Origin of the sequence: Roseobacter insulae, from assembly GCF_019375555.1 — a bacterium.
GTDB classification, from domain to species: domain Bacteria; phylum Pseudomonadota; class Alphaproteobacteria; order Rhodobacterales; family Rhodobacteraceae; genus Roseobacter; species Roseobacter insulae.
Genome location: NZ_JAHXDN010000011.1, coordinates 1 through 82,070 on the forward strand (window position 1 = coordinate 1; position 82,070 = coordinate 82,070).

General features: G+C 60.2%; 66 protein-coding genes and 3 pseudogenes. 35 read left to right on the forward strand and 34 right to left on the reverse strand.

Going from position 1 to position 82,070, the window contains the following annotated elements:
* Positions 1–749 precede the first annotated feature (749 nt).
* The 9 genes and pseudogenes from KX928_RS23450 to KX928_RS23495 all read right to left on the reverse strand — a co-directional run bounded on the left by KX928_RS23450 (position 750) and on the right by KX928_RS23495 (position 8,332).
* On the reverse strand, positions 750–938 hold the full coding sequence (locus KX928_RS23450; protein ID WP_219507907.1) for a hypothetical protein: 189 nt from the start codon (positions 936–938) through the stop codon (positions 750–752).
* Positions 932–1,318, reverse strand: coding sequence for a hypothetical protein (locus KX928_RS23455; protein WP_219507909.1), 387 nt, complete (start codon positions 1,316–1,318; stop codon positions 932–934). Before KX928_RS23455 ends, KX928_RS23450 begins: the two co-directional genes overlap by 7 nt.
* 453 nt (positions 1,319–1,771) lie before the next feature.
* Positions 1,772–2,240 (reverse strand): annotated as a pseudogene (locus KX928_RS24185) (IS110 family RNA-guided transposase); the annotation flags it as partial.
* A 155-nt stretch (positions 2,241–2,395) separates the two neighbouring features.
* A pseudogene (locus KX928_RS24190) lies at positions 2,396–2,575 on the reverse strand (ISNCY family transposase); the annotation flags it as partial.
* Between the two features lie 98 nt (positions 2,576–2,673).
* The gene (locus KX928_RS23475; RefSeq protein WP_219507930.1) at positions 2,674–3,948 is read right to left on the reverse strand and encodes a nucleotide sugar dehydrogenase; all 1,275 of its coding nucleotides are present in this window, start codon (positions 3,946–3,948) and stop codon (positions 2,674–2,676) included.
* Between the two features lie 14 nt (positions 3,949–3,962).
* Complete coding sequence (locus KX928_RS23480; RefSeq protein WP_219507932.1) at positions 3,963–4,976, reverse strand: NAD-dependent epimerase/dehydratase family protein; 1,014 nt, start codon at positions 4,974–4,976, stop codon at positions 3,963–3,965.
* 33 nt (positions 4,977–5,009) lie between these two features.
* On the reverse strand, positions 5,010–5,855 hold the full coding sequence (locus KX928_RS23485; RefSeq protein ID WP_219507935.1) for a tyrosine-protein kinase family protein: 846 nt from the start codon (positions 5,853–5,855) through the stop codon (positions 5,010–5,012).
* A gap of 60 nt (positions 5,856–5,915) precedes the next feature.
* Positions 5,916–7,448, reverse strand: a complete 1,533-nt coding sequence (locus KX928_RS23490) for a GumC family protein (protein WP_219507937.1) — start codon at positions 7,446–7,448, stop codon at positions 5,916–5,918.
* The gene (locus KX928_RS23495; protein WP_219507938.1) at positions 7,445–8,332 is read right to left on the reverse strand and encodes an ExeA family protein; all 888 of its coding nucleotides are present in this window, start codon (positions 8,330–8,332) and stop codon (positions 7,445–7,447) included. Before KX928_RS23495 ends, KX928_RS23490 begins: the two co-directional genes overlap by 4 nt.
* Positions 8,333–8,921: 589 nt before the next feature.
* On the opposite strand from KX928_RS23495, the gene KX928_RS23500 reads away from it, so the two are divergent.
* The 6 genes and pseudogenes from KX928_RS23500 to KX928_RS24350 all read left to right on the forward strand — a co-directional run.
* The gene (locus KX928_RS23500) at positions 8,922–9,620 is read left to right on the forward strand and encodes a sugar transferase (protein ID WP_257884055.1); all 699 of its coding nucleotides are present in this window, start codon (positions 8,922–8,924) and stop codon (positions 9,618–9,620) included.
* 231 nt (positions 9,621–9,851) lie between these two features.
* Positions 9,852–12,254, forward strand: coding sequence for a tetratricopeptide repeat protein (locus tag KX928_RS23505; RefSeq protein ID WP_219507940.1), 2,403 nt, complete (start codon positions 9,852–9,854; stop codon positions 12,252–12,254).
* 167 nt (positions 12,255–12,421) lie between these two features.
* Positions 12,422–13,033 (forward strand): polysaccharide biosynthesis/export family protein, encoded by a 612-nt coding sequence (locus KX928_RS23510; protein WP_219507943.1) that lies wholly within the window; start codon positions 12,422–12,424, stop codon positions 13,031–13,033.
* A 26-nt stretch (positions 13,034–13,059) separates the two neighbouring features.
* The gene (locus KX928_RS23515) at positions 13,060–14,418 is read left to right on the forward strand and encodes a porin family protein (RefSeq protein ID WP_219507945.1); all 1,359 of its coding nucleotides are present in this window, start codon (positions 13,060–13,062) and stop codon (positions 14,416–14,418) included.
* 63 nt (positions 14,419–14,481) lie between these two features.
* Positions 14,482–15,159, forward strand: a complete 678-nt coding sequence (locus KX928_RS23520) for a rhomboid family intramembrane serine protease (RefSeq protein WP_219507947.1) — start codon at positions 14,482–14,484, stop codon at positions 15,157–15,159.
* 1,815 nt (positions 15,160–16,974) lie between these two features.
* Positions 16,975–17,250 (forward strand): annotated as a pseudogene (locus KX928_RS24350) (hypothetical protein); the annotation flags it as partial.
* A 1,595-nt stretch (positions 17,251–18,845) separates the two neighbouring features.
* On the opposite strand, the gene KX928_RS23530 reads toward KX928_RS24350, so the two are convergent.
* The 3 genes from KX928_RS23530 to KX928_RS23540 all read right to left on the reverse strand — a co-directional run bounded on the left by KX928_RS23530 (position 18,846) and on the right by KX928_RS23540 (position 22,602).
* Positions 18,846–19,976, reverse strand: a complete 1,131-nt coding sequence (locus tag KX928_RS23530; protein WP_219507958.1) for an acyltransferase family protein — start codon at positions 19,974–19,976, stop codon at positions 18,846–18,848.
* A gap of 193 nt (positions 19,977–20,169) precedes the next feature.
* Positions 20,170–21,186, reverse strand: a complete 1,017-nt coding sequence (locus tag KX928_RS23535; RefSeq protein WP_219507960.1) for a ParB/RepB/Spo0J family partition protein — start codon at positions 21,184–21,186, stop codon at positions 20,170–20,172.
* A 33-nt stretch (positions 21,187–21,219) separates the two neighbouring features.
* Entirely contained in the window at positions 21,220–22,602 is a 1,383-nt protein-coding gene (locus KX928_RS23540; RefSeq protein ID WP_219507962.1) for an AAA family ATPase, read from the reverse strand.
* Between the two features lie 441 nt (positions 22,603–23,043).
* Between KX928_RS23540 and KX928_RS23545 the strand changes: the two genes are divergently transcribed.
* Together KX928_RS23545 and KX928_RS23550 are read left to right on the forward strand one after the other, a co-directional pair.
* Complete coding sequence (locus KX928_RS23545) at positions 23,044–24,051, forward strand: replication initiator protein A (RefSeq protein ID WP_219507964.1); 1,008 nt, start codon at positions 23,044–23,046, stop codon at positions 24,049–24,051.
* 267 nt (positions 24,052–24,318) lie between these two features.
* Positions 24,319–24,948, forward strand: a complete 630-nt coding sequence (locus tag KX928_RS23550) for a VPLPA-CTERM sorting domain-containing protein (protein ID WP_257884056.1) — start codon at positions 24,319–24,321, stop codon at positions 24,946–24,948.
* A 409-nt stretch (positions 24,949–25,357) separates the two neighbouring features.
* Here the strand turns inward: KX928_RS23550 and xrtD are convergent, their stop codons facing one another.
* From xrtD to KX928_RS23565, 3 genes are all read right to left on the reverse strand, one after another.
* Positions 25,358–26,962, reverse strand: coding sequence for a VPLPA-CTERM-specific exosortase XrtD (gene xrtD / locus KX928_RS23555; protein WP_257884057.1), 1,605 nt, complete (start codon positions 26,960–26,962; stop codon positions 25,358–25,360).
* A gap of 167 nt (positions 26,963–27,129) precedes the next feature.
* Positions 27,130–28,422 (reverse strand): glycosyltransferase family 4 protein, encoded by a 1,293-nt coding sequence (locus tag KX928_RS23560; protein ID WP_219507968.1) that lies wholly within the window; start codon positions 28,420–28,422, stop codon positions 27,130–27,132.
* Positions 28,423–28,536: 114 nt separating this feature from the next.
* Positions 28,537–29,373 (reverse strand): sulfotransferase domain-containing protein, encoded by an 837-nt coding sequence (locus KX928_RS23565; protein ID WP_219507970.1) that lies wholly within the window; start codon positions 29,371–29,373, stop codon positions 28,537–28,539.
* Positions 29,374–29,531: 158 nt separating this feature from the next.
* On the opposite strand from KX928_RS23565, the gene KX928_RS23570 reads away from it, so the two are divergent.
* The gene (locus KX928_RS23570; protein ID WP_308342433.1) at positions 29,532–30,467 is read left to right on the forward strand and encodes a glycosyltransferase family 2 protein; all 936 of its coding nucleotides are present in this window, start codon (positions 29,532–29,534) and stop codon (positions 30,465–30,467) included.
* A 77-nt stretch (positions 30,468–30,544) separates the two neighbouring features.
* On the opposite strand, the gene epsE is transcribed toward KX928_RS23570, so the two are convergent.
* Complete coding sequence (gene epsE / locus KX928_RS24270; protein WP_219507972.1) at positions 30,545–31,750, reverse strand: exopolysaccharide biosynthesis GT4 family glycosyltransferase EpsE; 1,206 nt, start codon at positions 31,748–31,750, stop codon at positions 30,545–30,547.
* A 40-nt stretch (positions 31,751–31,790) separates the two neighbouring features.
* Positions 31,791–32,666 (reverse strand): sulfotransferase, encoded by an 876-nt coding sequence (locus KX928_RS23580; RefSeq protein ID WP_219507974.1) that lies wholly within the window; start codon positions 32,664–32,666, stop codon positions 31,791–31,793.
* A 172-nt stretch (positions 32,667–32,838) separates the two neighbouring features.
* Here KX928_RS23580 and KX928_RS23585 point away from each other — a divergent pair, with 172 nt between their 5' ends.
* Positions 32,839–33,537, forward strand: a complete 699-nt coding sequence (locus KX928_RS23585) for a sulfotransferase family protein (protein WP_219507975.1) — start codon at positions 32,839–32,841, stop codon at positions 33,535–33,537.
* Between the two features lie 19 nt (positions 33,538–33,556).
* Here the strand turns inward: KX928_RS23585 and KX928_RS23590 are convergent, their stop codons facing one another.
* From KX928_RS23590 to KX928_RS23600, 3 genes are read right to left on the reverse strand one after another with little or no spacing between them, the layout of a single operon-like run.
* Positions 33,557–36,433, reverse strand: coding sequence for a hypothetical protein (locus KX928_RS23590; RefSeq protein ID WP_219507977.1), 2,877 nt, complete (start codon positions 36,431–36,433; stop codon positions 33,557–33,559).
* 9 nt (positions 36,434–36,442) lie between these two features.
* Entirely contained in the window at positions 36,443–37,873 is a 1,431-nt protein-coding gene (locus KX928_RS23595) for a hypothetical protein (RefSeq protein WP_219507980.1), read from the reverse strand.
* Entirely contained in the window at positions 37,873–38,133 is a 261-nt protein-coding gene (locus tag KX928_RS23600) for a spike base protein, RCAP_Rcc01079 family (protein WP_219507982.1), read from the reverse strand. The genes KX928_RS23595 and KX928_RS23600 overlap by 1 nt, the downstream gene beginning before the upstream one ends.
* Before the next feature lie 379 nt (positions 38,134–38,512).
* On the opposite strand from KX928_RS23600, the gene KX928_RS23605 reads away from it, so the two are divergent.
* From KX928_RS23605 to KX928_RS23625, 5 genes are read left to right on the forward strand one after another with little or no spacing between them, the layout of a single operon-like run.
* Positions 38,513–39,283 carry a WecB/TagA/CpsF family glycosyltransferase gene (locus tag KX928_RS23605; protein ID WP_219507984.1) on the forward strand — a complete coding sequence of 257 codons (771 nt, stop codon included), beginning with the start codon at positions 38,513–38,515 and terminating at the stop codon, positions 39,281–39,283.
* 4 nt (positions 39,284–39,287) lie between these two features.
* Positions 39,288–40,808, forward strand: a complete 1,521-nt coding sequence (locus tag KX928_RS23610) for a hypothetical protein (RefSeq protein WP_219507986.1) — start codon at positions 39,288–39,290, stop codon at positions 40,806–40,808.
* Between the two features lies 1 nt (position 40,809).
* Positions 40,810–41,778 carry a glycosyltransferase family 2 protein gene (locus tag KX928_RS23615; RefSeq protein WP_219507987.1) on the forward strand — a complete coding sequence of 323 codons (969 nt, stop codon included), beginning with the start codon at positions 40,810–40,812 and terminating at the stop codon, positions 41,776–41,778.
* Entirely contained in the window at positions 41,775–42,626 is an 852-nt protein-coding gene (locus KX928_RS23620; RefSeq protein ID WP_219507989.1) for a sulfotransferase family protein, read from the forward strand. The genes KX928_RS23615 and KX928_RS23620 overlap by 4 nt, the downstream gene beginning before the upstream one ends.
* Positions 42,623–43,576, forward strand: a complete 954-nt coding sequence (locus tag KX928_RS23625) for a glycosyltransferase family 2 protein (RefSeq protein ID WP_219507991.1) — start codon at positions 42,623–42,625, stop codon at positions 43,574–43,576. Before KX928_RS23620 ends, KX928_RS23625 begins: the two co-directional genes overlap by 4 nt.
* A gap of 18 nt (positions 43,577–43,594) precedes the next feature.
* Here the strand turns inward: KX928_RS23625 and KX928_RS23630 are convergent, their stop codons facing one another.
* The 3 genes from KX928_RS23630 to KX928_RS23640 all read right to left on the reverse strand — a co-directional run bounded on the left by KX928_RS23630 (position 43,595) and on the right by KX928_RS23640 (position 46,130).
* Entirely contained in the window at positions 43,595–44,953 is a 1,359-nt protein-coding gene (locus KX928_RS23630) for an oligosaccharide flippase family protein (protein ID WP_308342434.1), read from the reverse strand.
* Positions 44,950–45,771: a hypothetical protein gene (locus KX928_RS23635; protein WP_219507993.1), complete on the reverse strand. Its 822-nt coding sequence runs from the start codon at positions 45,769–45,771 to the stop codon at positions 44,950–44,952. Before KX928_RS23635 ends, KX928_RS23630 begins: the two co-directional genes overlap by 4 nt.
* A 128-nt stretch (positions 45,772–45,899) precedes the next feature.
* Positions 45,900–46,130 carry a hypothetical protein gene (locus KX928_RS23640; protein WP_219508004.1) on the reverse strand — a complete coding sequence of 77 codons (231 nt, stop codon included), beginning with the start codon at positions 46,128–46,130 and terminating at the stop codon, positions 45,900–45,902.
* On the opposite strand from KX928_RS23640, the gene KX928_RS23645 reads away from it, so the two are divergent.
* A complete protein-coding gene (locus KX928_RS23645; protein WP_219508006.1) occupies positions 46,110–47,201 on the forward strand; it encodes a glycosyltransferase family 4 protein in 1,092 nt (363 codons plus the stop codon). The two genes, KX928_RS23640 and KX928_RS23645, sit on opposite strands and share 21 nt — an antisense overlap.
* Here KX928_RS23645 and KX928_RS23650 read toward each other — a convergent pair.
* Genes KX928_RS23650 through KX928_RS23660 form a run of 3 tightly spaced genes read right to left on the reverse strand, consistent with a single transcriptional unit; the run spans position 47,198 to position 50,883 of the window.
* A complete protein-coding gene (locus tag KX928_RS23650) occupies positions 47,198–48,469 on the reverse strand; it encodes a glycosyltransferase family 4 protein (protein WP_219508008.1) in 1,272 nt (423 codons plus the stop codon). The two genes, KX928_RS23645 and KX928_RS23650, sit on opposite strands and share 4 nt — an antisense overlap.
* Positions 48,470–48,475: 6 nt before the next feature.
* Positions 48,476–49,786 (reverse strand): Gfo/Idh/MocA family protein, encoded by a 1,311-nt coding sequence (locus KX928_RS23655; RefSeq protein ID WP_219508010.1) that lies wholly within the window; start codon positions 49,784–49,786, stop codon positions 48,476–48,478.
* Between the two features lie 2 nt (positions 49,787–49,788).
* Positions 49,789–50,883, reverse strand: a complete 1,095-nt coding sequence (locus KX928_RS23660; protein WP_219508012.1) for a Gfo/Idh/MocA family protein — start codon at positions 50,881–50,883, stop codon at positions 49,789–49,791.
* Between the two features lie 155 nt (positions 50,884–51,038).
* Here KX928_RS23660 and KX928_RS23665 point away from each other — a divergent pair, with 155 nt between their 5' ends.
* Entirely contained in the window at positions 51,039–51,761 is a 723-nt protein-coding gene (locus KX928_RS23665) for a hypothetical protein (RefSeq protein WP_219508014.1), read from the forward strand.
* A gap of 36 nt (positions 51,762–51,797) precedes the next feature.
* On the opposite strand, the gene KX928_RS23670 is transcribed toward KX928_RS23665, so the two are convergent.
* Entirely contained in the window at positions 51,798–52,883 is a 1,086-nt protein-coding gene (locus KX928_RS23670; RefSeq protein WP_219508016.1) for a glycosyltransferase family 4 protein, read from the reverse strand.
* A 309-nt stretch (positions 52,884–53,192) separates the two neighbouring features.
* Here KX928_RS23670 and KX928_RS23675 point away from each other — a divergent pair, with 309 nt between their 5' ends.
* From KX928_RS23675 to KX928_RS23685, 3 genes are all read left to right on the forward strand, one after another.
* Entirely contained in the window at positions 53,193–54,356 is a 1,164-nt protein-coding gene (locus KX928_RS23675) for a glycosyltransferase family 61 protein (RefSeq protein WP_219508018.1), read from the forward strand.
* Between the two features lie 131 nt (positions 54,357–54,487).
* Entirely contained in the window at positions 54,488–56,101 is a 1,614-nt protein-coding gene (locus tag KX928_RS23680; protein ID WP_219508020.1) for a hypothetical protein, read from the forward strand.
* A 96-nt stretch (positions 56,102–56,197) separates the two neighbouring features.
* The gene (locus tag KX928_RS23685; protein ID WP_219508022.1) at positions 56,198–57,193 is read left to right on the forward strand and encodes a glycosyltransferase family 2 protein; all 996 of its coding nucleotides are present in this window, start codon (positions 56,198–56,200) and stop codon (positions 57,191–57,193) included.
* Between the two features lie 6 nt (positions 57,194–57,199).
* Here KX928_RS23685 and KX928_RS23690 read toward each other — a convergent pair whose 3' ends face one another.
* Entirely contained in the window at positions 57,200–58,165 is a 966-nt protein-coding gene (locus KX928_RS23690) for a lysylphosphatidylglycerol synthase domain-containing protein (protein ID WP_219508025.1), read from the reverse strand.
* Positions 58,162–59,004 carry a sulfotransferase family protein gene (locus tag KX928_RS23695; protein ID WP_219508027.1) on the reverse strand — a complete coding sequence of 281 codons (843 nt, stop codon included), beginning with the start codon at positions 59,002–59,004 and terminating at the stop codon, positions 58,162–58,164. The genes KX928_RS23690 and KX928_RS23695 overlap by 4 nt, the downstream gene beginning before the upstream one ends.
* Before the next feature lie 245 nt (positions 59,005–59,249).
* On the opposite strand from KX928_RS23695, the gene KX928_RS23700 reads away from it, so the two are divergent.
* Entirely contained in the window at positions 59,250–60,662 is a 1,413-nt protein-coding gene (locus tag KX928_RS23700; protein WP_219508029.1) for a mannose-1-phosphate guanylyltransferase/mannose-6-phosphate isomerase, read from the forward strand.
* A 6-nt stretch (positions 60,663–60,668) separates the two neighbouring features.
* Here the strand turns inward: KX928_RS23700 and KX928_RS23705 are convergent, their stop codons facing one another.
* Positions 60,669–61,994, reverse strand: a complete 1,326-nt coding sequence (locus KX928_RS23705) for a UDP-glucose dehydrogenase family protein (RefSeq protein WP_219508031.1) — start codon at positions 61,992–61,994, stop codon at positions 60,669–60,671.
* 176 nt (positions 61,995–62,170) lie between these two features.
* Between KX928_RS23705 and rfbC the strand changes: the two genes are divergently transcribed.
* The 14 genes from rfbC (at position 62,171) to KX928_RS23775 (ending at position 75,475) form a co-directional block, all read left to right on the forward strand.
* Positions 62,171–62,734, forward strand: coding sequence for a dTDP-4-dehydrorhamnose 3,5-epimerase (gene rfbC / locus KX928_RS23710; protein WP_219508033.1), 564 nt, complete (start codon positions 62,171–62,173; stop codon positions 62,732–62,734).
* Positions 62,735–62,738: 4 nt separating this feature from the next.
* The gene (gene rfbB / locus KX928_RS23715) at positions 62,739–63,779 is read left to right on the forward strand and encodes a dTDP-glucose 4,6-dehydratase (RefSeq protein WP_219508036.1); all 1,041 of its coding nucleotides are present in this window, start codon (positions 62,739–62,741) and stop codon (positions 63,777–63,779) included.
* Positions 63,776–64,624 carry a dTDP-4-dehydrorhamnose reductase gene (rfbD, locus tag KX928_RS23720; protein ID WP_219508037.1) on the forward strand — a complete coding sequence of 283 codons (849 nt, stop codon included), beginning with the start codon at positions 63,776–63,778 and terminating at the stop codon, positions 64,622–64,624. The genes rfbB and rfbD overlap by 4 nt, the downstream gene beginning before the upstream one ends.
* Positions 64,625–64,639: 15 nt before the next feature.
* Positions 64,640–65,503: a glucose-1-phosphate thymidylyltransferase RfbA gene (gene rfbA / locus KX928_RS23725; protein WP_219508046.1), complete on the forward strand. Its 864-nt coding sequence runs from the start codon at positions 64,640–64,642 to the stop codon at positions 65,501–65,503.
* A gap of 31 nt (positions 65,504–65,534) precedes the next feature.
* Positions 65,535–66,908 (forward strand): phosphomannomutase, encoded by a 1,374-nt coding sequence (locus KX928_RS23730; protein WP_219508048.1) that lies wholly within the window; start codon positions 65,535–65,537, stop codon positions 66,906–66,908.
* 212 nt (positions 66,909–67,120) lie between these two features.
* Positions 67,121–68,353, forward strand: coding sequence for a rhamnan synthesis F family protein (locus tag KX928_RS23735; protein ID WP_219508050.1), 1,233 nt, complete (start codon positions 67,121–67,123; stop codon positions 68,351–68,353).
* An 80-nt stretch (positions 68,354–68,433) separates the two neighbouring features.
* Complete coding sequence (locus KX928_RS23740; RefSeq protein ID WP_219508052.1) at positions 68,434–69,516, forward strand: sulfotransferase family protein; 1,083 nt, start codon at positions 68,434–68,436, stop codon at positions 69,514–69,516.
* A gap of 186 nt (positions 69,517–69,702) precedes the next feature.
* A complete protein-coding gene (locus KX928_RS23745; RefSeq protein WP_219508054.1) occupies positions 69,703–71,235 on the forward strand; it encodes a hypothetical protein in 1,533 nt (510 codons plus the stop codon).
* Positions 71,232–71,924 (forward strand): WbqC family protein, encoded by a 693-nt coding sequence (locus KX928_RS23750; RefSeq protein WP_219508056.1) that lies wholly within the window; start codon positions 71,232–71,234, stop codon positions 71,922–71,924. Before KX928_RS23745 ends, KX928_RS23750 begins: the two co-directional genes overlap by 4 nt.
* Entirely contained in the window at positions 71,921–72,850 is a 930-nt protein-coding gene (locus KX928_RS23755; RefSeq protein ID WP_219508058.1) for a glycosyltransferase family 2 protein, read from the forward strand. The genes KX928_RS23750 and KX928_RS23755 overlap by 4 nt, the downstream gene beginning before the upstream one ends.
* Positions 72,831–73,463 carry a class I SAM-dependent methyltransferase gene (locus tag KX928_RS23760; RefSeq protein ID WP_219508066.1) on the forward strand — a complete coding sequence of 211 codons (633 nt, stop codon included), beginning with the start codon at positions 72,831–72,833 and terminating at the stop codon, positions 73,461–73,463. The genes KX928_RS23755 and KX928_RS23760 overlap by 20 nt, the downstream gene beginning before the upstream one ends.
* Before the next feature lie 2 nt (positions 73,464–73,465).
* The gene (locus tag KX928_RS23765; protein ID WP_219508068.1) at positions 73,466–74,128 is read left to right on the forward strand and encodes an acetyltransferase; all 663 of its coding nucleotides are present in this window, start codon (positions 73,466–73,468) and stop codon (positions 74,126–74,128) included.
* On the forward strand, positions 74,128–75,045 hold the full coding sequence (locus KX928_RS23770) for a glycoside hydrolase family protein (protein ID WP_219508071.1): 918 nt from the start codon (positions 74,128–74,130) through the stop codon (positions 75,043–75,045). The genes KX928_RS23765 and KX928_RS23770 overlap by 1 nt, the downstream gene beginning before the upstream one ends.
* Positions 75,002–75,475 carry a GtrA family protein gene (locus KX928_RS23775; RefSeq protein WP_219508073.1) on the forward strand — a complete coding sequence of 158 codons (474 nt, stop codon included), beginning with the start codon at positions 75,002–75,004 and terminating at the stop codon, positions 75,473–75,475. The genes KX928_RS23770 and KX928_RS23775 overlap by 44 nt, the downstream gene beginning before the upstream one ends.
* On the opposite strand, the gene rffA is transcribed toward KX928_RS23775, so the two are convergent.
* From rffA to KX928_RS23795, 4 genes are all read right to left on the reverse strand, one after another.
* Positions 75,464–76,609, reverse strand: coding sequence for a dTDP-4-amino-4,6-dideoxygalactose transaminase (gene rffA / locus KX928_RS23780; protein WP_257884060.1), 1,146 nt, complete (start codon positions 76,607–76,609; stop codon positions 75,464–75,466). The two genes, KX928_RS23775 and rffA, sit on opposite strands and share 12 nt — an antisense overlap.
* Entirely contained in the window at positions 76,606–78,858 is a 2,253-nt protein-coding gene (locus KX928_RS23785) for a hypothetical protein (protein ID WP_219508075.1), read from the reverse strand. The genes rffA and KX928_RS23785 overlap by 4 nt, the downstream gene beginning before the upstream one ends.
* Positions 78,859–78,862: 4 nt before the next feature.
* The gene (locus KX928_RS23790; RefSeq protein WP_219508077.1) at positions 78,863–79,741 is read right to left on the reverse strand and encodes a class I SAM-dependent methyltransferase; all 879 of its coding nucleotides are present in this window, start codon (positions 79,739–79,741) and stop codon (positions 78,863–78,865) included.
* 161 nt (positions 79,742–79,902) lie between these two features.
* Positions 79,903–81,666, reverse strand: coding sequence for an ABC transporter ATP-binding protein (locus tag KX928_RS23795; protein WP_219508093.1), 1,764 nt, complete (start codon positions 81,664–81,666; stop codon positions 79,903–79,905).
* Positions 81,667–82,070 lie beyond the last annotated feature (404 nt).

Genomic DNA, 82,070 nt, shown 5'->3' on the forward strand with positions numbered 1-82,070 from the left:
CTCCATGCAACTCTCTGTATTCGTAAAGAATTTGCACTTCGTTTGTGAATCCATCGAATTGTAAGCGATACCTTTGTAATGTTGATTATGGTAATAAAATTTGTAAGCGAACGCCTAGGTTGGACCTGTCGCGGGATTGTGCCGCTCCTTTGACCACGTATCGTGTCGCAAAGGAAGTAAGCGCCCGGTCTGACCGACCACGCCATGCGTGACCGCACGATGCGGGTCACAATGAACCGTCTAAGCACAGACTCCAACTCTTCGATCTCGTCCGCGCCCAGACGACGCAGTATGCCACCGCAATGGGCGCAATCGTCGTCGCCAGTCATCAGGTCGGCTTCCATGCGCGGGATGTGATTGGGGATCGAGCGGCGCTTCGGTTTGTCCCTTGGCTCCGCGGCGGAAAGACGCAGATTGGTCGTCATCTTGGCGACAGCGATCTCGCTTGTTTCCAATGCCAGTTGAAGCTTCTCTAATCGGGCGTCCAGGTCAAGTTCATTTCATCGTTTTGTTTCCATCACATAGGGACCATTGTCTCTCACCCGGGTCACGCTTCTCTTCGTTCGTCATTGAATTTACCTCCGGCCTAAAACTGGGATGTTACAGGAGGTGTCCCACGAACCCGTACATATCTACATAGTGCACACACTCGCTTACCTATCCGGTCCAGTTTCGCCCGTCGAGAACCTCCCCGCCGCCCGCCTTTGGGATTAGACCGGCAGTCTTCATATCCCAGCCGGGTCTTAAAATCACTCACCGTTTTTTCCCTTGCTTATTTGGAAGGTAAATCGTCCGCTGGCATATTTTGACAATTCCGCCCTCAAGGCCTGAACCTCGCGGCGCAGCGCCTGCATCTCAGCTTTCGTCGGCGCATAGATGTCACCGGTGAACACGCCGCGGTTCATGACTGTGGCCATCTGGTTGAGATTGGTCACCATGCCACGGAGTTGACGAAGGCAGCCTGTATGACCTTGCGCTCACCCTTCACAGGTTGCAGTGCGGATCTGACGCGTGCGGTCAGAAGGCGTGCCGCCCAGCTCGACACCGGCACGTGCTGCGTTTGTGCCTCCCGCTCTAACAACTGCCGAACATCCTGGCCGAGCCGGACCCTCACTTTGCCCTCCCGGCGGGCTTTGGTTGGAACATCGGATTGAACGCCAGCAGGAGACATCTCCTCGAGGAGGTGGTCTACCAACCGCCCGAGATACTTCGAAACGGTCAGCCCCTCTGCTTCTGCTGCGGCCTTGAGCTGTGCGTGGCGCTCAGATGCGAGCAGGGTTCCGGCGAGTTTGGATTTGGGTGATTTGTTCGATTTCATTTAATGTTGCTGGCGCTCCGCCTATCCTGCATTAGTCACTTCCTTCACCGTTTTTGTGCTCCGGGAGCACATTTCTTTGGCTCATCCGTTTTGCCTAAAGAGCGCCATTGTCTTCGGGTAGTGCTTCAAACGAGGGGTCAAAACAGGATCAGCGGTTATTGTTCGCTGGTAGTCACTCGTCCCAAGGATCAGCCTAGGGTCAGGACCCATTGGTTTTCCTTGTGCGGCGTGTGTGGATGCTTCCATTTATGCAAGGAATTTCTGACTGTTGAAGCATGCGATCGGTTGCGCCCATGTGTCAGGCTTCTGGTATGTGGCGCGGCTGTGTCAGTTCAGCAATCTTCTGGTTGGTCAGAGCAATTTGTTCAAGATACAGCCGACTGGCCAAAACCAGGCTGGGCGGGAAGACGCTTTTGCTCTCATCCACATATTGAGAGAGCTGATCGATGTTGTGGGTGCCCTTTGGCACAATGACGCCGAATTCAGAGAGATGCGCGCGCAAGGCGTTCGCAGCCTGAGTTCTTTGCCATATCAGGAGCTCGCGGGTACGAAACAACATACCCTGAGCTTGCTGATCTTCGCTCTTGATCTCAACGAAGCGCATATTTGCACGTGAAGCGGCTTCAGCGATAGCCTCCGCGTCAGCCGCATCGTTTTTCTGACGTTTTACGAATGGCTTAACATACGCAGGAGGAATGAGGCGCACATTGTGCCCCAACTGTTCCATCTCCCGCCCTCAATAATGTGCAGTGCCGCACGCCTCCATGGCGACCAGACATGGTGGATGATCCTTCATGAAGCGCGCGAATTGGGAGCGTGTCAGCTTCTTGCTGGACACCTTGCCACCCTCGGCATCTGAGCCATGCACTTGAAAGACTGACTTTGCCAAATCGACGCCGATTGTTGTAACCTCACCATGGATGCTTTCTTTCCCTTTCTGCGACCAGATCGCGCTTTTTGGCACTTTGATGCCGCCGGGAGGAAGCATCCACCCCATCAAATATCGCAGGGCTGGCTGGCTTTGCGTTCAGCGCGCCGTCGGTCATAGTAGGCTTCCATTTTGGCCGGTGCACCACGGGGACGACGACCTGTCTTCGTGTAACCATTGCGGACGCTTTCTGATTTGACCGTTGGCTTGGTTGTGCCTTTGTCTTGCTCCTCCTTGATATGGGCTAGCACCGCACTCAGGCGCTTGTTCTTGGTGATTGCCGCGTGGGTAATACGTTGCTGGTGCAGACTGAACACGGCGCAGGGCAGGACATCCTTGTTTTGAGACACGGGGCGCCCTTTCGGCTGATCCGTTAACAGACGAGGTTCGCATAAAGGAGGCGACGGGTCAGGTTACCCCCGCAATATCAGACCCGCAGAATGAATTCTCTGCGCGGCAGAATGCCTTTGACGTCGAGCACCAGTGGCTCTGCGGCCATCAGCGGCAGGATGGCCTCCAGACCGCCTGCGCGGATCTGGCGGTGTGGCACGGCGACCACCACCGCGTCATAGGTGCCCGGATCCGGTTGAATCGTCTCTAACCCAAGCTCTTTCCGCGCCTCTGCAGGCTCCACCATCGGGTCATGCACATCGACCTGCACCCCGTAGTCCTGCAGCTCGGTCACGATGTCCACGACGCGGGTGTTGCGCAGATCCGGCACATCTTCCTTGAAGGTCAGCCCCAGCACCAGCACGCGGGCGCCCTTGATCTGCATCTCCCGGTCGATCATCGCGCGCACCAGCGATGTGGCCATCCACGCGCCCATACGATCGTTGATGCGGCGCCCGGCCAGCACCATCTGCGGGTCATAGCCCAGCATCTGCGCCTTGTGGGTCAGGTAATAGGGATCCACGCCAATGCAGTGCCCCCCCACGAGACCGGGCCGGAAGGGCTGGAAATTCCACTTGGTGCCCGCCGCCGCCAGCACATCCAGCGTATCGAGCCCCATGCGGTCGAAGATCATCGCCAGCTCGTTGATCAGCGCGATATTCACGTCGCGCTGGGTATTCTCGATCACCTTGGCGGCCTCCGCGACCCTGATCGACGGGGCCAGATGGGTGCCCGCAGTGATGATGCTGCCGTAAAGCGCATCGATGAATGCCGCAGCCTCCGGCGTGGACCCCGAGGTGACCTTCTTGATATCGGCAAGACGGTGCGCCTTGTCCCCGGGGTTGATCCGCTCCGGGCTGTAGCCAGCGGTAAAATCCCTGTTGAAGGTCAGGCCGGAGCGTCGTTCGACAATCGGAATACAATCTTCTTCGGTGGCGCCGGGGTAGACGGTGCTTTCGTAGATCACCACATCCCCTGCCCCGATGACCTGCCCCACGGTTTCCGACGCGGCGATGAGCGGACCCAGGTCAGGGCGCTTCATCGCATCCACCGGCGTCGGCACGGTCACGATATAGACATTGCAGGCGGCCAGATCCTCTGGATCCGCGCTGAACGACAGCTGCCTCGCCCCGGCCAGCTCTGCCGTATCCGTCTCTAACGTGGTGTCTTTGCCCTTTTTCAGGGCCGCAATCCGGGTCTCGCTGATGTCGAAGCCCACCACCGGGTAGCGTGCGCCAAACGCCACGGCCAGCGGCAGGCCCACATAGCCCAGACCGATCACAGCGATTTTCGCGTCCTTCAGTGCCAGCATGCCCCCTGCCCCTTTCAGGTATCGTAATAGTCGCGGAACCACGCCACGAACTGCGCGATCCCGTCGCGAAACCCTGTCTGCGGCTTATAGCCTGTGAGGTTTTTGAGCAAATCGGCATTGGCCCAGGTGGCGGGCACGTCCCCCATCTGCATCGGCATGTAGTTGCGCAGGGCCTTTTGCCCCAGGCAGCGCTCGATCTCGTCAATGAAATCAAGCAGGCGTACCTTGTCGGAATTGCCGATGTTGACCACCCGGAAGGGGGCGGCGGGGCTGAGGCTGTCGCCGGGGATCTCTGCCGCCCCTGCCCCGGGCGCGGGCGGCACCGCGTCGATCAACAGGCGGATGCCGCGCACCAGATCGGTCACATAGGTAAAATCGCGGTACATTTCGCCATTGTTGTAGATGTCGATGGGGCTGCCCTTGAGGATCGCGTCGGTGAATTTAAAGAGCGCCATATCCGGCCGCCCCCAGGGCCCATAGACGGTGAAAAAGCGGAACATCGTGGTGGGCAGATCGTAGAGATGGGCATAGGAATGCCCCATCGCCTCATTCGCCTTCTTGGTGGCGGCATAGATGGTCAGCGGCGTGTCGGCCTTATCGGTCTCTGCAAAGGGCATTTCCTCGTTGGCACCGTAGACGGAAGAGGTCGAGGCCATCAGCAGGTGCTGCACCTTGTGAGCGCGCGCCGCCTCCATCACGTTGAAGGTGCCCACCACGTTGCTGTCGATATAGGCGCGCGGGTTCTCGAGGCTGTAGCGCACCCCCGCTTGTCCTGCCAGATGCACGATGACATCCGGGGCGAAACCGGCGGCGGCCTCTGCAAAAACACGGCCCTCTTCCAGCATGCCCGTGGTGACGCTGAACCCCGGGTTTTGCAGCAGCATCTGGTGCCGCCGTTCTTTCAGGCGCACATCGTAGTAATCGGTCATCCCGTCGAAACCATGCACGGTCATCCCTTCGGACAACAGCAGCTGCGCCAGATGAAACCCGATGAAGCCGGCCGAGCCGGTGATAAGAACTCTGGTCATGAATGTGTTCCTGACGCGCGGGGCGCACAGCGATCAGCTGTAATCGCCGTAATAATCCTCTTCAGCGCCCATGTGGCGGCAGTTGTTCAGCACCACGCCCAGAACGTTGGTATGCTCGCTCACCTCGCGCTCGCAGACATCAAGCTGGGACATCCGCGTCTGCTCCGCCCGGGCGACGATCAATGCGCAATCCACGTTCTTCAGCTTGGCGCGGGCATCATCGGTGACCAGCATGGGCGGCAGATCGAAGATCATCACATCCGGTTCGAACTGCGCCTGGATATTGTCGAAGGTCTGCACCGTTTTCTGCGACAGCAGCAATTGTGTCGGGTCGCTTACCGGGCGCCGCGCCATGGAAATGGCCACGTTACTGCGCAACCGCAGCATCTGGTCTTCGGGGGCCACCTCGCCCACCAGCAGCTCCCGGATGTCATGCTCGGGCTGCTGGCCCAGCATGGTCGCGACCCCGGGCCGCCGGAGATCCACGTCGAAGAGCATCGATTTCACTTCGCTCTGCCGCGAAAACCCGACCGCGAGGTTACAGGCGGTGGTGGTCTTGCCGCAGCCCTTGTTGGGCGAGGTGATCGCCAGCCGGGTCCAGCCGTTCTGGCGCATCAGCAGGTAGATCTTGGTGCGCAAGACGTCAAAGGGGTTGGCTTCGGGCAGCGCGTTCAGCGTCATGATCCGATTGGCCGACAGGTGCCGCGGGTCCGGATCCAGCGGCTTGAGCTTTTGCCAGATTTCCGGGAAATTATCCGATGCCTCGGACGGCGGCCGGGCAGCACGGGGGGCCACCGGCGCCCGTTTCTGCGGCGCCTCCCGGGTCACGCCGCTACGCTCCTGCCGCGCCTTGCTCAGTGCCTTTTGAAGTTTTTCCATTCTGTTCTCAGTTCCCGCAAATCTATCTGGAGGATGGCCCGGCCGGACCGGCACGGCAGGTCAGATCAAACCACCCACAATCTTTTCGAAGAGCTGATCCAGCGGCATGTAGTAGGTATCGATGGCCCAGAGCACGGTTGGCACAACCGTGATCACCACCCCGATCGTCGCCAGCTGCAGGATACGCCGTCTGCGGCGGTCCGCAGCGGTTTCATAGCGCGGGATGACGGCCAGCGGTGTAATCTCAAGCGCCCGGGTGATCTCCGACGGGCGGCGAATGGTCTGGTTGAGAAGCTCGAGCAGAACAAACAGCCCCCCGGCCAGCCCCAGACCTGCAAATACGCCCATGCCGGCGATCCCGGCCCGGTTCGGACCGGAGGGCGAATTGGGCACATTGGCGGGTTCCAGAACGGTGATGCGTTCGCCCTTGGCGGAAAGCTCGATCCGCTCCCCCATCCGGGCCTGCGACATCCGCTGGACAGCCGCGGAATAGAGCGCCTGCATATTGTCCTGATCCCGCTCCATCGCGTTCAGCGCGATGCGGTTGGCGGGGGTGCGGTCAATGGAATCCTGCAGCTTGGCAAGTTCGGCGTTGGTTGTCGCGATTTCCTGTCTCAACGCCTGCAACCGGGCATCAATCTCGGTCAGGCTGACGTCAAGCGCCGTGACCTGAGTGGGTGTCTCGCCTGCCCCCTCGGCCCCCGGCAGGTCCGTCATCTGCTGTTTCAGCGCATTGATCTGGCTGCGCAGCAGCCGCACCTTGGGGTTGGTTTCCGAATAGATGCTCAGGGAGACCCGCAACTGGCCTTCCAGCGCGCGCAACCGTTCCTGTTCAGGGGTCAGCGGCACATTGGCAATCGTTTCCAGACGCCCTGTACTTTCGTAGATCCGCTGAATGCTGGTGCGTTGGGTCTGCAGCGCCTCCAGATCCCGCTCCGCCCGGGCCAGGCGTTCCTGCAGCAGCGATTGCCGGTTCAGCCGGTAATCGAGGTTCTCCGGCAGCGCATCGGCATTCTGGCGCTTGAACTCCACGATCTTGGCGCTTTGGGCGTCGAGGTTTTGCGACAGGGTGTCCACTTCCTGCTCGAAGAACTCCAGCGTGCCCTCGGCACGCGCCGTGCGGAAATCGCTGTTCGCCTCCAGCACAAGATTGACGTATTGATTGACCACAGCCGCCACTTTCTGCGGGTTGGTGCCCTCGAAACCAACGGTCATCAGCGTCGCCTTGTCGCGTCCGCTGGCCCGTCGGATTTTCGTTTTCTTGCGCATGTGGTTGACCACCACATCGGGGTTCATCGTGCTTTGATTGGGGAAAATACGCGCCGTGCGGGCAATATCGAGCAGATTGGCGCGGGTCAGCAGGCGCTGCTGGATCACCTCGAGTTGTTCCGACGCGTCCACCTGCGTTGTCGCGCGGACCGCGTCACTGGAAATCTGCGCGGATTCCACCAGCAGGGTGGCGCTGCTCTCATAGGTGGTCGGCAGACGCAGGGCCACCACCACGCCGATACAGGCACATAGCAGAAGCAGGGCCGCCATGGCCGGAAACCGGCGTGACAGCAGTTTGAAATAAAAACCGATATCCGTAATCATTCTGCAGCCTTGTCCAGAGACGGTTTGACGGGGTTTTCCAGAACGTAGACACCGTGATCGCGGGTCTTGATGAATAACCCGTCTGCCACCAGTTCACGCATCACGTTAATACCCACAACCCGGTTTTCACTGCTGGCCGCATAGACCAGCGCCAGGTCGCACAGCTTGTTGATCATGCGGGGCACGCCGCCGCTCTCGTCGAAAATACTCTTGATGGCATAGACCGAAATTTCGTTTCCGGTGCCGCCCACATGCATCAGCCGGTGCTGGATGTAGGCTTTGGTCTGTTTGAAATCAAGCGGTTTGAGGTGGTAGGTCGCGGTCACCCGCTGGGCAAATTGCGCCAGCGCCGGGCTGGCGACGATATCGCGCAATTCGGGCTGGCCGACGAGGATCAGCTGCAACAGCTCGTCCTTGTTGGAATTGATGTTGGTGAACATGCGCAATTCTTCCAGCGCCTCGATCGACAGGTTCTGCGCCTCGTCGATCACCAGCACCACGTGGCGCCCCTCGGCATATTCATTGATGACGAAATCCTGGAACCGCTTGAACAGCGTGATGTAGTCATCCTGCGAATGCGCGTTGATCCCCAGCGCGTAAAGCACCCAGCGCAGCAGCTCTCCGCGACCGCCCTGGGCGTTGGAGATCAGCCCGATGGTGACATCCTCGTCGAGCGCGCTCAGCAGTTTCTGGATCAGCGTGGTCTTGCCCGCGCCGATCTCGCCGGTCACGACGGTCAGGGGCGACCGGGTCGCGATGCCGTATTCCAGCACCGAGAAGGCACGGCTGTGATTTTCCGACCAGAACAGGAAGTCCGGGTCCGGCAGTAGGGTGAAAGGCCTCTCCGAAAATCCGAAGAAGGATGTGTAAAGCTCAGCCGCCATAGAAGAACGTATCCTACTCTATCCGCTGGCAGTTTCTGCGTCGATCGTCTGCTCTCATGTTACCCAAATCACCTTGCTACGACTTTCATCCACAGGTTTCAGGAGCCCGTCACGATGCTCCGTCCAAATCCGGAACAGCCCCTTTGCCTGACTGGTCCGCCTGAAAATGCCACCACTTACATCCGTTATATAAGGATTGCGGCACCATTAGGGAACTCTCGCAACATACCTAATCGAGGGCAATTGCGGCAGCACAAGGGCAACGATTCGTCGCATCTGTCGCAATTGCGGCAACAAAGCAGTATATTTTCCTGAATTGTGCACAAAAAATACCCGCATCGATTGAATCGCTTATTTCGCAACTGCAGCATTTCTGAGCATTTACCGGCGCCACGGCCTCTTCCGCGGCCATTCCCGGCTTTTGCAGCAACCATGATCTCAGGATGACTCGCAATTTAATAAATTTTCTTTAAAGTGATACATGGCTCCTCTAATAGGGAGCTGTGCCTCTTTTTTTACGGGTACGCGGGGGCGGATTAGGCCTCGCCTGTATGTAACGAAGTAACCGACAAATACATCGGAGTTATTGATGCCATTTGATTCACAGGATGCCCAATTGAAAATGAAAGCGGGCGCTCAGGCCGCCACTTTCGGGCAAGTTGTCCCTTCTCCTCTCGAACAGCCGTTTTACGACAAGGGCGTAAAGCGGTTTATCGATGTCGCGCTCGTATTGATGAGCGCGGTGATCGTTGTCCCGCTCATCGCCGTGATGGCCTTGCTGGTTGCGCTGGACGGGCACGCACCGTTCTACACCCAGAAACGCATCGGCCGGAATGGCCGGGTTTTCCGGATCGTCAAGATGCGCACGATGGTTCACAACGCGGATGCGCTGCTCAAGGAGCATCTCAGCAAGAACCCGGAGCTGCAGGCGGAATGGGACGCGACCCAGAAGCTCAAGCATGACATCCGGATCACCCGCATCGGACGTTTCCTGCGGAAAACCTCGATGGATGAGCTGCCCCAGCTGATCAATGTTCTGACCGGCTCCATGTCTCTCGTCGGCCCGCGGCCGATGATGGTGTCGCAGCAGACCCTCTACCCCGGCCAGAGCTACTATCGCATGCGCCCGGGTGTGACCGGGTTCTGGCAGGTTTCCGACCGGAACAACTGCAGCTTCCGCGACCGCGCGAAATTCGACGCCAAATATGAGCAGGCGATGTCTTTCTCGACCGACGCAAGGGTCCTTGCCCAGACCGTTTCGGTCGTGTTGCGCGGCACCGGATACTGACCGGACCCGAAAGACCTGCGGGGATGGGCGCGGGAGATACCGCGCCCACGGGCTGATTTCTCCTCTCCAGAATCTCGGAATTCCCCAAAATGGCCTCACTGTTTCGGCGTGGGTCATGGTATCGTATCCGGAGACAGCGCCGGTTAGGGTGCTACATGAAAACCGTATTCCAGAAACAAAAGGTCCGCGACCGTGGTTGTAAAAAAGATTGTTCTCCCCTTGCTTGTTTGCATGGCCCTCGCCGCGTGCGACTCCGATGAGGAGCGTGCCGAGGAATTCTACCAGCGCGGTCTCGAACTCGCCGCCGAAGGGGATGAAGAGCGCGCGCGCATCGAGTTCCGCAATGCCCTGAAACAGGACGCGACCCACCTTGACGCCCGGGTCTACCTGGCCCGGCTGCAGTTCAAGGCAGGTGCCCTGCGCCCGGCTTTCCGCGAATTCCTGCGGGTGGCCGAACAGGACCCCGAAAACCTGGAGGCGCAGGTCAAACTGGGTGAAATGGCCTTTCTGATCCAGAACTGGGAAGCTTTTGAGCGTCACAGCGACGCGGCCATCCAGCTGGCCTCCGACGACCCCAATGTCCGCCTGCTGGACCTGGCGAAACGCTACCGCAGCGCGGTGCTGGAGGAAGACAGTGCCGCGCGCAGCAGCGTGCTGGCCGAAGCCGAGGCGATGGAAGCGGATTTTCCGGACAATGGCATCCTGCGCCAGATCCTGATCGATGGGTATCTTTTCGAGGAAAAACACGCAGCCGCCCTGGAACAGATCGAAAAAGCCATTGTCGCCGCCCCCGACAGGCAGGACCTTTATGTCACCAAGGTTCAGCTGCTGAACGGCCTCAACGATCTGGACGCGGTGGAAACCGAATTGTACCGGATGGTTGAAACCTTCCCGGACGAACAGAGCTACCAGGTCAATCTGCTGCGCTTCCTGATGTCCCGGGACAAGGGAGACGAAGCCGAAGCGTTTTTGCGCGACCGGATTGCCCAGGCGTCCGAAGACAAGGTGGTTCCGACGATTAACCTGATCCAGTTCCTGCTGGGGACCGATCAGCGCGATGCGGCCATGTCCGAACTGGAAACAGCGATTGACGCCAATCCGGACGCGCACACCCTGCGCGCCCTGCGGGCCTCGCTGACGTTCGAGGACGGGCAACGTGATGAAGCCATCGCCGAAATGCAGGCTCTCGTGGACGCCCAGGGAGAAGACAGCAATCCCGAAGCGTTTCTGAACATCAAGGTGGCGCTCGCCACCATGCTTGCCACCAACGGAAACGAAGTGGGCGCCCGCCGCCTCGTCGAAGAGATCCTGGCGCAGGATGGGAACTCCGTCGGCGCGCTCAAGATGCAGGCCCGCTGGATGATCGCCGATGACAATCCCGAAGGCGCCATCACGGCCATGCGGACCGCCCTGGCCAGCAGCGCCCAGGATGCCGAAGCCATGACGATCATGGCCGAAGCCTACAAGCGGGCGGGCAATTCGGCCCTGATGCTGGATTTCCTCTCCCTTGCCGTCGAGGCGACAAATAACGCCCCCGCAGAGGCCCTGCGGTATGCCGCGGCGCTGCGGCAGGACGACAAGCTGCTTCAGGCCGAAGCGGCCCTGATCGCATCTCTGCGCAACCAGCCCAATAACGTTGATATCCTGCTCGCCCTTGGCAACATCTACCTTGAGCTTGCAGATACGGCCCGCGCCCAGCAGGTTGCCGATACGCTCAAGCGGATCGGGACGGAGCAAGCGCAGACAGGGGCAAACACCATCGAGCTGGCGCTGATCGCGCGCGAGTCAGGTTCGGGTGAAGTGCTGGCGTATCTGCAGAACCTCGCGGATCAGGATGGCGGCAACAGCGGCGCCAGATTGGCGCTGGTCCAGGCGCTGGTCGAACAGGGTGACACCGACGGCGCGCAGGAAATGATCAACGAGATGGTGGCCGAAGAGCCTGACAACGTCTCTTTCGTCTATTTCCAGGGGCTGGTTCAGGCCTCTGTCGGCGATATCGACGCCGCGCGCGATACGTTCCAATCCCTGACCGAAAAGGCCCCGGACATCGCCCTGGCCTGGTTGCAGCTCGCGCGTCTTCAGACCGTGGGCACAGACGGGACAACCGCCCTGGAGACGCTGGACAGGGGGCTTCAGGCCAATCCCGATTCCGGCAACATCCTCTGGGCCAAGGCGACCCTGCTGCAGGAGAAAAACGATATCGACGGGGCCATTACCATCTACGAGGATCTTTACGCGAAAAATTCAGCGTCGATCGTGGTGGCCAATAACCTCGCCAGCCTGCTGGCCACGTTCCGCCGTGACGAAGAGAGCCTTGCCCGCGCCCAGACCATCTCCCGGCGGCTGCAGGACACGGACGTGCCCGCGTTCCAGGACACCTATGGCTGGATTCAGCACCGGGTGGGCAACAGCGAAGAGGCTCTGAAGTATCTCGAACCCGCCGCGCGGGCCCTGGTGGATGATGCGACCGTGCAATACCATCTCGGCGTCGTCTACGAGGCCCTGGGGCGCCGGGACGAGGCTCTGGTGCAGATGCACCGGGCGATGGACAAGATAGGCCCCCTGGGCTCCGGCGCGCTTTCAGAAGAGGTGCGGAGCAAAATAGCCGCACTGGAAGCCGCTGCCGACAACTGATCGGAGCCGCAGGGATAAGGCGTAAACCGGCGTGGCCCCAAGATCACATGTCGGGCACTGCTTTGTACCTCGGGGCGTCTTTAACCTTTCAGAATGCAGCGTTTTCACGCAATATTGCAAAAAGTTGGGTCTGGCGACAGGTCAACCCCAAGTATTCGAGGCTCGATATGAAATATCTCCTGATTGCCCTTTGGGGTTTGATGCTCGCGGCAACATCCGCCAGCGCGCAAAACGACTACCGCATCAAAGGCGGCGACACATTGTCAATTGAAGTGCTGGAAGACACCAGCCTGAACCGCTCCTTGCTGGTACTGCCCGATGGCACGATCAATTTCCCCTTTGCAGGCACTGTTCAGGCCGGCGGCCGCACGGCAGCCCAGGTCCAGCAGGCGATCGCCTCCAGCATCTCCAGCAACTTCACCACGACCCCCACGGTCTTCGTTTCCGTGGCATCGGTCTTCCAGGCCCCCCTCTCGGCAGGGGTTGGCTCCGGTGCCGCGACGATGGACATCTATTTCATCGGCGAGGTCAACCAGCCGGGCCTGCGCCCGATGGAACGCGGCACAACCTTCCTGCAGGCGGTTGCGCAAAGTGGCGGGTTCACCAAGTTTGCCGCCACCAAACGGGTGCAATTGCGGCGCTTTGATCGTAAAACAGGCAAGCAAAGCGTCTACAGCATGAATTTCAAGGCGCTGGCGGACGGCGGCAATCTGACCAATGACATCGTTCTGCAGGACGGCGATGTGATCCTCGTACCGGAGCGCAGACTGTTCGAATAAAACCATAATGCGGTGGGCAAGAAAAAATGCAGGCAAAAAAAGCGGTACTGGTCGGCACATTGGTTGCCGTGCCTGTCCTCACACCGATCGGCCGTCCGCTCGCTGAGGAAGCTCTGCGGGCGACACTCAAGGTTGGCGAACGTATCGAACATGTGAGCGAGAGCGGGTTCACCCGGCCGCGCGACGATGGCACGCGCGCCATTACCCAGCTTGATTTCGGGCTGACCTCCGAGACCAGCAACCAGCGGCTCTCGCTGTCTCTGGGCACCGGCATCGCGCTGGATTTCAGCAATACCAGCGACCGCGACACGCTGGATGATCCTTCCGCAAACCTCACGTACGCAATTGAAAACCGCAGCACCGTGCTGACATTCGACACCAGCTACCGCCGCGCGGATGTCGGAGAATCCAACTTTTTCGACGAGTTGGCAAATGAGAACGTTGTCGTGGACGAAGGCACCCGGACAACGGTTTCAGCCCGCACCGGGCTGATATTGGGCCAGGATGGACCGGTCACCGGGGACTTCGATTACTTCTATCTGCGCAGCACCTTTTCGGACACGATTGACCCGAGCCGGTCGGATGAAACCGTCAATTCCCTGAACGGGCGCGTGACATTCAGGCTCAGCCCCGTGGCCTCTGCCTTCGTCTTTGCCAACTGGCGGGAGAGAGATCAGGACCTCGCAACCGCGTCGGACCGGACGACACAGGCCATAGGGATCGGCGGCTCCTATGACATATCCTCGGTGACCAGCGTCAACGCGCAGATCTCCTACGATGAGGACGAGACGGTCAGTTCCATCCAGAGCACCAGCACCGACGGGCTGGGCTACAGCCTTGGCCTGACCCGGGTCGTGCCGAACGGCTCTTATGACGTGAACTTCTCGAGCACGGAAACGGTCAATGGCGCCCGCCATCAGGCCACGGTCGGGCGCAGTCTGGATCTGAAACGCGGGCTGCTGTCCTTCTCCGTGGGGGTGGTGGATTTCGAAGGGGCCTCGACAGAACCCCTGGCCAATCTGGGGCTCAATTACGAGCTGACCGCAACCAGCCAGTTCAACGTCAACCTGAGCCAGACCCCCACCATCAACAATGACGACAGCTCCACCATCAACACGCGCCTGAACATAGACTACCGCCAGGACCTGAATGCCCTGTCCTACCTGTCCGCGGGTCTGCTCGTGGCCAGTTCGAACGAGGTCGGCCCGGGTGCTGTGGATGACAGCGTGATCGAGGCCAGCCTGACCTATGGCCGCGCCGTGGGAGATGACTGGGATCTGATCAGCGGGATCAGCTATGAGACCGACCGCAGCGACAACCGCGCGGACCGCAACACCCGTACGATCTTCATCGGTTTGGAAAAAACCTTCGATTTCAGACCCTAGTGCCCCGGTGAGAGTCCTGCGAACCCCATGGCGGGACGCTGATACGTGGGCTAACGTTCCCTCATGAGCACCCCTCCGCCCTCCCCGCGTGCCGCCGCTGGCCATGACATTGCCTGGGGTATCATCGGGTTGATCGTGATCTGCGTGGTGATCGAAGCGGGGTTGCTGCTTGGGGATTACAACCTGATCTCCTACCCGCGCCTGCGTCAGACAACATATGAATACGCAGGTTTCTGGCCCGGGCTTCTGGGCGCCTGGACACCGAACTACACAGCCCAGCCTTACACGATGTTTCTCAGCTATGCCTTTCTGCACAGCGGGCCGGTACATCTGCTCGTCAACATGATCACGCTCTACAGTCTGGGCCGGATCGTGCAGCTTCGGGTGGGGACCACGGGCTTCTTCCTGCTCTATGGCGCCGCGGTTCTGGGCGGCGGGCTGGGATTTGGCCTGCTGGCAGAGACCACACGGCCCATGGTCGGCGCCTCAGGCGGGCTCTTCGGTCTCGCCGGGGGGGTTCTGGCCTGGAACTACGTGGACCGTTTCAGCGCTGCTCAGAGGCTCTGGCCGGTGGCGCGGGCCGCGGCGGGCCTGCTGGCGCTCAATCTCGTGATGTGGTGGCTGATGGACGGCCTGCTGGCCTGGCAGACCCACTTAGGCGGATTTTTGGCAGGCTGGATTGCCGCTTTGCTCGTAGATCCGCGCAGTCGCGCCGACGAAAGCCCCCCTCCCCCGTCCTGATACCTCCCGGCCCCGGCCGCGCCCGGCAAAAACCCGCCAAGGACAAGCCTGCGCAATTTTCTGCCGTCCGGCCCGGGCCGGTTACCGGCCGGTTTCAGACAAGCCCGTTTTGCAAAACACTTTTTTGGACCGATCCCGTTTGTTCGGGATTGCGGGATAATGCCCCTTACCCAGGGGCAACCGGAGTGCCTTGAGAATTCCATTATGTGATTCCTTCAGGGCGTCGGAGAGAGTTCGCTCACGCATAGGTAGAATCCTGCCGAGTGAAGCAAGCCCCGGTTGGCCCACACCGGCCATCTCAATAAGTCTCAGGGCGAGGCGGGCATCCGGGTTTGGTTGGACAGGAGCATTTGGTCACAATTTCGACGTGAAGAAGTCAGCTTCGGAACACGCCGTTAACCATAAAGCACCATAAACCTCCCGGATAGACTGTTAACCAAACGTTAACCAATCTGAAAGAAATCAGCGGGCCGAGACACTTCGATATGCCTTTATTTTTCTGTCCTTCACAGTTTTACTGTTGCAATGAAGGGCACCGTTCCAACGATTGCACGCATATCCATCGGCCTCGCCATGTCGAGGACGCGACTTAAAATGCTTGGATTCCTTTTGAGTATGCTGGCCGGGACGGCAGCAATGGCTGGCCTAGCAACCAGTAAAACAGACGAAGAAACAACCCAAAGCCTGATCAATGCCGGGCTCAATAAACCGGACCCGAAGCCGGAGCCTGACCCGGTTGTGCAGCCTGATCCTGTCATCGTGCAGCCAGATCCGGTTGATCCCGACCCCGTGGATCCCGATCCGATCCCCGACCCGATTATCGTACAACCCGACCCGGTGGACCCGGACCCGACGCCCGTTGTCGACCCTGTCGGCCCGCCCGATGGCAACGAGTCCGGCCCTCTTCCGGTGGGCGCCAGCGCGACGGTCGACGTGATCAGCGGCCGTGTCACCACATTGGCATTGGAAGACGATGATATCGCCTCGGTCAAGGTGATGAATGGCCTGGATTACGGCAATGTCACCGTGAACCCCGACAATACGCTGGCGGTGGTCCTGACCGGCACGACGCAAACCGCGAACCAGAACTTCAGCGTTCAGGTGACCCATAGTGATGGTCAGGTGACCACGCGGGACATCAATCTGGACGTGACCCAGGGCCCACAGGCGGCGGGCTGGGGCGTTGGGGATTTCTACAAGCTGGAAACCGACGAAAACGACAGAACCATCATCGAGCACGGCGAAAACCACCGCAAAGTCTACATGTCCGGGGACGAAGACGCCCTGACGCTGGAGGATATCGCGGCCATCGAAGGGCTGGAGACCCGCCAGATCAACGGCGATTTCTTTGCCGCCAACCCCGAATACGGGGCCAGCGAGGATATGGCGCTGGCCAATGATGCCGGTATGAAGCTCTGGTCTTCCATCGCCGGCTCCAAGAATGAACCCGCTTCACACTGGCTTTTGATGGAACGGGGCTACGAGTATGACGGATGGAAAGGGGGCTACGGTGAATCTGAACTGAACCCGATGTACATCGGGGCTTATGGCGAGGGCGACCAGCCCGTCATGACCACCGACGCCCGCATCATCAAAGCCGGCATCAAAAATTTCGTGGTCCAGGATGTTGAATTCACCAACGGCATGACCATCCTGAGCGGAGAGAATATCCTGCTTGAAGGCCTTTCGATGAAGGGGGAGAGCAACTTCCAGAACCTCGAAGGGATCACGTTGCGGGATCTGGACGTCTACGATGTCGTCTCTGAAACACCGGACAGAGATACCTGGGCAGCCCACCTTGATCGCAGAAGCGGCATGTATCTTGCCAAGTCCGAAAGCGTTCTGATCGAAGACAGCTTCTTTGATCACAATGGCTGGGCAGACGGCTACGATGCCGAAGGCGGGTCTACCGACTACGGTCAGGCCCCCAGCAAGTTCAGCCATAACGTCTACCTGTCCAGCACCAGCACCGATGTCACCTTCCGCGACAACATCATCATGCGCGGGGCGGCCACCGGCGCTCAGCTGCGTCCCGGCGGGTTCATCGAGGATAACGTTTTCCTCGACAACAACGGCGGCGTCATGTTTGCGGGTGGCGGCAGCGACAGCGTCGGCAACTACACGCTTTTCACCGATAACCTGATCACCTCGGGTGCCCATAAAATGTCTGCCACCGGTCAGGGGGCCCTGACGAAAGGCGTTGAAAACAATGCCTATTTATCGAGCCTGGTCGATAATGTTATCGCCCATCTGGCCGATCCGAACAACGCCGCCGAACAGGCCGAGAAAATCATCACGCATGATGCGCTCAAAAGCAGTTTTGCCGAGCCTTTCTACGACGACACCATCATCCACAACTGGGTCGGATCGAAAAACGGCGATCCGCTGGACGCCAATAACGTCAATACCGACGGCCTGAACCTGAACACGCTGGATGAAACCACGATCCAGAACTTCGCGGCGGACCTGCTGGGCAAGAATACCGCGACAATCAAGGACCTTGCCGACCATCTGCGCATTCAGGCGGATGGCGAGCTGGATCACCTTGTCGATGCCGATCTGATCATCAGCTTCTTCCAGGCCGGTTTTGGCCTGACCCCGGACATCCGCGCCGACGCGGAGACGCTGCGCTTCATCCCCAATGATCTGGGCGACGGGGTGCGGTGGGACAACCGCCTGAACTGGAGCACGGACGATCTGCCGGGCACCCAGGATGGCGATAGCGTCGATCTGGGTGGAAACTGGGTTTATTATGGCGGCACAACCACGCTGGAAGACCTCGATTTCGGCGAGAACGGCAAGCTTTTCGTCAATAACGGATACCTTCAAATCGACGACCACATCTCCGTGGGCGAGGCCGGGGCCACCCTGAGCATCGATAATGCCGGGCAGTTCTGGACAGACGGGTATACCGATCAGGATCTGTTGCGCATCGACATCGACGGGGGACGTTTTGCAAATACCGGCCTGTTCACCGGTCACACCGAGATCACCGCCAGCGACAATGCCCAGGTCATTCTGGCCAGCGACGGGGCGGATTTCGCGCTCAACGGTGACAGCAGCCTGCACATCATCGGCGATGATACCAAGGTCGGCTTTGACGGCGATGCCGGTGACACGGGCGTCTTGCTTCTGGCCGACGACGCGACACTGGGCTTCACGGCCAAGGACGGTGAATTGGGGGAGATCCGCGAATTCTACAGCGGCCACTTCAACGCAGATGGCAGCGGCATCCAGTCCGGTGTCAACCTGGGAGACGCGGACCTGTTCCTTGACGTGCGGGAGCTCGATGGTATCGGCGCACTGGCGGAAACCCTGATCTCGGCGGACGAGGTCATTGGCTCCTTCGAGTCACTGGAAGTCCTCGGATTGGGCAGTGACCGAGACGCCACCATCACGGTGGATTATGAAAACGACACCGTCAGCCTGTTGCTGAGCGCCATTGGCGAAGGCTCCGGCAAGCAGACAATCCGCACGATGGGCAATGAAAACGATGCGCAGTCGGCCCCGGAACTATGGGAGGCCCTGACCAACGGGCACGGCATCTACCCCGACGATCCTGTCGAAGGCATCCCCGCCGAGGAGGATGTCGGCATCGACACCTGAAAACGCAAGAATACCTTTCGCACGCGAAAGGTATTCTTCCAACACCCTGAAAAATATACTCTTTTATCAGCCCCCTGCCCTCATTTGGCGGGTGATCTGGCCTGCCGGCGAAAGCTGAAGGGCTTGGTGTGCTTGAAGCTGAGAAAATACCGCTCGAAGGTCTGGAAGCTGACTTCGGCGATCAGAACGGCAACCAGCGCAAAGACCAGCGTGCTCACCCAGATCTCCGCCCCCGCGTCCAGGCCCAGCTGCGCGGTAAATTCGACCCCGACATGCCGGCCTATCAAGTGGTAGAGATACAGCCCGTAACTGATTTCACCGATCCGGGCGATCGGGCGCCACGAGAAGACACCGCTCAGCGCATGGTCCTCGCGAATGACGATGGTGATCAGGCAGATAGCCATGGTCCCGTGCACCAGGAGGTTTGGCCATCCCGTCAACACACCCGGCGTCACGTAAAGCACCACCAGGAGCGCCGGAAAGGCCACCACAGGCGCCATACGGGCGCCCAGAAGGCGGTAGAGCACCGCAAATCCCTTCGGGTGGTTCAGCGTCACGGCCGCCAGGGAGCCGATCAGGATCGCCGCGTAGCCTGTTGCAGGCAGATGCCAGCGCGCCAGTTCCGTCTCGATCGGGCGCAGCCCCATCCAGGACAACCAGCCTGCCGCCGACAGAATACAAAAGGTAATCAGCCCCACCAGCACCACCGGGCGGGCGCGCCCCGCAACCGGCAGAAGAAACAGCAAAGCCGGCCACATCAGGTAATATTGCTCTTCCACCGCCAGGGACCAGGTGATGGTCAGCAAGGGCATGTCACTGATCAGCATATTAGAGAAGAATAAGTAGTAATAGGGCAGGGTTCCCAGCTTGTCCCAGCGCCCGTCAACCCCGATGAAATAGGCCGACACGACCGTGACCACGAGAAAGTAGACCGGCACGATCCTCAGGATCCGCCGCCAGTAAAACGCCTTGAGGGAAAACTGCCCGTGCCGCGCCTCTTCCCGCAGCAGCAGGGTGGTGATCAGAAAGCCGCTCAGGACGAAAAAGAAATCCACCCCCAGAAAGCCACGGGCCAGCAGCCGGAAACTGTTCTCGGTAACGTCACGGGCGGGGCTGTGATGCCACATGACGGCGGCGATACATAAAAACCTCAGCCCATTCAGAGAGCCAAAAAAACGCACCCCCAGGTACCGTTGGTGCGCCAAACTCATCGCCTCTGACATTACCCTACATTCCCGCAACACACATTGGCTCAATACCGCCTTCTTGCATGCTCATCCGTCAAAAACAATTTCATTTCGACCCGGTCAATCGACCCCTGACGCAATCCAGCCCCGGGCGGGAAAAGAGGACAGGGACATTGCTTAGAAAAATTATTTTTTATTTTCAATGGCTTAAATAATTTTATTTCGCATGCGAAACCTGTCTGGCCGATAACCAGGCTTGAAGATCGCGCCGAAGATCGTCGTCGACACCCTTGCCCGACAGGACCAAGGCCCCCTTGCGCTGTTCAACGAAAACCCCGGGCGCCGCTTCCTGCCGGGGTGCGGGCGATACAGGGTTGAGGGCGCGCAGGGCCTGCTCAAGCGTTGCCCGCTCGGCAGCTGCCGTTTCCGGGCGGGCCTTGCGCAGCGCGGACGTGAGGCGGGCGGCAAACCCCGCCTGCCCTTCGAGCGCCGCCACAAGCGCCAGGCCAAGCTTTTCGGGAATGGCCTCCGGGAACCGCAGCGTGGCCCCGAGCGCCTCATGCAGCCGCACGAAGGAATTGATCTTTGAGCGTTTGACCGATGTCGCATTGGCAAACAGCTTCTGCACGGCCCGGGCAGGGGTCGGAAAAACACCGAGGCGCGCGGCGGCACAGGCCAGATGCGCCCGTTCGTAAAACGACAGGTTCGCGCGGATCTCGTTTTCCTCAACCATCGCCACATAGCCGTCCGACACGCTCTCCACCGGCTTGATCAAGGCTTCTATGGTCGCATAGCGGGCCTCTCCGGTATCTTCATGCAGCGCGCGCAGCGCGTGCAGGCGCCGCCACCCGGAAATCAGCCCGAACCGGCCCGGCTCCAGTGCAACCACTTCGATCGGCGTCTGCTGCCCCCTTGCGCTGAGGCTGCTTTTCAGACTGTCCATTTCCGTCGGATCATGGCCCATGCGGTCCCGCACCATATGATCTTCGGAGATGGCCTCCAGCGGCAGGGATTGCACCAGACGCCCTTCGGACCGGGCCGCGTGCATTTCACTGGCCAGCACTTCCAGAGCGGATTGTGCCGCCGCATCGCCGGCCACCTGCGCAATCGGGGCCCGGGGTTTCGGCGGCAGACCCGGTGAAATCCCGCCAGCTGTCTCTGAATAGGCGATATTAGAGCCTGTATCAGGCCCTGACGCGGCGAAGGGAGGGGTTAGCCTTTTGCGTTTTGCCATGCTCTGCTCCTTTGGGGGGCGGCCAACCGGGGATTACTCCGCCGCATGCACGCCAGCCAGTTCATCGCGCCGCCAGATTCCCAGCAGCAGCGTCTTGAAGGCGGCATAGGTCTCATCAAACGTCGCGCGCCCCCGCACGTAGGTTTCCCGGTTGAAATCCCGGTAGTCCGCCTCGTAAATCCCGTTCACACTTTCGCCGGCCTGCCCGATCAGGGCAGTGAAATCCTGCCGGTAGGGCGACAGGATTCGCCCCAGGTAGGCCTGCATCAGACCGGCCATTTCCGCCTGCTGTGAGCCGTCATAGCGGGTGATCACCGCCTGCACCGCATCCCATTCAAATGCCATCTCCGGCCGCCCCAGGGCGCGTGCCGCGGTATTTTCCCCCTGCTCGATCGACTGAAAGGTGGAATGCAGCATGTCGAAAAACCGCCCCGTGCTGTCGAACTCCAGGAACGAGGCGCCCAGGGGAACCAGCAGGATATCCGCGGCTGACAGCCCGTTGATGGTCAGGTACCCCAGCGCCGGGGGGGTATCGAGAAAGACCAGGTCATAGTCATCCAGCACGCCATCGGCGGCCAGAATGTCGCTCAGCGCATCCCAGAGCTTCCAGCCACGCGACTGCATGCGCCAGACGGGGATCTGGAACTCTGACCAGTACAGGTTCAGCTGCGCGCCGATCAGGTCAATGTTGGGCCAGTGGGTTTTCTGGATCAGGTCCCGGGTGGTGATCCCCATCGCTTCTGACAGCGTGTCATCAAGCGGGACGGGGGCCTCACCACGGTCCAGCCTGCGCTGATTATCGGCCTGCAGGGTCTGGCCGTAGTGTCGTGCAAGAAGCGGGAAAACGGTGGCCCATTCATCCGCGACCCTGCCGCCGAAGATCGATGTCATTGACCCCTGGCTGTCGAGATCGATCATCAGCACCTTGTAGCCGTCGAGGGCGGCAGACATGGCGAGATGCGCACAGGTCGAGGTTTTGCCGACCCCGCCTTTGAAATTGGCCACGGCCACGATTTTCGCAGGCTCCCCGGCGGGACGGTAGGGGGTGTATTCCTTGACCTTGGATCCTTCGGCCCCGAAGTGCGCGCGCAGCCGCAATACCTCATCGAGGGTGAACCATTTTGCCCCGCCGTGGGTTTCGCTGCGCCCCTGTGGCAGCTCCGCGTTCTGGCGGAGCACCCGGCGGAAATGGGCCGGTGCGACGGGGATCAGGTATTTGGTGATTTCCCATGTGGAAAAAAGCCGTAACTGTTTCTTCCCGGTCTCATCCATGCCCCGGCTTGCCAGGTCAGCACGCCCCTGGTGACAGGCCTGCGCAATATGCGAAAACATTTCCGTACCCGTGGGGGCGTCGAGCTGCGCCAGCGCTGCATCGGGCGAAATATTGAAGTAGGGAGGGGCACCGTTGTTTTGCATGTCCAGCCTGTCATGTCACACGTTTTGGGAAAAGTAACACAAAATGCGGTACACGCAAATAAATACGTTTTTCTTTATATTTTCTAGGCAAATTCAGGGGGTTTTCAGAAAGATCCGGCCTGTTCACGGGCTAACCGGAAAATTTCTCTGTTAAATATGGGTTAATTATAAGTTACAGGGCAAGGGCAATCTGACTAAGTCGTTTGAACATAAGGGATTGTGCTTCGCATCTGGCATCACGGTGACTCTGATACCACGATAAAACGACTCTGATCCCCCGTTCATCCGACTCCAATCCCCCGATCAGGACCAGCCTGATGCTGGACGCAGCGCCTGTGGATAACTAGGGTGGGTGTCAATGAAACGACGAATCCCCAGAAGAGGGATCGCAGCAGAGCTTTCGGGCATTTCCGGAAGGATCACAGGCATAAGGCGGGACAGATGAGCACGACAGCAGGGCAGGGCCTTCCTTCGGGGACGCAGGATTTTTTTGTCTGCGATTTTCTGGGCGTGGCGCCGAAACATGATCTGGCCAGCATGGAGCATCCGATCTTTTCCCTGTCCACCCGGCCGGACCGCCGCATTCTGAGCTACACCCACAACAGCGCCGAAATTACCGTCACGCCGTCCGTGAAGGGGCGGGCGACGATTTTTGACGCCGATATCCTGATCTTCTGCATCAGCCAGCTGATGGCGGCCATCAACGCGGGCAGGGCGACGTCCCGGACCCTGACGCTGACCGCGCACGATCTGTTGCAGGCCACCCGGCGGGAAACCTCCGGAGACAGTTACCGGCGGCTGCGCGATGCTTTCGAGCGATTGGCCGGCACCCGGATCACCACCAACATCACAACCGGCCCCAAGGATGACCCGCAGGAGATCACCACCGGCTTTGGCCTCATCGAGAGCTGGGAGATCGTACGCCGGACGCGGGCCGGGCGGATGGTCAGCGTTTCGGTCACCCTGTCCGAATGGCTTTACCGTGCCGTGTTGTCGAAATCGGTCCTGACGCTGAACCGCGCGTATTTCTCGCTGCGCAAACCGCTGGAGCGGCGCCTTTACGAGCTGTCCCGGAAACATTGCGGACGTCAGCGCGAATGGCGCGTGTCGGTGGAGACCTTGTTGAAGAAATCGGGTTCCAGCAGTCCGCGGCGGGTGTTCCGTGCCATGCTGCGCGACATCATCAAGGCCGATACCTTACCCGACTACCTGCTGACCGAAGAACCCGGTGACGTGATTGCCGTCTCGCCCCGCCGAGATGTGACGGAGGTTGTCAGCCGCGCCGCGAGCCTGTCCCCCGAGACCCTCGATGTGGCCCGCCAGCGTCGCCCCGGAGAGGATGTATACGCTTTGGAGGCCGCCTGGCGCGCAACCTGGGCGGGAGGGCGTCGCCCGCCGCCCCGATTCCCTGAAAAAGCATTCCTCAAGTGGATTTCTACCGTGGATTGAACCGGTTCTCGGAGGGGTTGTGGCTGTTAATATTTGGCCTCCCCGGTTGTTTCCAAAAGCGCTACAAAAAGCCACGTGAATGCTTATTTTTTCGCAGGAGCGTGCAATAATGCTCAAAAGCCCTTTGAATATGGCAAAAGTTGGCCATTTTCCGCCCAAAAATGCTTGTGAGCGGGAAGCCGCTGAGATATGTTAACAGAGTACTAATTTAACGATCTGGCTTTTCCTTTTTTGATACAGGCCATGGTCACAAAAAGGTGGATGATAATGAGACTAGTAAAAACTATTTCAATAGCACTCGCAGCAATTGCCCTCAGTGGCGCTGCACACGCGGCGACATTCGGTTGGACAGAAGGTCTGCGTCCTGACGTTGTTGGCACAAACCGCATCGTACCTACAGATGCGAACAACGCCCCTCCCGGTTTCGACCTGGGAACGATCAATGGTGGCCAGTCCATCGACCTGCACGGTCGTATCGTTGACGCGGCGGACATCTACCAGTTCACATCGAAGCGCAAGTTCCGCATCGACTTCATCTTTGAAGGTTTCGACGCGATCGTTAACGGCAATGTCAAGACGATCAACACATCCGGTTTCGTCTCGCAGCCGCTGGACGCGGATGACGGTGCTGTTGTGAACATGTTCCTCGAAGATGCCGGCGGTCTGCCAGGTGCCGCTGCAGGCAACTCGTTTGTCACGGACATCACCTCGGGTGACTCCACGATCTTTGGTCGCACAGCGCCAGGGACATATACCTTCACCATCGATGGCCTCAACAACTTCGACGCCCTCTATGACATCCGCATCACAGCGGTACCACTGCCAGCCGGTGGCCTGCTGCTGCTGACAGCTCTGGGTGGTCTGGGCATCGCACGTCGCCGCCGCGCCGCGGCCTAAGCGACACTTCATAAATTCGAAAGGCCCCTGTCTTCGTGACAGGGGCTTTTTTTATGCCTGCATGAATACCACCCCGTGCAGGAACATCTCCCCGCCATGACCTGCTTGATGTAGGGCACATCCTCTGGCCCATCTCACGGCCTGCCTGTACCTGCTTGCCCGTGTGAGGCCGTGCTCACCTATTCTGCCGATGGCGTTCCGCCTGACGGAGCGCTGTGTGTCCGGATCGCGGGCACAGCAGGCGTCGCCTTGACCAGTGGCTGGGGGATCGACCACAAAGGCAGCACACAGAGGATCTGTGCGCCCTGTCATCCTGGGATGGATTTGTCATTAAGTGCTGCAAACCTGAACCCGGTCGCCCCCGTACAGGGGGGTCCGGGGTGCGCGGCGAGGAGGGGGCTCCGCGGCGTCAGGCGCCGGGGATGAACCGCGGCAGCTTTGGCACCACGTCGTTCAGTATCTCGTTCAGACGTGCCTCGGCATCCGCATCGGTCTCATCCGGCGTGATCAGGGTGGTCAGCCGCACGATCGCACCGTCCTTGCGGCCGCTGGTGACGCCATCCGCAACGAGGTAGAGTTTCGCCGCGAAATCCCAGGCCACTTTGCGGCCTTTCTGTTCAAACCAGTAATAGACCATCATCCGCGTCTCACCCTTCTGGATGATTGCCCGGTTGATGTTGAATGGCATATCCGTGCCGACCTGTGCCGTAATATCGACCCGCTCGAGCCAGGCAATTTCCCAGCCTGCGCCGGGCAGGCAGATTTCAGGGGAATGAACCCCGCCCTTGCTCTGATCCTTGTACCAGGCTGAAAAGAAGCCGACGGTGGCATCCGCATCCGGTTTGGAAAAGATAACGGAGTGATAATCGTCCGCCTGCAATTCGCGGGTAATATCGGGGCTCAGAATCTGTGGCGGACCCACTTGCTGCCATTCTCCGACCGTGCGGGGGAACAGGCTGAAGCTGTCACGCTCTGCCCGCACAATGTCGCGCTGGGGCAGCATCTGCCATGTCAGTGCCGCGCAGAGCATCACAACCGCCGCCGAGATCATCGCGGGGGAGGCGCGCACATAGCGCAGCCGTTTGACCTGTGCGCCCAGCCCGTCCGTGTCCAGATCCAGTGCATCAATGAGGCCCATCTTCTGCGGGTTCAGGAACAGCATCAGGCGGGCCAGCCCGAAGAGGATCAGGATACAGGCCAGGAAGATCACCCAGCCTTCGAAGAAATGGGTGAACCCTTCAAGCCACTCGACACCATATTTCTGCACCAGAACGCCGCCGACGGCGATGCGCACGGAGTTCATGAAGACGGTGATCGGGGCCGCGGAAATCAACAGAACGGCCTTGTGCCACATGGGTCCGCGGTAGAGCACCGCGAAGATGTAGGAGAAGCTGAGGATCGGGAACAGGTAGCGCAGGCCCGAGCAGGCCTCCGCCACATGCAGCTTCAGCACGCCCAGATCGATGATATTGCCGTCCAGAAAGACCGGCACGTTCATCAGTTGCAGGAACCAGACCCCCAGTTCCGAGGAGATCAGCTGCAGCACGGTGGAAAGCTTGTAGTAGATCACCCCTGGCAGGGGCAGCATATAGACAAGGTGCAGCACCGGCGGCCAGAAATGTTTGCCGGTTTTCCAGCCGAAGCTGACCAGCAGAATGCCGCCCACCCAGAGGATCGTTGCATAGGCCACGATGTCGGAAATATTGGACAGTTTGCCCATGGTGGCAAAGACCAGCGCCGCGACAAGCACGGTAAACCCGACCCAGCGGTCGCGCTTGGGACCGGGATCAACAGGGTATTCCTTGAGCTGGCGTAAAAACAGCAGCCCCGACAGGATGGGGATCAGGGGGCCGTGGCTGTATTCCGGCTTTTGCCAGGCGGTCAGAAGCGCATCGAGCCCGTCGATGAAGAAGAAGCCGGCGGCGAGTGTGGCCACGACCAGCCAGAAATGGCCCCAGCCCAGATAGGACATCAGCCCATTGGGGTGTTCACGAACGCCTTGTGTCATCGACATGGGGGTACCTTTTGAAAATCGTTATTCGGTTTAAAATACTATCGGCAGGATGTGGTCAGAGTATGACGCAAAATCAACGGTGCGGCGACTCATTTAACGCGGGTAACGCCCTGATAACTTATTGTTGACCGCGCGTCATCCGCGGCGGCATCCGCCTGCCGCTGCCCTCAGCGGTACTCGGTGAAGCTCCCCAGGTTTTCTCCTTTCAGAACAGCCTGATAGAGCCTGGCCGTATAGGCGGCCTTGGCGTCCCAGTCATAGTAGGTACGGGCATAATCGGCGCCGCGCTGCGCCATCGCGGCATGTTCCTGCGGCGCGGCCACGCAGTGTTCCATGGCCGCCTGGTAGTCCCGCACCAGCCCGTCCATCGGTTGCAGATCGATCCGCACCCCCCGACCGCCCGCGACCAGATCCCCCGGGGCGCCGTAATTGGTGACCAGGCAGACCATGCCGGAGGCCATCGCCTCCACCACGACACCTGCGCCCAACTCACGGATGGAAGGGAAGACAAAGGCATCACAGCGCCGCATGAAATCGGCCACTTCCGCTTGGGTCTTACGGCCTTCGAAGATCACCCGGTCCCGGGCGCCCGCCTCGGCCACCATATGTTCCAGCCGGGGTTGTTCGGGCCCGTCTCCCAGCACGTGCAGCACATGGTCCTGCAGCGTCTGCGAGGTGGCAAAGGCGCGAATGGCCGCCTCGGGCACTTTGTAGGGCACCAGCCGGCCGGCAAACAGAAACCGCTTGGGCCCTCTGACCGAAAACGGCGCTTGCCGCCCCTGCGGGTGAAAGACGGCCGGATCGAACCCCACTTCCGGGAAGGGCACAACCCTGTCCAGGCAGCTCTTTGGCAGATCGTCGATGGTGTGCTGGAAGGCGGCCATGATGCAGGCGGCGTGTCGAAAGGTCGATTGCGCGAACGGCAGGTAGCGATAGGCGCCGCGCAGACGCCGCAGGCCTTCGCGCTCGCGTTTTTGTTCGCTGTTGAAGGCGGCGGGCCAGTCGAGGTTGCCGTTCAGCGGCCCGATCAGGAACGGCTGTTTCGTGCGGCCCGAGGCATAGCTGGGCAGGGTGGGCGACATCGGCGTGATCCGGTGCACCAGATCGAACTCCCCCCCCTGCAGCGGGCCGTCGAATTCCCGCAAGATCTGCCGTTCAAAAGCGACATAGGGGGGGTAGGCCATGATCTGATTGGTGGACCATGCGACCTCGTTGCCCCCGCGCAGAAAAGTCGACAGGCGGTACATGCGCCGGGCAATCCACTCGTTGTCGATATAGTGCACCCGGTCGGCCAGCTCGCCGGCTTTTTCAATGTTCTCGCGATTGCGGATATGCGTGGCGATGGTCACATCCGCGACCCGTGCCAGCGCGCGGGCATATTTATATCCCACGATCGGCAGGGACGGCCATTCCGGGTTGCAGTTCTCGGCCAGTAAGAGCACGCGGGGCAGGGAGGACATTGAAATACCTAACTCTATTTTGCCGGTTTCGCTTACAACACCCCGGCACAGGGGGCAATTCCGGCACCGTGGGGCGGTTAACTCTTCCGCTGCCGGAGCAGGGCTGTCGCGGTTCTAGCCGAAAGTCCAGAAGTCTGCCGGTTTGCCGCAATGCGCAAGGAACCGTTCTGCATCCGGGCGCACGGTTTTCAGGATGTCCGCTTTGATCGCGTCGGAAAAATCGGGCCGTTCCGTGATCTTCTGGCTGAGCAGTTCGCGTTTGACGGTGGTTTTCAGCGCCTTGGGCAGGATCTTCTTGGCCGTCTTGATAAAGGGCAACCGGTTGACGGCTGAAAACCGTTGCGACGGGATCACCTTGCCGCTGCTGGGGTTCATATGGGCGCGGCGCACCTCGGCAGAGGGCGGGATTTCAAGAAATTCGCAGAGCCTTTCGAAGAATGCCGCCCGGTCACGACTGAGATCTTCCATGAAACCCACGAAGATCTGGGCGTCGGGAAAATGGGCGCGGTAGCGCGAGAGGTTTTTCCAATAAAGGCTCTGATCCACGAAAAGATCGGGCATCCGGGTGACGGCCAGATCGAGCGTGGGGGGCACCTGATCGCCGCTGTTGGCCCGGTTCTGTATCCAGGCCGAGGCAATACGCTCCAGCGGGTGGCGCGCGATGTAGATCAGTTTCAGCCCCGGGTGATAGGCGGCCATACGATCCGCCGACTGCGGATAAAGCGCGCCGGCACCGTAATCATTGGAGCCTTCTCCGCAGAGTTTTTCCCCCCGGTGCGCGTCGAAATGCGCCTCATAGGCCGCCACCCCTTGGGCAAACCGGTCATCGTGGCTGAAGAAATTGGGCTCGGCCCGGGGGACCATGAAAACATCCTCATGGTCTTCGAGATAGGCACAGATCGTGGATGTACCGCATTTCATGGCACCAATGACGATGAAATCAGGCCGCATTGGAAATCCTCTTGAGGGCAGGGCGTTGCTGACGCCTTTATGACCAACCCGCCACACGGGCACCAGATCAAAGCGTCGAAACATTGTGTGGCCGGGCATTCCGCGCTAGGTGGCGGCACGACAAGACATCGACCGTTTGCTGCAAGGAATGCCTCCCCGTGACAGAACAAACAGATCCGGATGCTTATGTGATCATCTCGCCCTGTCGCAACGAGGCGGACTATATGCGGCGCACCCTCGACAGCGTGGTGGCCCAGACCGTGCCGCCCGCGCTATGGGTCATTGTGGATGATGGCTCGACCGATGAGACCCCGCAGATACTGGCGAAATACATGGCCCGGCACGACTGGATACGGGTGGTGCCGAAACCGGACCGTGGGCACCGTGCGGTTGGCCCGGGCGTGATCGAGGCGTTCTACGCGGGCTATGACAGCATCGATCCGGCGCAGTTTGCCTATTCATGCAAGCTTGACCTCGATCTGGATCTGCCGCCGCGCTATTTCGAGACGCTGATCCGCCGGATGCAGGACAACCCGCGGATCGGCACCTGTTCAGGCAAGCCCTACGTGCGCCAGAACGGGGGGCTGGTCTCGGAGCGGCGCGGCGACGAGATGTCTGTGGGCATGACCAAGTTCTACCGCCGGGAATGTTTCGAGGCGATCGGCGGCTACGTGCATGAGGTCATGTGGGATGCCATCGATTGTCACAAGGCGCGTTCCTTAGGCTGGATCGCCGTCAGCTGGGATGATCCGGACCTGCGGTTTGAACATCTGCGCCCCATGGGGTCCAGCCAGACCTCGATCTATACCGGGCGTCGCCGGCACGGGTTTGGGCAGTATTTCATGGGATCCGATCCGCTTTTCTATCTGGCCACCTGCGTGTTCCGCATGGCCGAGCCGCCCGTCATCCTGGGCGGGCTGGCGATGTTGCAGGGGTATGTCGGTGCCTGGTGGCGGGGGGAGCGTCAGTACGAGGACGCGGAGCTGCGCGCCTTCATCCGGGCCTACCAGCGCCGCGCCCTGCGGGTCGGCAAGGCCCGCGCGGTGGCCGAGATCGAAGCGGCGCGCGCACATCTGGCAAATCCAGAGTCCTAGCGGAGCGTCTGTGTAATCTGTCCCTCAACCCTCCTGGTCAGAGCCACATTCGCCAACCCGCTGCGGGGGGTATTGTCTCAGCGGTCTGTAGTGATTTCCCGATAGAGAGCCATCGCATTGATTTGGTGATCAAACTTCGTCTTGGCGGTCTGCCGTGCGGCGGCCCCCATCGCCGCCCGGCGTGCCGGGTCCGTGGCCAGAATACGGGTCGCTTCGCCGATGGCCGCCACGTCCTCCTGCGGGACCAGAAACCCGTCCACGCCGTCCTCGATCATGTCGGGTGTGCCGCCGATGATCGAACAGATCACCGGCAGGCCACAGGACATCGCCTCCATGATGGCCACCGGCGCGGCTTCGCCTTTCCTGATACTGGTCAGTGCCAGCGCATCGGCTGATTGCATCAGCTCCAGCACCACGGCTTCGTCCACGGATCCCAGCAGCATCACATGATCGGTCAACCCCAGGCGGTCGATTTCCGTCTCTATTGCGGCGCGTTCGGGGCCCTCACCGGCAATGCGGTAGTGAATGTCGATCCCGTCCTCGCGCAGCTGCGCCATCGCGCGCAGGAAAAACCGATGCCCCTTGGTGTTGTTCAGCCGCGCGACGGTCACCACCTCGAACCGGCTGTCGGGACGCCTGCCGCGCATATCGGGATCCGGCTGGAAGCGGCTGGTATCGACCCCCATCCAGATCACCGGGTAGGGCTGCGTGGGGCTGATCTCGTCCCGGAGTGATTTTTGCAACGGGGCCGTGACCGCGCTGACAAAGCTGGCGCGGGCCATCTTGGCCTTGTGGTCGGTGCCGTAAACCGGCAGGTCGCCATGCAGGGTCAGGCTGTAGCGCAGCCCTGCAAGGATATGGGCCAGCGCCCCCAGATGGGCGGCATTGGCGCAGGAATGGATGTGCACCCGGTCGATGCCCGCCTGCTGGCAGCTGACCGCCAGATCCGCCGCCGAGGCGATCAGCACAACAAAGGCCAGCCGCGTTTTCAAAGGTGTCTGCGACAGGCCCAGCACATAGCGCAGGGCGTGCAGGGCGCGCCGCGGATGGCGCAGCAGATATCCCAGAGCAGGGGCAAGCCGGGGCGGGAACAGGTATTGCGTGCGGGCGCGGGCGGCCTCGGCAAAAGCATGCGGGCAGGCCCCCACGGGGGGCTTGCGGGTTGAGAACACATGAACCGGCACGCCCGCCGCTTCCATCGCCCCCAGTTCACGCCAGAAAAACGCATGGGTCTGCGCGGGGAATTCAGGGATCAGATAACCGATGGGGGAAGGGGTGTTCACACGTAATATCCTGATGTTGAAAATGTCGCGGCCTGCGGGGTCAGGCCGGCAGCAGGTGCTCCAGTCCCCGTTGCGCGACCCGCTGGACCAGATCGTCGTAATTGGCGATGACCTGTGCCGGATCGGACGGCAGGATCTTGCGCAGCCCGCCTGACACAGGGGCCGATGGCATGCCGATCCAGTCGAAGACCTGATCCGCCGCCGCCTGGTGGCGGGTTTGATCCAGCAGATCGGTCTCGTAGGAAATCTTCAGATGCGGGAAATCGCGCAGGCAATGACGTTCGTATTCCAGCAGCATATCGCTCCATTCCAGACGCCGGATGAAATCATCGATATCAAGCGTCACAGGCGTGCGGGCCGCGGGCTGGGTGGCCTGTGGGGTCCAGCCCTTCTTGCCGCCTTCGGTCCCGGCACTGTCCTTTTGATGATAAACCCGGCTGGTCTGGGCCATCGCCAGCGACAGGGTCTGCGAAAAGGTCTGACGCTCCAGATGGATGAACTGGAAGCCGTCCTGACTGAGGGTGTCGAGAAACCCGACCGGGTTGCGCAGCTTCTGCACCTGCACCATCTGATACGACAGCAATTTCGCGCCATAGGCAGATGTGGGGCTTTTGCGGGCCAGGTTATGGAAATAACGGCCGGGAAACAGCACCCGCCGTGACATCAGCTCCCGACCGCAGCGCACATCGGGATGCGCATTGAGCAATTGCGTCAGCAGGGTCGATCCGGACCGCGCCCGGCTGAAGATCAGGAATTTCCGGATGTCCTTGTTTTCCGGCGTGACCAGAGAGCTGGCCCAGACCCGCGCCTCTGTCCAGATCCCGCCCAGCGAGGCCCGGCTGGGATGCCAGCGCCCGGCAATGAAGGTGGTATCCACCGGGGCATGCGAGAGGGTCCGTGCGATGATATCCGTCATGTGAGTACCTTTACCGAGACCCCGTGGCATTTCTGGGACGGTATAGCGGCCTTGGGCCTTTCAAAACAAGGCTTTGGCGCGGGGTCTTTTGCGCGATGATGCGACAGCCTCTTGTTGCTCCGGGGCGAATGATTATGCTGCGCGCGCAACAGCAGATAAAAGAAGCTCCGCTTTGATTGACCCCCGATACAAGGACCTCATCTACCGGACGGTTCCCCTGCCGGTGCTGCAGATGGCGCTGCCCCGGGTGGCGCCGGGCAAATCGCCCTTCCTGCCCCCGATCATCGCGCGCAGGGCGATTTTCATTCATGTACCGAAAGCGGCAGGGACCAGCCTCAAGATCGAACTCTACGGCGCGGCGACAGGCGGGCATCGCACCATTGGCGAATATATGGCCTATGACGGGGCCAGAACGCGTGATTTCCTTAAATTCTGCTTTGTGCGCAATCCCTGGGACCGGCTGTTGTCAGCCTATTCCTACCTCAAGCAGGGCCAGCGGGCGTCGATGCGGGACAAGGCCTTTGCCGCGCGGTTCCTGAGCGACACGCAGGACATCAATGAGTTTGTTCTGTCCCTGCAGGACAGGGCCCTGCGCCGGCAGGTCATGGTCTACGATCATTTCCGCCCGCAAAGCCACTGGATCTGCCTGCCGGGGGCGAAAACCCACGCGATGGATTTCATCGGCCGGTTCGAGACGCTTGAAGAGGACACCAACAGGGTCCGTGAAATGCTGTCGCTGCCGTTGGGGGGGGTGGAAAAAATCCGCCCGTCCGACCACGCCCCCTACCGCGAGGCCTATACCGCGCAGGCCCGCCGGATCGTGGCGGACCTCTATGCGCAGGATATTGCCTTGTTAGAGTATGAATTCTGACAGGGCAGCCTGCTGGAACTCAGGAGACGGTCAGGGTCACCCGGCCATTTTGCGGGGCAGCCACGGTGGCGGTACCGCCAGTGATGGTGGTGGTCGCAAAACCACCTGACAGGGTGTCGGCGACGATCAGGTGATAATCGCCCACGTCCAGCCCGGTCACATCGACTTCCAGAGCCCCGTCGAGAATGACTGTCGAGGTGACGTTCGGGGCCGCTTGCCCATACATGCCAGAGCGGAATGTGGCGATCTGGCCGATGTGAAAATCGGCAAGGCTATTGACCTGGGCAATGATGCCCGATGCGACCGCGCTGCGTCCGCTCACCCCTTCCGCGATCAGGTTCTCACCTTCAACCGGGATGCCGGTTATCGTGTCGAGGTGCAGGAAGCCGCCCGTGGTATTGCCGGTGCTTTCGATCCAGACAATGCGCGCGGTGAATCCCGATATGTCACCCTGCACGGTGGTGCCCGGTGTGAACTCTGCCACGCTCGCGTTCAGACCGGTAAAGCTCAGAGAGGCCGCGGTTTCGAACCGCAGCGTTGCAGCGGGCGCACATGTCAGCGTGGCAGCCCCTCCCGCGGATCCGTCAAATCCGACCTGGCAGTCACTTCCCTTAACGGTAAGCGTCTGGCCATCCGCGATGGTTGAGGAGGCCGTATCCAGGCCCAGGAGCGCCTGCGCGATGCCCCGGACGGTCATGTCGAAGGCGCCGGACAGGGTGCCCGTGACCCCGAACCTGCCTGACACCAGTTCAATCGATGTCTGGTCCATGACGCTACAGTTCTGCACGAAAATCTGTCCGGCCCCTGCCACGAGGATTCCGCCGCCGGTGAGAATATCGCCTGAAATATCCAGCCGGTCCCCGAACTGGGTCAGCCGCCCGCCGCTCAGGGAGAGATTTACCAGCGGGTACGCCGTGCTCCAGGAGTTGGTGATATAGTGACCGTCAAGATCGACGCTGTCGCCGGGAACCTGCCCCGGCAGAACTTCGGCGTCCCAGTCCCAGCGGCAATCCCAGCGGATGCCCGGGGTCGAGCTGTCCGCCGGCGGCCGGAAGATATGGGTGCGCGCCGGGGCTGCGGGTTTTTCGCGTCCCAACCGGGTGAAAAACCAGTCGCGCATTTTCAGCGTCTCGATTACCGGCGTGGGGCTTGCCCGCAGGGCGTCGATCAGATCGTAGCGGTCTGCCGTCCCGTTCGAGAGCCAGCTTTGCGCATAGCCGTTCAGGGTTGTGTCGGACAGTGTGGCGGCACTCAGCCCTGCCGTATCCGCATCCGGGGCATTCAACCAGTCATGGATCAGGGTATCATCGGGGCCGGTGATTGCCCCGAAGCCGGAGATCACGATGCTTTCACCGGTAGTTGCAACCCCATGCGCGCGGGTGCCGTCATTGCCCGGGCCCGCGCCGATGATCACGTTGTTCCTGAGGCCAGCGCTGTCCCCGGCAAGGTTGATGCCGCGGGCTGTTTCGAAATTGGTGCGTACCTGTGTTTTCTGCCCGGCCCAGGTGATCAGGCTGTCGCCCATGAAGCTGAAATTGCCAAGCTGTGCGCCGGGAATAATTGTCGACGTGGGGGGGCCATCTTCACTGTCCGGCCCGCCTCCCAGCAGGATGCTGAGGTTGTTGCCCATGAACACGGCATCCCGGACGAAGGGCCCGGTGCGTCCCTGGATACCTGTCAGGGCGCCGCGTGAAAACATGCCTCCGACCACCGACATATTCTCTCCATCGCCGCTGGCATAGACAACGTGGCTGTACTGCGTTGGCGGTTGCGGCGCATCGAAGGCCGCGTTGTAATCGTAGCCCTCTGCCCATCCGCTGACGTCAAAGAAGACATCCTCGATCAGGACGTTTTCGTGGTTGGACAGATAGCAGGATTGCTCGCGCGTGCTTTTGACAGGCCACTGACCGCTGACCGGCGCGGGATGATAGGAGATGTCCCAGCCCCGGTGCCGGCGCAGGGTGCAGTAGCGTACGGGAAACTGCAGGCCCTGGAAATTGGTCGTGGATTGCGAGAAGCATCCGTCCACCATCATGAAGGATCTGTTTGTGAAGGATTGTTTGCTGCCAAAGTGGATGTCTTGCACCACGAGAAACTGCGCAGCCATCATGGAGGTTGCGACAATCGGATCCGGTCCGGTGCCATAAGCCCCGATATAGAGCGGATGCAGCGGCCCTTCGCCCCGGGCGCTGCCCGTGCTGCCGGCAAATTGCGTAAAGGTTTCCCCGCGTTTGAAGAGCAGCCAGCAGGAGGAGCGGCGCCCCCCGGTAATGCCGCCCCAGATCTGCTGCGCGCGGTTCTCGTCAACGGCCAGTTCGGGCGTTTCCCCGTATTGGGCGCCGTTCCCGTCAACCGCGGGGTTGTTCAGCAGCCAGACCTGGTTGGCATTGGAGATCCCTTCGCGCGCCTCGATCTGGGATTTCGTGAAACCGGATGTCGAGACGTACAGCTTGCGGTGCTGTTTGCCGATCTCGACAAGGACGGCGTTGTTGGAATCCGTTGGCAGGCGGTAGTGGTCCCCGGCGGCCCATCCTTTCAGCTGCAACCCCTGATTTACCGGAACGGTAAGCGTTTCGGTCATCTGCGCGCCGCCCACCGTGCCTTCCACCTCTACCGAAACAAGGTCGCCTTGCACGGTTGTGGTGTCGCGCAGGTCAACGACCAGCCGGCCGTCGGAGCGGACATGGGCCCGCCCCACGGCAGGTTGCGTGCGCACAACCGGGCTGTCGAGCGGAACGGGTATGTCCAGCACGGTCGACCGCAAAGAAGTTGCCGCCTCTGCAACTGCAACCGGAATTTCAGGTTCCGTGACACCGGTATTGCTCAGAAACAGGGGAGGGCGCCCATCAAGGGCAATCCCCACATCGGACCCGGTGGGAAGTTTGAGAACGGCCATGGATTTTCCTTAAACGATGCAGATGGCAGAACCTGCCTTCTGGGTTCCGGACGTGGTCGCGATGCGAGTCGCAGCGGGGGTCTGTGCAGAGGCAACGGTGGTAAACGCCGTGGCATGATTGCGGGCGCTTGCATCCTGCTGGGAGCTGATGTTGCCCACACCCGTCCAGTTCAGGATACCGCCGCCTTCGTCGACGAAGGCCGTCAGAACCACGCTGCCCGCCTGGGTATCGAGATCCAGCGCAAGCTCGGTGAGCCCGCCCACCCGTCCGTTAGAGGTCGCAAATTCGCCCGTGGCATTCGGCACGGCAAAGACCGTAAGCTTGATCCCGCTTGCAATCCCTTCGGAGTAATTGATCGCGATGTCGCAGATGCCAGAAGCCGGACGTGCCATCTTCCAGAACCCGGCCATGATCCGGGCGCTGCCTGAATCGGAGAGCGCCCCTGTGACGGCTGTGGCAGGTTGCCCGTCCACTGTCAGCGAGACCACCGAGTAGGTCGATGCGTTGTCCCGCGAGGTCGCGGAAATGTACAGTGGCGTGCCGGCCGGTACAGCGCTCAGATCGGCCGCCGGGAACAGGTAGCTGTTCCGGCTGGCCTGGACGATCAGCGGATCGAAAAGGCGCAGGGCGGTCAGCCCTTGCGCGGAGATCGTCACCGCAGAGCTTGTCACCAGGGTTACCGGGTTGGTGCCGTCCTGTGCGGTGACGGTGCAGGTGATGGAGGCCCCTGTGTCTGCGGCAGCCAGCGTGTAAGTCTTGCTGGCGGCCCCGCCGATGGCAGTGCCGTCACGGTACCACTGGTAGGAAAAATTCAGGATCCCCGTCGTGCTTGTGAACAACCCCTCAAGGACGGTCAGGACCATGCCTGCCGCAAGGTCGGCTGCCAGACCCGCATGGGTAATCCGCGTGGTCCCTGCAAAATGATACGGGCTCAGCTGCCGCAGGTTCCCGGCAGTGGGCTGATATGTTCCGTCGTAATCGGTGCCCCCGGAAATGACGATTTCGAGGCTTTCGCTGTCAGGCACCAGCGGGTTCAGCTCGACCTGTGCTTCATTGCCAGCGGTGGCCACCAGACGGGATTTGAACTCCACGGCCGTCAGGTCGCTTGAAAAACGGCGCTGGGTTCCGGCATCGTCGGTAACGTCCACGGAAAAACCCGCCATGCTCCCCTCTGCCAGCGGCGTATCAACCGCGCCGGCATCTCCTTCGGGGACCACCACCGCCTGGGTGATTGTTCCGACGGATGAGGTGAAATTGCCCAGGTTGGTAAGGGTGCTGAAGCCACTGATATCCTGCAGCGTTTGCCCCTCGTAAAGGGAGGATGCAGTCAGCGGTTGCACCACCGACAGAACGGCGGGCGGTGGTGGCGGCACAACATCCATCGGACCCGGCCGGATATTCGGCGCTGCCAGGCTGCAGCCGACTGCGATCCCGGTCATCAGTACATTACCATGATGCCGGTCGCCGTCGTGCCGGTGCTCCAGATGCGCGCGGCGCGAATGGGGAAAACGATACCGGCGGCGACGAAAATCGTTTCGGTATCCCCGGCAATGGTTGTCAGACGTACCGCACCAGAGGTCGCAACATTGATGCAACGGCTCGCCTGTGGAATGTCGGCGGTATCGCTCGGTGTCACAGCTGCGAGGCGCGAGGGGGGGCTATTGAGGCCTTCGTTGAAACTCTTGAATTTGTCAGCCATGGGGGTATTCCTTTGCGGTTCTTGGGCATGGGATGCCGGGGAAAGCGTTCAGCTGCAGAGGGATGCAAGGCATGGGCTCAACATGGCGCGCACCACGACGCTGTGCCGCGCCGTGGATCGTGCCGATAAGCCCTGAAGTGAGTGGATATGCATCAGATGTCCCTTTGTCGGCGGACAAATTCTGCTAAACAGCTTAAAATTCTAGATATGTATCGTACGATGGCGTTGCGGGGCGTGAGCATGCCTGCTTCTGCTGTCGGAAACCCGGGAAGGCCGGCACCCGCCGAAATCTTTTTATATCCTTGGTCTGGCCATGATTTGGTAAGACAACCCCAGGATAATTTTGTATGTGGTTTGAAGAGTTTCACCGGAGTCAGCGATGCCCTTGCCCAGCACCCAAAAGGCCGTCCGGGTCAATGTCGCCTCCCGCGATCTGTTGCTGGAGGACATCGCCGCGCATCTGCAGGCGGGGCGTGGCTTCACCGTGGCAACGCTCAATCTGGATCATGTCACGAAGCTGCGGAAATCCGCGGATTTCCGGCAGGCGTATCTGCACCACAGCCATGTTACGGCGGATGGCAATCCGATTGTCTGGTTTTCCCGGCTTGCGGGACATGAGGTGGATCTGGTGCCCGGCTCGGAGCTGATTGACCCCTTGGCCGGGCTTGCCGCGCGCCACAACGCGCCGGTCGCCGTGCTGGGCGCCACCGAACCCTCGCTAAAAGCGGCGACAGATGTGCTGCGGGCCCGCTATCCCGACCTGCAGGTGGCAGCCTTGATTGCCCCGCCGATGGGGTTCGATCCAACCGGTGCCGGGGCGCAGGACTGTATCGAGACGCTGGAGCGGTCAGGGGCGCGTCTCTGTTTTCTGGCCCTGGGTGCGCCGAAACAGGAGATCTTTGCCGCCCATGCCAGCGCGGCACTGCCCGGTATGGGCTTCATATCCATCGGCGCCGGGCTTGACTTCATCTCGGGACAGCAGCAGCGCGCCCCAAGGATCGTCCGGCGGCTGGCCGGGGAGTGGCTGTGGCGGCTGGCGCTGAACCCGCGGCGGCTGGCGCGGCGCTACGGGGCCTGTATCGCGATCCTGCCCGGCCTGTTGCACCGGGCCATTCGGGCGCGTTCCGGCAAAACCGCGCTTTGGGAGTGACCCGATGCCACCCCTGATAACAATCCTGATGTGGCCCCTGGCGGTTCTGATGCTGTTCAGGCGGTTCGACCTGCCGGTCGCCCTATGCTGTTCGATCATTCTGGGATATCTGTTTCTGCCAGAAAAAGTGCAGCTCAACCTGCCCTTGTTTCCCGCGATCGATAAGCATTTCATGCCAAGCGTGGCCGCGCTTTTCATGGTGCTTCTGCTCCTGCGGAAAAACGCAGCCGATGCACGGCACCCGGGCCGGGCTGTGGAGATTTCAATGCTCCCGGGATGGCTTCCCCGGCACCCCATCACACGCATCCTGCTGCTGGGGCTTTTCGCAAGCGCCTTTATGACCGTGCTCTTTAATGGCGATAATCTGAATTACGGCGGAACCCGCCTGCCGGGCATAGGTCAGCACGAGGCCCTGTCCACGCTGGTCAAGACATTGATCGAAATGCTGCCGCTGCTTCTGGCCCGCAAGTTCCTCGCAACGGAACAGGGACATCGCACCCTGTTAAAGGTGTTCTGCATCATCGGGCTGATCTATTCCCTGCTGGCGCTTTACGAAATCCGGATGTCTCCGCAGCTCAACGTGATGGTGTACGGTTTTTTCCCCCATTCCTGGCAACAGCACATCCGGGGCGACGGGTTTCGTCCTCTGGTCTTTTTGAAACACGGGCTCTGGCTGGGCATCTTCATGTCCGGGGCCGTGCTGGCCGCTGCCGCCAGTTTCCGCCTGGCCCCGGCGGCGCACAAGACGGCCTTTGCGGTTGCAACGCTCTGGCTTCTGGTCACGCTTTTGCTGTCAAAGACATTTGGCGCCCTGGCCATCACGCTGCTGCTGTTGCCGGTCGTTCTGCTGCTGACAGTGCGCCTGCAGCTGATCTGTGCGGCATTGATCGGGGGGGCTATCCTTGTCTACCCGGCTTTGAGAGGGGCTAATCTGGTCCCGGTCCAAACGGTTGTCGAACTGGCCCGGAGCATAGATCCCAACCGCGCAAGCTCCCTGCAATACCGTCTCAATAACGAAGACATTCTGTTGGCGAAGGCCAACGAAAGGCCCCTGTTCGGGTGGGGCTGGGGGCGCAACCGCGCCTATGATGCGGAAACCGGCAGGAGCATTTCCACCACGGATGGCAAATGGGTCATCCTGATCGGCACCGAGGGGTGGCTGGGATACCTTTGCCGCTACGGCCTGATGACCGTGCCGATCATGTTGATGGCCCTGCGAAAACGAAAATACGAGGTGACCGCGGCCACATCGATGTTGGCGCTGGTGCTGGCGGGAAACCTGATCGACCTTATCCCCAATGCCGGGCTGACCGTTGTGACCTGGCTGATGGCCGGGGCGCTTCTGGGCCGGCTGGAAATCCAGACGGCAACCGAACCGGAGGTCGCAAAGACCCAGCCTTTGGAACAGGTGGTGCGCCGACACCGCTATAGCCGCGGGCGCGCGCAGCCTGCCAAGACCCCCCAGACCCCCCGATACAGCCGCGCGGCTCCCAGGGCCGGGACATCAAAGAAATCTGACACCTGATATGCCGCATAAAATTGCTGTTTCGATTATCAATTTCCGCACCGCCGAGATGACGCTGAACTGCGTGCAGTCGGTCCTTGACGACATGGCCGGTCTCGACGGGCATATCGTCGTGGTGGACAACCTGTCCCAGGACGGATCGGCGGAAAAGATCGCCGACTGGATTGCCGCACAGCCGGATGATCTGCCCGTGAGCCTGGTGGTGTCCGAAACCAACTCGGGGTTTTCGGGCGGGCATAATCAGGGGTTTGCCGCCGTCGAGGCTGATTTCTACCTGGTGCTGAATTCCGATGCGGTCCTGCAGCCGGGGTTCCTGCGCACCCTTCTGGAGGCTGCCGGTCAACACCCCGACAAAGGTCTTTTTGCGCCCCGGATCGACTATGAGGACGGGGGTATCCAGGACAGTTGTTTCCGCTTTCCCAGCCCGGCAAGCGAGCTGATCCGCAGCGCCCGCTTCAGCGTGGTGACGCGGCTTCTCAAACACCGCGAGGTCTCCCTCGGCGCCACGCCCGCCCCGGATCAGATCGACTGGGCGAGCTTTGCCTGCATCATGCTGCGGGGTGCGATGATCAAGGCGCTTGGCCCCATGGACGAAGGCTATTTCATGTATTTTGAAGACGCCGAATACTGCCTGCGCGCGCGCCGGGCGGGATGGGGCATCCTGCAGGTGCCGCAGGCCGTTGTCGTGCATTTTCGCGGCGGCTCCGGCCCGGTCAAATCGCTCAAAAGCGCGCGGGCGCGGATGCCACGCTATTTTTACAGCTCGCGCACACGGTTCTTCTATCAGGCGCATGGCTGGGGCGGGATGGTTGCGGCCAACCTGATGTGGCACCTGGGGCGTCTCATCAAGAACACCACGCGGCTGGCCGGGCGCAGCGTCAGACCCATGACCGCCGCGGAAGGGCGCGACATCTGGACCAATGTCACCCGCCCGCTTGGACCACGTTACGCACCGGGTGACGAGCAATGAGCGCCGCCGGGCGCCCCGATTTCCTGATCATCGGTGCGATGAAATCAGGCACCACAACCCTGCAGACCCAATTGGCGGCCCAGGACGGCGTGTTCATGACCACGCCGAAAGAGCCTAATTTCTTTTCCGATGACGATGTCTACGCCAGGGGCGCGGGCTGGTACCACAGCCTGTTTGACGCCGCGGCGCCAGGGGATCTGAAGGGCGAGGCCAGCACCCATTACACCAAACTGCCCACCTATCCGCAGACTGTCCCGCGCATGGCCGCCATGCTGGAGGCCCCCCGGCTGATCTACGTGATCCGCGATCCGGTGGCGCGCGCGGTCTCGCATTATATTCACGAATGGAGCGAAGGACGGATGGACCGTGACCCGGTGGCGGCCTTTGCGACCCACGCCGAGCTGGTGGAGTACGGGCGTTACCCGCGCCAGCTGGCGCCCTTCATTGCCGAGTTCGGGTTGCCAAGCATTTATCTGACCAGTCTTGAGCAGCTGAAAACCGACCCCGAGGGGGAATTGCGCCGCATCGGGGATCATCTGGGGGCAGGGCCTTTTGTCTGGGATCATGGGATCGGGGCGCAGAATGTCTCTGCCGAGCGGGTGCGCCGCTTGCCCCTGCAGGGGCTTTTGGTGGACAACCCGCTGGCCACGATGCTGCGCCGCACGCTGGTGCCGAAATCGGTGCGCACCCGCATCCGGCTGGCGCGCACGCATGGTGACCGCCCGGCGCTGCCTGCGGATCTGCGGCACCGGCTGGAACGGACATTCACGCCGGACCGCACAGCGCTGGCAGAGCTTTTTCCCGACCATCCGGCCCTTGATGCCTGTTACGGGTTTGCCACCGCATGAGCGTTGGCGCCATCATCATCGGGCGCAACGAAGGCGACCGGCTGATCCGGGGGTTGGCGGCGCTGGGGGAAGATGTCTCCCCGGTGATCTACGTGGATTCCGGTTCTGACGATGGCAGTGTCGCGGCGGCAGAGGCGGCCGGGGCGCAGGTGGTGCTACTGGATACAGACCGCCCCTTCACCGCGGCCCGGGCCCGCAACGCCGGGATACAGGCGCTTGTGGCTCAGACCCCGCCGCCCGATCTGGTGCAATTCATCGATGGCGATTGCGAATTGCGTGCCGGCTGGATCGAGACCGCAACGGGTTTTCTGGCCGATCATCCAAAGGTGGCGGCGGTATGCGGTCGCCGGCGGGAGCGTTTCCCCGAGGCATCGGTCTACAACCGGCTGATTGATCTGGAATGGGACACGCCCTGCGGCGAGACGCGGGCCTGTGGCGGGGACGTGCTGATGCGTCTGTCTGCGCTTCGGCAGGTTGGGGGGTACAATCCCGACCTGATTGCCGGGGAGGAGCCTGAGCTTTGCGTGCGCCTGCGCAAGGCCGGGTGGCAGATCTGGCGGCTGGAGGCGGAGATGACCTGGCATGACGCCGCCCTCACGCGCTTTTCGCAATGGTGGAAACGCGCCCGCCGTGCCGGGCATGCCTATGCCGAAGGGGCCGCGTTGCACGGTGCGCCGCCCGAACGGCATAACGTTGCCCAGACCCGCCGCGCCCTGATCTGGGGAATGGCCTTGCCGCTCGCGGTTGCCGCGGGTGTCTTGGTGACCCCCTGGGCACTGCCGCTGGTGTTGTTGTGGCCGCTGCAATGGGGGCGGCTGACACAGCGGTCCGGCGATCCCGTGCAAGCGCTGTTCCTGACCCTGAGCAAAACCCCCGAAGCCCTGGGGGTGCTGGAATTTCACATGCACCGCCTGCGCGGGCGCAAAGCGGCCCTGATCGAGTACAAGTAGCCCTTTCGGGCCAGCATATCAGGAGATCAGCCTCACCACCTCGTCCCAATGCAGCCAGCAGGCGCCGCCGGTGACCAAAAATCCGGTGCCCAGCAATACGCAGTCGCCCCATCCGTCATGGCCCTGGGCGCGGCGCAGGTATTTCATCCGCATCGGGTGGGTCGCAAAAAGTGCCAGCGCCGGGGCCAGCAACACACCGAAGATGCCAAACCAGATCACGCCGGCGAACATCAGGGCTGTTTGCACGATTGCCGTCATCAGGTTGATCCGGAAGAAATTCTTCGCATCCCCCGCGGCCAGCAAGAGCGCGCCATAGCTGGTGATCACGATTTGCGGCACCAGCGTAAAGCTGAGCATCACGACAATGGGCCCGGCAAGGCTGTAGCGTGGATCATACATCAGATCGACAAGATAAACCCCTGAATAAGCCATGATCGCGGCCCCCAGCAGGCAGGCGCCGCTGACCATGCGCCGGGCTTTGAAAACCTTGGCCCGGTTCTTTGGGCCTTCAGCGACAGGCGCCACCCGGTAGAGCGGGAAGATCACATTGGAATTGACCGCCCGGCTGAGCAGGAACGGCACGGAACCCAGGAAATATCCGATGTTGTAGACCCCCATATCGGCCAGCGAGATGTAGCCGCCCAGAATGGCCTTGTCGCCCTGGTTGATCAGAAAGGTGACAGCGGTGCTGAGAAAGACAAACTTGCCAAAGGAGAAGAGCTCGTCAAAAGCTGCGCGCTCGAACCGCAGGCGGTTGCGGATGCCCGGCAAGGTCAGGTGCTGCAGGATGACGGTGGCGCCGGTGTTGACCAGCCCGCCAATCACCAGCGCCCAGACCGATTGCAGCCACCAGGCCATCACCACCATAAGCGTGATCCCCAGCACCTGTGTGCCGATATTGATCATCGTGACCCGGCCCAGGGTCATGTTGCGGTTGGCGGTGGCGACACTGGTGGGCGCGAAGCCATTGATCAGCATGTTCAGCCCGGCCACGGGCAGCAGCTGGGCCAGCATGGGCGCCCCGTAGATCTGGGCCGCGGGCCAGGCCAGCGCACAGGTTCCCAGCCACAGAATCGCGCCGCGCAGGATCTGCAGGGTCCAGGCGGTATTGAGGAAATCCGGATCATCGCCACGCTCGCTGCGGATGATCGAGGTCTTCAGCCCGGTGTCGGAAAACATCTTGAGCCCGGTGGTGAAGACCTGCACCAGCGCCATCAGGCCGAAAGCTTCGGGAAACAGCAGCCGGGTGAGGATCAGGTTCGACAGCAGGCGCAGCAGGTTGCCGCTGCCGAAATTGAGCACCGTCAGCCCGGCTCCGCGGCTGAACCGGGCCCGAACGCCATCCCCGGACAGAAGGCGTGACAGCTTCTTCTTCACGCTGGCATCTCCTGTCGCCCATCCTGCTTGTCCGGATCGGTTGCGCGCAAAGCCTCCTGATAGAGTTTCTTATCTTCACCGTAGTAGTCCTGCACAAAGGCCGTGACTTCGGACATGTTCAGCAGCGTGTCATTCAATGCCGCGACACCCCTGGTGGTGAACAACCTGAAGCCCAGATCCCGGACGCTTGCATAGGTCTTGACGGGCAAGAGTTTCTGGGCGGTTTCCTTGAGGCTTTTGAGCGGGCGGCTGATCAGGGGGAAGCGGTAGGTCACCGTGGGGTTCCAGACCGTATCGCGGATCAGATCAAACCCGTGTTGTGTCTCTATCCTGTCAAAAAGCGCCTCCATCCGGGTCATCGGGTAGACGTGATCGATGATCTTCTCACCCTGCAGAAAAACGTAACCCGCCTGCCGCAGAAAGATCGTATGCCGCATTTCGGGCGCGGCCCCGCTGGCGGAGAGTTCTGCAATAACCGCCAGGGTGCGTTTGCGGATCTCCGCGGCGGACATCTCGGCGGGATTCTGGTCGTCCCGGCGCAGATATTGCGCCATGGACGAGATGAACCGCTCCATCGGTGCACGCGCAATCGCGTAGGAGGTCACGGCCCGCAGCGCCTCGAAATCCTGCGGGAAATGCGCCGCCAGTACCGCAAGCGGCAGATGGTTGGCATTCACCTTGCCCAGCTCCGGGATCGTCATCGTGTGATAGAATTTACCCTGCGCATCATCCTTGTCGCGCAATTGCTGGCGGATCGTGGACCCTGCACATTTGGGAATATGCACGAAGCCGAAATCATGGGCCTTGTTGATAATCATTTTTGCACTTCTTTCCCTGCCGGCGGCTGCTCGCGTTCTGCCCGGGGTGACGTGGAAGTCAAGAAAAGCTGCCGGTATGGCAATTTTATGGAAGGGGCCTTTTTTCGGCTGTAGTCATCTGGATATTTTCAAGATAAATCAAGGCCAGTCTGCAGGATGGCTGTACGGTAGGCCGGTATCTGGGGGATTGAGAGCACATTATACAGGCAGGGGATCGGCGGGATCATCATGAGGTTCCTGAAATCTGCCCAAAGGGCTTTTCGTAAATGAATATCTTGTTTCTTCAGCACGGAAATTTTGCTGAAGCATATCAGCGTTTTGAACAGGGCGGGGTCGAAATGTACCGCGACCAGCGTCATTCGGTGGATGCTGTCGCCGCGCTGGCGCCGACACACAGCATCACGGTGGTGGCGATCCACAAGCAAAAACACGATCTTGTCCTGGCCCCCGGCCTGCATTCCATCGCGGCACCGCGGGCGGCGTTTACTGAGGCTTTCATCGCGGATCTCTTCCGCCGGGTCCGGCCCGATCTTTTCATTTGCCGGACCCCCTTTGTGGAAGTGCTGGCCCATGCCAAGAAAAACAGCGTCAGAACATTGCCGGTCTTTGCGGATATTTTTGAGAATACCAATCTGCGCATGCTGGTTCAGAACCTGCGCCTGAGGCAGGTCCTGACCGGCGCGCATATCTCCTGCGTGTCCAACCACAGTCTCAATGCATCCCGTTCCATGGCCCGCGCCCTGTTCTATCCCGCCCGCAGGATCCTGCCCTGGGACTGGCGGCGGATCGAAGCGGTAGAGCCCCCCAAATCCGCTCTGGCCCGACCAGATCAGCCAAGGGCGTTTTTTGCAGGCAAGCTGACGCCGGACAAGGGCGTGGATGACTGTCTCGTGGCCCTCGGCAAGGTGCGAGCGGGCGGCCTCGATCTGTCGATCACCTTTGCAGGCCAGGGAGATCTCGACAGCTGGAAAACCCGGGCCGAAGCCCTTGGCGTGGCGGGGTCAGCGCATTTCATCGGCACAATCCCCAATACGGACGTCTCCACGCAGATGCGGGCGCATGACATTGTGCTTGTGCCATCGCGGCACAGCTATCCGGAGGGCATGCCCAACACGATCTACGAGGGGCTGGCGTCACGATCGCCCCTTGTCGTCTCCGATCACCCCGCGTTCCGGGGACGGATCACCGACGGGCAGGGATGCATGGTCTTTGCCGGGAGCAATCCGGAGTCTCTTGCGGCAACACTGAAGCAGCTATGCGGGGATCAGGCGCTTTATGCCCGACTGTCCGCCAATTCGGAAACGGCCCTGAACAGTCTGTATATCGGGATCGAGTGGAGCCATCTGATCACGCAGTTTATCGCGGACCCGGAGAATACCAGCAGATGGGCTGACCCCAACTCGCTCAAGGCGCTCGCATTGACCCGCTAATCGCGCGCGGGCGCAAGGGGATCGGGGCGGATATCGTCACCCGGCCCCTCGGCAAAGAGCCGGACCAGCCGGGCGGCTTCGATGCGGATGTCGAAATCCTCCGTCACGCGGGCCCGGCCGCGCGCGCCCATGCGTTGGCGCAGATCGGCATCGTCCGCAAGGGAGCGGATCCGCGCGGCGAGCGTTTCCACATCGCCGGGGGGCACCAGAAAGCCGCTTTCACCCTCCTCGACCAGCTCTCCGACCCCGGCCACCTGGGTGGCGATGACCGGCCTGGCGCTGGCAAAGGCTTCCATCAGCACGACCGGCACGCCTTCGGCAAAGCTGGGCAGCACAAAGATATCCGCCGCCTGCATCGCCCGGGCCACATCATCCTGCGACAGGTATCCGGTGAAGGTGACCGCATCGCCCAGGGGGGTGGCGGTTTCTTCCAGCCGGGCGCGGTCCGGTCCATCACCCACCAGCACAAGATGCAGCTGCGGCAGGTCGGGCAGCAAAAGATGCATCGCGTCGAGCAGCACCCGCAGCCCCTTGACCGGGGCCAGCCGCCCGACAAAGACCAGCCGGATTTCATCCGCGCGCCGCTCCGGCAGCGCCGGGGCGGGTTGCGCATAACGCTCCGGCGTGACCCCGCAATGGATGATGCGGATCTTGTGCCAATGCGACGGGTCACTGAAGAACATCAGCTGGCTGCGGGCGTAATGGCTGATGGTAGAGACGAATTTTGCCCGTGCGGTCTTGGCATCGATGCGCCAGCGGTAGGGCTCGAACAGGTCGGCCGGGCCATGCAGGGTAAAGCTGTAATCGATGTCCGTCAGTTCCGAGACCAGCATCGCCACCGTCGCACTGCCAAAGACAAAATGATTGTGCAGATGGGTGATTTTTTCGCGCTTGAGATGATGCGCCAGCACCGTGGCCTCAAGGAAGAAGATGATCTGATAGACCAGCGCCCGCAGCCCCGGGGCGCGGGTCTGCAGCGCCAGGCGCAGGGCGCGAAAATAACGTCCCGGCTGGCGCAGCAGATACATCTGCGCGGCCAGGAACTTCAGCGGGTTGCGCAATGTTTCCAACACGTGGAAGGTGCTGGCCGCGGCGGCTTTCTCGGCCCGGCCGGGGTGTTGTTCCGGCGGGGTGCGGCGGATCGAGCAGGTCTGCACCTCCATGCCAAGCGCGCGCAGCGCTTCAACCTCGCGCAGGATAAAGGTCAGCGAGACCTCGGGGTACTGGCCGGTCAGATAGGCGATACGGGGCAGGGCGGGGTGTGTCATCTGCCTCTACCCCCGGGTCTTCATCAGGCCCGCGATCAGGCGCGGAAGGGGTGCAAGGCCGCGCCAGCCCGTGTAATCGGGGGCCACCGCACGGGTCCGCGCGGGCAGGTCGACAGGATCAAACCGGGTTTCCAGCCGGTGGTTCGCGCCCTCCGGCCCCGCGCCCTGAATGGCCAGTGTCAGCTCGGTCAGGTGCAGGGTGAAATCGGCGGGCGGGAAATGCGCGCGCTGCGTGGTGATCGCATCGGCCAGTTCCGCCAGCCCGATGCATTTGTCCTGCTGGCCCCGCTGGTGACGCATCAGGCGCCTGATCCAGCTCTTGGGCGAGGCTGTCAGGGCTGGCAGGCGGGTGATCTCCGTGGCGCCCGGGGGCGGGCTTTCGGCCAGTGGCACCCGGCGCCCGCCGATGCCGAACAGGCTCTGTAAAAGGGAATTGTTGCGCATCGCCCGCAGGTTCTGAAGTTTCAGCGTGAAGGGCGCGAAAGCCTCCAGATAAACCGGGCAGGTGTAGTCGCGATAGGTATCGGCGCTGATCACCCCCGCGTTGCCGATGATCCGCATGCGGTGATCGGTGGGGGCTGCGATGGAACAGGTGATCCGCCCCACGACACCACTTTCGAAATCCAGCGCGGCCAGCGAGAAATCGGGGGTACCCGCAGGATCGAGCGGCAGGTCGGTCTTGTCGGGCAGGGTGACCTTGGAAAAGGCGGTGACCGACCGGACCGGGCCAAACAGCGCGCACATCCATGTCAGGTGATAGCCGATATGTTCCCAGGTGCAGCCCATCTCGTATTCATGCAGGTAAGGCCAGGGCGCGCCGGAGCGGGATTTCCATGTCTCGGGCTGCAGCAGGTAGACCGGGTTGTCGTCAAACTCCGCATAGACCATGCGCACATCGCCCACGGCCCCGTCTTCCACCGCTTTCCACAGGGTCTGCACCGTGGCGCTCAGCGCATTGGAGGGCGCGCAGGACAGGCGCAGCCCCTTCTCCGCCGCCAGATCCGCCAGCGCCCGCGCCTCACCCATATCGGTGACAAAGGGCTTTTCGGAATAGACATGTTTGCCCGCTTCCAGCGCCGCCTTCGTGATGGCCCCGTGCGATTCAATGGAGGTGAAATTGGCGATGATCGCGATGTCATCATCCGCCAGCATCGCCGCGGTGTCCTCGTAGACCCGCAGGCCGTAATAGTCGCTCACCTGCTGCGCGCGCGCAGCATTCCGGTCCGTGACCCCGGCAATCTTGATCCCGGGATGCAGGGGCAGGGTGGTCATGTAATGGTCGAACACGTAGCCGCAGCCGATGACGCCGATTTTCATAGTCACACTCCTGCGGCTTTCGGGGCGCGGGCCTCATCGATGATCTGCAGGATCTCGATACTTTCCGAGAGCGGCATCCTTATGTCCTGAATATGGCCTTCCGACACGGCCTGCATGACGGCCTGCGCTTCGTAGTGGTAGCCGTTTCCGTCAAAAGGAGCGCTGATCCGTGTCTGACCGCGCCCCGACAGGCGTCGCAGGCGCGACAGGAGGCCGGACAGCTGCAGGCCCCGGCGGCTTTCGCGAAACGCCTCGAACCTGCGCGGGCCGGTCGTGGCGGCCCCTGCCGGCACCGTGGGCACCAGCCGGGCCCCCGTGGGCCGCCAGATCGGGCCGTCGAGGTAAAGCGTTGCATCGGTGCCGTAGATCACCGCCCCGTCGGGCCCTGCCGCGCGCAGCGAAGACCGCAGGGTCGATATGGCCCCCGATGCATGCTGCACGATCAATGCCGTGTCTTCATCGACACCGGTCCCGCCAATCCGGGAGGTTGCCTGCGTGGTCCTGATTTCCCCCAGCAGATACCGGGCCAGAGACAGCGGATAAATCCCCCGGTGCAGCAAGGCACCGCCGCCCCGTTCAGGATCAAAAAGACTGCTGTCGAGGTCTGGTTTGTTCGCCCCCATGAAACGCGCCTCGAACCCGCGCAGCTCCCCCAGTTTGCCAGCGTCGATCACCCTGCGTACCGCTTCGGGCAGGGGCTGAAACCGCGTCCACATCGCCTCCATGCAGAAAACACCGGCCTCTTCGGCGGCGGCGGCAATACGCCGGGCCGCCGGTGCATCTGCGGCGATGGGTTTTTCGATCAGAACCGCTTTGCCCGCCGCGATCCCCAGCATCGCATGGGCTTCGTGCAGGGCAGGAGGGGTGGCGATGTAGATCGCGTCAACCTCGGCCCGGGCGGCAGCGGCATAATCCGGCGCAACCTCGGCAACGCCCAGGCCGGCGGCAAATCGGCGGGCATTTTCCGATGTGCGCGACGCCACGATACGGGCCTCTGCGGCGCCGCCGAGACAGCGCAGATCGAGGGTGAATTTACGGGCAACAGAACCGGTTCCGAAGATGGCCCAGCGAAAGGGTCTTCCCCGGTGTTGCACCATCAGAACATCCTCTTAACAACAAGCTTTCGTCAATATTGCCTGTTTATAGGATAAACATCATTGTTCAACTGTTGTGACGGCCCCAAAAGGTATATCGCGCCTGACGTTTCCCAAATCCGCTGCTATGGAAAGCAGGACCAAGAAAGAGGCTGGATATGGCTTTCAAAACGTCTGATCTGACGAATTTCATCGGGGCCCGGCTTTTGCCGTTCAACAATCCCCGCGTTGTCAGCCCCCCAGGTGTTTTGCGCCCCCGCGGGCGGCCCAATATCATCGTCGCCACCCCGATGCGCAGCGGCACCCATGTGCTGATCGACATGATCCTCAACAACATGCCCGCCTACCGCGGTCGCCCGCTTTACGTGGATCTCGATCAATGCTGGAAACAGGGCCGGAACGGGTCCGATCTGCTGGGCAAGGTCACCCCGGACGCAGGTTATGTGGTCAAGACACATGTCCCTTTCGGGCTGAATGAGGCCGTGGCGCAGGATCCGCGGGTGCTGCGCGTGCTGGAGGCGGGCATCGTGGTGACGGTGCGGCGCCCCCGGGCGGATGTCTGCCGGTCAATGGCGCGCTGGAATGAGGAAGAGCCGGGCAAACCGCTGACCCGCTACGAGGCATGGTACGATCAGTTCTGGGATTTCTGGCAGGGCTATGAGCAGACCGAGATCGCCTTTGAGGATCTTTTCCAGGCAGACAGGATGCAGGCCATTCTGGCCCGGCTTGGCACCGCGACCGGGACAGCCCCTGCCAGGACCTTCATCGGCCCGCCTGCCGGATCAGGCAAGCGGCGCATCTATGCCAACAAGGCGCTGACACGGCTGATCGGGCATGCCGCCCCCCGCATCGACACCACCATCCATACCCTCAAGGGCTGACCGGGTGGCTGAACGGCCCCTGACCCCCTGCGTGGCCTAGCCGGAGGCCGCCATCGCTTTTTCCAGGGCGGCTTCGAATTGCCGTGTCGCGGCAGACCAGCTGTATTTGCGCGCATCCGCCCAGGCGGCATCGGAGAGTTTCCGGCGCTTTTCCTCCGGCAGGGCGTAGAATTCGACAATCGCGGCGGCCATCGTCTCCGGGGCGAAATCATCCAGCAAGGCCCCGTTCCGTGCAGAGATAAGCTCCGGGGCTGCTGCTGCCGGCGTGGCGATGACGGGTGTCCCGACGGCGAGGGCTTCGAGTATCGGCAGGCCAAAACCTTCCTTGCGGGAAGGAAACAGCCAGAGATCGCAATCCGCGTAAATCCGGGGCACCTCCTCGTCGGAAGGGGCGCGGTGATGAATGCTTCCGGCAGGCAGCGCGATATCGCCGCGCACCGGGCTGAAACCAAACGACCGCGCGCGCAGCCCCGGCACCTCCCGTGCCGCAAGGCACAGGGCGGCGGCGGCGATATCGGTGCCTTTCTGGTAACTGCCCCGGGCCTGAAGCCCGACGGTCGGCGGATCCTGCGGCTGTCGCGCCGCCGCCGTGACCGAGGCGGCGAAAGCTTCCGCATCAATGCCGTTGGGCACGATTTCCAGCAGGGGAGGCGATGCGTGCTGACGGACCAGATCCGCAAGCCAGTTGCACAGGGTAATGACGTTCATTCCCAGTTGCCATGTCTCGATAAGGGGCTCCTGCGGGGTGCTTTCAGCGCCGTAATCCTGCACGAAATAGACCTTGGCGCCTTTCTCTTTCGGCAAGGCCGCCACGGGAGCGGCTGTCGTCCACCAGGTTGCAATCACAACATCCGCGTCCGGCACATCGGCGGCCCCGACCGCCCGGTCCGTCTCCAGCGTGATGACGTTCAGCCCGGTTTCGTGAAAGAATTCCGGTTTAAGGGGTCGGAAACGCCTTTTGGCAAACAGGTCTTTTATCTTGCGCAGCAGGGAACGTTTCCTGGAGCCCCTCAACACGAGCGTCACCTCGTGGCCCAGCTCCTGCAGTCCTTTGGCATGTTGCACGATGACCCGCATGCCGCCGTTGAGAAAGGGGCGCGGCAACACAAAAGTTATTCGCATGTCTTCGTCTCCATGTGTGACCCGCGATATGGCGGCCCCGCCTTCTTACCCCGGGCCCTCGGGGAAGCAACCAGGCATATCCGGCCTGTGTCATCACCTGTCCTGATCCGGGGTCCTGACACGCCTCCAGCCCGGTGTCGAGATGACCGGGGAAGGGGCGGATGACCGGCAAGCCACTTTACCGATGGACGGAGCAAGGATCAGGTGCCCCGGGAACCGACCGCCAGCAGATCCCCGATAGCTATTGAAAGGACTTGCCCGCAGACCGTATAGCGCAGGGCAGGCAGTTCTCTTACCGCAGGTGGCATCTTGAAACAGGTTCTTCGCAAAATGGTGCCCACCCTGGCACTGGTCGTGCCGCGCCTGTGGCAAAAGCTGGGACTGCGCAGGGCCTTTTTTGCCTGGTTCGAAAGAAAAGACTGCAGCCTGGGGCGGACGGGCGGCACGGGCCAGGAGACATCAGGGCTGATGCACGAAGAGCTCTTCACGCCGGATCACCCCATTCACAAGCCCGCCGGACCTGACGCCCAGGCCTATGCAGACTACCTCAGGATGACCGTGGCGGAAAAGGCCACCCGGGTGACCGGCACCCTGTGGACCCAGGACGCCCGCCTGTCCTATCCCACGGCGGTCCATACGACGGCACAGGGCATCGTGCTGGACAATTACCCGAGTAAATCGGTTCTGCATAATCCCAAATACGCGCTGCCACAGGCAGTGGTCGGTCTGCGCAAACCGGTGCAGCGCCATGCCAGCGGCTTCCTGATGCAGACAAGCTGGGCACATAATTTCTATCATTGGACCATCGATATGATCCCAAGGCTGGAAACGTTTCTGACCGATCCCACGCTGCGGGGCACCCCCATCGTGATGTCCGAACGCGCGCCGAAATTTGCCCGCAAGTCGCTGGACCTGATCGCCCCGAACCGGCCTGTGTTGTGGCTGCCTGACGGCGTGCACGCCTTTGAGACCCTGGCGATCCCGGCCAACCTGTCGACCTATGCGGTGGTATCGGCCCATGCCATGAAGTTTCTCAAGGACCGCTACCTGCCCGCGCTGCGCCGGGATCTGAAGGGGTTCACCCCACCGGGCAGGCGGGTCTACGTCTCCCGCGCGGATGCCGCCGTGCGGCGCATTCACAACGAGCCGCAGATCGAGGCGGAGCTGAAAGAGATGGGCTTCGTCTCTGTCGTGATGTCTGATTTCAGTATCGCAGAGCAGGCGGAGATTTTTGCACAGGCAGAATCTATTGTCTGTGCGCATGGGGCGGCGCTGGCCAATCTGGCTTTCTGTCAGCCCGACACGCGGGTGCTGGAAATCTTCCAGCAAGGCCACAGGAGCCGGGCCTATTATTCCATCTCGGGCTTGCTGGGGCTGCGCTACGGTTTTGTTCTGGGCCAGCCTGTCGGCAATGACATCCACGTGGACCCGCCTGTGCTGCGCGATGTGCTGGCGCAAATGGACCTGTGTTAACTCCCACACAGCCCGTCATTTTCTCCGGCCCGGGGCTTCACGCCATGCATGGTGTCTTGTAGGTCAGAAGGGCCCGGCCAAGTTGTTGTGGCGTCGTATTTTATCACTTCATTTAACCGCAGGGCCGTCTTGTGCAGAAGATTTCTTGGTTTCTTGGTTTCGGCCTGCTTGTCCCGTTCTATCTGGTCTTTGCCGTTGTGCCGGTTGTTTACGACACCAATCACATGGCGGATACCCTGTTTTCTGCCGACATCGGTTGGCGCATTCTGCAAGGTGCCGACCCGGTTCTTGATTTCGGCCATCACTACGCAGGGCTCTTTGGCGAATACATCGCCCTCGGTTTCAGCCTGTTCGGCCCCACGCTCAAGGCGCTCGATTATGCATCTTTGCTGATGGCCGGAACAGCCCTGATCCTGGGAGGGGTGATCTGCTACCGCCGCACGGGACTGTGGAGCTACCTGCTTTTTGCCATCTTCACGTCCGCCTGCATGCTGATGCGGGCCCCCATGGAAATCATTCCGGCCATTACCAAGCCGATGTCGGCCCACTCCTTTGTCTATAACCGGTTTGCCATGTCGCTGGGGCTTGCCGCGTTTTTCTATTGTTTCCTGGCAACGCCGAACAAGATACTTGAGGCCATCGCGGGGGCGGTCACCGGGGCGATCATCGTCATGTTGATGCTCCTGAAAACCTCCTTTGGTGTTATCCTGCCCGCAGTGCTGCTGGTGCTGCTGATCCAGGGCAGGATCTGGTCCGGCATCTGGGTTGCGGTCGGGGTCGTTATGGCCATGGGGCTGCTGGATCCGGGGTTTTCCAAATTCATCGGCTCTTCCAGATATGCGGCGGCCTCGGTGGGAGACAGGCTGACACCCACGGGGCTGATCTGGAAAACACTCGGATTACTGAGCAACCAGCCAACCGTTCTGGTGCTTGCGATTGCCAGCCTGATCCTCACACTGACCACGGCGGGCGTGGCATGGGTACCGGTTCTGATCACGACTCTGGCACTGGGTGCGGGCGCATTCGGCATGGCCCTGACCATGGGTGGCATGGGATCCATCGGTCATCAGTTCCTGGTGCTTGTCACCGCCCTGAGCCTGTGTCTGGCCGAAGTTGTCAGGCAAGCCGGGGCCGGCCCCCGCCACCCGGTGCGCATCATGGCGCTGGTGTTGATGGCAGCCTTTGCCGGCCCGCATCTGCTGAATACACTGGGAACAGGGGTGATCGCACTGAACAATCAATCCCGCGTCCTGTTCCCGGCAGGCCCGCTGGCTGGCTATTATGCCGAAGCGCGCCCGGGAAAAGACCTCTACCGGGTGATCAGCAAACCCAATGCTCCCGACCGGCTGGCGCAGCTGACCCGTGCGGCCACCATCCGCCGGGCAGAAGGCGCGCCGCTCGACACCGGTATCGAATACATCATGCTGGCGGACGGGTTTCACCAGCTGGCGCAGATGCCCGGGGCCGCGGAATACGGCATCGCGGCCGATACGCGGTTCTCCTTCAGCTTCGCCCTGGGGGCGCCGCCTGTTCTGGCCTACCCTCCGTGGCAATGGGATACCTCGCCCGAGTTTCAGGACCCCGAAACGCTGCGGGCCGATCTGGACATCGCGATGATCGCCCGCTTTGCGGAGGCTGAAAGCCCTTTGCGCCGGATCACGAAAGAACACTTCAAGCTATGCCGGAGATCGGCGTTGTGGGATATATACCTGCGAGACGGACTGGACCGGACATCATGCAACTGACCTGTGACATTCTCTTGCCCCAAAGCCGTCATAGCACCGTGAAATACAGTCTCTGTCGTGGCGGTTTCACCCCGCGGCCCAAGGAATGGATTTCCCATGAGTGACCCTTATCTTTCCGTCGTTGTCCCCTGCTATAACGAAGAGGCCGTGCTGGAAGAGCTGATCAAACGTGTCACCTCGGCGTTGCAGGACATCAACATCTCCTCCTACGAGATCGTTTTGGTGGATGACGGCTCCGGGGATGAAACGGCCCGGCTCATGCGCGCCGCCCATACCGCGGACCCGCGCGTCACCGGCGTGTTCCTGTCGCGCAACCATGGACATCAGCTGGCCCTGACCGCCGGGCTGAGCGTCTGCCGCGGTGCCCGTATCCTGATCATTGACGCCGATCTGCAGGATCCTCCCGAACTGCTGGGGCCGATGCTGGAAAAAATGGATCAGGGGTTCGACGTGGTCTACGGCAAGCGGATCAACCGTGCCGGCGAAAGTATCTTCAAAAAGGCATCGGCCAAGCTTTTTTACAGGTTTTTCCGCAAGCTCGTCGATCTCGACATGCCGCTGGATACCGGGGATTTCCGGCTGATGAGCCGCAAGGCGCTCAATGTCCTGCTGCAAATGCCCGAGCAGCACCGCTTTATCCGGGGCATGGTCTCGTGGATCGGTTTCCGGCAGGCGGCGCTGGAATACGAACGCGCCGAACGGTTTTCCGGCGAGACGAAATATCCGCTCAAGAAGATGCTGCTGTTTGCCGCCGATGCGATCACCGGGTTTTCGACGATCCCGCTGCGGCTCGCCACATGGCTGGGGTTTCTCTGTGCTCTTTCTTCGGTGCCGGTAGCCATATACGTGTTGCTGGGTTTCATGCGGGGGACAACGGTACAGGGCTGGACATCGGTCATGCTGATCGTGCTGATCCTCGGGGCGATCCAGCTGATCGTGATCGGGATCCTGGGGGAATATATCGGGCGGCTCTACATGCAGAGCAAGCAGCGTCCGCTTTTCGTCATCGATGAAGTCCTGCGCGATGAAGCGGATGATACCCTGGCCCCGCCGCAGACCTCCCCAACATCACAGGTCAGCAGCCTGCGATAGGCCGTCTCACGGCGTGGGGCCCGACCGGCGGGCGCGCAGCACTTGGGCGCCCCATGACAGCAGGCCAAGGCTGATCGCAATTGTCAGCCCGGTAGACTGGATCAGGATCGAGGCCAACAGCGCATCGACGGCCGAATGCCCCCAGGCCGTCATCACCGCCACCATGGCCGCCTGGAAACTGACCAGATTGCCGGGCGCCGCGGAGACGAGCGCAATCAGGTTGACGGCCCCTACACAGCCAAGCGCCAGCGCAACCGGCACCGGTGTGTCGAGAATGAGCGACAGGGCCGCCCAGAACCCCAGCGCCATCAGGGCCCAGATGGCCAGCGTCATGAGTACGATCGTCGCGTGCAACCGGGTATCGGACATGTAGTCAAAGCTGCGGATCAGCCGCTGTGCGGCCTCCCGGGCCACGGGCAGGCGCCCGGCCACCTGCATCAGCCGGGGGCGACCGAACCAAACCAGCAGATACCCCGCGATCAGCCCGGCCATCAGCAGGGTAACGGCCGCCGCACCGAACCCCTCAACCGCCACCGCGGCAATGCCCAGCGACAAGAAGACGACCAGCAGGATCAGATCGGTCCAGCGCTCCGCTGCCCAATTGCCCACGGCGGTAACCCCGGAGCCGCCCTGGCGCTGCACCCAGTGGGCGCGCACCCCTTCGCCCAGTCGGAAGGGCGTGACCGCCCCCAACATGAAAAGCCATGGGAAAGCGCGGATGATCCCGGACCAGCGCACCGGCACGCTGCGCCGGGTCAACACCCCGAACCGCAGCAGGCGCAGGACAAAAGCGGCAAAAAATGCCGCGCCGAAGGCTGCCACCGCAGGCCCGCCGCCCCGGGCAATCACTTCCGCCCATTCAGACCGGCTGGGCAGCCTGTCGAGCGAGGCATATAAAAAGAGACCCAACACGATCCAGATCGCCACATAGATGGCAATCCGGATGCCTTGGGGCAGGGAAGAACGGCTCATGTGCCCAGAATGGCCGAAACGCACTCGGGATGGGCGTGTACCCGCACCGGCCCGTCGGATTTCGCCATCAGGGCCTGCAGCGCCGCGTAAGCATGGCGCACATGGGCGGGGCTGTCTTCCAGCGATGCCATCTGGGTGCGTAACCTCAGATCGAAAGCACCCACCATGTCCTGAAACTGCGGCGCGCCGGTGGGAACCCCCATCAGATAGGCCAGCCGCTCGAAGGCACCACGCTGCGTTTGCGCGTCGAAAAAGGCGTCGAAATCGACAAAGGATACGTCACTGTCCTGCGGTAGCTGCGCGATGAACCCCCGGATATGATAGAGCCAGTAGCGGTGGCCAAAGGCCAGTGGCAGCCCTTCGCGCTGCTTCAGCGATCCTGCCACTGCGGCGGGGTTGCGAAAGCTGAAAAAGAGCCGCTCGACCGACCCCCGCGCCAGCCAGGACGACAGCGTCAGGCAGAACCGCGGATCCTTCACAAAGCTGTCTTTGTAGGTGTCGTGCAAACGGGTGATCTCCGCCTCGTAGGCGGTAGCGCGGGCATTGATGCGGGGTACCGGGGGAAACAGGAAATACTTCCACTTGCGCGCGGCAAAGCTGTTGAGCGCACGGGCCACGCCGCTTTCAGGCGCCTCCAGCCAGTAATCGATGCGTGCCCTGTCGCCGAGGATCATCCGGTTGTTGATGTCCACGACCTCGATGTTTTCGAAATATCCGTTCTGGTTCCACAGATCTGCCTTGAAAAGCAGCTCTTCCGGTCCGAAATCCGCCCCCAGCCGACTAAGCGCCTGCGACAGAAAGGACGTGCCGCTGCGATGCATGCCTGTGACAATATCCATAGGGTTTTCTCAACTTCGCAATAAAAGCAGCGTGCCACCAAAATTTATCCGGGTTTGGAATGCTTTGGGGGCATTGGCAACAAAAATATGCGGCGTTGCAAACCGGCACGACCCTGTTGGGTCGGACAATCGCGCGATGCTCAGACCTTTCCTTTGCCCGGTCCAATTGTTGCCGTATTGTCATCCAAAACAGTATGTGTTGGAAACAATCTCGCAAACGCACCATAGTAGGATAGGCGCCTGTCATGATTTACCCGGTTATTCTTTGCGGCGGCTCCGGCACGCGGCTGTGGCCTTCCTCGCGCAAGGCGTTTCCCAAGCAGTTCAGCAGGCTCATCGGCGAGGAAACCCTGTTTCAGGCGACCCTGAAAAGGTTCACGACGCCTGATTTCGCGGCTCCCGTGATCATGACCAATGCCGATTTCCGTTTCATCGTGATGGAGCAATGCGCCGATGTCGGGCTCACGGATGCGCGGGTGGTGATCGAACCGGCCCTGCGCAATACCGCCCCGGCGATCCTGACCGCCGCCCTGATGCTGGAAGACGACCCCGAGGCGATGATGCTGGTCGCCCCCTCCGATCACATCATGAGCGGGCTGGAAGATTTCCACGCCGCGATCCGCGCGGGCAGGGATGCTGCGGCCGCGGGTAACCTAGTGACCTTCGGGGTCACGCCGGACCGGCCCGAGACCGCTTACGGCTATCTGGAACTGGCGGCCCCCGCGACCGGCAACACCCCGGTAAAACTGAAAAGCTTCACCGAGAAGCCTGATTTAGAGACCGCAAAGGCCCTGGTGGACGGCAAGCTCCATCTGTGGAATGCCGGGCTCTTTTTGTGGCGCGTGCGCGATATCATCGCCGCCTTCGAGGCGCATGCCCCGGACATGATCGCGCCCTGCCGGCAGGCCATCGCGGAAAAGGAAGAGGATCTGGGGTTCACCCGTCTGGGTCCTGCGGGTTTCGAGGCGGTGCGCGCGGAATCGATCGATTACGCGGTGATGGAGCACGCAGATAACATCATGGCGGTGCCGCTGACCAATGGCTGGTCCGATCTGGGCAGCTGGGACGCGCTTTGGGCGGCGTCGACCCCCGATGCGGCCGGCATGGTGCAGCAGGGTGCCACCACCGCCGTGGGATGCGAAAACAGCTTCCTGCGCTCGGAAGACGACAACCTGCACCTGGTGGGCGTGGGGTTGCAGAACATCGTGGCCGTGGCGATGCGCGACGCGGTGCTGGTGGCGGACATGAGCGCGTCGCAGCAGGTCAAGGAGGCGGTGACCCTGCTGAAAGAGGCGCAGGTCGAACAGGCCACGGAGTATCCGCGCTTCTACCGGCCCTGGGGCTGGTACGAGACGCTCTGCCTCGGCAGCCGTTTCCAGGTCAAACGCATCATGGTGAAACCGGGCGGCGTGCTGAGCCTGCAAAGCCACGTGCACCGGTCCGAGCACTGGATCGTGGTGGCCGGCACGGCGGAGGTGACCGTCGGCGAAGAGGTCAAGCTGCTCACGGAAAACCAGTCCGTCTATATTCCGCTGGGGGCCGTGCACCGCATGGCCAACCCCGGGCAACTGCCGATGTACCTGATCGAAGTACAGACCGGCGCCTACCTTGGTGAAGATGACATCGTGCGCTACGAGGACATCTATAACCGGGGTTAGAGCCTGCTATTCCGCAAGGCCATAGTCCTTGCGCCCGATGGAGACATAGGCGGTGAACCCCGCGGCGCGCGCATCATCGGGATTATAGATGTTGCGCAGATCGGCCATCACAGGGGTGGCCATATCCGCCGCCACCCGGCCCAGATCCAGCGCGCGAAATTCATTCCACTCGGTCAGGATCACCACCGCATCCGCTCCTTTGGCCGCTTCGTAGACATCCTCCACCCAGGTCACGCCGGGCAAAAGCGCTTCGCCTTCGCGCGCGCCCTGCGGGTCCACCACACGTACCTTCGCGCCCTTGCCCACAAGGGCGGGCACGATGGTAAGGCTGGGCGCATCGCGCATGTCATCGGTATTGGGTTTGAACGTCACGCCCAATACCGCCACGGTCTTGCCGTTCACCGACCCGCCGCAAAGGTCGAAAACCTTGTCCACCATGCGCCGCTTGGTCTCCTCATTGACCTTGATCACCGTCTCCGTGAGCTGCATCGGCACCCCGTATTCCTGCCCGATCCGGGCCAGTGCCGAGGTATCCTTGGGAAAACAGCTGCCGCCATAGCCGGGACCTGCATGCAGGAACTTGTTGCCGATCCGCCCGTCCATGCCCATGCCCTTGGAGACCATTTTCACATCCGCGCCGGTGCGCTCGCACAGGTTCGCGATCTCGTTGATGAAGGTGATCTTGGTGGCCAGAAAGGCGTTGGCGGCGTATTTGATCATCTCGGCGCTTTCCAGATCGGTGGTCATCACCGGGAAATCGCGTAAGTAGAGCGGGCGGTAGATCGCCTGCATGACCTCCGCCGCACGGTCGCTTTCAACCCCCACGACGATCCGGTCCGGGCGCATGAAATCGTCGATCGCGGCCCCTTCGCGCAGGAATTCGGGGTTGGAGGCCACATCGAAATCGACATCCGGATTGGCGGCCCTGATGGTCTCGGCCACCCGGGCGTTGGTGCCGACCGGCACGGTGGATTTGGTCACCACAACCGCGTAATCGGTGAGCGCCTGCGCAATCTCTGTCGCGGCGGCCATCACATAGGTCAGATCCGCATGACCATCGCCGCGCCGCGTCGGCGTGCCCACGGCGATGAACACCGCATCCGCGCCAGCCACCGCTTCGGCCAGATTGCCCGAGAAGGTCAGTCGCCCCGCGGCCACGTTCTTGGCCATCAGATCATCGAGACCCGGCTCGTAGATCGGCACGTCCCCCGCGTTCAGCTTGGCCAACTTGGCAGGGTCCTTGTCCACGCAGATTACCTCATGGCCGAAGTCGGAGAAACAGACCCCCGAAACAAGGCCCACGTAGCCCGTGCCGATCATCGCAATCTTCATCTACTCGTCTCCACATCAGCGCCCCGGTTTGCGTGATGCGGCAAGTACTTGAACCTGTCAACAGCATGGCCTCCGCCCGGCGGAGGTTTTGTCGCCTACGGGCAGGGTTTGTGGATGACAGCCGCAAGGGGGCTTGGTAATTGGAGCCTGATTATACTTGTGCAAGGGTTTTGGTTTTGCAGATTGAGAAAACGAAACTGGACGGCGTTTTCGTGCTGACCCCCAAACGGTTTGGCGATGCCCGTGGCTTTTTCAGCGAAAGCTGGAGCCGGCGCGCGATGGCGGAGCAGGGCTTTGACTATGATTGGGTGCAGGACAACCATTCCCTGTCGATGCAGGCAGGTACCGTGCGCGGCCTGCATTTCCAGTCGCCGCCCCATGCCCAGGCCAAGCTGGTGCGCTGCGGGCGCGGCGCGTTTTTCGACGTGGTTGTCGACATCCGCCGGGGCGCGCCCACCTATGGTCAGTGGATTGGCGAAGAACTGAGTTTCGAGAACGGCAAACAGATCCTTGTGCCCACCGGGTTCCTGCATGGCTTCGCCACCCGGGTCCCCGGGACCGAGATCATCTACAAATGCTCCGATTACTATGCGCCGGACTGTGACGGGGCGGTGCGCTTTGACTGCCCGGAGATCGGCATCAACTGGGGTTTGGGCGATTTAGAGCCTGTTTTATCCGAAAAAGATGCCGCTGCCACCGGGTTGGCCGATTTCGACAGCCCTTTTGTCTATGAAGGATGATCCCATGAAACTGCTTGTCACCGGTGGCGCAGGGTTCATCGGCTCTGCGGTGGTGCGTCAGGCCATCGCGCGCGGGTACAGGATCATCAATCTCGATGCGCTGACCTATGCCGCCTGCCTGGAGAATGTGGCCAGCGTCGCCGATCATCCGGGATATGCCTTCGAGCAGGCCGACATCCGCGACCGCGCCGCCCTCGATCGCATCTTTGCGGCCCATAAGCCCGATGCGGTGATGCATCTGGCCGCGGAATCCCACGTGGACCGGTCCATCGACGGGCCGGGGGACTTCATCGAGACCAATATCACCGGCACCTACCAGCTGCTGGAAGCCGCGCGCCGCTTCTGGACCGCGCAGGGCAGGCCGGAAGATTTCCGCTTTCATCACATCTCTACGGATGAGGTTTTTGGCAGCCTCGGCGAGACCGGCCAGTTCACGGAAACCACGCCTTACGATCCGCGCAGCCCCTATTCCGCCTCCAAGGCAGCCTCCGATCACCTGGTGCGCGCCTGGCACGAGACCTACGGGCTGCCCATCGTGATGACCAATTGCTCCAACAACTACGGGCCTTATCACTTCCCCGAAAAGCTGATCCCCGTGGTGATCCTGAACGCGCTGGCGGGCAAGGACATCCCGGTCTACGGCAAGGGCGAGAACGTGCGCGACTGGCTTTATGTCGAAGATCATGCCGATGCGCTGCTGACCGTGCTGGAAAAGGGGGAGATCGGGCGCAGCTACAATATCGGCGGCGAGAACGAGGCGCGCAACATCGACATAGTGCGCATGATCTGCCGCATTCTCGAAGAGAAACGTCCTAAAAACAGTCCCTACGAAGACCAGGTCCGCTTTGTCACGGACCGCCCGGGCCATGATCTGCGCTACGCGATCGACCCCACGCGGATCGCCACGGAACTGGGGTGGCGGCCCTCCGTGACGCTGGCGGAAGGTCTGGAAAAAACCGTGCAGTGGTATCTGGACAATGAAGACTGGTGGCGCGCCCTGCAGAACCGCGATGGCGTGGGCCAGCGCCTTGGGGCAAAAGCATGAAGGTTCTCATCTTTGGCAAAACCGGGCAGGTGGCCACGGAACTGGCGCATTTCGACGGCGTCACCTCATTGGGCCGCGAGGAGGCCGACCTGACCGACCCCGGGGCCTGCGAGGCTCTCATTGCCGAAACGGAGGCGGATGCGGTGATCAACGCCGCTGCCTACACGGCTGTGGACAAGGCCGAAGAGGACCGCGAGACCGCGATGATCGTGAACGCGATGGCCCCCACGGCGATGGCGGCGGCGGCTGCCGCGCGCGATCTGCCCTTCGTGCATATCTCCACCGATTACGTTTTCGAGGGTGGCGGCACGACGCCGTGGCGGCCTGACGATACCACCGGTCCCTTGGGCGTTTACGGTGCCAGCAAGCTGGGCGGCGAACATGGGATCACCGCGGCCGGGGGCAGATACGGCATTTTGCGCACCTCCTGGGTGTTTTCCGCCCATGGCAACAATTTCGCCCGGACCATGCTGCGTTTGGGCGCGGACCGCGATGCCCTCACCATCGTGGCGGACCAGATCGGCGGGCCAACACCGGCGCGCGATATCGCGGCGGCCTGCATGCGCATGGCGACAGCGCTGAAAGAGGATGCGGAGAAATCCGGCACCTATCATTTCAGCGGCACCCCGGATGTCAGCTGGGCCGATTTCGCGCGCGAAATCTTTGCGCAGGCAAGCCTGAGCGTCGCGGTGACGGATATCCCGACCTCCGCCTATCCCACCCCGGCCCAACGCCCGCTGAATTCCCGGCTCGACTGCAGCGCCACCACATCCGCATTCGGCATAGAGCGCCCGGATTGGCGCAGCGGTCTGGCGGCTGTCCTCGCCGAGCTGAACAGAGCCTGATAAGGAGATTTCACGATGAAACGCAAAGGCATCATCCTCGCCGGTGGCTCGGGCACGCGGCTTTATCCCATCACGCTGGGGGTCTCCAAACAGCTGCTGCCGATCTACGACAAGCCGATGATCTATTACCCGCTGTCGGTGCTGATGCTGGCAGGAATCCGCGAGATCGCGATGATCACCACCCCCGAGGATCAGGCGCAGTTCCGGCGCATGCTGGGGGATGGCGCGCAATGGGGCGTGCAGCTTACCTATATCGTGCAGCCCTCGCCCGACGGGCTGGCGCAGGCCTTCATCCTGGCGGAGGATTTTCTGGCAGGCGCGCCCTCGGCGCTGGTGCTGGGCGACAATATCTTCTTTGGCCACGGGCTGCCCGAACTGATGGCCGCCGCGGATGCGCAGCCGCAGGGAGCAACGGTCTTCGGCTATCAGGTGGCCGATCCCGAGCGCTACGGCGTGGTGGATTTTGACGCGGATGGCACCGTGCGCGGCATCGTCGAGAAACCGAAAGTGCCGCCTTCGAACCACGCGGTCACCGGGCTCTATTTCGTGGATGGCACGGCGCCGGCCAAGGCGCGGCAGGTCAAACCCTCGGCCCGCGGCGAGGTGGAGATCACCACGCTGCTGGAGATGTATCTCGCCGAAGAGACCCTGACCGTGCAGCGCATGGGCCGTGGCTATGCCTGGCTGGATACCGGCACCCATGGCAGCCTGCTGGATGCGGGCAATTTCGTGCGCACCATCGAAAAGCGGCAGGGCCAGCAGATCGGCAGCCCCGAAGAGATCGCCTTTGAACTGGGCTGGATCAGCCGCGAAGAGCTGCACCGCGAGGCGGAGAAATACGCCAAGAACGATTATGGCACCTACCTGAGCAAGCTCTGACAGACCCTTTTTAACAGCGCCGGAGAACCCCATGTCCGTCAAATTTGGAACAAGCGGCCTGCGCGGGCTGGTCACAGCCATGACCCCCGATCTGATCACCGTCCATGTGCAGGCGTTTCTCAGCGCCTGCGATACCGGCGGCGTGCTCTGCGTGGGGCGGGACCTGCGGCCCTCCTCGCCACGCATTGCGGATAACGTGATCGCAGCGGCACGGGCGGTAGGGGTCCGGGTGATCGATTGCGGCGAACTGCCCACCCCGGCGCTGGCACTGGCCGCGCAGGCCGTGGATGGTGGGGCGGTGATGGTTACCGGCAGCCATATTCCGGCGGATCGCAACGGGCTGAAGTTCTACGTCCGCTCCGGCGAGATCAGCAAGGCGGATGAAGCGGCAATCCTGGCGCATCTCGACGAGAGCCCGGCAACAGATGCCCCTCCCGGCGCGCTGGAAACCGACACCGGGGCCATGGATCGCTATGTCGGCCGCTTCGTCGACGCCTTCGGTCCGGAGGCATTATCAGGCCAACGCATCGGGCTTTATGCTCATAGTGCAGTGGGGCGGGACGCCCTGGCGCAAATCCTGAAGGATCTGGGCGCCGAGGTGATCGAGCTGGGCCGCTCGGAAACTTTCATCCCCGTGGACACCGAAGCGGTCGATCCGGAGGTGCGGGTGCAGATCGCGGAATGGGTGGCTGAGCACACCCTCGACGCGCTGGTCTCCACGGACGGCGATTCAGACCGCCCATTGCTGGCCGATGAAACCGGGCGGGTGGTGCCGGGGGACCTTCTGGGCCAGATCACCGCAGAGGTGCTGAAGGCCGAAACCATCGCCACGCCGATCTCCTCCAACAGCGGGGTGACGATGAAGGGTTTCAAGGATGTCAGGCTGACGCAGATCGGCTCGCCTTATGTCATCGCCGCGATGGAGGCCGCAGAGGGGCGCGTTGTGGGCTATGAAGCCAATGGCGGCTTCCTGCTGGGCTTCGCGGCGCAGGGCCCTGCGGGCGTGCTGGCCCCGCTGGTCACCCGCGATTGCACCCTGCCGATCCTGACGGTGCTTTATGCCGGCCGCGACGGCGGCATCGCCACCCGCGTGGCAAAAGAACCCCCCGTGGTGACCGTCGCGGACCGGTTGCAGGAGGTGGCACAGGCCAAAAGCCGCGCACTTCTGGAGAAATGGCAGCAAGACCCCGCCGCCCGCGCGGCCTTTCTGGCGCCCCTGGACAAGGCAGAGCGTGACCTCGACCTGACGGACGGGCTGCGCATGGTGCTGACGGATGGTGATGTGATCCACATCCGCCCCTCGGGAAATGCCCCGGAACTCAGGCTCTATATCGAGACACAAGATCAGGAAACCGCCGAAACACTGCTGACGCAAGCGCTGGAGCATCTCAGACAGGCGTTGTGAGATCTCGTCGCAAAACTCGGGCGCGCAAGAAAAGCGGGTCATCCTCCAGCGCCGTCAGGATGGAAGCGCCTTAGCCTGTACGAAAAGTAGGGTAGCCATCACATTTCAGGTGACGTAGAAGGGCGCGCGACGGGAATATACATCGTGTCTAACCCGCTTAGCGCGAGTCCGGTTTATGGGCAGAAGTACATGATACAGCGAGCCAGCATTTGATGATCGATGATGTGAAACAGAGACAAATGCGCGCGAACCCGGCATATAAGTTCAAAAGGGAACTGAAACGCCTCGCACAACATATGAGAAATCCACTGATCCCTGCAAATAAATTAAAAAGAGAGCTTTTGCGCATCGGCAGGCAGATCATTAATCTGCCTCCGTTTGTCATCTCTTACCTTTTCGCAACGCCCTACTACGATCTGGTGCTGGCAAGAAAATGCAAAATACTGGATGGCAAGGCCGAGCCGAAGAACCGCATTGCAGTCTACCTGTTCTATCCCCAAAAGGGTCTGCAGAAATCTCACCTGCGCGCCATCGATTACCTTGCGCAATCCGGATACGCACCGCTTGTGATCTGCAACGCCCCCCTGGACGATGCGGAGCTTTGCAAAGTACTCGGCCGATGCTGGCGATATATCGAGCGGCCCAATTTCGGCTATGATTTTGGCGGCTATCGCGACGGTATACTGTCTATAAAAACCCAACTGGGTTCATTGGACAGGCTAATCCTGACAAACGATTCTACCTGGTTTCCGCTGCCGGGTGCGATGGACTGGATCGCGGCCTCCGAGGCTTTGAATGTCGATTATGCGGGGGCTGCCTGGGCTTGGGCCGTGCGGCATGAAGATCCCGAAGACTTCGAGAAAATTCAATGGACTGTCGATAAGGACAGACGCAATTTTCACTATGCCTCTTACGCATTAAACATCGCCAGTCCGATTTTGCGCACGAAAAAATTCTATAGGTTCTGGAAGAACTTCCGCCTGACGAACGAAAAAAACAGAACCGTAAGGCGGGGCGAAATCGGTCTGACAACCTGGGTAAAAAAGCACGGGTTCAGCCATGGTGCCACAACGGAGCTGATGCAAATCAGTCAACTTCTGAACGCGAAGAACGACGATGAGGTTCTGAATTTGGTTGAAAATCTGATCTTCGTGACAGACCCCAAAATGAAGGATATCACAGAGGCTTTTCTGAAGGATGCGCAAACGTCGGAACCCTTTCCAAGAAAGCGGGCGGAGCAGCTGATTGCCAACGCCGTGGCCCGTCAGGGGATGTCTTATTCGATCATGGGTGAACTGATCGAGAACCATGGGTTTGCCTTCATGAAGAAATCCCCGGCTTTCCGTAACGATGGCACGGATGCCATTGTCCAAAATATTCTTACGGGGATGGACGCCAAATTTCGCAAGGATATTCTCGGCGAAATTAGTGCATTAGATCGCTAAAGGGACGGGTGTGAGCGCCGGGATGTCGTGATATATCCCGATGAGCGCGTCGGACTGGCCAGGAAGCGACAGGGACAAACATGTCAAATATTCTTTTCATCATCGGTATGCATCGCAGCGGTACCAGCGCCTTGTCGGGAAGTACGCGCTTTCTGGGAGCGATCCATGCCGAGGCGTCCCACGGCTCAAACGACAATAACATCAAGGGGCACTTCGAACCGATTGAGGTTGTCGCCGCGAATGACCAGCTGCTAGAGAATGTCAACAGAACATGGAACGATTGCCGACCGCCGCCGGTCTTTGATGCGCCGCAAAAACAAGGCTATGAAACAACATTCGCAAAAATCCTGGATCAAGAATTTGGCTCCGGCGCGCTGGTGGTTGTCAAGGATCCCCGCATTTCATTGCTGACAGGTCTCTGGGGGGATGGGGCCCGGCGCAACGGGGACACGCCAAGGTTTGCCATTGCGCTGCGCGATCCTGCGGCTTCAGCCTCTTCGATCATGCGCCGCGACGGGCTGTCGGCCGAGGCGGCGCTGGCAATCTGGACGCGCTACATGCTTGAGGCGGAGCACAATACCCGTACGGAGACCCGCGCCATTATCCCCGCCGAGAGGTTCGTTTCAGATCCGGTCACCACGCTGACTGAACTGGCGGAACAACTGGAGATCACTTGGCCCAACTCGCCACAGTCGACGCGCGCCGAGCTTGAAACCTTTATCGAACGCGGCCTGCTTCACGCGCCGCTGGAGTTGGAAACGCCCATTCTGAAGACTGCGCGGGAAGTCTATGATGCATTGAACATTCTGGCCGAAGACAGCGACAATGCACAGGCGATGTCCACTCTTGATCGAATCCGAAAGAATTTTGCCCCCCTATCGGAACAGATCCATGAACGGATGGTGCTGGATCAACTCCATAAGGCGATTTTGAACAAATGGCAGGTTGATGATCTGCTTAAGACGCGCCGCCATACCAGACAGGAGCTGGAAATGGCCCTCGTCAGGGCGCATAAATATCCTTGGAAACCTTTAGTGGATTCCTTGAAATTCCGCGCACTCACCAGATTGGCCAAGCTGGTGGCCCCGATTTCCCAAGGACGGGCAGAGCATTTTCTACGCTCCGCCAGCAAACGGGATCCGCAAAGATTTTCAACCAAATAGGACAACCGGATCGTCTGATATTACTGGGCAAAACCGGGGCGCGTCCGGGCAGGGAGGGGTAGGACCCGTTGTCCAAATAATTGGGATGACTTGGCCGCGTCGGGCAACTAATGACAGTCAAGACCAGCCAGCATATGAGTTGCATAGAGGTTTAACGGTATCATTTTGGAAAACAACACCACGTCCATGATCAAGGTACTGGCAAGCGCCTTCCTGATCACCTTTGGGTTTTTCTTTCTACAAGGCCGCGCCGGGTTCAGCCTCGCCGATGAAGGTTTCCTTTGGTACGGCGTGCAACGCGTGCTGAACGGTGAGGTTCCGATACGGGACTTCATGTCCTATGACCCGGGCCGGTATTACTGGTCTGCGTGGTATGCCCTGCTTTCGGGGGATCATGGCATCATGGGTGTCAGGATGGCCGCGGCAATTTTCCAAGCAATCGGGATGTTCGTGGCACTGATCTTGATTGTCCGCTCAACGGATCCGGAAAGCAGGTACAAAACGGTTTTTTGGGGCCTTTCAGCGCTGATACTGATCCTGTGGATGCTGCCACGACACAAGGTGTTTGACATCTCCCTATCCATTATGCTGGTCGGCGGTCTTGCCTATATGATCGCCAATCCTGTTCCCAGACGGTGTCTGTTGGCTGGTATTGGTGTTGGCCTGGTGGCTGTTTTTGGCCGTAACCACGGTGTTTATGGTGCCGCCGCCAGTCTCGCCATCCTTTTATGGATGATGATCGGTGCCTCTTTTCAGGATGTGGTCTTGAAACGGTTCGTGCCCTGGGGTGTGGGGGTTGTGATCGGTTTTCTGCCGACCTTCGTGATGGCCATGGTCCTGCCCGGGTTTGCGGCAGCCTTCTGGAACAGCATCCTGATGCTGTTTGAACAGAAGGCAACGAACCTGCCCCTGCCGATACCCTGGCCATGGGATGCGTCCTTTCAGACAGGATCGTTCAAGGACGTTTTTCGAGACATCCTGATTGGGGTCTTTTTTTTGTCCCTGCCTCTTTTCGGACTGGCTTCTATTGTGTGGGTGACACGGCAGGTTAAGAAAAATCAACCGGTCCAGCCAGCTCTGGTGGCAGCGGCATTTCTGACACTGCCTTATGCGCATTACGCTTTTTCCCGCGCAGATGTATCACATCTTGCTCAGGGGATTTTCCCGTTTCTGATTGGCGCATTGATACTTGTTTCCTCTCTATCAGGCAAAAAGCGGCTCTATCTCGGGGGTATTTTACTGATTGCCTCTCTGATGATCACGCTGTCGCAGCACCCCGGATGGTTTTGCCGCAAAGCCGACAGATGTGTAGACGTTGACGTATCGGGCAGCACCCTCAGGGTCCCCTCCGGCGAAGCCAGTAATATCGCGTTGATCCGAAGCATTACCGCCGACCACGCGGCGGGCGGCAAATCGTTTATCGTCACCCCACTCTGGCCGGGCGCATATGCTCTTATGGAACGCAAATCTCCAGTGTGGGAAATTTATGCTCTGTTTCCAAAATCCGAAGCCTTTGAACAGGCCGAGATTGAGCGGATCATTGCATCTGATCCCGGATATGCCCTTATTTTGGATGTGGCTCTCGATGGGCAAGACGCGCTACGCTTTCGCAACACACATCCTCTGATGCACCGGTACATTCAGGAAAATTTCGAGCTGGTCGAAGTCTCGCCCAATCCTGCTCTTCAACTTTATGTCTCGAAAGACGCAACCCCATGAAACGCGTAGCCATTGTGCAGTCCAACTACATTCCCTGGAAAGGGTATTTTGACATGATCGCCGCTGTCGACGAGTTCATTCTATACGACGACATGCAGTATACCCGCCGGGACTGGCGTAACCGCAACAAGATCAAGACCCCCCAGGGGTCCCAGTGGATCACTGTGCCGGTGCTGGTGAAAGGAAAATACCATCAGAAAATCCATGAGACACAGATCGATGGCATGGATTGGGCCGCAGCGCATTGGAAATCGATCGATCTGAACTATCGCCGCGCCCCGCATTTCGAAGACATCGCCAATTGGGTGCAGCCTTTGTACCTGTCCTCTTCCTACGAATGGCTCTCGGAGTTGAACCGGCGCTTCATCGAGGAGATCTGCGGGTATCTCGGAATTAATACCGTTATCTCGACCTCTCGCGACTATGACCTGATTGACGGCAAGACCGAACGTCTGGCGGATTTGAGCGTCAAGGCAGGTGCCACCGAATACGTGTCGGGGCCGGCGGCAAAAGACTATGTCGAAGCCGATGTTTTCGACCAGTATGGTGTGAAACTGTCCTGGTTCGACTACGATGGCTATCCGCAATATCCCCAACAGTGGGGCGACTTCGATCATGCGGTTACGATACTCGATCTGCTTATGAATTGCGGCAAGGAGGCCCCGAAGTACATGAGGTGTGTCTTGTGAAGCTTTCTGTTGTTGCAACACTGTATCAGTCGGAAAATTACATCAGCGAGTTTTGTCGGCGGGCGACGAAATCAGCCCGTAGTTTATCCGATGACGACTATGAGATCGTGCTGGTCAATGATGGATCTCCCGACAACAGTCTGCATGTCGCAGTAGAAATCACTGAAAAAGACCCTCACATCGTCGTTGTCGATTTGTCGCGGAACTTCGGTCACCACAAGGCCATGATGACAGGGCTTTCTTATGCCCAGGGGGATCAGGTGTTCCTGGTTGACAGTGATCTGGAAGAAGATCCTGAATTGGTTGAGACCTTCTCGAAACAGATGCGCGATGAAGGCTGCGACGTTGTTTACGGTGTGCAGCAGCGCAGGAAGGGCAACTGGTTCGAGCGTTGGAGCGGGCGGTGGTTCTACAGCCTGTTCAAAACGCTGACCGGCCTGACACTGCCAGAAAACGTTGTGACGGCGCGGTTGATGAGCCGACGATATGTGGATGCGCTGCTGAGCCACAGGGAGCGTGAAGTCTTCATGGCCGGGCTGTGGCACATCACAGGCTTTGATCAACGACCTCACGCCATCAAGAAACACAGCACAAGCACAACAACATATACGCTGCGCAAGAAGATGTCGGTGCTGGTGAACTCGGTCACCTCCTTCAGCAACGCGCCTCTGGTGGGGATTTTCTATATCGGGCTGAGCATCTCGACGCTTGCTCTGTGCTATATCGTCTATCTGGTCGTATACAGGGTCTTTCTGGCAACCCCCTTGAGCGGGTGGACATCCGTGATGGCATCGATCTGGTTGATTGGCGGGATGATCATCTCCTTTATCGGCATTGTCGGCATTTATCTCTCGAAAATCTTTTCGGAGACCAAACAACGTCCCTACACAATCATAAGGCAGGTTTATGGGCACCGACAAAACTGAGCTTCTCAGGGAAATCGCGGATTACTACTCCGACAAGCTTGCAGAACATGGTGAAACACCTCAGGGCGTCGATTGGAATGGATCGGACAGTCAGGTTCTTCGATTTGAACAACTCAGCAAGGTCATTGCCGATGAAGATACCCCTTTTTCCATAATGGACCTTGGGTGTGGATACGGCGCGCTCTACGAGTTTCTGTCGCCCAAATATCCGCAGATGTCCTATCTCGGGCTCGATGTGAGTGAGATCATGGTAGAGGCCGCCAAGGCCCGCTACGCGCATCCGGACCGGGTGGACTTCCTCTGCGCTTCCCAACCCGACCGTGTCAGCGACTACTGTGTCGCAAGTGGTATTTTCAACGTTCGGCAAAACCGCACGGATGCGGAGTGGGGGGCGTTTTTGGAAAACACCCTGGATATGATCCATGAAAGCAGCGCGCGAGGCTTCGCCTTCAATTGTCTGACGGCCTATTCCGACGCGGATAAAAAGCGCGGTTATCTGTACTATGCGGATCCCTGTTGGCTCTTTGATCTTTGCAAGCGCAAGTATGCGCGTAATATCGCCGTGCTGCATGACTACGGGCTCTATGAATTCACGATATTGGTAAGGAAGTAGACATGAAGAAACTGGTGATCTTCGGGGCCGGCGATATCGCTGAGTTGGCACATTACTACTTCACGACGGATACCGATTATTCGGTGGTCGCTTTTTGTGTGGATGCGCAGTTCATCAAGGAAGACAAGTTCTGTGATTTACCGGTCGTGCCCTTCGAAGACCTGTCCGAGCACTATCCCAGCGCAACGCATGACATGTTCATCGCCTTGAGCTACGCGAAACTGAACGCCCTTCGGAAAACCAAATTCGATGACGCCCGGGAGAAAGGCTATGCGCTGGCCAGCTATGTCAGCTCGAAGGCATCTGTTCTCAATCAGGGAAACATTGGTGCAAACGCCTTCATTCTGGAAGACAACACCGTGCAGCCCTTTGTGACGATCGGCGACAATGTCACCCTGTGGAGCGGGAACCATATCGGGCATCATTCCGTGATCTCGGACCATACATTCATCTCATCCCACGTGGTCGTCTCCGGTGGGGTGAAGATCGGCGAACGGTGCTTTATCGGTGTGAACGCAACGTTGCGGGATCACATCGAAATCGGTGACAAATGTGTTATTGGCGCCGGAGCCCTGTTGCTGGCAGATGCAGAACCCGAAGGCGTCTACCTCGGGACAGCAACAGACCGGGCACGTGTTCCAAGCACGCGGCTAAGAGGCATATAATGCCTAAATGGGAGAAGCTCGGACGCCTTTTCGACCCAAAACCGAACCACCACCCCAAACTGACATCGCATGCAGCAAACCCATTGCCGGTGCATCTGAAAAACGACGTCTATCGCATTTTCTTCAGCGGGCGTGATGCAACCAACCGTTCTTCCGTGGGGGCCGTGGATATTGACATCATAAGGCGCGAAATCGTGACAGAGCATTCCGAGCCGTTCTTTGAGCATGGCCCCGCTGGCAGCTTTTACGCAGATGGTGTGAGCATCGGGAACTGCTACACCGCCGGCGGCGGGAGATACATGCTCTTCATGGGGTGGCAGGCCCCAAAAAACAGTCACTGGCGCGGCGATATCGGGCGTCTGGAGGTACTGGACGACCTCACATTGAAGCTTGATCGCCCGTCGCCCTTCATGGGCGCAACGCCGGAAGATCCCATCAGCCTGTCCTATCCTTGGGTGATGCAACACGGTGAAGGTGATTATGCCATGTGGTACGGGTCCACAATATCATGGCAAACCGAGACAGCGGAGATGCTGCATGTCATCAAGGGAGCAACCTCGAAAGACGGACATGAATGGGCAAGGCACGGATTGGCTGTCCCCTATGAACTGGGCGTGGCACAGGCTTTCTCGCGACCGAGCGTGGTACGGAACAGCAACGGCACCTATGACATGTGGTTCTCCTACAGAAGTGGCACAGGAGAGAGTTATCGCATCGGATATGCCAGCAGCGTGGACGGCAAGACCTGGCGGCTGGATCTTGAAAACACGGGAATTGATGTCTCACAGCATGGATGGGACCGGGACATGATCGAATATCCCTTCGTGTTTGACCACGCGGGACAAAGGTTCATGCTCTATAACGGAAACGGCTATGGCAAGACAGGTTTCGGCTTGGCCGCAATGGCAGACGCCTGACGTGGCCACACAACGCAAGCTCAACCTGTTGGCCCGGCAATTGTTCAGCTATGCGTTTGTCGGCATCGCCAGCAACCTCGCCGGGTATCTGGCCTATCTTCTGATCACGGGTCTGTGGTTGCCCCCCAAACTCGCCATGTCGATACTCTATGCCGTCGGCGCGACTGTCGGGTACTTTGGCAATAAAAAGCTGACCTTCTCCCACTCAGCCGATGTCATGGGATCGGCGCTGCGCTATGTTATTGCACATCTGATCGGCTATGGGATCAATCTGACCCTTCTCATCATCTTCGTTGACCAGCTTGGGTATCCGCATCAGTGGGTGCAGGCGATCGCCATATTCTGCGTTGCGGGGTATCTCTTTGTTGCTTTCAAGTTTTTTGTTTTCCCTTCCCGCCAGTCGGCACCGCGCGGGAAATCAAACCAATAGCTGATGCAGAATGTCGATCACTCCATCCTGCTGCTCCTTGGACAGCCCATACCACAATGGCAGGCGGATCAATCTCTCGGACTGTCTGTCGGTGACCTCCAATGTGCCGCTGGTCTTGCCGAATTTCCGCCCCGCCGGAGAGGAATGCAGCGGCACATAGTGAAAGACCGAGGAAACTCCCCTGGCCTTCAGTTGGTCGAGCACCTCTGATCTGTCGAACCTCGGCGCCAGCAGAACGTAATACATATGGGCATTGTGCTCACAGTGATCCGGCACCACGGGTCGGCGCAGCATACCGCTGGCCTCCAGCGGCGCCAGCATCTCGTGGTAGCGGTCCCATATCGCCAGCCTGTTCAGGGTGATCTGCCGCGCCTCTTCCAGTTGCCCCCACAGGAAGGCCGCGACCAGCTCTCCGGGCAGGAAAGAGGAACCGATTTCCTGCCAGGTGTATTTGTCGACCTGACCACGGAAAAACTGACTGCGGTTCGTTCCCTTTTCCCGAATGATCTCCGCGCGCAGCCTCAGATCGGGATCATTGATCAGCAAGGCGCCGCCCTCGCCGGAAATCAGGTTCTTCGTCTCGTGAAAACTCAGCGCACCCAGACTGCCGATGCTGCCGAGAGGGCGCCCCTTGTAATTCGACATCATGCCTTGCGCCGCATCTTCGACAACATGCAGATCATGCCGTTTCGCGATGTCCAGAATGACATCCATTTCGCAGGATATACCAGCGTAATGCACCGGCACGATCGCCCTGGTTTTTTGCGTTATCGCCGCCTCAATCAGCGTTTCATCCAGATTAAGCGTATCAGCGCGAATATCGACAAAAACCGGCACCCCGCCCCGCAGCGCGAAGGCATTCGCCGTGGAGACGAAGGTATAAGATGGCATGATGATCTCATCGCCGGGCGCGATATCCAGAAGCAACGCAAACATCTCCAACGCTGCCGTGCAGGAATGGGTCAGAAGCGCCTTGCTACAGCCTGTGTTGTTCTCAAGCCAGGCGTGGCACTTCTTGGTGAAGGGACCATCGCCGGCGAGGCTGCCATTTGCATGGGCCTGAGCGATGTAATGCAGTTCCTTGCCGGTCATATGCGGCCAGTTGAACGGTAGAATATCAGTCTTGCTGGTCATGTACTCTTCAGCCCGGCCTTTCGTTTCTTGATCAATTGCGCAACCATCAGGGCGCTCAACAGCGCGCCCCAAAATACGTTCGACACCCAAGCGTGTCGGGTAAACGGCTCGAAGCTTAGACGAATATGTGTCGCCCCTTTGGGAATGTCGACGCCCTGATATACCCCGTTCACTTCAACCGTTCCGACCGGTTGCCAGTTTTGATCAACCCGTGCAAACCCTTTCCAGTCGGAATGGAATCTCTGGCTCAGGACCAGCATTGACTTGCGCGCCGACGCGATCCGGAATTCCAGCAGGTCGCCCTGGTCGAGACTGACTGTGACGGGCTTGTGGCGTTGCGCCGCTCTGAAGTCGACGAGACCAATCTGCGGCACCCCGGGATCGGGGGACGTATGGAACACTTGCATACCAGTGTGCATGCGTGCTTTGACCCTGTGAAGGTGCACGCCTACTTCAGAGCCCAACGGTTCGAGGTTCGGATGGCTTATCTCGGCCGGGGCCAGCACAAGACCGATGTTGCTCATCCAGAAATCAAGACTTCCATAATCCGGGGAAATGGCCGTATTCCGCCGCCCGTAGGTTTGCATCTCACCCCCCAGGCGCTCTATCAGCGCATGGTATCGCCGGGACGACAGGCTGTTGTAAGTGTGGATCGATGCAAGCCCCAAGCCCGCCGTCAGATTCGGCGGAAAAACATGAATGTCTGACGACACAATTGCAAAGCGCGATCCATCCGGCAGATGGCGCCTGACCTTTTCCGTCAGAGCAGAGGCTGTCGCAATCCGCGCAGGGTCCTGGCGCAGCATCAAGGGGTAGGACTGAGCCACGAGAGAGACCACAACGGCGGCGATCAGAAAGACCGGTCTGAGGGTCACGGCATAAAGAAACAGCATCCCCGTCAGAAGCAGAAAGACCGGTAAGGCTTTCCAGCGGATGTTGGTCTCGGTCAAAACCCCCAAAGCGATGCCAAGCGCCAGGGCAACGAGCCCGCAGATACCCGCGATCCAAGCCAGACGACGGCGCGCGGCGCGGTGCGAGGTGCGCGCAATCACATCCAGACCAAAAGCCAGCAAGATCGTGAGCGGCAAGATCATACTACCAAAGGGTGTGCTGCGTGACAGGTTGAACCCAAGGTAATGAACGCCAAACACATACAAGGGATGCATAAAGGCAAAGAGCAGCATCACGGCAATTGCCAGCCACCAGCCCCATGTTTTCCGAAAGGCGGTCAAACCGCATATCACAACGAAAAACAGAGCAAGCGGGGTCAGGCTCAACCCGTTGTAGGGCCATGGAAATTGTGAAGACACCGGGTTGCCGAAGAGTTCCGGCACCGTGCTGAGCGCCATGAACTGCACCGCGTCGGACAGGTTAGACATCTGAGGCAGCACCTGCGTAAAGAATGAGGCATCGGGTTTGAGACGCGCAGACTCCGAAGCAACCTTGAGCAGGTCGATATAGACCGGCGCGGCAAGAGCCACCGCGACCATCACAGCAAGCAGCAAGAGCACGAGGAAAACGCTTGCGCTGACGAGCGTTTTTTGACGGCTGGTCATAAAGATCGCATAGATAAAAAGAATGTAGCCATGAAAAACAACAGGCTGCGGATAGGCTGTCATCAATAAGCTGTAACAGCTGAAGGCCAGCACACTCCACGTGAGCGCCTCTGGTTTTTGTGCCAGACGCGTTGTGGCCCACAATGCCCCCGCCGCCCAGCACCAGACCGCTGAAAACATTGGAAACGTCAGCCAGTACATGAAGACCGGAGATGCTGCCAAAGTAACGCCCGCTGCCCACCCTGCGATGGGCCGGAGACTTACCTCCCGGGCAAACAGCATCATGAAGAACCCTGCCAGCACGGTGTTTGACAGGGACAGGATCGTCACCATCCGCCGGGGGTCTTCCGTGATCTGGAAAATGACCCAGCTTGGCAGGTAGACGGGGCTGAAGCCGGATATCTGGTACAGAGGACGTCCCAGTTCGGACTGTTTTGTCCACAGCGCCACCCACCCAGAGCGGGGCGCCATTATATGCTCCTGAATTTCGGGAATATATGCGCTGGTATAATCACTGAACTTCCGGTTTTCACGCCGCGCGTCTTCATAGGTTTCATGTGTGAGGCCAACCTCCGCAGCCTGCCGGTGAGGGGCCACGACATCCCCGGCCAGAAAAGGCAGGAACAGCACAAATACAAAAAGGAAATAACCGAAGACCGCTGCCTTGTAGGTGTCCATAAATCCCGGGGTCACATGATCATTCCCCGGCGCGTTTTTTCGCGACCATCAGCCTTGACCCACCAAAGGGGAAGTTCAGACCCCGTTTGATGCAGGCCAGTTCCAGCCCCAGCATTTTTTCGAACACTGCGTTCAGGAGCGGGTTGATCGTGAATTCAGCCGTGGGATCGTAGTCCTGCTTCTTTCCCCGGTTCATCAGACGGGACAGAACCATGGCAGGGAAAAGAGTGGTCACGAAGGATGTGCTGCGCAGCACGTCGAAACCTGCTTTTTCGATCTTGGACCTGAGTTCAGCGGCCGAATAGCGGCGCTCATGACAGGCATAATCATCCGCAGCGCTCCACAACCAAGCGTGCTGAGGGACCGATACCAGCAGCACGCCACCGGGCTTCAGCGCACTGTGCAACTCCCTCAGAACGATTTCATCCTCCTTGATATGCTCAAGCACATCGAAAGCCCCGACAACATCGAATTCATCCACAAAGGGGATTTGCCGGGCATCCATCTGCATCAACTCTGCCGACGGCACGCGCTGCAGGGCAAAAGGCAGACCATCCACAAAAATCTCGCTACCGACGAATCTGGCATCCGGAAACCGTTTGCTCAGCCCGGACAGGACAAACCCGGTGCCACATCCGACTTCAAGCAGGGAAGAGAAATCAGGCGCATATTTTTCCGCGGCCCAGATGACAATTCTGTTGCGGGCGCGAAACCAGAAATTGGCCTCCTCCAGACGGGCCAATTCCGTGAAATAGCTGGCCTTGAAGCCGCCCCCTTCGCGCGCCAGCGCAGGCGCGTAGGCTTTGAACCCGCCAATAACAGCCGGGGCTTGCCCGCAATGATCGCATTTCTTCAGATCAGCCCTGTGTATATGCGCGCAATTCATGCACTTTTTCATCTGTGTCGTTCCCTTGTGCCCGCGTCGTCGGCAAATCTGAAATCTATCTTCAAAGGAGGGAAAAGGAGACAACCAGCATATCCCCCTCTCTTGAGGTGATACCTTCGTATAATCTCAAAACAAGGGGTTTGACAGAACACATGGAAAGACCGCCAGCCAGCTCATTCAGCAGTGCTGAACTGCCGGTCGTAAAGCGTGCGGAACAGGCCGTCCCGAGCCAGCAGTTCGCTCTGGCTGCCTTCCTCAACGACCTCACCTTCTTTCACGACGACAATCTTGTCTGCGCTCAGAATGGTTGACAACCGATGTGCGATGACAATCGTGGTGCGGCCCTTGGACAGTTTCTGCAAGGCCTCGTTCACCAGATATTCGGATTCCGAATCCAGCGCGCTTGTGGCCTCGTCCATGATCAGGATCGGGCTGTCACGCAGGATTGCGCGCGCAATGGCGATGCGCTGGCGCTGGCCGCCCGACAGATTGCCACCATTTTCGCCCACGTCTGTGTCGTATTGCTGGGGCATGCGCTGAATGAAGTCATGGGCATTGGCCGCTTTGGTCGCCGCGATGATCTCCTCGTCAGTTGCATTTTCGCGCCCCAGCGCGATGTTCTGTTTCAGGGTGCCGTCGAACAGGAAGGTTTCCTGACCGACAAATGCAATTCTGTCCCTGAGCGAGGCGAATGTAGCCTGCCGCAGATCGAAACCGTCAATCTGGATCAGACCATCGACCGGGTCGTAGAGCCGCAGGATCAGGTTGATGATCGTCGACTTGCCGCCCCCCGATGGTCCCACCAGCGCCGTGGATTTCCCGGCCTCGAAGATCACGTCCATGTGGCGCAGCAGGGGCGCGCCATTCTCGTAGTGGAAGCTGACGTTCCTGAACGCCACCTGACCAGGGCCTTTGGGCAACGGGGATGCATCCGGCGCTTCCTTGACCGCGATCGGGGTGTCGAGAATCTGGTACATCATTCCCACGCCGACCATGCCCGCTTCGATGCTGATGCGCATTCTGGCCAGCCGCTTTGCCGGCTCATAGGCCATCAGCAGGGCGGTCACGAACGACATCAGCTCACCCGGCGATGTCGCGTCGTCGCCAAAGATGCTGACCGTGCTCAACGCGACAACGGCAGCGATGGCAAAGCCGGAGAGGGTTTCCATCAGCGGACTGGTGGCGCCGGACAGCCGCGCCATGGCGTTAGAGCGGCTTTCCACCGTGGTGATGGCCGCATTCATCCGCTCCGCCATGTGCTTTTCAAGCGCGAAGGCCTTGACCACCCGAATGCCGGTCGAGGTCTCCTGCACGACCTTGATGATCTCGGCCGCCGAGGCGAGGTTTGCCTCAACAATATTGCCGACCCGGCTGAGGATCTTTCGGATTCCAAGGATCGCAATCGGTCCGAAGATCAGTGAAAACAGTGACAGGGTAGGCTGCTGATAGATCATCACGAAGATCAGCCCGATCAGTGTCAGCAGGTCTCGGACGAACCCCATGATCAGCGTATCAATCACACTTCGCGCAGCTGTTGCCGAAGAGGTCACGCGCATCAGGATGTTGGAGGAATCGAGCGTATTAAAAAACGCAATGCCATGTTGCAACAGACGGTCATACAATTTGCGCTGCTGATCCGCGACGATCCTGTTGCCCGCACGGCTGAGGAAGACGACCTGCACATAGGTCGCGACACCCTTCACCGTGAAGATCGCCGCAACCCCGGCAGCGACCGCGAAAACCGCTGAGCGGTTGCCCGAGGCGACCATGGAATCGATGATGTCCTTCATGATCCAGGCGGTCAGCGCCGTGGTCACGGCGATGACCATCATGGCCACAATCGCCACGCCGTAATTAAAGGCCTGAAGGCGCAGGTTCTCGCGCAAAAGCCGTCCAAGCATCGTGCTGTTTATATTGGCCTGAAAGCGCTTGATCATTGTTATTCTGCCTGGGTCCCTTACAGCGCCTTTGGTAGGGGGGATAGCCCAACCTGTAAAGGACCGCCCCTGCGAAGAGGACCAGATTGGGCGCTCTCGCTTTGCCAAGAGAATGTATCATTTTTTGATACACATCTCGCATGATCCAAAGCACGTGGGCAAAGTGCGACAACCTTCCTTCACTATGGAAAGATTCAAGCAGAACTGGCCTGTATTTATCCGAGTGGCCAGAGGCTTTAGGTCACTCGGACAAAATCCGCGTACAACCGACTTATCCTACTACCATCCAAACTCTATTCAAAAGCGGATTAGCACTTGAGACCTCTAAAATGCTGGTTGTCTGCCAGAATGTGAGCTCACGCTGAAGTGCAGTTTCTGATGTGTCCTTTTACTCCAATCGGTTC

Excerpts from the sequence above, each read along its gene's own strand:
- KX928_RS23590 (WP_219507977.1), bottom strand. The coding sequence starts at position 36,433 with ATGGCCGTTCTCAAACTTCCCACCGGGTCCGATGTGGGGATTGCCCTT.
- xrtD (WP_257884057.1), bottom strand. The coding sequence starts at position 26,962 with ATGTCGATGACACAAGGCGTTCGTGAACACCCCAATGGGCTGATGTCC.
- KX928_RS23450 (WP_219507907.1), bottom strand. The coding sequence starts at position 938 with ATGGTGACCAATCTCAACCAGATGGCCACAGTCATGAACCGCGGCGTG.
- KX928_RS23670 (WP_219508016.1), bottom strand. The coding sequence starts at position 52,883 with ATGCGAATAACTTTTGTGTTGCCGCGCCCCTTTCTCAACGGCGGCATG.
- KX928_RS23515 (WP_219507945.1), top strand. The coding sequence starts at position 13,060 with ATGCAGGCAAAAAAAGCGGTACTGGTCGGCACATTGGTTGCCGTGCCT.
- KX928_RS23750 (WP_219508056.1), top strand. The coding sequence starts at position 71,232 with ATGAAACGCGTAGCCATTGTGCAGTCCAACTACATTCCCTGGAAAGGG.
- KX928_RS23455 (WP_219507909.1), bottom strand. The coding sequence starts at position 1,318 with ATGAAATCGAACAAATCACCCAAATCCAAACTCGCCGGAACCCTGCTC.
- KX928_RS23490 (WP_219507937.1), bottom strand. The coding sequence starts at position 7,448 with ATGATTACGGATATCGGTTTTTATTTCAAACTGCTGTCACGCCGGTTT.
- KX928_RS23600 (WP_219507982.1), bottom strand. The coding sequence starts at position 38,133 with ATGGCTGACAAATTCAAGAGTTTCAACGAAGGCCTCAATAGCCCCCCC.
- KX928_RS23605 (WP_219507984.1), top strand. The coding sequence starts at position 38,513 with ATGCCCTTGCCCAGCACCCAAAAGGCCGTCCGGGTCAATGTCGCCTCC.
- KX928_RS23650 (WP_219508008.1), bottom strand. The coding sequence starts at position 48,469 with ATGACACACCCCGCCCTGCCCCGTATCGCCTATCTGACCGGCCAGTAC.
- KX928_RS23760 (WP_219508066.1), top strand. The coding sequence starts at position 72,831 with ATGGGCACCGACAAAACTGAGCTTCTCAGGGAAATCGCGGATTACTAC.
- KX928_RS23485 (WP_219507935.1), bottom strand. The coding sequence starts at position 5,855 with ATGGAAAAACTTCAAAAGGCACTGAGCAAGGCGCGGCAGGAGCGTAGC.
- KX928_RS23775 (WP_219508073.1), top strand. The coding sequence starts at position 75,002 with ATGGCAAGACAGGTTTCGGCTTGGCCGCAATGGCAGACGCCTGACGTG.
- KX928_RS23635 (WP_219507993.1), bottom strand. The coding sequence starts at position 45,771 with ATGATTATCAACAAGGCCCATGATTTCGGCTTCGTGCATATTCCCAAA.
- KX928_RS23580 (WP_219507974.1), bottom strand. The coding sequence starts at position 32,666 with ATGACGGATATCATCGCACGGACCCTCTCGCATGCCCCGGTGGATACC.
- KX928_RS23560 (WP_219507968.1), bottom strand. The coding sequence starts at position 28,422 with ATGTCCTCCCTGCCCCGCGTGCTCTTACTGGCCGAGAACTGCAACCCG.
- KX928_RS23505 (WP_219507940.1), top strand. The coding sequence starts at position 9,852 with ATGGCCCTCGCCGCGTGCGACTCCGATGAGGAGCGTGCCGAGGAATTC.
- KX928_RS23745 (WP_219508054.1), top strand. The coding sequence starts at position 69,703 with ATGATCAAGGTACTGGCAAGCGCCTTCCTGATCACCTTTGGGTTTTTC.
- KX928_RS23740 (WP_219508052.1), top strand. The coding sequence starts at position 68,434 with ATGTCAAATATTCTTTTCATCATCGGTATGCATCGCAGCGGTACCAGC.
- rfbA (WP_219508046.1), top strand. The coding sequence starts at position 64,640 with ATGAAACGCAAAGGCATCATCCTCGCCGGTGGCTCGGGCACGCGGCTT.
- KX928_RS23795 (WP_219508093.1), bottom strand. The coding sequence starts at position 81,666 with ATGATCAAGCGCTTTCAGGCCAATATAAACAGCACGATGCTTGGACGG.
- KX928_RS23620 (WP_219507989.1), top strand. The coding sequence starts at position 41,775 with ATGAGCGCCGCCGGGCGCCCCGATTTCCTGATCATCGGTGCGATGAAA.
- KX928_RS23690 (WP_219508025.1), bottom strand. The coding sequence starts at position 58,165 with ATGAGCCGTTCTTCCCTGCCCCAAGGCATCCGGATTGCCATCTATGTG.
- rfbB (WP_219508036.1), top strand. The coding sequence starts at position 62,739 with ATGAAACTGCTTGTCACCGGTGGCGCAGGGTTCATCGGCTCTGCGGTG.
- KX928_RS23610 (WP_219507986.1), top strand. The coding sequence starts at position 39,288 with ATGCCACCCCTGATAACAATCCTGATGTGGCCCCTGGCGGTTCTGATG.
- KX928_RS23495 (WP_219507938.1), bottom strand. The coding sequence starts at position 8,332 with ATGGCGGCTGAGCTTTACACATCCTTCTTCGGATTTTCGGAGAGGCCT.
- rfbD (WP_219508037.1), top strand. The coding sequence starts at position 63,776 with ATGAAGGTTCTCATCTTTGGCAAAACCGGGCAGGTGGCCACGGAACTG.
- KX928_RS23510 (WP_219507943.1), top strand. The coding sequence starts at position 12,422 with ATGAAATATCTCCTGATTGCCCTTTGGGGTTTGATGCTCGCGGCAACA.
- KX928_RS23625 (WP_219507991.1), top strand. The coding sequence starts at position 42,623 with ATGAGCGTTGGCGCCATCATCATCGGGCGCAACGAAGGCGACCGGCTG.
- rffA (WP_257884060.1), bottom strand. The coding sequence starts at position 76,609 with ATGACCAGCAAGACTGATATTCTACCGTTCAACTGGCCGCATATGACC.
- KX928_RS23735 (WP_219508050.1), top strand. The coding sequence starts at position 67,121 with ATGATCGATGATGTGAAACAGAGACAAATGCGCGCGAACCCGGCATAT.
- KX928_RS23695 (WP_219508027.1), bottom strand. The coding sequence starts at position 59,004 with ATGGATATTGTCACAGGCATGCATCGCAGCGGCACGTCCTTTCTGTCG.
- KX928_RS23685 (WP_219508022.1), top strand. The coding sequence starts at position 56,198 with ATGAGTGACCCTTATCTTTCCGTCGTTGTCCCCTGCTATAACGAAGAG.
- KX928_RS23535 (WP_219507960.1), bottom strand. The coding sequence starts at position 21,186 with ATGGCAAAACGCAAAAGGCTAACCCCTCCCTTCGCCGCGTCAGGGCCT.
- KX928_RS23480 (WP_219507932.1), bottom strand. The coding sequence starts at position 4,976 with ATGACCAGAGTTCTTATCACCGGCTCGGCCGGCTTCATCGGGTTTCAT.
- KX928_RS23595 (WP_219507980.1), bottom strand. The coding sequence starts at position 37,873 with ATGACCGGGATCGCAGTCGGCTGCAGCCTGGCAGCGCCGAATATCCGG.
- KX928_RS23500 (WP_257884055.1), top strand. The coding sequence starts at position 8,922 with ATGCCATTTGATTCACAGGATGCCCAATTGAAAATGAAAGCGGGCGCT.
- KX928_RS23645 (WP_219508006.1), top strand. The coding sequence starts at position 46,110 with ATGTACCGCGACCAGCGTCATTCGGTGGATGCTGTCGCCGCGCTGGCG.
- KX928_RS23475 (WP_219507930.1), bottom strand. The coding sequence starts at position 3,948 with ATGCTGGCACTGAAGGACGCGAAAATCGCTGTGATCGGTCTGGGCTAT.
- KX928_RS23660 (WP_219508012.1), bottom strand. The coding sequence starts at position 50,883 with ATGGTGCAACACCGGGGAAGACCCTTTCGCTGGGCCATCTTCGGAACC.
- KX928_RS23790 (WP_219508077.1), bottom strand. The coding sequence starts at position 79,741 with ATGAAAAAGTGCATGAATTGCGCGCATATACACAGGGCTGATCTGAAG.
- KX928_RS23545 (WP_219507964.1), top strand. The coding sequence starts at position 23,044 with ATGAGCACGACAGCAGGGCAGGGCCTTCCTTCGGGGACGCAGGATTTT.
- KX928_RS23770 (WP_219508071.1), top strand. The coding sequence starts at position 74,128 with ATGCCTAAATGGGAGAAGCTCGGACGCCTTTTCGACCCAAAACCGAAC.
- KX928_RS23655 (WP_219508010.1), bottom strand. The coding sequence starts at position 49,786 with ATGAAAATCGGCGTCATCGGCTGCGGCTACGTGTTCGACCATTACATG.
- KX928_RS23550 (WP_257884056.1), top strand. The coding sequence starts at position 24,319 with ATGAGACTAGTAAAAACTATTTCAATAGCACTCGCAGCAATTGCCCTC.
- KX928_RS23705 (WP_219508031.1), bottom strand. The coding sequence starts at position 61,994 with ATGAAGATTGCGATGATCGGCACGGGCTACGTGGGCCTTGTTTCGGGG.
- KX928_RS23765 (WP_219508068.1), top strand. The coding sequence starts at position 73,466 with ATGAAGAAACTGGTGATCTTCGGGGCCGGCGATATCGCTGAGTTGGCA.
- KX928_RS23730 (WP_219508048.1), top strand. The coding sequence starts at position 65,535 with ATGTCCGTCAAATTTGGAACAAGCGGCCTGCGCGGGCTGGTCACAGCC.
- KX928_RS23520 (WP_219507947.1), top strand. The coding sequence starts at position 14,482 with ATGAGCACCCCTCCGCCCTCCCCGCGTGCCGCCGCTGGCCATGACATT.
- KX928_RS23700 (WP_219508029.1), top strand. The coding sequence starts at position 59,250 with ATGATTTACCCGGTTATTCTTTGCGGCGGCTCCGGCACGCGGCTGTGG.
- KX928_RS23615 (WP_219507987.1), top strand. The coding sequence starts at position 40,810 with ATGCCGCATAAAATTGCTGTTTCGATTATCAATTTCCGCACCGCCGAG.
- KX928_RS23640 (WP_219508004.1), bottom strand. The coding sequence starts at position 46,130 with ATGACGCTGGTCGCGGTACATTTCGACCCCGCCCTGTTCAAAACGCTG.
- KX928_RS23565 (WP_219507970.1), bottom strand. The coding sequence starts at position 29,373 with ATGCGGCCTGATTTCATCGTCATTGGTGCCATGAAATGCGGTACATCC.
- KX928_RS23530 (WP_219507958.1), bottom strand. The coding sequence starts at position 19,976 with ATGAGTTTGGCGCACCAACGGTACCTGGGGGTGCGTTTTTTTGGCTCT.
- KX928_RS23540 (WP_219507962.1), bottom strand. The coding sequence starts at position 22,602 with ATGCAAAACAACGGTGCCCCTCCCTACTTCAATATTTCGCCCGATGCA.
- KX928_RS23665 (WP_219508014.1), top strand. The coding sequence starts at position 51,039 with ATGGCTTTCAAAACGTCTGATCTGACGAATTTCATCGGGGCCCGGCTT.